Annotated in this window: 105 protein-coding genes (1 of these 105 running past the window's edge); 86 read left to right on the top strand and 19 right to left on the bottom strand. The window is 33.5% G+C overall.

Annotated features, from left to right (window positions below):
- Both NK213_RS02090 and NK213_RS02085 read left to right on the top strand, forming a co-directional pair.
- A protein-coding gene (locus NK213_RS02090) for an autotransporter outer membrane beta-barrel domain-containing protein (protein WP_253346289.1) crosses the window boundary here: on the top strand, positions 1 to 1,997 show its 3' portion. The gene continues 751 nt to the left of window position 1, outside the view; only the last 1,997 of its 2,748 coding nucleotides appear in the window; its start codon lies off the left edge, out of view; the stop codon is at positions 1,995 to 1,997.
- A gap of 306 nt (positions 1,998 to 2,303) precedes the next feature.
- Positions 2,304 to 3,050: a phosphatase PAP2 family protein gene (locus NK213_RS02085; protein WP_253346288.1), complete on the top strand. Its 747-nt coding sequence runs from the start codon at positions 2,304 to 2,306 to the stop codon at positions 3,048 to 3,050.
- Positions 3,051 to 3,113: 63 nt separating this feature from the next.
- On the opposite strand, the gene NK213_RS02080 is transcribed toward NK213_RS02085, so the two are convergent.
- The 3 genes from NK213_RS02080 to NK213_RS02070 form a co-directional block, all read right to left on the bottom strand.
- A complete protein-coding gene (locus tag NK213_RS02080; protein ID WP_253346287.1) occupies positions 3,114 to 3,488 on the bottom strand; it encodes a hypothetical protein in 375 nt (124 codons plus the stop codon).
- A gap of 96 nt (positions 3,489 to 3,584) precedes the next feature.
- Positions 3,585 to 4,466 (bottom strand): aminoglycoside 6-adenylyltransferase, encoded by an 882-nt coding sequence (locus NK213_RS02075; RefSeq protein ID WP_253346286.1) that lies wholly within the window; start codon positions 4,464 to 4,466, stop codon positions 3,585 to 3,587.
- 36 nt (positions 4,467 to 4,502) lie between these two features.
- Positions 4,503 to 5,009, bottom strand: coding sequence for a hypothetical protein (locus tag NK213_RS02070; protein WP_253346285.1), 507 nt, complete (start codon positions 5,007 to 5,009; stop codon positions 4,503 to 4,505).
- Positions 5,010 to 5,299: 290 nt separating this feature from the next.
- On the opposite strand from NK213_RS02070, the gene NK213_RS02065 reads away from it, so the two are divergent.
- The 4 genes from NK213_RS02065 to NK213_RS02050 all read left to right on the top strand — a co-directional run bounded on the left by NK213_RS02065 (position 5,300) and on the right by NK213_RS02050 (position 8,961).
- On the top strand, positions 5,300 to 5,737 hold the full coding sequence (locus tag NK213_RS02065) for a MarR family winged helix-turn-helix transcriptional regulator (protein WP_253346284.1): 438 nt from the start codon (positions 5,300 to 5,302) through the stop codon (positions 5,735 to 5,737).
- Between the two features lie 457 nt (positions 5,738 to 6,194).
- Positions 6,195 to 7,871: a PRD domain-containing protein gene (locus NK213_RS02060; RefSeq protein ID WP_253346283.1), complete on the top strand. Its 1,677-nt coding sequence runs from the start codon at positions 6,195 to 6,197 to the stop codon at positions 7,869 to 7,871.
- Positions 7,872 to 8,050: 179 nt separating this feature from the next.
- Positions 8,051 to 8,581, top strand: coding sequence for a metallophosphoesterase (locus tag NK213_RS02055; RefSeq protein ID WP_253346282.1), 531 nt, complete (start codon positions 8,051 to 8,053; stop codon positions 8,579 to 8,581).
- Positions 8,578 to 8,961, top strand: coding sequence for a hypothetical protein (locus NK213_RS02050; protein ID WP_253346281.1), 384 nt, complete (start codon positions 8,578 to 8,580; stop codon positions 8,959 to 8,961). The genes NK213_RS02055 and NK213_RS02050 overlap by 4 nt, the downstream gene beginning before the upstream one ends.
- 50 nt (positions 8,962 to 9,011) lie before the next feature.
- Here NK213_RS02050 and NK213_RS02045 read toward each other — a convergent pair whose 3' ends face one another.
- The 3 genes from NK213_RS02045 to NK213_RS02035 form a co-directional block, all read right to left on the bottom strand.
- A complete protein-coding gene (locus tag NK213_RS02045; protein ID WP_253346280.1) occupies positions 9,012 to 9,893 on the bottom strand; it encodes a TPM domain-containing protein in 882 nt (293 codons plus the stop codon).
- Entirely contained in the window at positions 9,890 to 10,954 is a 1,065-nt protein-coding gene (locus NK213_RS02040) for a hypothetical protein (RefSeq protein WP_253346279.1), read from the bottom strand. The genes NK213_RS02045 and NK213_RS02040 overlap by 4 nt, the downstream gene beginning before the upstream one ends.
- Before the next feature lie 104 nt (positions 10,955 to 11,058).
- Positions 11,059 to 12,252, bottom strand: coding sequence for an SPFH domain-containing protein (locus NK213_RS02035; protein WP_253346278.1), 1,194 nt, complete (start codon positions 12,250 to 12,252; stop codon positions 11,059 to 11,061).
- Positions 12,253 to 12,456: 204 nt separating this feature from the next.
- Here NK213_RS02035 and NK213_RS02030 point away from each other — a divergent pair, with 204 nt between their 5' ends.
- The 5 genes from NK213_RS02030 (at position 12,457) to NK213_RS02010 (ending at position 17,299) form a co-directional block, all read left to right on the top strand.
- The gene (locus tag NK213_RS02030; protein WP_253346277.1) at positions 12,457 to 13,089 is read left to right on the top strand and encodes a TetR/AcrR family transcriptional regulator; all 633 of its coding nucleotides are present in this window, start codon (positions 12,457 to 12,459) and stop codon (positions 13,087 to 13,089) included.
- A gap of 31 nt (positions 13,090 to 13,120) precedes the next feature.
- Positions 13,121 to 13,315, top strand: a complete 195-nt coding sequence (locus NK213_RS02025) for an HU family DNA-binding protein (RefSeq protein WP_253346276.1) — start codon at positions 13,121 to 13,123, stop codon at positions 13,313 to 13,315.
- 25 nt (positions 13,316 to 13,340) lie between these two features.
- Complete coding sequence (locus tag NK213_RS02020) at positions 13,341 to 15,662, top strand: FtsX-like permease family protein (protein ID WP_253346275.1); 2,322 nt, start codon at positions 13,341 to 13,343, stop codon at positions 15,660 to 15,662.
- Positions 15,663 to 15,682: 20 nt separating this feature from the next.
- Positions 15,683 to 16,441, top strand: coding sequence for an ATP-binding cassette domain-containing protein (locus NK213_RS02015; protein WP_253346274.1), 759 nt, complete (start codon positions 15,683 to 15,685; stop codon positions 16,439 to 16,441).
- A gap of 84 nt (positions 16,442 to 16,525) precedes the next feature.
- Positions 16,526 to 17,299 (top strand): MipA/OmpV family protein, encoded by a 774-nt coding sequence (locus tag NK213_RS02010; protein WP_253346273.1) that lies wholly within the window; start codon positions 16,526 to 16,528, stop codon positions 17,297 to 17,299.
- Positions 17,300 to 17,415: 116 nt separating this feature from the next.
- On the opposite strand, the gene NK213_RS02005 is transcribed toward NK213_RS02010, so the two are convergent.
- Positions 17,416 to 18,174 (bottom strand): formate/nitrite transporter family protein, encoded by a 759-nt coding sequence (locus NK213_RS02005; RefSeq protein ID WP_253346272.1) that lies wholly within the window; start codon positions 18,172 to 18,174, stop codon positions 17,416 to 17,418.
- 439 nt (positions 18,175 to 18,613) lie between these two features.
- Between NK213_RS02005 and NK213_RS02000 the strand changes: the two genes are divergently transcribed.
- The 12 genes from NK213_RS02000 (at position 18,614) to NK213_RS01945 (ending at position 32,640) form a co-directional block, all read left to right on the top strand.
- The gene (locus tag NK213_RS02000; protein WP_253346271.1) at positions 18,614 to 19,837 is read left to right on the top strand and encodes a DUF1576 domain-containing protein; all 1,224 of its coding nucleotides are present in this window, start codon (positions 18,614 to 18,616) and stop codon (positions 19,835 to 19,837) included.
- Position 19,838: 1 nt separating this feature from the next.
- Complete coding sequence (locus NK213_RS01995; RefSeq protein ID WP_253346270.1) at positions 19,839 to 20,177, top strand: hypothetical protein; 339 nt, start codon at positions 19,839 to 19,841, stop codon at positions 20,175 to 20,177.
- A 302-nt stretch (positions 20,178 to 20,479) separates the two neighbouring features.
- Positions 20,480 to 21,949 (top strand): ribosomal protection-like ABC-F family protein, encoded by a 1,470-nt coding sequence (gene abc-f, locus NK213_RS01990; protein WP_253346269.1) that lies wholly within the window; start codon positions 20,480 to 20,482, stop codon positions 21,947 to 21,949.
- Positions 21,950 to 22,085: 136 nt separating this feature from the next.
- Positions 22,086 to 23,486: a DUF2252 domain-containing protein gene (locus NK213_RS01985; protein WP_253346268.1), complete on the top strand. Its 1,401-nt coding sequence runs from the start codon at positions 22,086 to 22,088 to the stop codon at positions 23,484 to 23,486.
- Between the two features lie 202 nt (positions 23,487 to 23,688).
- On the top strand, positions 23,689 to 25,821 hold the full coding sequence (locus tag NK213_RS01980; RefSeq protein ID WP_253346267.1) for a transcription antiterminator: 2,133 nt from the start codon (positions 23,689 to 23,691) through the stop codon (positions 25,819 to 25,821).
- Positions 25,822 to 25,839: 18 nt separating this feature from the next.
- Complete coding sequence (locus NK213_RS01975) at positions 25,840 to 26,304, top strand: PTS sugar transporter subunit IIA (protein WP_253346266.1); 465 nt, start codon at positions 25,840 to 25,842, stop codon at positions 26,302 to 26,304.
- A 132-nt stretch (positions 26,305 to 26,436) separates the two neighbouring features.
- Positions 26,437 to 26,733: a PTS sugar transporter subunit IIB gene (locus NK213_RS01970; RefSeq protein WP_253346265.1), complete on the top strand. Its 297-nt coding sequence runs from the start codon at positions 26,437 to 26,439 to the stop codon at positions 26,731 to 26,733.
- Positions 26,726 to 28,072 carry a PTS galactitol transporter subunit IIC gene (locus NK213_RS01965; RefSeq protein ID WP_253346264.1) on the top strand — a complete coding sequence of 449 codons (1,347 nt, stop codon included), beginning with the start codon at positions 26,726 to 26,728 and terminating at the stop codon, positions 28,070 to 28,072. Before NK213_RS01970 ends, NK213_RS01965 begins: the two co-directional genes overlap by 8 nt.
- Positions 28,073 to 28,089: 17 nt before the next feature.
- The gene (locus NK213_RS01960; RefSeq protein WP_253346263.1) at positions 28,090 to 29,592 is read left to right on the top strand and encodes an L-fuculokinase; all 1,503 of its coding nucleotides are present in this window, start codon (positions 28,090 to 28,092) and stop codon (positions 29,590 to 29,592) included.
- Between the two features lie 39 nt (positions 29,593 to 29,631).
- Complete coding sequence (locus tag NK213_RS01955; RefSeq protein WP_253346262.1) at positions 29,632 to 30,660, top strand: zinc-dependent dehydrogenase; 1,029 nt, start codon at positions 29,632 to 29,634, stop codon at positions 30,658 to 30,660.
- 12 nt (positions 30,661 to 30,672) lie between these two features.
- Positions 30,673 to 31,509: a class II aldolase gene (locus NK213_RS01950; RefSeq protein WP_253346261.1), complete on the top strand. Its 837-nt coding sequence runs from the start codon at positions 30,673 to 30,675 to the stop codon at positions 31,507 to 31,509.
- Between the two features lie 75 nt (positions 31,510 to 31,584).
- Positions 31,585 to 32,640: a galactitol-1-phosphate 5-dehydrogenase gene (locus NK213_RS01945; protein ID WP_253346260.1), complete on the top strand. Its 1,056-nt coding sequence runs from the start codon at positions 31,585 to 31,587 to the stop codon at positions 32,638 to 32,640.
- A gap of 171 nt (positions 32,641 to 32,811) precedes the next feature.
- Here NK213_RS01945 and NK213_RS01940 read toward each other — a convergent pair whose 3' ends face one another.
- Together NK213_RS01940 and NK213_RS01935 are read right to left on the bottom strand one after the other, a co-directional pair.
- Positions 32,812 to 33,750, bottom strand: a complete 939-nt coding sequence (locus tag NK213_RS01940) for a MarR family winged helix-turn-helix transcriptional regulator (protein ID WP_253346259.1) — start codon at positions 33,748 to 33,750, stop codon at positions 32,812 to 32,814.
- A 175-nt stretch (positions 33,751 to 33,925) separates the two neighbouring features.
- Positions 33,926 to 34,507: a MarR family winged helix-turn-helix transcriptional regulator gene (locus NK213_RS01935; RefSeq protein ID WP_253346258.1), complete on the bottom strand. Its 582-nt coding sequence runs from the start codon at positions 34,505 to 34,507 to the stop codon at positions 33,926 to 33,928.
- 332 nt (positions 34,508 to 34,839) lie between these two features.
- Here NK213_RS01935 and NK213_RS01930 point away from each other — a divergent pair, with 332 nt between their 5' ends.
- Together NK213_RS01930 and NK213_RS01925 are read left to right on the top strand one after the other, a co-directional pair.
- Positions 34,840 to 35,490, top strand: a complete 651-nt coding sequence (locus NK213_RS01930) for a hypothetical protein (RefSeq protein WP_253346257.1) — start codon at positions 34,840 to 34,842, stop codon at positions 35,488 to 35,490.
- Positions 35,491 to 35,517: 27 nt separating this feature from the next.
- The gene (locus NK213_RS01925; protein ID WP_253346256.1) at positions 35,518 to 36,855 is read left to right on the top strand and encodes a YARHG domain-containing protein; all 1,338 of its coding nucleotides are present in this window, start codon (positions 35,518 to 35,520) and stop codon (positions 36,853 to 36,855) included.
- 375 nt (positions 36,856 to 37,230) lie between these two features.
- On the opposite strand, the gene NK213_RS01920 is transcribed toward NK213_RS01925, so the two are convergent.
- Together NK213_RS01920 and NK213_RS01915 are read right to left on the bottom strand one after the other, a co-directional pair.
- Positions 37,231 to 37,641 carry a cyclophilin-like fold protein gene (locus NK213_RS01920; protein ID WP_253346255.1) on the bottom strand — a complete coding sequence of 137 codons (411 nt, stop codon included), beginning with the start codon at positions 37,639 to 37,641 and terminating at the stop codon, positions 37,231 to 37,233.
- A gap of 158 nt (positions 37,642 to 37,799) precedes the next feature.
- Positions 37,800 to 38,363, bottom strand: coding sequence for a DapH/DapD/GlmU-related protein (locus NK213_RS01915; protein WP_253346254.1), 564 nt, complete (start codon positions 38,361 to 38,363; stop codon positions 37,800 to 37,802).
- Positions 38,364 to 38,553: 190 nt separating this feature from the next.
- Here NK213_RS01915 and NK213_RS01910 point away from each other — a divergent pair, with 190 nt between their 5' ends.
- From NK213_RS01910 to NK213_RS01865, 10 genes are all read left to right on the top strand, one after another.
- The gene (locus NK213_RS01910) at positions 38,554 to 39,444 is read left to right on the top strand and encodes a LysR family transcriptional regulator (protein WP_253346253.1); all 891 of its coding nucleotides are present in this window, start codon (positions 38,554 to 38,556) and stop codon (positions 39,442 to 39,444) included.
- 133 nt (positions 39,445 to 39,577) lie between these two features.
- Entirely contained in the window at positions 39,578 to 40,240 is a 663-nt protein-coding gene (locus NK213_RS01905) for a flavodoxin (protein WP_253346252.1), read from the top strand.
- Between the two features lie 371 nt (positions 40,241 to 40,611).
- Entirely contained in the window at positions 40,612 to 41,466 is an 855-nt protein-coding gene (locus NK213_RS01900; RefSeq protein WP_253346251.1) for an NUDIX domain-containing protein, read from the top strand.
- 16 nt (positions 41,467 to 41,482) lie between these two features.
- Positions 41,483 to 42,067, top strand: coding sequence for a DUF4291 domain-containing protein (locus tag NK213_RS01895; protein WP_253346250.1), 585 nt, complete (start codon positions 41,483 to 41,485; stop codon positions 42,065 to 42,067).
- A 17-nt stretch (positions 42,068 to 42,084) separates the two neighbouring features.
- Positions 42,085 to 42,585, top strand: coding sequence for an NADAR family protein (locus NK213_RS01890; RefSeq protein WP_253346249.1), 501 nt, complete (start codon positions 42,085 to 42,087; stop codon positions 42,583 to 42,585).
- Positions 42,578 to 43,120, top strand: a complete 543-nt coding sequence (locus NK213_RS01885) for an RNA 2'-phosphotransferase (protein ID WP_253346248.1) — start codon at positions 42,578 to 42,580, stop codon at positions 43,118 to 43,120. The genes NK213_RS01890 and NK213_RS01885 overlap by 8 nt, the downstream gene beginning before the upstream one ends.
- 49 nt (positions 43,121 to 43,169) lie before the next feature.
- On the top strand, positions 43,170 to 43,862 hold the full coding sequence (gene pnuC / locus NK213_RS01880; RefSeq protein WP_253346247.1) for a nicotinamide riboside transporter PnuC: 693 nt from the start codon (positions 43,170 to 43,172) through the stop codon (positions 43,860 to 43,862).
- The gene (nadR, locus tag NK213_RS01875) at positions 43,838 to 44,872 is read left to right on the top strand and encodes a multifunctional transcriptional regulator/nicotinamide-nucleotide adenylyltransferase/ribosylnicotinamide kinase NadR (protein WP_253346246.1); all 1,035 of its coding nucleotides are present in this window, start codon (positions 43,838 to 43,840) and stop codon (positions 44,870 to 44,872) included. The genes pnuC and nadR overlap by 25 nt, the downstream gene beginning before the upstream one ends.
- A gap of 161 nt (positions 44,873 to 45,033) precedes the next feature.
- Complete coding sequence (locus NK213_RS01870; protein WP_253346245.1) at positions 45,034 to 45,714, top strand: DinB family protein; 681 nt, start codon at positions 45,034 to 45,036, stop codon at positions 45,712 to 45,714.
- Positions 45,715 to 45,790: 76 nt separating this feature from the next.
- Positions 45,791 to 46,576 (top strand): EFR1 family ferrodoxin, encoded by a 786-nt coding sequence (locus NK213_RS01865; RefSeq protein ID WP_253346244.1) that lies wholly within the window; start codon positions 45,791 to 45,793, stop codon positions 46,574 to 46,576.
- Positions 46,577 to 46,652: 76 nt separating this feature from the next.
- Here NK213_RS01865 and NK213_RS01860 read toward each other — a convergent pair whose 3' ends face one another.
- Positions 46,653 to 48,428 (bottom strand): ABC transporter ATP-binding protein, encoded by a 1,776-nt coding sequence (locus NK213_RS01860; RefSeq protein ID WP_253346243.1) that lies wholly within the window; start codon positions 48,426 to 48,428, stop codon positions 46,653 to 46,655.
- Positions 48,425 to 50,146: an ABC transporter ATP-binding protein gene (locus tag NK213_RS01855; protein ID WP_305879858.1), complete on the bottom strand. Its 1,722-nt coding sequence runs from the start codon at positions 50,144 to 50,146 to the stop codon at positions 48,425 to 48,427. The genes NK213_RS01860 and NK213_RS01855 overlap by 4 nt, the downstream gene beginning before the upstream one ends.
- Positions 50,147 to 50,536: 390 nt before the next feature.
- Here NK213_RS01855 and NK213_RS01850 point away from each other — a divergent pair, with 390 nt between their 5' ends.
- The 3 genes from NK213_RS01850 to NK213_RS01840 all read left to right on the top strand — a co-directional run bounded on the left by NK213_RS01850 (position 50,537) and on the right by NK213_RS01840 (position 52,805).
- On the top strand, positions 50,537 to 50,767 hold the full coding sequence (locus NK213_RS01850; RefSeq protein ID WP_253346241.1) for a hypothetical protein: 231 nt from the start codon (positions 50,537 to 50,539) through the stop codon (positions 50,765 to 50,767).
- The gene (locus NK213_RS01845; protein WP_253346240.1) at positions 50,767 to 51,597 is read left to right on the top strand and encodes a polysaccharide deacetylase family protein; all 831 of its coding nucleotides are present in this window, start codon (positions 50,767 to 50,769) and stop codon (positions 51,595 to 51,597) included. Before NK213_RS01850 ends, NK213_RS01845 begins: the two co-directional genes overlap by 1 nt.
- A 236-nt stretch (positions 51,598 to 51,833) precedes the next feature.
- Positions 51,834 to 52,805, top strand: coding sequence for an AraC family transcriptional regulator (locus NK213_RS01840; protein WP_253346239.1), 972 nt, complete (start codon positions 51,834 to 51,836; stop codon positions 52,803 to 52,805).
- 39 nt (positions 52,806 to 52,844) lie between these two features.
- On the opposite strand, the gene NK213_RS01835 is transcribed toward NK213_RS01840, so the two are convergent.
- Positions 52,845 to 53,282 carry an META domain-containing protein gene (locus NK213_RS01835; protein ID WP_253346238.1) on the bottom strand — a complete coding sequence of 146 codons (438 nt, stop codon included), beginning with the start codon at positions 53,280 to 53,282 and terminating at the stop codon, positions 52,845 to 52,847.
- A gap of 167 nt (positions 53,283 to 53,449) precedes the next feature.
- Between NK213_RS01835 and NK213_RS01830 the strand changes: the two genes are divergently transcribed.
- The 9 genes from NK213_RS01830 (at position 53,450) to NK213_RS01790 (ending at position 64,826) form a co-directional block, all read left to right on the top strand.
- On the top strand, positions 53,450 to 54,730 hold the full coding sequence (locus NK213_RS01830) for a methyltransferase domain-containing protein (RefSeq protein ID WP_253346237.1): 1,281 nt from the start codon (positions 53,450 to 53,452) through the stop codon (positions 54,728 to 54,730).
- The gene (locus NK213_RS01825; RefSeq protein WP_253346236.1) at positions 54,727 to 57,297 is read left to right on the top strand and encodes a metallophosphoesterase; all 2,571 of its coding nucleotides are present in this window, start codon (positions 54,727 to 54,729) and stop codon (positions 57,295 to 57,297) included. The genes NK213_RS01830 and NK213_RS01825 overlap by 4 nt, the downstream gene beginning before the upstream one ends.
- 153 nt (positions 57,298 to 57,450) lie before the next feature.
- Complete coding sequence (locus NK213_RS01820) at positions 57,451 to 58,263, top strand: SDR family oxidoreductase (RefSeq protein ID WP_253346235.1); 813 nt, start codon at positions 57,451 to 57,453, stop codon at positions 58,261 to 58,263.
- Positions 58,260 to 59,438: a glycosyltransferase gene (locus NK213_RS01815; protein WP_253346234.1), complete on the top strand. Its 1,179-nt coding sequence runs from the start codon at positions 58,260 to 58,262 to the stop codon at positions 59,436 to 59,438. Before NK213_RS01820 ends, NK213_RS01815 begins: the two co-directional genes overlap by 4 nt.
- Complete coding sequence (locus NK213_RS01810) at positions 59,416 to 60,726, top strand: glycosyltransferase (protein ID WP_253346233.1); 1,311 nt, start codon at positions 59,416 to 59,418, stop codon at positions 60,724 to 60,726. Before NK213_RS01815 ends, NK213_RS01810 begins: the two co-directional genes overlap by 23 nt.
- Positions 60,723 to 61,724, top strand: coding sequence for an NAD(P)-dependent oxidoreductase (locus NK213_RS01805; RefSeq protein WP_253346232.1), 1,002 nt, complete (start codon positions 60,723 to 60,725; stop codon positions 61,722 to 61,724). Before NK213_RS01810 ends, NK213_RS01805 begins: the two co-directional genes overlap by 4 nt.
- Positions 61,725 to 61,734: 10 nt before the next feature.
- A complete protein-coding gene (locus NK213_RS01800) occupies positions 61,735 to 62,712 on the top strand; it encodes a 3-oxoacyl-[acyl-carrier-protein] synthase III C-terminal domain-containing protein (RefSeq protein ID WP_253346231.1) in 978 nt (325 codons plus the stop codon).
- Positions 62,713 to 62,737: 25 nt separating this feature from the next.
- Entirely contained in the window at positions 62,738 to 63,544 is an 807-nt protein-coding gene (locus NK213_RS01795; RefSeq protein ID WP_253346230.1) for an MBL fold metallo-hydrolase, read from the top strand.
- Positions 63,534 to 64,826, top strand: coding sequence for a F390 synthetase-related protein (locus NK213_RS01790; RefSeq protein ID WP_253346229.1), 1,293 nt, complete (start codon positions 63,534 to 63,536; stop codon positions 64,824 to 64,826). Before NK213_RS01795 ends, NK213_RS01790 begins: the two co-directional genes overlap by 11 nt.
- Before the next feature lie 69 nt (positions 64,827 to 64,895).
- Here NK213_RS01790 and NK213_RS01785 read toward each other — a convergent pair whose 3' ends face one another.
- Positions 64,896 to 66,992, bottom strand: a complete 2,097-nt coding sequence (locus NK213_RS01785; RefSeq protein ID WP_253346228.1) for a M28 family peptidase — start codon at positions 66,990 to 66,992, stop codon at positions 64,896 to 64,898.
- A gap of 217 nt (positions 66,993 to 67,209) precedes the next feature.
- Between NK213_RS01785 and NK213_RS01780 the strand changes: the two genes are divergently transcribed.
- The 26 genes from NK213_RS01780 to NK213_RS01655 all read left to right on the top strand — a co-directional run bounded on the left by NK213_RS01780 (position 67,210) and on the right by NK213_RS01655 (position 93,389).
- A complete protein-coding gene (locus NK213_RS01780) occupies positions 67,210 to 68,556 on the top strand; it encodes a DUF4026 domain-containing protein (protein WP_253346227.1) in 1,347 nt (448 codons plus the stop codon).
- A gap of 20 nt (positions 68,557 to 68,576) precedes the next feature.
- Positions 68,577 to 68,816, top strand: coding sequence for a DUF2164 family protein (locus NK213_RS01775; RefSeq protein WP_253346226.1), 240 nt, complete (start codon positions 68,577 to 68,579; stop codon positions 68,814 to 68,816).
- 132 nt (positions 68,817 to 68,948) lie between these two features.
- Positions 68,949 to 69,956, top strand: a complete 1,008-nt coding sequence (locus NK213_RS01770; protein WP_253346225.1) for a polysaccharide deacetylase family protein — start codon at positions 68,949 to 68,951, stop codon at positions 69,954 to 69,956.
- Between the two features lie 18 nt (positions 69,957 to 69,974).
- Complete coding sequence (locus tag NK213_RS01765; protein ID WP_253346224.1) at positions 69,975 to 71,000, top strand: glycosyltransferase family 9 protein; 1,026 nt, start codon at positions 69,975 to 69,977, stop codon at positions 70,998 to 71,000.
- Between the two features lie 10 nt (positions 71,001 to 71,010).
- On the top strand, positions 71,011 to 72,216 hold the full coding sequence (locus NK213_RS01760; protein WP_253346223.1) for a glycosyltransferase: 1,206 nt from the start codon (positions 71,011 to 71,013) through the stop codon (positions 72,214 to 72,216).
- Positions 72,209 to 73,507, top strand: coding sequence for an O-antigen ligase (locus NK213_RS01755; protein ID WP_253346222.1), 1,299 nt, complete (start codon positions 72,209 to 72,211; stop codon positions 73,505 to 73,507). Before NK213_RS01760 ends, NK213_RS01755 begins: the two co-directional genes overlap by 8 nt.
- A complete protein-coding gene (locus tag NK213_RS01750) occupies positions 73,504 to 74,640 on the top strand; it encodes a glycosyltransferase family 4 protein (RefSeq protein ID WP_253346221.1) in 1,137 nt (378 codons plus the stop codon). The genes NK213_RS01755 and NK213_RS01750 overlap by 4 nt, the downstream gene beginning before the upstream one ends.
- Before the next feature lie 2 nt (positions 74,641 to 74,642).
- Positions 74,643 to 75,743 carry a glycosyltransferase family 9 protein gene (locus NK213_RS01745; RefSeq protein WP_253346220.1) on the top strand — a complete coding sequence of 367 codons (1,101 nt, stop codon included), beginning with the start codon at positions 74,643 to 74,645 and terminating at the stop codon, positions 75,741 to 75,743.
- On the top strand, positions 75,733 to 76,422 hold the full coding sequence (locus NK213_RS01740) for an acyltransferase (RefSeq protein WP_253346219.1): 690 nt from the start codon (positions 75,733 to 75,735) through the stop codon (positions 76,420 to 76,422). Before NK213_RS01745 ends, NK213_RS01740 begins: the two co-directional genes overlap by 11 nt.
- Before the next feature lie 22 nt (positions 76,423 to 76,444).
- On the top strand, positions 76,445 to 77,518 hold the full coding sequence (locus tag NK213_RS01735; RefSeq protein ID WP_253346218.1) for a glycosyltransferase family 9 protein: 1,074 nt from the start codon (positions 76,445 to 76,447) through the stop codon (positions 77,516 to 77,518).
- Positions 77,519 to 77,548: 30 nt separating this feature from the next.
- Positions 77,549 to 78,298: a glycosyltransferase family 2 protein gene (locus NK213_RS01730; protein ID WP_253346217.1), complete on the top strand. Its 750-nt coding sequence runs from the start codon at positions 77,549 to 77,551 to the stop codon at positions 78,296 to 78,298.
- Complete coding sequence (locus tag NK213_RS01725; RefSeq protein WP_253346216.1) at positions 78,291 to 79,373, top strand: glycosyltransferase; 1,083 nt, start codon at positions 78,291 to 78,293, stop codon at positions 79,371 to 79,373. Before NK213_RS01730 ends, NK213_RS01725 begins: the two co-directional genes overlap by 8 nt.
- 2 nt (positions 79,374 to 79,375) lie before the next feature.
- Positions 79,376 to 80,467 (top strand): glycosyltransferase family 4 protein, encoded by a 1,092-nt coding sequence (locus NK213_RS01720; RefSeq protein ID WP_253346215.1) that lies wholly within the window; start codon positions 79,376 to 79,378, stop codon positions 80,465 to 80,467.
- A 52-nt stretch (positions 80,468 to 80,519) separates the two neighbouring features.
- On the top strand, positions 80,520 to 81,560 hold the full coding sequence (locus NK213_RS01715) for a GDP-mannose 4,6-dehydratase (protein WP_253346214.1): 1,041 nt from the start codon (positions 80,520 to 80,522) through the stop codon (positions 81,558 to 81,560).
- A 1-nt stretch (position 81,561) separates the two neighbouring features.
- A complete protein-coding gene (locus NK213_RS01710) occupies positions 81,562 to 82,887 on the top strand; it encodes a UDP-glucose/GDP-mannose dehydrogenase family protein (protein ID WP_253346213.1) in 1,326 nt (441 codons plus the stop codon).
- Positions 82,888 to 82,889: 2 nt separating this feature from the next.
- Positions 82,890 to 83,639: a hypothetical protein gene (locus NK213_RS01705; protein WP_253346212.1), complete on the top strand. Its 750-nt coding sequence runs from the start codon at positions 82,890 to 82,892 to the stop codon at positions 83,637 to 83,639.
- A gap of 17 nt (positions 83,640 to 83,656) precedes the next feature.
- A complete protein-coding gene (locus NK213_RS01700) occupies positions 83,657 to 84,736 on the top strand; it encodes a glycosyltransferase family 9 protein (RefSeq protein WP_253346211.1) in 1,080 nt (359 codons plus the stop codon).
- Between the two features lie 24 nt (positions 84,737 to 84,760).
- On the top strand, positions 84,761 to 85,762 hold the full coding sequence (locus tag NK213_RS01695) for a glycosyltransferase family 9 protein (protein ID WP_253346210.1): 1,002 nt from the start codon (positions 84,761 to 84,763) through the stop codon (positions 85,760 to 85,762).
- Between the two features lie 201 nt (positions 85,763 to 85,963).
- The gene (locus tag NK213_RS01690; RefSeq protein ID WP_253346209.1) at positions 85,964 to 86,956 is read left to right on the top strand and encodes a glycosyltransferase family 9 protein; all 993 of its coding nucleotides are present in this window, start codon (positions 85,964 to 85,966) and stop codon (positions 86,954 to 86,956) included.
- The gene (tsaD, locus tag NK213_RS01685) at positions 86,937 to 87,938 is read left to right on the top strand and encodes a tRNA (adenosine(37)-N6)-threonylcarbamoyltransferase complex transferase subunit TsaD (protein ID WP_253346208.1); all 1,002 of its coding nucleotides are present in this window, start codon (positions 86,937 to 86,939) and stop codon (positions 87,936 to 87,938) included. The genes NK213_RS01690 and tsaD overlap by 20 nt, the downstream gene beginning before the upstream one ends.
- 28 nt (positions 87,939 to 87,966) lie before the next feature.
- On the top strand, positions 87,967 to 89,325 hold the full coding sequence (locus NK213_RS01680) for a DUF4912 domain-containing protein (RefSeq protein ID WP_253346207.1): 1,359 nt from the start codon (positions 87,967 to 87,969) through the stop codon (positions 89,323 to 89,325).
- Between the two features lie 151 nt (positions 89,326 to 89,476).
- Entirely contained in the window at positions 89,477 to 90,031 is a 555-nt protein-coding gene (locus tag NK213_RS01675) for a DUF1694 domain-containing protein (RefSeq protein ID WP_253346206.1), read from the top strand.
- Positions 90,024 to 91,295 carry a UDP-N-acetylglucosamine 1-carboxyvinyltransferase gene (gene murA / locus NK213_RS01670; RefSeq protein WP_253346205.1) on the top strand — a complete coding sequence of 424 codons (1,272 nt, stop codon included), beginning with the start codon at positions 90,024 to 90,026 and terminating at the stop codon, positions 91,293 to 91,295. Before NK213_RS01675 ends, murA begins: the two co-directional genes overlap by 8 nt.
- Before the next feature lie 31 nt (positions 91,296 to 91,326).
- Complete coding sequence (rlmB, locus tag NK213_RS01665; protein ID WP_253346204.1) at positions 91,327 to 92,031, top strand: 23S rRNA (guanosine(2251)-2'-O)-methyltransferase RlmB; 705 nt, start codon at positions 91,327 to 91,329, stop codon at positions 92,029 to 92,031.
- Between the two features lie 133 nt (positions 92,032 to 92,164).
- A complete protein-coding gene (locus NK213_RS01660) occupies positions 92,165 to 92,899 on the top strand; it encodes a DUF975 family protein (protein ID WP_253346203.1) in 735 nt (244 codons plus the stop codon).
- 76 nt (positions 92,900 to 92,975) lie between these two features.
- The gene (locus NK213_RS01655; RefSeq protein WP_253346202.1) at positions 92,976 to 93,389 is read left to right on the top strand and encodes an Imm51 family immunity protein; all 414 of its coding nucleotides are present in this window, start codon (positions 92,976 to 92,978) and stop codon (positions 93,387 to 93,389) included.
- Between the two features lie 123 nt (positions 93,390 to 93,512).
- Here NK213_RS01655 and NK213_RS01650 read toward each other — a convergent pair whose 3' ends face one another.
- The 4 genes from NK213_RS01650 to trpS form a co-directional block, all read right to left on the bottom strand.
- Complete coding sequence (locus NK213_RS01650; protein ID WP_253346201.1) at positions 93,513 to 95,885, bottom strand: homocysteine S-methyltransferase family protein; 2,373 nt, start codon at positions 95,883 to 95,885, stop codon at positions 93,513 to 93,515.
- Positions 95,875 to 96,552, bottom strand: coding sequence for a vitamin B12 dependent-methionine synthase activation domain-containing protein (locus tag NK213_RS01645; RefSeq protein WP_253346200.1), 678 nt, complete (start codon positions 96,550 to 96,552; stop codon positions 95,875 to 95,877). Before NK213_RS01645 ends, NK213_RS01650 begins: the two co-directional genes overlap by 11 nt.
- A 15-nt stretch (positions 96,553 to 96,567) precedes the next feature.
- Positions 96,568 to 96,999 carry an EVE domain-containing protein gene (locus tag NK213_RS01640; RefSeq protein ID WP_253346199.1) on the bottom strand — a complete coding sequence of 144 codons (432 nt, stop codon included), beginning with the start codon at positions 96,997 to 96,999 and terminating at the stop codon, positions 96,568 to 96,570.
- Positions 97,000 to 97,274: 275 nt separating this feature from the next.
- Positions 97,275 to 98,252 carry a tryptophan--tRNA ligase gene (gene trpS, locus NK213_RS01635; RefSeq protein ID WP_253346294.1) on the bottom strand — a complete coding sequence of 326 codons (978 nt, stop codon included), beginning with the start codon at positions 98,250 to 98,252 and terminating at the stop codon, positions 97,275 to 97,277.
- Between the two features lie 306 nt (positions 98,253 to 98,558).
- Between trpS and NK213_RS01630 the strand changes: the two genes are divergently transcribed.
- The 13 genes from NK213_RS01630 (at position 98,559) to NK213_RS01570 (ending at position 115,268) form a co-directional block, all read left to right on the top strand.
- Entirely contained in the window at positions 98,559 to 100,004 is a 1,446-nt protein-coding gene (locus tag NK213_RS01630) for a chemotaxis protein CheW (protein ID WP_253346198.1), read from the top strand.
- A gap of 37 nt (positions 100,005 to 100,041) precedes the next feature.
- On the top strand, positions 100,042 to 101,103 hold the full coding sequence (locus NK213_RS01625; protein ID WP_253346197.1) for a hypothetical protein: 1,062 nt from the start codon (positions 100,042 to 100,044) through the stop codon (positions 101,101 to 101,103).
- Positions 101,104 to 101,105: 2 nt separating this feature from the next.
- Positions 101,106 to 102,977, top strand: coding sequence for a methyl-accepting chemotaxis protein (locus tag NK213_RS01620; protein WP_253346196.1), 1,872 nt, complete (start codon positions 101,106 to 101,108; stop codon positions 102,975 to 102,977).
- Positions 102,978 to 102,979: 2 nt separating this feature from the next.
- Positions 102,980 to 104,752, top strand: a complete 1,773-nt coding sequence (locus NK213_RS01615; protein WP_253346195.1) for a methyl-accepting chemotaxis protein — start codon at positions 102,980 to 102,982, stop codon at positions 104,750 to 104,752.
- Positions 104,752 to 105,120 carry a chemotaxis protein CheW gene (locus NK213_RS01610; RefSeq protein ID WP_253346194.1) on the top strand — a complete coding sequence of 123 codons (369 nt, stop codon included), beginning with the start codon at positions 104,752 to 104,754 and terminating at the stop codon, positions 105,118 to 105,120. The genes NK213_RS01615 and NK213_RS01610 overlap by 1 nt, the downstream gene beginning before the upstream one ends.
- Positions 105,121 to 105,125: 5 nt before the next feature.
- On the top strand, positions 105,126 to 106,070 hold the full coding sequence (locus NK213_RS01605; RefSeq protein WP_253346193.1) for an ROK family protein: 945 nt from the start codon (positions 105,126 to 105,128) through the stop codon (positions 106,068 to 106,070).
- 20 nt (positions 106,071 to 106,090) lie between these two features.
- Complete coding sequence (locus NK213_RS01600) at positions 106,091 to 106,876, top strand: MurR/RpiR family transcriptional regulator (RefSeq protein WP_253346192.1); 786 nt, start codon at positions 106,091 to 106,093, stop codon at positions 106,874 to 106,876.
- A gap of 311 nt (positions 106,877 to 107,187) precedes the next feature.
- Positions 107,188 to 108,057 (top strand): isocitrate lyase/phosphoenolpyruvate mutase family protein, encoded by an 870-nt coding sequence (locus tag NK213_RS01595; protein WP_253346191.1) that lies wholly within the window; start codon positions 107,188 to 107,190, stop codon positions 108,055 to 108,057.
- A gap of 188 nt (positions 108,058 to 108,245) precedes the next feature.
- Positions 108,246 to 108,959, top strand: a complete 714-nt coding sequence (locus NK213_RS01590; protein WP_253346190.1) for a helix-turn-helix transcriptional regulator — start codon at positions 108,246 to 108,248, stop codon at positions 108,957 to 108,959.
- Positions 108,960 to 109,258: 299 nt separating this feature from the next.
- Positions 109,259 to 110,854 carry a PTS transporter subunit EIIC gene (locus NK213_RS01585; RefSeq protein WP_253346189.1) on the top strand — a complete coding sequence of 532 codons (1,596 nt, stop codon included), beginning with the start codon at positions 109,259 to 109,261 and terminating at the stop codon, positions 110,852 to 110,854.
- Positions 110,855 to 110,873: 19 nt separating this feature from the next.
- On the top strand, positions 110,874 to 112,202 hold the full coding sequence (locus NK213_RS01580) for a 6-phospho-alpha-glucosidase (protein WP_253346188.1): 1,329 nt from the start codon (positions 110,874 to 110,876) through the stop codon (positions 112,200 to 112,202).
- Positions 112,203 to 112,344: 142 nt separating this feature from the next.
- Entirely contained in the window at positions 112,345 to 113,949 is a 1,605-nt protein-coding gene (locus tag NK213_RS01575) for a PTS transporter subunit EIIC (protein ID WP_253346187.1), read from the top strand.
- Positions 113,946 to 115,268: a 6-phospho-alpha-glucosidase gene (locus NK213_RS01570; RefSeq protein ID WP_253346186.1), complete on the top strand. Its 1,323-nt coding sequence runs from the start codon at positions 113,946 to 113,948 to the stop codon at positions 115,266 to 115,268. Before NK213_RS01575 ends, NK213_RS01570 begins: the two co-directional genes overlap by 4 nt.
- Positions 115,269 to 115,343 lie beyond the last annotated feature (75 nt).

Genomic DNA, 115,343 nt, shown 5'->3' with positions numbered 1-115,343 from the left:
CAAACGGGACAAGCCGGAACAGCGGAGATATTCTGTCTGCAGCAGACAGTGCCGTGGGGGTTTATATTGAAAAAGGTGACACAATTACAGGGATACGTCAGGAATTTATTAATACAGGGCAGATTATACTTACAGGAGATAATTCCATAGGTATTGCCGGAGTGGATAATATAAAAATAACAAATAATAATCTTGTTGAAGTAACAGGGAAAAACAGTATAGGAATTTACGCTGATACTTATTCCACAGTGGAGAATAACGGGACAGTAAAAGCAACAGGACAAAACGGCATAGGAATACTGCTGAAAAATAATTCTACATTGATAAATAACGGAATTATAGATATAAATATTGCGGCCGGCGGAAGAGCTATTGTAACAGATGCGGCAGGCAGTACAAGTGATGTTACTGCAATGTACGCGGAATCAGTGGATCAGGGAGCAGTTTCACCTGTAGATCATGTAGGGTCAGGACCGTCATATGAAAAACCTTCTATAGTTAATGCGGGAATAATAAAGGTAAATGAACGTTTTGAAGTTCCTGAGGATGCAGTGGTACAGGTAAAAGTAAATCCGGACAGTCTGACAGATGCTTCTTTGGCAACAAGTGACTATCATCCTGAGGATGTAAACGGAAAATATCTGATCTCAAATTCGGTTCAGTTTGTGGCTAAAGATTTTGTTCTGAGAAATGTGCAAGTAACATCGGATTTCTCACAGGGTACAAACTTTAAGACTTACAAGCTGGAAGATGTCTTTGTTCCATTAACTCCCGGCGGAGGAATAAACTACGGAAAAGCAGCAATAAAGAGCCGGGGAATATTATGGGAAGCAATTCCTGTGACAAACAGCAACGGAAATCTGGATATCTGGATGACAAAGAAAGATCTTATAGAATTCGGAGACGGGCTGTCATGGGAAGGGCTGGCAGATATACTGGATAAAAATTATGAGGATGCTACAGGAGACAGACTAAGTCTTTATGACAAAATAGATAAGATAGAGTCGGAATTTGATCTGAGAAGAATTATGACATCTCTTTCAGGTGCATACTATGCCAACAGAGCACAAAGGGGCTATGATATAAAGAGAGGTTTTGACAATGCACTGGATATCATGGAAAATTCTGAAAATAATACAAAAGAAAATGTAAAAGTAGCAGTTCTGGCAGGAGCAGGGAAAACTTATGAAAATAAAGAAGGAGTAATGGATTATAAGTATAAAACGGCTGGTGTATACGCTCTGAGAGAAGTAGAGAGAACTTATGCACATAAATTCGGTTACTCACTAGGGTATGCAAATAACAGTTTTGAGATTCAGGACGGGAATAACAGTGAAGAATGGGTAGATACAATGCAGCTTGGATTACATAATACATATAATAAATCCGGATGGAAAGTCAGAAGCGACCTCACAGGAAGAATAAATATGCACAATGCGGACAGAAATATAAACTGGACTGATTCAGTGGAAAAACTGGATGATAAATATATGTCTTACGGGGTGTCATTCGATAATACCCTGCTTAAAGAATTCCAGATAAGCAAGGCATTTAAAATAAGCCCGTTGGTTAGTCTTGATTTTGGTTATCAGTATTTGGACAAGGTAAAAGAAGATTCTTCTATTTCTGCTCTGGAAATAGATTCTAATAATGCTTACAGCATAAAGCCGGGAGCAGGAGTGAGATTTGAAGGGAATACCGGTCTGGGCAGCAATGCAAACTGGGAACTGAAATCAGCTCTGGAAGTAAAATATGAGTATGAACTGGGAGATTCACAGCCAGAAGAAACAGCAAGACTTGTATCTTTCGGTGAAACTTATAAATTAGCACAGCCAGCAGAGGATAAAGGAGAATTGGTATTAAGAGCTATGCTTGGTATGGAAGCTTCGGACAGATACGGAATCTTCCTGACAGGAGAGTATGGCAAGTCATTTAATGAAGTAACAAAGGACGGAGAAAGTTATAAAATAGGCGTAACTTTGAAAGCAGTATTTTAGAAATAGATTTTTTAATAAAATAAAAATAATGGTATGTTCATCTTTAAAAAATTTAATAAAAAAAACTTCAGTGAAAAAATGGAAAATATTAAACAGGTTTGTAATAATGCTTTTTTCTTAATTGGAAAAAGTTATTTACAGCCTGTTTTTTATTTGGTAATTACAGCGGGGAAAATAATTTTTTTATTGTTAAATAAAATAGAGCGGAAAGAAAAAAAATTCATTCAGTCTTTACAATACAGAAAAATGTGACATAATATAATATGGAACATGTAAATATCAAAAAACAGGAGAGTGGTTAAACTTATGAAAAAAAGAGTATTGGCAGTATTAATCTTGTTATTAAGTGCAGCAGTTTCTTATGCAGCAGATGATGTAAAGACGAAACCTGATCTTTATTTTCTTGAAATTAGTGAGGTCGTAGACAGTTATAAGCTATTACCTCCGCCACCTGAAATTGATAGTATAGCTTTTCTAAATGACAAGGCACAATACGACAAAGGAAAGCTTCTGAGAAACACACCAAGGGGAAAACAGGCGTATAATGATGCCCATGTCAGTTCTGACGGTGTACCTCAGGCCTTTTCCGAAGCATTTGGAATACCTATAACACAGAAGGCAACACCGGAAATTTACAAGTTACTGCAGAATTTCCGTGAAGATGCAGGAGATCTGGCAACACGGGGAGCAAAAGTAGCATATATGAGAATAAGACCGTTTGCTTTTTTTGAAGAGCATACATGCAGACCGGATGATGAAAAAACTTTATCAAAAAACGGTTCTTATCCTTCAGGGCATACAGCAATTGGATGGGCTACAGCACTCGTGCTTTCAGAAATTAATCCGGACAGACAGAGTGAGATAATGACAAGAGGTTATGAAATGGGACAGAGCAGGGTTATATGCGGTTATCACTGGCAAAGTGATATAGATGCTGCAAGAGTGGTAGCAAGTGCCGTAGTGGCAAAGCTGCACAGTAATCCAAAATTCATTGAACAGCTGGATAAAGCAAAAGATGAATTCAGAAGAATAAATGAAAAATCAGCAAAATAAATAAGGGTATATGAAAAAAGGAGTTTTCCGGAAATACGGGAAACTCCTTTTTATATATAAATATTATGATCTGTCTGATCTTGCACCTGTCTCGCTGTATTTTATATCTGAAGGAATAAGAAAAAGAGTTCTCTTGGAACAAGAAACAAGAATTCCTATATTTGTTCTGTCCAAAAAGATTTTTTCCCCTTTTTTCAATGAATAATAATTAAGTTCTTCGGGGAGAAAGATATCAGATGCAGTAAATTGCTTTTTTACTGAAAGCAGCTTTTCAAATTTTTTATATCTTTTCAAAATTTCATTTTGTTTACTGTTTTTCGATGATTCCGAATTGGTATGATCTTCGATAAATCTGTTTTCAGTGAAAGAAAATGAAGCAGCAGAAATAGTATTTAAAAAGAGAATAAAAATAAAAGCTGAAAAAATTGATTTTTTCATAAAAAGACTCCTAAATATATAAGTGTTAGATTGATTTATAAAAGCATTATAAAATAAAATATATAAAAAAACAAGAAATAATAATATTTTAAAAAATTATAATATCTCTTTTGCATCTTTGGGAAGATGAAATGTGTGTAAAAGAAATGTTCTGCTGTTTCGGGCCTCATTTGTATCATATGTATAATTAAGGCTGTGAGCTGATTCTACGGCAATTTCATCAAATAAATCAGCTGTAATAAATACAGAATTCCACAGAGATTCTATATCAGCTGCAGAGTATGTCTTCAAAAACCTGTCCCATATATCTTTTTCCAGATAACTGCTCATGTATTTTCCGGATTTTCCCACACTACAGGAAAAATCAGTTTTTATACCAATATACCAAGAAAGCATTTTAACAAGTTCGGGACGTATATAGAAATTTATCATATCCGTTGCATATGTGATTTCATCACGCCACAGGCCTTTTCCCACATTATTAAATATCCACCAGAACTCATTGCAGCATGCACTGAATTCTATCTGCGCAGGCTTTTTTACATGATAGTCAATATCAGAAGCCGGGGGAATATCAGGGAGCAGCTTATCTTTATCCATTAAAATAATGCAAAGTTTATCTTTCAAAATTTCCTTTTTTGCAAAAGATTCTGTCTGGAGATGAAGGTCGATACGGTTGCCGTCAGCAAGCTGTATAAGCCAACCGTAGCAGTTATCCAGATCAGTGTTTTTTCCAAGTGCATTGTCCATAGCTTCGGGGAGCTGCATATAAAGTCTTTCACCAAAAATATCAATCCAGTTTTCGTCATCCAGAAAAGTTTTTATTTCAGTAACAACATAAACAATATCATAATCCTGAAAAATATCTTTTTTTATACTGGGGTTAGTTCTGGAACCGTTCATATAAACAGCCCTTATTCTGGAATCATTGTCTGCGGTTTTCAGAATAAGATCAAACATTTCTTTTTCGCTTCTCATAATTTTCAACTCCTTGTTTTTATCAGTTTAATATAATTAGTATCTTAAACCAGCCAGATAAAAATATAAAAGTGCAGAAATAACAGCAAGCAGCCACAAATAAAGCATAATAAATTTCAGAGCAGTGGCAGATGATGCGAGGAAAGCAGCAATATTATTTTTAGCCGGATAAATATATAAAAGATAAAGAAAGAGACAATTTTCCAAAATATCAAACAGTGCCTTCAGCCCGGCAGCAAGATACACAAAATAGTGTAGATCAGCATCATGCATCAGAAGATCTGTTATCACAAGCATTACAATAAGTGTAAAACTCACAAGAAAAAAATCAATAATAAAATATCCAAAGTATGCTTTTCTTCCATCTTCACCTATCTTTTCAAATGTCTCATAAAGCAGTGATGTTTTGTAAAAAAATTTCATATCAAGCGGACGAAATTCTTTATCATATTGTTTTATTCCGGGAATACCGTATTTCGATGTGAACATCATAAAAAGCGAAATAAGAAAGCCGGCAATTCCGATATATTTAATAATCTGCAAAATAATAAACCTCCTCTTTTTTAGTTAGTATCAAAATTTATTAATAAAGAAAATATAAAGTTTCATAATATAAAAACTAAATATTATTAGAAGTGTAAAAACAGCTGTTTTTACTCATTAATATGAAAATTATAGAATATTAACAGGAAAAATGCAAATCTGACATAAAAAATATGAAATAAAAACTAAAAAAAATTATTGACATCTATAAATAAAAATGCTAATATAGTGGTATAAAAAGTAAATTATTTTTTACTGTAAAAAATAATTTATAGTAAAGGAAAGTTTATATGAAAAATTCTAATTTGATAAAGGAAATAGTAAATACAGGACGTCTTTATAAATCAGTTTTTATAAGAACTGCTGATTTGAAAACAAAATCAGATATAAAACCATCTGAAAAGAATGCTCTTATGGAACTTTCCGGACATAAAGAATTATCAATGTCAGTTTTGAACAAAAAACTTTCAGTTTCCAAGCAGCAGCTCACAGCTATAACAGGTTCCCTCAGGAAAAAGAGATATGTGGAAAGATATACTGATGATAATAATCTGCGTGTAGCCCATGTGAGAATAACCGATGAAGGACGAAAAGCCCTGAAAGATACATATTCAGAAGCGGAAAGAAAATTATCGAATAAGCTGGAATGTCTGTCAGCAGGAGAAATTACAGAACTTGAAAGCTCAATAAAAACTTTGAAAAAGCTTCTTGAGAAGATGAACAGATAATTAAATAAAGGTATTTGAAATATACCTGGAATAATATGTTATAAAGGCAACTTTATATAAATCGCTGGAGATAGTAATAATAATTTTTTATTCAAAAATCAGGTTTGGTAGGCCTGGTTTTTTATTTTATAAATCGGGAAAAATCAGAATGATAAAGTTTTAGCTTTATAAGAAATAATAAATATGATATTATATATTAGATTAATGGTTTAATTGTTTTCTGCAAATACAAAACAAAGTATAAATAAAGAAAAAGTATAGAGAAATCCATTAAATGATATATTAATATATTTGTATCACCTGAAACTGTATATTAACAGAAAATTTCATATTATCAGAAACACTTCTTTATTTACAATTTACAAAAATTTTTCAATAATTAGATTATTAAAACTCTGAATTGAACTTTTGTATTATTTTTTTATGGTGTAAACTAAAATGAGAGAAGGTGACAGAGATGTTTTTAGATAAAAATGATATATTAATACTCAGGGAATTTTTGCATAAGGATAATATGCAGTTAAAAGAATTAATAGGATTATTGAATCTAAAAGAACGTTCTATAAAGTATAAAATAGATAATATTAATCATGTCCTCAAGGAATCCGGATATGATATAAAGCTAAAATTTGAACATTTTAATCTCACGCTTATAGATAAAGAAAAAAAATTATCACAATTTTTGAAAACTTTCAAGATAGAAAACTACAGCTTTAGCAAAAGCGAAAGAGTAGATGTACTGGAATTCGCATATTTGATAACACTGAAAGCCTATAAGGCCGAAGAGCTGGAAGGCACTCTGAATATAGGAAGAACAGCTTTGAAAAGTGATCTATTCGAATTGAAGAAATGTTTTGGAAATGAAAATCTGAATTTCAGCTCTACGCCGAAATTAGGTTTGTCGGTAAAAGGTGATGAAAATACCATCAGACGGCTGCTGATAGAACACATTTTGAAATATTTTTATATAAAAGACTTTAAAGAATTGGTTTTAAAAGATGATATGTGTATGAAAAGCAGAGCTATAGAATTTTTTGCAGAAGATATTCTTAGTTACAATCTTCAGAAACTTTTTGAAATGCTGAAATCTATAGAAAAGAAAATGGATAAGGTAATGTCTGAGGAAGCGCACCGGATTTTGCTTGTCTATCTTCTTGTAAGTATCTTTCACACAAAAAAGTTCCCGCTTACTGCTGCTGATGTATCGAATGATGCTTTTCTCCGTAATGCAAAAGAGTATCAAATAGTCAGTGAAGTTATCGAAAAAGAAAATGAAATAAACTTTAATGAATATGAGGTATTAAAGTTTACGGAATATCTTCTCGGAGCGTATTCATATAATTTTGATTATTCTTTTTATGAAAACTGGGTAAAGATAGAAACTCTTGTAAAGGAAATGATAAAGAACATAGAAGAAGAAACAGGGGTTTTGACAGCTGATAACGAAAAATTTGAGAAAGAACTGGTAAAATATCTCAGACCGGCAATATACAGGATAAAAAATGATATAAAAAACACAACTGTAGATTATAAAAAGGTTATGGAAAAATATAAATTTTTATATAAGACAACAGAAAAATCGCTGAAATCACTAGAGGAATTTTTGGGAAAGAAAATAGATAACAACGAAATAGCATATTTGACAGTATATCTTAGAATGGCTGCGGAGAATTACCGGAGAAATGAAAAAAGAGAAATTGATAAAAATATTATTGTAGTGTGCAAATACGGTTATGGTACATCCCAGCTCATAAAAGGGAGACTGGAGTATATATACAGGGTAAATAATGTGAAAATACTTCCTTATGAGGAGTTTCTGAGTTATGACCTAAAAGATATACAGCTTATAATTTCAAGTCTGGATCTGAAAAGAGGAAATAATAAAATTCCTATAATAAAAGTAAATCCTCTGCTTGATGATAACGATCTGAAAAAACTGGATTTTTATCTTGAAAGAAAAGTACCGAGAAAAATTGAAGTAGAGAAAATAATGAAAATAATTAATAAATATACTCCTGTGGACAGAAATCCGGAAATGATGAAAGAACTTGCAGAATACTGTAATGACATAAGATATGAAAATGATACTGCACTTCTGGATCTGCTGCCTGAGGATGAATTTGAGGCGGAATAGATAAAAAGCGGAATAAATAAAAAAAGACGAAAATAAAAATTTTTCGTTTTTTTTATTGTTATATTTATAATATTATTCATAATATTATAAACGATAAAAAATTTAAACAATTTGTGATTATTCATAAAAAAATGTTACAATGGATATAAAAAATAAGTGATTAACGGTGGTGATAATTAATGAAAAAAGTATTTTTTATAGCTGATACTCATTTTGGACACAAAGAAATCATAGGTTTTGAAAATCGTCCATTTGAAAATGTGGAGGAGATGAATGAGATATTAATTCAAAACTGGAATAAAACAGTCTCTGAAAATGACGAGATATTTATACTGGGAGATTTTGCCTTCGGGAAAAAAGAAGAGATACAAAATTATATTTCAGCTTTAAACGGTTATAAAGTAATGGTTCTGGGGAATCATGACAGGGTTTATCCGCTGTCATGGTGGAAAGAAACAGGAATAGAAGAAGTAATACAGTATCCTGTAATATACAGAGAATGGTTTATACTGTCACATGAACCGTTATATATTAATAAAAATATGCCGTATGCTAATATTTTTGGTCATGTTCACGGAAATCCGCTTTATACTGATGTATCGGGACAGAGTTTTTGTGTTTCTGCCGAAAGGATAAATTATACCCCGCTGGATTTTGAAGAAATGCTGAAAAGAATGAAAAATGCAGGAAGTTTGGAGGAAGAATCATGAGTTGGGATGTAGTGCTTATAAAAACAAAAACTAATAAAGAGAAGATTGAGAATATAAAAACACCGGTTCAGTTTGACAGAGATATTTTTATAAAAGAAATGAAAAAATATGTACCGGATTTGAATATTGAAGATAAAACATGGCTTTTTTTGAACAGGGAATATTATTCAGTGGAATTTAACATGGGAAAAGAGAAAAAAGCGGATTGTATAATGCTTCATATCAGAGGGGGCAAAGAGCCTGAGGATTTATTCGAAATTATACTGGAGAAATTCCAATGCAGGATATTTGACTGTTCTTCCGGTGAATTTATCGGGAATGGAATAGAAAGTGCCTTTGGGAAATGGAAGGAATACAGGGATAAAGTAATTGGAAAGTAAAATTTTGCATAATAAAAAAAAGGAGATTGAAAAGCAATTCTCCTTTTTTATTAAAATTTTCTTCCTCCCCCGCCGTGTGTTTTTCCGCTGGATGATCTGTGGGTAGTAGCTCCGCCGCTACTGCTCCGACTTCCTCCTGATGAAGAAATCCCGCTGCTGCTCCGGCTGCCTGAACTTCCCCCTGATGAGTAAGTACGGACAGGTTCTTTTGGAATAATAGTCTGTGTTGTATTAGTGGATAAAAAATTATCTCTGCTGTAGGTTATCTTAAAATTATCCTGATAAGTACTTATGTGTGGTTTTCCAGAAATACTATTCGGAGAAAAAATAAATAAAATAAATGTTAGAAATCCTCCAGCTCCAAAACCAAAGAAAAGTGCCATAATAACAACACCAAATACAGTAATCTGCTCTTTTAAGGGCAGCTGAAAATTTTCCCATTCGTATATAAGAACCTCAGATTCAAATAAAAAATCATTTCCGGCTTTATAGTAATTACCCTGGCTAAGCCCCTCGTAAGCAGTGTCAAGAAGGGTTTCAATATCCCCGTCACTGAAAATTGTTATGGCTTTTCCTGCTGTACTTATCCATACTTCTCTTTCTTCCATATTTATAAGCATTAATAAACCAGAAGACTCTTCACCGTATCCAAAAGAATTATAATCATAAAAATCATCTGCATACTCCATAGAACTAAGTCCATTGGTAGAATTCGCAGTGACAATTGCTATATCGATGTTATGTTTAGCAAGAATATCCTTTGCCTTCAGTGCCAGATCTTTTTCCTGATCTTCTGTGAGCAGTTCCGCATAGTCATAGATTTTTATACTGGCATCGGCTTTCGGAACATCATCAGCAGAAGCTGAGACAGGAACTGTAAATATTATCATGAAAATCAGATAAATAATAAAAAAAATAGTTTTCTTCTTCAAATTAACATCCCGCCCACGAAAAAAATCAACGAAAGAATAAGACTGATCTTCAAATAAAGAAGCAGTGCTACTTTTAGACTTTTCGGAAGATGACCGGACATTTTTCCAGTCTGTCCATTCATGGCGAAGACATATTTTTGTCTGCCGGATTTAGCCATTAAAACCCACACAGGGAGCATTACATTAGTATAACTGATGTCTTTTTTATCAATTGAATGATTCGCACCCTGAAGGTAGGAATATTCACGGGCTGTATTTGTGAGCATGTTTTTTACACCGGGATAAACACGGGAAAAAACATTTTCTGCAGCTCTATTTATATTTTCGTCAGCTATTTCCGCAAAGTGTCCCGAAAGATATTCCATTTTAAAATTAAGCATCTGGCTGTAATCAAACGGTTCAAGTAACTCCATTAGATTATTGTCCATTTTTAGCGAGCCGTCCGCAGGAATATTTTTGAAAAGTATTTCACCTGATCTGGCAACATCATAGTCATCAGTTCTTGTATAACGATAATTACTGTCGCTCCAGGATTTACTCTTGATACCTCTTGCGGTAAAAGATGTTTTTACATCAAAATCAAAGAGCCAGTATGGGACATAAAGCCCGGATACTTCACCTGCTGCAACAAATTTTTTGAAGTTTTTGGGAAGAAATATTTTTCCGCTGCATAAAGACTGTAATTTTCGCACTGCTTCTTCTTTTTTCAGCTTAAAAGGAATAAGATAAGCAGGACGATTTTCTTCTTCTGTTAGCCGTGAAGCTATAATAGCAGGATTATGACAGTAAACACAAAAAGTAGCCGCAGTAGTGGGGGTAGTAATGATTTTTCCACCGCAGCTGGGACACACGTACATAGTGGCTTCTTCTTTCGGCTGAGCCTTGGCTGCCGGTGTGATTTCCTCTTCTTTTATGGTCTCACTGCTACCCAAAGCTTCTATTCGTTCCATGTCAGCACTGGTAAATTCCGAATCACAGAATCTACATTTCCAGCTTTGGCTTCCTATATCGAAAGAAAGAGGAGCGGAACAATTGGGACATTTATAACTGACAGTTTCCATAATTATCTCCTTCATAAAAAGTAAAGTTAAAAATCTTATTTCATAAAATACCGGTTTTTCTTATAATATTTATGAAAAACCGGAATTATGAATATATTAAGTAATTATAATTTTTTTCCGCATTTAGTACAGAATTTTGCACCTTCGGAAAGTTTTTCCCCGCATTCGGGACAAAACTTAGCTTCAGGTTTTTTTGTGCCGCATTCAGAACAGAACTGTCCGGAATTCTTGGCACCGCAGCTGCATGTCCATGTATTTTCATCAGAAGCTGCCTTTTGTTCATTTTCTGCTTTTTGTTGATTCATCTGAGCCTGATTGGCAGAACTCGCAGAAGACATAAAATTGCCCCCTGACTGCATTCCCATTCCTACCCCCATAAAAGTCTGACCTGCTCCTCCTTCGTTGGAACCGGCAGCCTCCAGTCCTCTTGCAACGCTTCCCTGAACATATCCTTCACGGATAGAGGGATCAGATAACATAGCTCCCTGATTTCTTATATTAATTAATTTTTTAGATTCTTCGTCATATGAAATACTTGCTATACCAACAGATTCAACAACCATTCCACGACGTTCCTTCCAGTCGCTGTCCAGAACATCAGACATGTATTTGGCAAGTTCCATTGATTTTGAAGTAACATGAGAAATACGTATGCCGTCAGCAGACATCTTATTAATGGCAGTCTGGAAAGCAGTCAGGAATTCTGCAAGATACAGCTGGTGAATATCTTCAATATTAACATTAACGGCATTTCTCGGAATTGCTTCCGCATAAAATTTCAGCGGATCTGTGATTCTTATTGAAAAATATCCATATGCACGCAGATATAATTCTGCATTATAGAAATTATCAAAATAATTTACAGGGTTAGTGGTCCCGAATGCGATATTTTTGATCTCCTGTGTGTTGATAAAGTAAACTTTTTGTGATGCAGAAGGAACTCCGCCGTATTTTACACGGTTAAAAGTCTCTTTCAAAGCTTCGCTGAAGCTGCCGTTAAATAAAGACGGCGCAGAGCTGTTGCTCACAGTATAATAACCGGCTTCTGCACTGTAATCAATGACTTTTCCTCCATCCACAAGAAGCATAAACTGATTCTGCCCTACCATAATAACTGACTTGTCAGTAATCAGATAATCTGTTCCTTTTCTGTTTTGGTTACGTTTGCTGTCACGATGTACTGCAACACCTCCGGACATAACAGTAGTATCCCCCATATTGTCAGCTTCAATGACTTCCAGCCACTGATCAGCAAGAGAGCCGCCCGCGGCAGAAGTTACTGCACGAATAATTCCCATAATATCATACCTTCCTTATTTATAATCTGATTATAATTTTTATTAAAAATTATATCATGAATACAACATATATTTCAAATTTACTTATATTTTTTGCGATAAAATCAGAAGAAAAGAAATTTTTAAAAAAGTGTTGACTTTATAGAAAAAATAAGATATACTTTTTATAGACTGACGGTCGGTCTATGAAAAGAGGTGATGAAAATGAGAGTTATAAAAAAGCCGGATGAGCGTAGAAATGAGATATTGGATGCAGCAGAAAAACTTTTTACCGGAAAAGGATATATGAAAACCACAATAAACGATATCTTACAGGAAGTAGGGATTGCCAAAGGGACTTTCTATTACTATTTTAAGTCAAAAGAAGAAGTTATGGATGCAGTATCAATGAGATATATTGATCTAGGAACAGAAGCAGTAAAGAAAATAACTGAAGATAAAAATCTTAGAGGAACAGAAAAGCTTAGAATACTCCTGACTCAGGATATAACTAAATCAGAAAATAAAGATGAGATGCTAGAAGAGTTTCATCAGGCGGGAGATGCGGAAATGCACCAGAGAAGTCTGCTGATGTCAATAGAACGTCTGACCCCGCTGATAACCAATGTAGTATTGCAGGGGATAGAAGAAGGAGATTTTAATACGCCGTATCCGAGAGAAATAGTGGAATTCATCCTTGTTTCCCTGAATATAATCTTTGATGAAGGATTATTCAAGTGGACTCCTGAGGAAAAAATCCAAAAAGCCAGAGGAATGGCTTACCTAATGGAAAAATCCCTTGGGGCAGCAGAAGGAAGCTTTGATTACCTTACAGACAGTGTAATAGTAAAAGAATAAGAAAATATTATAAAAAACAGGAGGAAAAATTATGAATAAAACAGAGATGAGCAGAAGAGTATCAGAAAAATCAGGAATAGATTTTGAAGTATGCAGAAAAGTAGTAGATGCTTTAGAGAAAGTAATGGAGGAAGAATTGGCAGATACTAAAGGACTTGGCGGGAAAATTGATAAAATATATAATGTGATGCATTTTTTTAAAGGGAAAAAAGAGGAAAATAAATAAAGGAAGAATACAGGGGATGTAGAAAATGATTTTGAGAATGGTAAAAAAGGATTTTCTGAGGAATAAGGCAACAATACTGACTTTATTTCTGTTTATAGTTCTTTCGTCATTGTTTGCCTCAGCGGGGAGCTGCATGGCAGCAGAACTTACAAGGTCAGTAAAGTATCTCTTGGAAAAGGCAGAAGTGCCGCATTTTATCCAGATGCATACCGGCGAGATAAACAGAGCTGCTGTCGAAAAATTTATTTCAGGCAGTAATTATGTAAAAGAAGCACAAATAGTGGAAATGCTAAGTATGGGAAACCGGAATATAATGTTTAACAGCAAGGAAGAAAAAGGGCAAAATGATATTATGGATATCAGTCTGATAAGGCAAAATGAGAAGTTTGATTTTCTGCTGAATCTGGATAACAATCCTGTAAGTGTAGAAAGAGGAAAAATCGCAGTTCCTGTTTACTATATGCAAAAGGAAAAACTGAAAAAAGGGGATAAAATAAGAATTCAAGACGGGGATTTTAGTACCGAACTGATAATTTCCGATTTTATAAGAGATGCACAGATGAATTCTGCAATTATACACTCAAAACGTTTTGTAATAAATGAAGAAGATTTTAAGAATATAAAAAACAGGGCAGGGAAAAGAGAAGAATCAATTGAGTTCCAAATAAATGATATAAAGAATCTCAGAAATTTTGCGGCGGAATACAGCGAAGCAGGCTTTGGATTAAACGGCCCTGTTGTTGATTATAATCTGTTTATACTTCTGAATGCCATAACAGACGGAATAATAATAGCAGCAGTTATGTCAGTGAGTGTAATAATAAATATAGTAGCACTCCTGTGTCTGAGTTTTACTGTTTTGGCCTCTCTGGAAGAGGATTACTGTGAAATAGGCACAATGAAAGCAATAGGTATGCAAAATAAAGATATAAAGAAAATATACACTGCTAAGTATGGAGTAATAACAGCTTTAGGATGTGTTTTAGGTTATTTTCTGTCATTGACCGTAAAAGATTTTCTGATATCGCATATAAATCTTTATATGGGGAAAACACCGTCAAATGTAACAGAGTATATTTTGGCAGCTTTTGTATCATTGACAGTATTTTTAATAATAATGCTGTTTTGTATGTTAATTTTGAGGAAATTCAGAAAAATAAGCGCTGTGGAAGCATTAAGAACAGGGGTAAAAGATAAGCGGAAAAATTGGGGGATAAAATTAAAAAATTTCAGAGTATTCAGCACAGATATTTTTCTTGGGATAAAAGATATTTTAGTAAGGTTTAAGCTCTACAGAATATTATTTCTGATTTTTTTTATCAGTTCTTTTCTGGTAATTGTTCCTGTAAATTTTCTGAATACAATAAAGTCACCTTCTTTTATAGTTTACACCGGGGCGGCAGAAAGTGATATAAGGATAGACATACAGCAGGGAGAAAATATGGAAAGCGACTATGAAAAGATCATGTCGTATGCAGAAAATGACCGTGATATAGCGGACATTTCACCTGTAGCAGCAGAAAGAGTCCAAATAATGGATAATGAAGGAAACTATGAGGATATTGATATTGAAACAGGCGATTTTACAAAATTTCAGGCGGAATATATAAAAGGAAAGGCACCGTTAAAAAACGGAGAGATAGCACTTTCATATTTGAACAGCAGAGAAACAGGTAAAAATCCCGGAGATAAAATTATTTTGAAAATAAATGGATCAGTCGAACCGATGATTGTTACAGGAATATATCAGGATATTACAAACGGGGGTAAAACAGCAAAAGCCGTAATAAATAACAACGTCGGGCAAATACAGCGGTATGTGATAAATATAAATCTGAGAAACGGAGTAGAGACGAATAGGAAAATAGCAGAATACAAGAAACTTTTTACTGATGTAAAGATAACGTATCCTGAGGAATACATGAACCAGACCATGGGAGAAACTATAAAACACCTTGAGACCTTTACACTTATTGTAACAGCGGCGTCGGCGGGAATAGTAATATTGATGACCTCTTTATTTATAAAAATGCTTCTTTCCAAAGATAAATCTGAAATTTACGTACTTAGAAAAATAGGTTTATCTGTAAGAAATATAAGAATACAGTATATAGTAAGAATGACAGGGGTTATTATTCCGGGAATATTGTTCGGGAGTATCGCGGCTAATACCGCAGGACAAAAAATAACAGGTTTTATGTGGTCCTTTCTGGGAGCAGCAGAAATAAAATTTGTAATAGATCCCGTTAAGAGTTATATATTATGTCCGGTACTGTTAACTGTAATTGTGGTAATAACTACAATGGCAGCAACAGATTCGGTGAAAAAATTCTTTATTACGAAATAATTCAGAGAACAGGAGGGGCAGTGGAAATAATACTTGAAACCAAGGATATAAAAAAGACATATCTATTTGATAAAAATAAAGAACAGGAAGTTTTGAAGAATATAAATATAAAAGTAAAAAAAGGGGAATTTATATCAGTAATGGGACCGTCAGGTTCGGGAAAATCAACTCTGCTGTATAATATGTGCGGTATGGACAGGGTAACGTCAGGGAGACTTGTTTTTGAAGGGAATGATATATCCGGATATTCGGAAAACGAATTTTCAAAATTACGTCTGGAAAGAATAGGATTTATATTTCAGCATGTGAATTTTTTGAAAAATCTGAATATTTTTGATAATATTGCACTTCCTGCATATGCGGCAAAAATTCAAAGCCGAAAGGAAATAAATAAAAAAGCCGAGGAATTAATGGAAAAAACAGGTATCAGCGAGACAGGAGAAAAAGATATAACTGAGGTATCTGGCGGACAGCTGCAAAGGGCGGGTATTTGCAGGGCATTGATAAATAATCCGGATATTCTGTTTGGCGATGAACCCACAGGTGCTCTGAATTCTAAGTATACCAATGATATAATGGATATTATATGCAGAATAAATAAAGAGGGAACAACGGTTTTACTGGTGACCCATGATATAAAAGTAGCTTCCAGAAGTGAAAAAGTGCTTTTTATGAAGGATGGAAGCATAACAGGCGAGTATTATCTCGGTAAATATGAAGGTGAACTGAAGGGCAGAGAGGAAAAGTTATCGGAATGGCTTATGAAACTGGATTTTTAGAGCATCCAAAAAGTAAAATCAGTTAAAAATAAAAAAATTAATAGCATGTGTACAAAAAATAAAAACAAAATCAGGAGGAAAATTATGAAAAAATTATCAGTATTATTAGCTTTATTGGTATCAACAGCATTATTTGCAGAAAAAGAAAGAGAAAACAGTGTAGATCTGGGACTGGGAGTATTTTACAGAAACAGTGTATATAAAGAAAAAGACAGTAATGAAGTTCTGCCGCTTCCTGTGGCAGGAGTGAGATATAAAAGCTTTTATTATGAAGCACCGGTAGAATTGGGATATCACTTTTATGATATGGAAAATCTTACTTTGACAGCTTACGGAAGATATAATCTTTATACTGGATATAAACCTAAAGATATGGTGGATGAGTTCAGAGATATGGATAAGAGAAAAGATGATTTTCATTTGGGATTAAGGGGGAAATATAACTTTGGCCCGCTGCGTACAGGAATAATTGCCCATGTATCAGGAGATGTGTCAGGACAAAGTGACGGAATGCTTGCAAGGATAGAAATTAACCAGCCTGTTTTCCTTAGTGAAAAAGTTACGGTTCTTCCATATGCAGCTGTGGAATATATGACTGAAAACTACACTGATTATTACTTTGGAATAAAAGACAGCGAGGCTGCCAAAGGAATAAACAGCGGAAAAAGCTATAAACCTGATGATTCATTTAATTTTGAGGCAGGAATAAGAGGTATGGTAAAAGTAAACAGAAATGTAAATATATTTCTTAGTGCAGGATATACAAGATACGGTGACAGCATAGCAGACAGTCCGCTGGTAAGAGACAGGGATATTTATACAATAGGTGCCGGAGCATCTTATAGTTTCAGATTCTAATATAACAAAAAGGCTTGTTAGTTTTAACAAGCCTTTTATATATTTTATTAATTAATTTTTTTAGTTTGAATAATAAGAAATCTATTTGAAAATATTCTCTTTATCTTCCATATTTCTTATTTTTTGCCCATTATGTAATAAGCACCGCCTAAAGCACATCCTCCAACCATATTTCCAAGAGTCACCCATAATAAATTATATCCGAAACCTATTAATGATATTTCATGCGGATGCGGATATAATAACGCGGCTGAAAACAGACTCATATTGGCTACGCTGTGTTCAAATCCTGTAGTGATAAATGCAAAAAGACACCAGAATATCATAATAAGTTTTGCTGTTTCCTCTTTAAGCTTAACAGCTGAAAGAACCGCAAGGCAGACAAGAATATTACACAATACGCCTTTAAAAAATAAATCAGGTGCAGGTGTGTTCATCTTTGATTTTGCCATATTCAGTAAGAAGGCTGTGACATCTTTGTTTGCAGCATTTGAAAGAAAAAATAAAAGTCCCACAAGCATAGAACCCGCCAAATTTCCTATGTAACTGAATATCCAGATATTAATTCCGTCTTTTACAGTAATTTTTTTATTCAGCATACCTGAAAACATAGCCATATTATTACCTGTAAATAATTCTGAACCAACCATAATAACAAGGCTTAGTGCTATACCGAAACCAAGACCCATAAATACTTTGTACTGATATCCGCTCTGACTTGTAACACCTCCTACTGTCATAATAAGAAATATTCCAAGTCCCACATAAAATCCTGCAAGGACAGAGGCAATAAAGTATTTTGTCTTACTCTGTTTTAAGTATTTTACTTTTTTAATGCCGTATTCGTCAAGTTTTTCCAAAGTTTCGCTAAACATCTGTTCTCCTTTCTCTGTATCCTCACTATTCTATCATATGTGAAAAAAATATTTTGTAACAAATGAAACATTCTACATAATTTAATTCTAAAATAATCATAATATTAAGTGTTTTAATAAAATTACAAAAGAAAAAGAATTTTAGAAGCTGCAATATTCATTCAGAGTGTTTCTGTATATTCATTATGCTATTCATTTTATCAAAAGTAATCATCAGGAAAAAAAATATATAAATGAAAGAAGAGGAAATGCAGTAAGTCATATTTTAAAATGATTTTATACGAATAACAGTGCAGCTGTTAAATAAAATTTTTTATCAAAAATGAAAAAAAATTCATTAAAAAAATTGACTAATCTTTTTCTGATATAGTATAATGTTTTACGCATATCGACATACAAATCTAAAAAATAATCTTATAAAAGTAAAAACGGGAGGTTTATGATAGTTAAGAGGATAGAACATATTGATTTGATTTTATTATTTTTTCTGGTAATAATATTTGTAACGACGCCTATTCAGGAATTAGGGGCGGGATTGATGAGACTGATTATCTCAAGGGACACACTTATTACTGATTATACATCAGTAAGCGGTATAGGGCCTACACTGCTGAATGTATTTTTTGTCATGGCTTTTACTTTGTTAGTGCAAAGGATAAATAAAATTGAACTAAACGGGTTTGTTATGGCTGGTTTACTAACAACAATGGGATTTTCGTTTTTTGGTAAGAATATATATAATATTCTGCCTGTGTACGCAGGAGTTTATTTATATTCAAGATTTAATAACAAACCATTCAGACAGTATTTTGTAATAGCAATGTTTGGAGCCGGGCTGGCACCTATAGCTACCAATACTATAGAACTGAATATATTCTGGATTATTCTGGGTATAAGTATAAAGACTTTTTACGGTTTTATACTGGTTCCCCTTGCGAGTCATATAATAAGGTTTCATAATGGTTATGTCCTCTATAATATAGGCTTTACCGGCGGAATATTCGCCATGCTTTTTACGGGAATATTCAGGACACTGGGATATAAACTCGATGTAGTGGTAGATGTTAATCAGTCACAGTATGTTCATCAGATACTTCTTATGATACTGCTTTCAATATCCGGCTATTTTCTGCTCTTCGGACTCATAAAGGGAGGTTTTTGCTGGCATAAATATAAGCGGATGATGTCTATGAGCGGAAGGGCAATTACAGATTATTACGGTCTTTTCGGGGAGGAAATGACACTTATCAATATGGGGATTGTGGGCTTTCTGCTTACAATGGTAGCTTTGAGTACAGGACTTACACTAAATGGAGCAACAGTAGGATCAATAATAAGCGTAATAGGTTTTGCAGCTTTCGGGAAAAATCCCAAAAATATAACACCGGTAATAATAGGGTGTCTTCTTATAATAACGGCAACTAATGCCACCATTACACCAACAGTTATTCTGACTATTATTTTTGTTACAGGACTGGCTCCTCTGGCAGGAGAATATGGTTTTTTCATTGGTATAATAGCCGGAGTCATGCACTTTTGTCTGGTTCAGTATACAGCAGACTGGCAGGGCGGTGCGAATCTCTATAATAACGGATTTGCAGGCGGTTTTGTAGCAGGAATAATACACAGCATAATGGATAGTCTCTTTAGAAGAAAGGTTTGAAATGATTAATGAAATAAAGAAAAACGGTAAAATTATAGATGAACTTGTGACTTTTTTTCTGAAAAAGAAGTATTATCAGTTAAAAATGGATCTGAATTACTCACAGGAAAAAACAATTATAACTATTTTCCTTGGTAAACTTACTGACAAGGAATTCGAGCTGATAAAAGAATGTTTTTCACAGAAAAGAGACAGGGCAATGGAGGAATACGGCTGGATTCTTATGGGAGAAAGTGAAGTTTCGGCAGAGCTGAATCTCGTGGGAATGTGTGTAGATGAATTCCGCATGGAGAGAATCGAGGAGGACTTTGTTATGATAGAGCTGACAAGATATCATTAAAAAGTATCCGGACAGGGTGTTTAATATCAGGGACAAAGAATTTGACTTTTATCACATAAAAAGTTATAATAATTTAAATAAATGAGAATGGAGATGAGAGAGTGAATAATAATCTTGCTAATTAATAATTTGGGAATAGTGTATGACAGACAGCGCAAAGTTGTTTTGTTTTGCTTTTCCCGGCAGGAAAGTTATTACTCTCGATGAATATATATGAAATATCTGGTTTTAGAGACCATTTTATTTCGTTTCGGGTTGCGGGCTTTCCTGCAGCTCTTTTTTTATTAACCGGAGGTGATTTTATGTCGTTAATAGATATAAATAATTTAACATTCAGCTATGAAACCAGCTATGAAAATATTTTTGAGGATGTGTCTTTTCAGATAGATACAGATTGGAAATTAGGCTTTATAGGAAGAAACGGAAGAGGGAAAACTACATTTCTGAATCTTCTTTTGGGAAAATATGAATACAGAGGGAAGATTTCGTCATCAGTGACATTTGATTATTTTCCTTTTGAGGTAGAGGATAAGTCACGCGATACAATAGATATTATAGATTCTGTAAACAGCAGCTATGAATTATGGGAGCTGAACAGAGAATTTTCATGGCTTGATGTAGATCAGGATGTCTTGTACAGACCGTTTGAGACTTTGAGTAACGGAGAGCAGACCAAGGTTCTGCTTGCTGCATTGCTCTTAAAAGAGCAGAATTTTCTTCTCCTTGACGAGCCTACGAACCATCTTGACGAGGAGGGAAAGGAAATAATAGCGGAATATCTGAAAACAAAAAAGGGATTTATACTTGTTTCACATGACAGAGACTTTCTGGATAAGATCATAGATCATGTGTTGTCAGTGAATAAAACAAATATAGATATAATGAAAGGGAATTTTTCTGACTGGAATTTGAAAAAAGAAAGGGAGGACAATCTGGAAACAGCAGAAAATGAAAGGCTGAAAAAAGATATAGGCAGACTGAAACAGGCGGCTAAAAGGACTTCCGCATGGTCTGAAAAAACAGAAGATTCAAAATTCGGAACCAGAGAGGGAGTAGACAGAGGTTTTTTGGGTCATAAATCAGCGAAAATGATGAAAAAATCAAAAAATATAGAGGCAAGGCAGAATAAAGCAATAGAGGAGAAATCCGGTCTGTTGAAAAATATAGAAACTGCCGAAAATCTAAAACTTCATTCTTTGGTATATCCTAAAGGTTCTCTGGCGGATATAAGTGACTTATCTATATTCTACGGGGATAAGGTATTATTTGAAGGGCTGGAATTTTCTGTTATGAACGGGGACAGAGTGGCGGTAAAAGGAAAGAACGGATCAGGTAAGTCAAGCCTGATAAAGCTTCTCGCAGGAGAGGACATCCCGCATTCGGGTCTGGTTAAAACGGGCAGCGGTCTGATTATTTCATATGTGCCGCAGGATGCTTCTTTTCTTTCAGGAACTTTAAGGTCATTCGCAGAGGACAGAGGGATAGATGAAACTCTTTTCAAATCAATACTGAGAAAACTGGACTTTGACAGAGGACAGTTTGATAAAAAACTGGATGAATACAGTGAGGGACAGAAGAAAAAAGTTCTGCTTGCAGGAAGTTTATCTGAATCGGCACATTTATATATATGGGATGAACCTTTGAATTTTATTGATGTAATTTCACGTATTCAGATAGAGGAATTAATACTAAATTATAATCCTACACTAATCTATGTGGAACATGACAGTGCTTTTAACAGGAAAACAGCAACTAAAATAATAAATCTTTAATAACAAGAGAGCAGTGATACAGCAGGTATTGCACATGCTCTCTTTTTGAATACGGCAGAGCAGAAAATAAAACAGTTTTTTTATTAAATAAGTCTGGTAAAATAGTAAAAATCTTTTTTGCAATTAGAGAAATATTATGTTATATTCTCATTACAGACAGCACGGCTGTTATATAGTTTTGGTAACACTTGCTTTAAATATGGATAATGAAAGGGTGAGGAACATGCAAAACAATGGTAACGGAGAAAACTGGAAAGAGATAAGGGGCAGGGTTCCCAGAAGCAGTCATGCAGAATGGGGAATTTCTGAGGAAAGAGACCCGCTCTCTATACTAAGGTCACAGGATAAGACAAGAATTGAGGAATTAGTGCCGATAAGATATGAACGTATGTCTGTGTCGCCGTTTACATATTTTCGGGGAGCAGCAGCGGTAATGGCACATGATTTATCAAAAACTTCTGTTACAGGAATACACGTACAAATCTGCGGAGATGCACATATAGGAAATTTTGGTATATTCGGATCTCCAGAAGGAACACTGCTCTTTGATATAAATGATTTTGACGAAACTATAAGAGGACCGTGGGAATGGGATTTGAAACGGCTTGCTGCGAGTATAATACTGGGCGGCGAATCTGTGGGATTCGGAAGAAAAGAGTGTATGAAGTATGCTTTTAATGCAGTACAGTCATATAAAGAAACAATGAAAGAAGCTACTGGGATGAATACTCTTGACCTGTGGTACACAAAAATAAAAATTTCGGAAATTGATATAAAAAAAGATAAGATAAAAAAAAGAGTTGATGCAATAAATGCCAAGGCACGAAGCCGTACAAGCCAGAAAGCAATGGAAAAATTCACACATATAATAGACGGTGAGAGAAAATTTATAGAAAATCCGCCTATAATAGAACATGTTTTTAGTGATGAGGAATTGAGATTTGTGCATAACGGTATGAAGAGTTACCGTGAGACTATTTCAAGCGAGAAAAGACTCATACTAAACAGGTTCAGAGTAGTAGATATAGTTAGAAAAGTAGTAGGTGTGGGAAGTGTGGGAACACCTTGTTATGCAGTGCTGCTTCTCGGAAAAGACGATAATGATCCTTTGATTATGCAGGTAAAAGGTGCCTCAAAATCAGTATTTGAGCCTTATCTGAAAACTGATGCCTATGTTAACGGAGGGCATCGTGTAGTGGCAGGACAGAGAGCAATACAGGCCGGCAGTGATATTTTTCTCGGCTGGGGGAAGCTTAATGAGAATGATTTTTATGTCAGGCAGCTTTGGAATATGAAAGGGTCTATACCAATGGAGGAGATAAGAGAAGAAGGTTTCGATCTTTACGGTCAGGCGTGCGGGAAAGCTCTTGCTTATGCACATGCTAACACAGGAAACCGTTTCGCCATATCTGATTATCTCGGGAAGTCAGATACATTCGCCGAAGCGGTGGCAGAGTTTGCTGGAAAGTATGCCGATCAGACACAGAAAGATCACAGGCAGCTTTTGGATGCCATGGAAAACGGTGTTTTTGAATGAGAGGAAACGGGAAGTATGAGAACTTTATTTATGGACTAAGAGAGCGAAACATAGGAGAATATTTATAGTAGAAATACATATAAATAAAAACAGAAAATTTAGAAAAAAATTAAGAGATAGATTACTTCAAAAAACTACGAAGATATTTATCTCTTTTTTTATTTAATTTTTAAGGTATAGTTATAGCGAAAGGAAGATGAGTATGTTAATAGATAAAAAAGATATCGGCATATTGGAATTTTTTCTGAATGAAAATTCTGTTTCTGTAAAAAAACTGGAAGATGATATTAATGTCACAGAAAGAGCAATAAGAACCAGACTTGAAAATCTGAATTATGTATTTCATAAAAGTAATATGAAGGCAGAATTGAAGATAGAAAAGAATATGGCAGTATTAAGCAGGAAAAATGAAAACCTGAGAAAGTTTCTTGAAGAATTCGATTTGGGAAATTATAACTTTAATAAATATGAAAGAATGGAAATAATTTACTTTTTTTCTCTTATATCAGAAGAGGGTTTCAAATTCGGAACACTTGAAAAAATTCTGAATGTGGGAAAAAGCACATTGAAAAATGATATGAAGGAAGTACGGGAGGAGCTTCACAAACTGGGATTTTCATTTATTTCAAAACCTAAAAAAGGCCTTATACTCGTAGGAAATGAAAATAATATACGAAAACTGCTTTTGGAATATATATTAAAGTATTTCTACATAAAAAACTTTGACAGTATCGAAATAAGAGAACAGACAGAGCCTGTGGCAAGAACGGTAAATGTTCTTGTGAAACAGCTGAAAACAGAAGATATAAAATTATATTTTAATTTTTTGAAAAAAATCGAAGAAAAAATGAAAAAGATGATTTCAGATGAGGGATTCGAGGTACTGATTATATATCTGATGATTATTCACAGCAGAAATACAGAGGACAGACTTTTGGAAGAACATATTTCAAATGAAAATTTTCTTAGGGCAACAAATGAGTATAAAGTATTAAATAAACTTATTCAGGATTGGAAGTATCAATATAACAGATTTAGCAGCAATGAGTTTGAAATACTGAAATTTGTGGAATATCTTTTGGGAACACACTCATATAACTTTGATTACTCATTTTATGAGAACTGGATACAGATAGAAACCCTTATCAGGGAAATTATAAAGAATGTAGATGAAAAGCTGGATATCTCAATTGTTAATGATAATCTGCTTGAGGAAGGACTGATTAACCATATAAGACCTACAATATACAGAATAAAAAATAATATAAGACTGAAAAAGCTTGATTTGAATGAAGTTACGGAAAGATACTCGGTACTGCTTAACATAGTGAGGGAATCAGTAAAACCTCTGGAGGATTATCTCGGAAAAAGCATGGAAATAGAGGAACTGGTGTATTTAACAATATATTTTAAGCTGGCGGTGGACAGAAAAAAGAAAAAGCTTGCCAGACATATAAATAATATTCTTATAGTATGTAATTTCGGCTATGGAACATCAAGACTTCTTGTGGAAAATCTTAAAGAAAGATATCTCCTGAATATAACAGATGTAATTCCATATAATAATTTTCTTGATTATGACCTGAAAGATACCGATATTATTATATCTACAATTGATATAAATCTGAAACATTCTGAAATTCCGGTAATTAAAGTGAGTCCCATACTGGACAGCGACGACGAAAAGAAGATAAAAAAGTATCTGAAAGAAAAAACATATGAAAGCGTAAGTATGGGAAAAGTAATGGAAATAATAGAAAAATACGGAAGAATAGAAAACCGGAATGCTATGGAAAAGGAACTGGAATTGTATTTAAATGTAAACAGAGAGGAGGAAAAAGAATATATAAAAACACTTCCGGAGATACTGCCAGCAGAAAATATGAAAATTACCGGGGAAGTAAAAAACTGGCAGGAAGGAATAAGGGAGTCAGGTAAGATATTACTTGAGAACGGCTATATAAAAGAGAGCTATATAGAAGAATGCGTAGAAATAATCTATGAAAAAGGCATGTATATGTTAATAGGAAAAAATATAATACTGCCTCACGGAAGTATTAAGAAAAATGTTTTTAAGACAGGAATGAGTTTTTTGAAATTAAAAAAAGAAATTGAATTTCCGGAAAACATAAAAATAAAAAACATAGTAATGTTGGCGACACTTGATAAAAAAGAACATATAAATGCATTTTTGCAGCTGAAAAAAATTATAGATGAAACGAAATTTCTGGATGATATCGAAAAGATCACAGATGAGAGAAAATTATATGATTTGATGACAGCAAAATTTGAAAAGATAAAGGATAAAAATTTTGAAATTTTAAAATATAAATAACAGGAAAGGATTATACAGATGGCAATAGTTGATAATTTAGACAAAAAGTATGTTTTTTTGCACAGAGATTTTGGGAGTAAAGAAGAGGCTTTTCATTTTATAAATGAAATTCTTCTTGAAGATAAGTGTGTAACAGAAGAGTACCTCCCGAAAGTATTGGAAAGAGAGAACACTTTTCCCACGGGAATGAAGCTGGAGGAAATAAATGTAGCTATTCCCCACATAGATTCCAAATATGTATTAAAGGAAAATCTGTTTGTGATTACCAGTAAAAAAGGAATTGAGTTTAATAATGCGGAAAATAACGGAGAAAAGCTAAATGTGAAAATAATATTCGGTTTATTAATAAAAGAACATAATACTCATATAAGCTTTCTTGTAAAACTAATAGAACTTTTTCAGGAAAATGACAAGCTGGAACAGATAGTGGAAAGTTCTGATAAAGATGAGGTAATAAAAATTTTGAAGGAAGTATTGAAATAGGAACTTTACATAGATTTATAACAGTTTTGGTTATTCGGATATGGTCAATACACTAAAGCTGAAATTACTACAGGGAAAGGAGTTATTATTTCAGTTTAAAAATATTTTTTATATTAAATTTAGGAGGAAATCATGAAAAAAAGAATTATTTTCGCTTGTACAAGCGGAATAGCAACGTCTACAGTTGCTACGGAAAAAGTGCTTCAATATTGTAAAAAAGAGGGAATAGAAGTAGACCCTATGCAGTCTAACGTCGGGACAATACCATCACAGGACGGAATGGCAGATCTGATCGTAGTTACCTCAGGGGTAAAATATAATCTGAAAACACCTATAATAAACGGACTGCCGTTGATTACGGGAATAGGAGAAGAGGCTCTTTTAAAGAAAATAGTAGAGATTTTAAAAGGAGGAGAAAATAATGGCTGAGACATTATTAAGAGTAGTTCAGTATATTCTCGGCATGGGACCGACAGTAATGCTGCCTATAGTTATATTTATAATGGCATCATGTCTGGGAGTAAAATTAAGCAGGGCATTGAGGGCTGCCATGACAATAGGAATGGGATTCGTGGGAATATTCCTTGTATTCGGGCTTTTGGTAGACAGTCTGGGACCGGCAGCACTGGATATGGTAAAAGAAACAGGAATAAATCTTCCTGTAGTGGATCTGGGATGGACACCGCTGGCAGCTATAGCATGGGCATCAAGAATAGCACCGTTTGTAGTGCCGCTTACAATTATTATAAACATAGTAATGCTTACTTTTAACTGGACAAAAACAGTAGATATAGATTTATGGAATTACTGGCATTTTGCCTTTGTAGGAGCATTGGTATACAGCAGCACGGGGAATTTCTTTTTAGGGCTTTTTGCAGCAGGACTGACAGCTGTAATAACATTCTTACTGGCAGACTGGTGTGCGCCAATGGTTCAGAAATATTTTGATCTGCCGGGAATATCACTGCCGACACTGTCATCAGCTATATTTTTCCCTGTGGGACTGCTGGGGAATGCAATAATAGACAAGATTCCGGGGCTGAATAAACTAAATGCCGATCCTGAAACTATCCAGAAAAGATTTGGTGTTTTCGGCGAACCGATGATGATAGGACTGATTCTTGGGGTAGTTATAGGAATATTGGCAAAATATGACCTGAAAGGTATTCTGAATTTAGGTATAAATCTCGGAGCGGTAATGCTTATTATGCCGAGAATGGTAAAACTGCTGATGGAAGGTCTGCTTCCTTTGTCAGATGCTATAAGAGATTTTCTGAGAAAGAGATATCCTGACAGGGATGACTTGTATATTGGTCTGGATATAGCAGTAGCAGTGGGGCATCCGTCAGTAATAGCAACAGCACTTATGTTAATACCAATGGGAATCCTTCTTGCAGTTATACTTCCGGGAAACAGACTTCTTCCGCTGGGCGATCTTGCCAATTTATGGGTGCCTATATCAATGGTAGTACTGGCATGTAAAGGAAACGTAATAAGATCATTTATTATAGGAATACCGATTTTAATAGGAAATCTGTATGTGGCTTCAGCAATAGCACCTGTTATTACAAGAATAGCAAAGAGTATAGATTTTCCTATAGGAACATCAAGTGAGATATCAAGCCTTTTGGACGGGGGAAATCCTTTCAGATTCTGGATGGTAAAAATTTTCGAAGGTAATTTTATAGCTTTGATACTGATACCTGTAATACTTATTATCATTGCATTTTTATATAAATCTACAAAGAAAGAGATGAAAGCAGAGTAAAAAGCAAGGAGAAAAAAATGTATTTTATAGGAATAGATGCAGGAACCACAAATTGCAAAATATGTCTGTTTACATTGCCTGATTTTACACTGGTATCAAAATATTCCTTTGTTACACCTAAAATAAATTTCGGAGACACCAGCGACTTTGATGTGGAAAAACTATGGGACGGAATAATGACAGGTATGCGGGAAACTGTGAAAGCTGCGGGAGATCCGGCTGAAATAAAGCATATATCAGTGGCAAGTGTGGGAGAAGCAGGCGTTTTGACAGATGCAGAGGGAAATATAAAAGGGCCTGTAATGACATGGTATGATACAAGGACAAAAGAGATTTCAGAAGCTGTGATAAAGAAAACAGGCAGACAGAAAATATATAATATAACAGGACTTCCTGCACACAGTAATTACAGCCTGAATAAAATATTATGGCTGAAGGAAAACATAAAAGAGTATCCTGAAAATGGAAAATGGCTTTGTATGGCTGAGTATATCGCATATAAATTCACAGGGATAAGAAAAGCAGAATTTTCACTGGCATCACGTACAATGGCTCTGGATATAAAAAATAAAAAATGGTCAGAAGATATACTAAAAGATGTACAGCTGGAAAGAGGATTATTTTCTGAACCGGCAGAATCAGGTGAAATAACAGGAACGGTAAGCAGAGAAACAGCACAGGCAGCAGGTATGAGTGAGACAACAACAGTTTCTACAGCAGGTCATGACCATATGTGCGGTTCTGTGGCAGCAGGGCTGTATGATGAGGGCGGCATATTAAATTCTACAGGAACAACAGAAGGGCTGCTGTTTTTGAAGAAGGAGCCGGGGCTTAATGATGACTTCTTTAAATTTAATTTTTCAAACGGGATTCATGTATTAAAGGACTTCTATACTATATATTCGTCACTTCCGTCAGCTGGGTATTCTGTGGAGTGGTATAAGGAAAAATTTGATGTTTCTGATGAGGAATTCAACAGGATTACAGAGAAACTTTATGAAAAGATAATGCAGAAAGAGTATGAGCCGAAAGCAGACGGGATTTTTATACCGCATTTAAGAGGAAGCGGGCCGCCGAGAAGAAGTATAGAGTCAAAAGCATTGTTTTACGGGATTACAGAAAGAACAACAAAGGAAGAACTTCTGCTTATTATATTTCAGGGGCTGTGCTTTGAACTGAAAAATCTGCTGAACTCCATAGAAGAACTCACAGAACATAAATTCGCAGAAATAAAGGTCATTGGAGCGGCATGTAAAAATAAGTTATGGCTGAAATTAAAGGCAGATATACTTGGGAGAGATATAGCGGTATATGAAATAGACGAGGCTGTGAGCAAAGGTGCAGCAATACTGGGAGCATATAAAAACGGTTATATTAAGGATTTCAAGATCGCAGAAAAAAGCGGAGAAATAAGAAAAGTGACACCTGATAAAAAAGCATCTGAATATTACAATAAAATTTTTACAACGCTTTATAAACCATTCTATGATTTTAAAGCAGATATTGAAGATAAAGTTTAATAATGTTTTGTATAGAAATATTACCGGAACGGAGGAAGAATGAAGGCAAGTGTATATTACGGAAAAGGGGATATCAGGTATGAGGAAACAGAGGTTCCTGAAATAGGAGACGGGGAAATACTAATGAAAATGGAAGCCTGCGGTCTTTGCGGGACAGATATTCATAAGGCACTGGATGGAACAGTAAAGGGGCCTGTGGTACTCGGGCATGAAGCAGTAGGGAAGATAGTAAAAAAAGGTGAGAATACAGAAAAATTTAACATTGGAGACAGAATAATAACAGCAATACATGTGCCGTGTTTTACATGTCATTATTGCAATAAAGGGCAGTACACACTGTGTGAACAGTTCAAAAAGACAAATATAGAGCCTGGGGGATTTGCAGAATATATCAGAATTCCGAAAGAACATGTGAAGCATCTTGTACACATAGTACCCGAAGGAGTATCTGTGGAGGAAGCCACGCTGGCAGAGCCTGTGGCATGCTGTATTCACGGGCTGAAAGCAGCAGACATACAGACAGGAGACAGTGTTATGATAATGGGGGCAGGACAGATAGGAACAATACACGGTCAGCTTGCCAGCTTAAAAGGAGCAGAAAAGGTAATAATAACAGATATTTCTGAATTTAAACTAAAAAAAGCCAAGGAGCTGGGTGTAGATTATACAATTAATGTTCTGAATGAAAATCTCGGCGAAAAGGTAAATGAAATAACAAACGGTAATGGTCTGGATATAATTATAATAGCAGCCGGGAATTCTTCACTGCTTGCCGAAGCTGTGGGTCTTTTGAGAAGAGGAGGAAAAATAATAGTTTTCTCGCCTTTTGACAAAGATAATATGGTGGAAATAGATGCAGGAAGATTTTTTAGAGATGAAATTTCGATAATAGGGACATATTCAGTAACTCCTTATGACTTTCCGGAAGCTATGGATATTATAGAAAAAAAGAAAATAAATATAAAAGATATGATTACGCATACTTTCCCGCTGGAAAAACTGAAAGAAGCGGTGGAACTGGCAGCAGATCCCAAAAATGAAAGTCTGAAAATAATAATTACAGCATAAGAAGGAGGAAAAATGGCAGTAGTAAACACAAAAGAACTTATAAAAACCGCATTGGAAAATAAAATGATAATACCAGCCTTTAATGTGCATAATGTAGAGATGTGCAGAAGTATAATCGAGGCTGCGGAGGAAGAAAATTATCCTGTGATAATACAAAGTACACCGAAGAGTATAGAGCTTTCAGGATATAAGGTGCTTTATTCAATAGTAAAAGAGATGGCAGAAAGAAAAAATGTGCTTTGCGCCCTTCACCTTGATCACGGGAAAAGTTTTGAAAATGCAAGAGAAGCAGTGTTTTCAGGATTTAATTCAGTTATGATAGACGGTTCTATGCTGGAATACGAAGAGAATGTAAGATTAACAAAGGAAACAGCAGAGTTTGCACATATACTGGGTATAATGATAGAAGCAGAGCTTGGGGAGATAAGCGGAAAAGAAGATGAAGGGGAAGTAGAAGAAAAACATAATTTTACATCAGCAGAACTCGTAGAAGATTTTCATAAGAAAACTAAATGCGACATGCTTGCGGTATCAATAGGGAATTCACATGGTCTGGAAAAAAAGAAACTGAATTTTCAGCTTTTAAAAGAGATAAGAGAAAAGACAGATGTACCTCTGGTTATACACGGCGGTTCCGGAATAGGCGAAGAAGATTTGAAATATCTGAAAGAATATAAAATTGTAAAAATAAATTTCTCATCGGAATTAAAGCAAAAAATGATAGAAACTTACGGTAAAGTCTATATGGAAAATAATAATGAATATGATGTGGTAACTACTACAAATAAAGTTCTTGAGGAAGTAAAAAAAGTAGTGAAAAATAAAATAAGAATTCTGAAATCCAATTAAAATTCTTGAAATAAAAAAATTTTTAGCGAAATTTATAATGAGAATTATTGGACAAAATAACAGGAGGCGTCAGAAATGAAAGCATTAAACCTGTACGGGAAACAGGATGTAAGATATGAAGATGTTGAAATACCTGTAATAGAACATGAAGATGATATAATAATAAAAGTGAAAACAGCAGGAATATGCGGATCAGATATATCAAGATTCGGTAAAATCGGTTCGTATAATCCCGGATTAACATGGGGGCATGAATTTTCCGGAGTTATTGCCGAGACTGGAAAAGGAGTAAAAAGTTTGAAAAAAGGGGACAGAGTCACTGCCTGTCCTTGCTTTCCCTGCTATGAATGCGAATTTTGCAGACAGGGGAAATTTTCCAAATGTACTGATTTAAAGGTACTCGGAGGACATAAAAAAGGAGCTTTTGCAGAGTATATTAAGATTCCGGAAGCTAATGTGATAAAAATACCTGACAATATGGACTATGATACTGCCAGTCTTATAGAACCGTCATGTGTGGTGGTTCATGGGTATAATCAGGTAAATATAAAAGCCGGAGACAGTGTAGCAGTGGTAGGCTGCGGAACCATCGGACTTTTGGCAGTACAGTGGGCAAAAATTTTCGGAGCTGCGGAAGTTTTCGCATTTGATACAGACAGCGGGAAACTCGAAGTCGCTAAAAATACAGGAGCAGATCATATTTTTAATGTGACTGAAGAAGGTTATTTTCAAAAATTTATGGAATTAACAGGAAACAGGGGTGTGAATACAGTTGTGGAATCTTCGGGAAATGTATCGGGAATTGCTAATTCCTTTTCTATGGCTGTGAAAGGCGGAACAGTTTTATTGCTTGGGATTCCTTACGGAGATGTACTGCTGCCGAGAGAAAATTTTGAAAAAATAATAAGAAATGAACTGGAAGTAGCAGGATCATGGAATTCTATATCTGCTCCGTTTCCGGGAAAAGAGTGGGATACTGCGTTAGGTTATATGAGTAAAGGTATGATAGATGTAAAACCGCTGATAACACATAAAATAGCCCTTGGTGATGCTCCGGAAATGTTTTGGAAACTCTATGGAAGAGAGGCATTTTTTATAAAAGTTCTTATGGAAGTAGACGGAGATGAATAATAAAATGTATTATAGATATGTTTTTAGATTATTTTTAGAGTTTAGATTTATTTAGGATTTTTAGGGAAATATAAAAAATACTGCATAAGAATTTTATCATATTGCAGTATTTTTATTTTACCGGTAATTATTTTATAATTTTTTGAAGCTTCTACATTATACGGGGAATATTTATCTTTTTTTATAATTGAAAAAATCAAAATTTCCGTGTCCATGTCCGCATCTTTCATCTCTCATATCGAAACCTCTATCAGAACCTCTGAAACCTCTGTTTCTGTCAAAGTCAGGACGACCGTGAGGCCCGTGTCCATGTCCATGTTCGCATCTTTCGTTTCTCATATCAAAGTCTCTTTCAGAATCTCTGAAATCTCTATTTCTGTCGAATTCAGGATGTCCATGGGGTCCGTGTCCATGTCCATGTCCGCATCTTTCATTTCTCATATCGAAACCTCTATCAGAACCTCTGAAATCTCTGTTTCTGTCAAAGTCAGGACGACCGTGAGGCCCGTGTCCATGTCCGCATCTTTCATCTCTCATATCGAAATCTCTTTCAAAATCGCCGAATTCTCTGTCTCTGTGGAAAAACGGATGTCTAAAACCTTTCCCGTGAAAGTCTTCTCCCAGAAACTCTCCAAAAAATCCGTTTTCTTCTTCAGAATCACTGTCAGATTTTGATTTAACAGAAGAAATTATAGTATCAATGTACTGTCCTAAATTCTCTCTTTCTTCATCTGAAAGGCAATCGAATATTGAATTAAATTCAGATTTTTCGGTTTTAATTTCTGCTGTCTTTCCTTTTTCAGTGAGTTTGACGAGAACTGTACTGTCATTTTCAGAATCAGTAAGAGAAATATATTCTTCCGTATTCATTTTACCAAGGACTTCTTCAAAATGATGTTTTGGAATGCCCAAAATAAACATAAGATCTTTTTTATCAATATTTTCCTGTAACTTCAGCAAAGCTAAAATTCTGCTTTCGGCATATTTTACATAACTGTTTCTTTTATTTTCAGCTTTATGATGGTTTTTTTGATGATATCTGTGTAAAATCCACATCATAGCAGCAAATTTTTTAAATAGGTTATTTTCTTTTTTATTAGTATTATTCATATCTTTTCCTCCTAAAATTTTTAATCTCAAAGGTACCTTACTATTTCGTTATGCAGGTACCTTTCTAAAATGTCAAGAATTTTTTTAAGGTACCTGTTTATTTTTTCGAAATAAAAAAATTCCCTGAAATAACAAGGGAATTTGCATAATAAATTATTAGAAATAAAATATTTTCTTATTTTTTATCATTGTTTTTTTTATGATGATGAGGTCCCGGTCTGCCGAAAGGCGGAAAGTCAAATCCTCTGCGCATACCTTTTTCTGTAAAGAAACGATCAAATCCGTTTTCACGGGGATCCTGATCTGAGTTTTCACTTTTTATATTTTCTTTCAGAGATTTTGTGATTCTTTCAAGATATCCGCTGAGAATGACCTGTTCCTCAGCATTCAGGCAGTCAAAAACAGAACTGAAATCAAAGTCTGATTCTGTATCCTCAGGAAGCTCCTGCCCTTTTTCTGTTAATTCTATGATCATTGCTCTTTTATCAGTTTCAGATGGAGTACGTAATATATAGCCGTTTTTTTCCAGTTTAGATAATAATTCCCCCAAAGACTGCGGACGTATATCAAGCAGATAAGAAAGATCTTTCTGATTAATTTTCGGGTGTATTTTCAAAAGTTTTATCACTCTTCCCTGTCCTCTGTGCGGGGCAGCACCCGGACCAAATAATTTATGGTGACCGCGCTGGTGATATTTATGCATAAGCCAGGTAAGACCTGCAAACTGGCTGGAAAGATTTAATTTTTTTTCATCCATTGGATTTCCTCCGCTTTTTTATTTATATATAAATTTTACAGGTACCTTAGGAAAAAGTCAATATATTTTATATATCATCACTGTGTGGTAATAAAAAAAACGGGCATTTCAGCCCGTCACACAAATTATACAAAAAATATAATCTGTTAAAAATAAAAAAATTTTTAGCACCTAAATTTTATAATATATAGAATAAAAAATCAAGTTAATTATATTATTATAAAAAATATCCGGATATTATGTAAAAAAAATGAAACAGTATTACTGATTTAGTAAAGAAAAATTTTATTTTATGTTATAATAGAGTAATTCGTTCAGTTAAAGGAGGAATTATGGATAGAGAAAATCTTATCAGGGAAATATCAGATGCGAATGTGAATATAGAAAAGTATACGGATATTGTCCTGAAAGATGAAAAAATCCGCAGGGAAATAGTAAATCAGATGCTGACTCATAAACATATTATGGTTTACTATCATTGTTATTATATTCTTGACAGAGCGACCAGCCGTAATCCGGAATTATTTTACAATGACTGGAAAAATTTCGAAAAGCTGCTTGATCATGACAATTCTTATCACAGAACTATAGGTCTGGTGATGATTTCTAATCTTATTAAGGTGGATAAAGAAAAATATTTTGACAGGATTTCAGATAGATATTTTATGTTTATTAATGATGAAAAGATCACCACAGCAAGGGATTGCGTGGTGTGTACCGGAAAAATACTGAAACAGCGGTCTGATTACATTGATAAAGTAATAAAACTTTATCTGGATATGGAGAAAATCTGTAAATTCAAAGAAAATCAGAAGGCACTTCTTCTTTATGACATGTTTGTTATATTTGACGAATTTTATGAAAAAACATCTTTTAAAAAAGAGATAGATAAAAAAATACTGGATAATTTGAAAAATTCCAGTCCAAAAACCAGAAAAAAAGCAAATGAATTAAAGAAAAAGTATAGTATTTCGGAAAGATGATCCGGAATAAATAAAAAGGAGAATGGGATGAAGAAAGTAATATTTTTGATACTAACAGCATTTTGCTGTATTGTCTTTTCAAATGACTGGGAATTCGGCTCGGAAGGGGAACATCTAATACCTTTGGAAATGTCTGATTCTTCTATTAAAAGTGAAAAGATAGTTATGAAACTAACAGAAAAAGGAATGGAAATAAATGTAAAATTTGTTTTTGAAAGTCCAAAAGATGAAATGAAGAAAATAGGCTTTATAACTCCGCCTGATGAACAGCAGGGACAGCTGTCTATGTCTGATTTTAAAACTAAGGTAAATGGAAAAGAAGTAATTTCAATGGTAGAAGAGTTTGATAAATCACCTTTCAAAACTAACAGCATTTTGAAAAAAGAAGCTGAAAAAATGAGTGAATCATCTGAACATAGTGTAAACGGATATGTGTATTATTTTGATGCACAGTTTAAAAAAGGTGGAAATATAGTAGAGCACAGCTATATATACAGCGGTTCCGGCGGTGTAGACGGAAAAGACTATGAATATGTCATAACAACTATCTCAAAATGGAAAAATAAAAGGGTTGAGGATTTTGAACTTGTAATCGATATGGGAAATAACAGTCTTTTTATGCTTCCTTATACATTTTGGAAAGATAATAAAAAAATAAACTGGGAAATAGTCGGCGAAGGCAGAATGACAGACCTTAATTTGAGTTATAGATATGAAGAATATGACATGAATGTTTTGGTTAAGGTAAAAAATGGTTATGTGCGTTATAAAACGAAAAACTTTTCTCCGGATTTTGATATAAATATTCATGAAGGTAGTTTTCATAACGGATTTTTGGATTTTTTGCCGGGGTCTAAACAGGGTAAATATATTTATAAAGATGAACTGACTTATATTTATGGAAGATATACTGATGAAATATATCAGCTAAGCGACGAGGATATCAGAATAATCCGGAATTATCCATATGCTGTGGCAGGATATGATTTTTCTGACTCTGCATTAAAAAAATATTTCTCACAATTTTTTTGGTATGATTCTATCAGTAAAAATGTAAATGTCTCAAAGGAAGAGGCAGAATACTACAAAGAAAAAACCGAGGCAATAACAGCAGTGAGAAAAGAGATAAAAGAATATCTGTCAGAAAATCTAAGCAAATACTCAAAAGATGAACAGAGAAAGATCAGAAATATTCCATATGCGTTGAGAGGATATGACTTTAAGGATAAAGACCTTCAGAATTATTTTAAAAAGAAGTATAGTTGGTATAAAGCTGATAAATATGTGACTTTGTCTGATATAGTTCTGACAGCTGATGAAAAAGAGCTTATAAATAAGCTTGATAAAATTTCAAATTCTAACTAAGAAAAAAATTTAAATAAAGATGGTAATAGAGTTAGAAAATCAGAGTTAAATTTGATTGTCAGAATTTTTATTTTAATAAGATAGTCAGAGATTGCCGAGGATTTTGTATAAAATTAACAGATCTAATAAAATCAGCATAGACAGGGATTTTTTTATCCCTGTTTTTTTGATAGTAAGGAAAGCAAATTTAAAGTTAATGGGTTTTAGATAAATTAAATAGATAAAATGATGAATTTTGATATATAAAATATATGGATAAGGAGTGTAAGCTCCTTATCTGTTTAAATTCTTTCAATGTATAAAAACTATCTGTTAAGCCTGTTAAAATCTAAAATATACCTTTAACTTATTAAATTTTCCGCTGTTTCATTATTACTATTCAGATTTGGTTATCCTGACTTCAACAGAACCTTTATATTTTTCAAAAACATCTATATTCTCATTAATTTTACCTATTATTTGAAGTCCGTTTATGATTTCGCCGGTTTGCCTGTAATAAATAACAAGGCAATTTCCAGGTGCCCAATATCCAATGTCTCCTACTTCATAACCTTGGCGGGTCGCCCCGGCTCTTGGCAGCTGCACAGACAACTCAGCATATTTTTCACTTTCGTACAGTTCTTTCATTGTAATAGTCACAGGCAGCAATTTAAGAAAATCATGAGTTGTTTCGTTGTTTTCCAATAAAGCCGTTAGTGTCGTGCCACCTATCTCTATGTTAATTTCTAATTTTTCATCTTTTTTAATAATACTGTTATTTTGAAAAGATTCGTTATTATTGACCATTGTTTTCCTTTCCTGACTATTTTGATTACATGATAGTATGCAAAAATTCATTAAAAAAACAATGCTTATTTTAAGAGATTTATTTATTTTTATATCCTCCTATCTTCTGTGTAAACATCTAATCCTACACATGAAAGCTTTTCTTTATTTCAGGAACTTCAAATTTCTTTAATGATCTTAGCAGGAATACCTCCGGCTACAACATTTTCAGGAATATCTTCTGTTACAACAGCACCGGCTGCAATAACTGAATTTTCACCAATTTTTACTCCGGGTAAGATGGTTACATTTGCTCCAATCCATACATTTTTATTTATGATGATCGGAGCTGGGTAAAGAGTCCCTCTGTCATCAGGCTTCAAGCCGTGGTTAAGAGTGGCAAGGGTCACATTATGACCAATGAAACTGCCGTCTCCTATATAGATTCCGCCTTGGTCTTGAAAATGACAGCTTGCATTAATAAATACATTCTTACCAATAGTAATATTTTTGCCGCAGTCAGTGTAAAACGGCGGAAATATAGAAAATGATTTATTCACGGGTTTTCCGGTTAAATTAGAAAAAAGTAACTGTATTTCCTCCGGCGTATGATATGAATTATTTAATACAGTAGTTATTTTCATAGCTTCCTGACTCAATTGAGTCATAAATTCATGGATTTTAGAATTAGCCGTTACAGGTTTCCGGCTGTTGAGATGGGATAAAAAATCATTTAGATTCATCGGTACTCTCCTTTATAATTATAATTTTTAAAAAGCTTTATATGTATAAATAAACTGTCTGCTGTTATTAATAATTATAAAATAAAAATACAGCCATATCAAATACTTATTCTAAATAGAAAACCATGCTTTACAGGTATGGTAGAAAAAGATATACTATATATTATTTGAAACAAAGAAGGGATAACATATGGAACTTAGAGTTTTAAGATATTTTCTTGCTGTTGCAGGAGAAAAAAATATAACAAAAGCTGCCCGGATTTTACATATAACTCAGCCGACTCTTTCAAGACAGATTATGGAATTAGAAGAAGAACTGGGAAAAAAACTGTTTATTAGGGGGAAAAGAAACTTAAGCCTTACTGATGAAGGAGTTTTATTAAAAAAAAGAGCAGAAGAAATCCTTGAATTAGTTGAAAAATCAGAAAAAGAAATTATGGATACTGATGAAATAATAAGCGGGGATATTTTTATAGGCGGCGGTGAAAGTGATGCCATGCGGATTATAGCGCAAATATCAAAGAAACTGCAAAAAAAACATCCGTATATATGCTATCATTTATTCAGCGGAAATGCAGATGATATTCTGGAAAGGCTTGATAAGGGATTACTGGATTTTGGAATATTAATAGCTCCTGTTGATATAAGCAAATATGAATATATGAAGTTTCCCAAAACGGATATTTGGGGTCTGTTAATGAGAAAAGATTCTCCTCTTGCCAAAAATGCAGTTATAAAGCCGCAGGATTTACTTGATATACCACTTATTTGTTCCAGACAAACGCTGGTCAGGGAAGATATTTCCAAATGGGTAGGAAAAGATCTGGATAGTCTGAATGTCGTAAGCAGTTATAATCTGATCTATAATGCATCACTTATGGTGGAAGAAGAGGCAGGGTACGCATTATGTCTTGATAAATTAATAAATACTACCGGAGACAGTGTTTTATGTTTTAGACCATTAGAACCAAAGTTAGAAGTCAGTGTATATATTGTATGGAAAAAATCACAGGTATTTTCAAAAACCAGTAAAAAATTTTTAGAGGAGCTGCGGTCAGAAATAGAAACAAGTTCCAAATAATGATGTATTTTAAAAGATGAAGAGAATAGAGACAAAGAATAAAAAAAAGCTTGACTTAGAGTTAACACCAAGTGCTACACTTCAATTAACAGTTTAATATTTTAGCGATAAAACCCTGAAAGGAGCAATTTTTATGAAAAAATTACCTGTTATGTCAATAATTTTTATTTTTTTATTTAGTTTATGTGCTTGTAATAACAGCAGTACAAATCTCGTGAAGGAAAGAACAGCAGTTCAGAAAAGTTCAAAAATTTTAGTGGTTTATTTTTCAGTGCCGGAAACTGCTAAGCCGGATAATATGAGTGCTGAAGAGGCGAACAGTACTGTGGTAATAGATGGTAAAGTTTTGGGGAATACACAGTATGTTGCTGCTTTAATTCAGGAAAATACAAACGGTGATATTTTCCGAATAGAACCGAAAACAGCATATCCGACAGATCACAGGATTCTGGTAGATATGGCAAAAGAAGAACAAAACAGAAATGCAAGACCGGAATTGGCAGGGAAAATTGAAAACCTTACAGAATACGATACAATTTTTATAGGCTACCCAAATTGGTGGGGAGATATGCCGATGGTAATGTATACCTTTTTTCAGGAACACGACTTTGCCGGTAAAACAATTATTCCGTTCAATACTCACGGAGGAAGCGGTTTTTCAAATACTGTTAATACTATAGCCAGACTACAGCCAAAAGCTTCGGTTGTCAGTAATGGATTTTCTGTCTCAAGAAATTCGGTACAGGATTGTGCACAGGATGTTTCTGACTGGATTAAAACACTCAATTTGAAATAAAGTCAGATATAATTTGAAGAGTATAAAATTAAACAGTAAATACTGGAATAAAAAAATATTATTCAAACAGCTAATAGGAGATATGCCTGTTATTTAGCTGGTCAGATATTACAGCTTATAAAAGAATAAAATACTGATTCTGTTATTATCAGCAGTTTTTATAAAAGATTGTGTCAAAAAAGTTTAGATTTTTTTGATATAGTCTTTTTTTATTTAAATATATAAAAAAATCAAAGCTGAAAACAACAGATTTTGCCGGAAGATTTTCACAGGAAATAAAAAAACAAAAAAAAACTTGACATATTCTAAAAAAATGATATTATATATTTGATAATATCAAAATGATAATATCAAAAAAAGGAGGTATTAAAATGGAAACTAAGGAAGATAAGAAGCACATAAGCGAAGAGGATTTTCTAAAAAACTATAATCCTTCTGAATTTAAGAGACCGTCAGTCACAGTGGACAATGTGATATTCAGTATATTTGAAACGAAAACGGGAAACTACAGAAAGAATCCCGAACAAAATTTATATTTACTGCTTATACAGAGAGGAGAACATCCTTTTATAAATAAATGGGCGCTTCCCGGAGGCTTTGTAAGAATAAACGAAAGTGTGGAAGAAAGTGCATACAGAGAATTAAAAGAGGAGACAAATCTTGAAAATATATATATGGAACAGCTGTATACCTTTGGGGATGTAGGGCGTGATCCAAGAATGAGAATAATCAGTACAGCATATATGGCTTTGATAAAGCAGGGAAATACAGAGCTGAAAGCTGATACAGATGCAAGGGCAGTTTCATGGTTTAAGCTTACATATGAATTTTTGGGGAATGATAAGCTGAAAATCAGACTTGAAAATGAAGAAACAGTTTTGAATGCAGGATTAATACTGGATAATAAAGAGCGGGGAGAAAACAGGATAAAGATTGAGGAAAATGGAGAACTTGCTTTTGATCATGCAAAAATAATAGGATACGCGCTTATGAGGCTTCGGAATAAAATAGAATACACAAACCTGGTTTTTAATTTAATGCCGGAATACTTTACACTTACAGAGTTACAGAAAGTTTATGAAATAATACTGGGAAAAGAATTGATAAAAGCTAATTTCAGAAGAAAAATAAAAGATCTGGTGGTGGAGACAGAAAAATTTTCTGATGAAGCAGGTCACAGACCATCGAGACTTTTCAAAGTTAACTCCGATATAAGTGATATTTGAACACAAGGAGAGAATTATGAGAAAAATAAATGCGTTTTATGATGATAATACAATAAGAGTTTATCAGGCATATATAAATGAAATAGCTGATGAAGCACTGGAACTCGGTACATTCGGGAATCATTTTAAGAGAACAAGGATGACATGGATAAAACCATCGTTTTTATGGATGATGTACAGGGCAGGATGGGCTGAAAAAGAAGGACAGGAAAGAATTCTTGCTATAGATATTACAAAAGAAGGATTTCTTACAATATTAAAAAACTCGGTTTTATCACATTATGACAGAAAAGTTTATGAAAAAGCAGAAGATTGGGAAAAGGATAAACGGAATTTTTCCGGAAGATGCCAATGGGACCCTGAAAGAACTGTTTTTGGAGGGCCGATGGAATACAGGGCTATTCAGCTCGGCATAAAGGATAAAATAGTAGACAGCTATGTGAATAATTGGATTGTACATATAGAAGATATTACACCAATGGTAAGAGAACTAAAGAAAATGAGAGATGAGGGCAGGGATATAAAAGAGTATCTGCCTGTGGAAAAAGAGTTTCGGATTGAAGATCCGGACGTAATAAAAAGACTTGGAATAGATTTATAGAAAATAAGGAGATGAAGATGAAAATGGAAAAATTTGAATTTTTTTGGAAGAGTGATTCACCTTTTTCCCAATGGTATAAGAAGGGATTTAAAGTAAAGGGAAAATCATTTAACTGTGCTGAACAGTATATGATGTATATGAAAGCTGTTTTATTCGGAGATGAAAAAATAGCTGCGAAAATACTTGAAGCTAAAAGTCCCAGAGAACAGAAAGACTTGGGAAGAAAGGTCAAGAACTTTAATAAAGATATATGGGAAAGACAGTGTAAAAATATAGTATATAACGGAAATTACGCTAAATTCACACAAAATGAAAGCTTGAAGAGTGCATTGCTGGAAACAAAAGGAAAAACACTGGTAGAGGCGAGTCCCTATGATACCATCTGGGGAATAGGGCTTTCCGAAGAAAATCCCGATAGCAAAAGAAGAAGTAAATGGTGCGGGAAAAATTATCTTGGAGAGATATTAACTCAGTTAAGAGAGGATATTTTGAAAGAGGAAGGAGGAAAAAATGGCTAGAGATTTGGTAAAACTGGGGAAATTCATAAGTCTGGTATTAAGACATTCTCCGGAAACAATAGATCTGAAACTGGATGAAAACGGCTGGGCAGAGGTGGCAGACCTGATCAGCGGCATGAATAAAAAAGGAAGAAGAATAAATTTCGATACATTAAGTGAAATAGTGAAAACTAATAATAAAAAGAGATATGAATTCAGCGAAGATTATAAAAAAATAAGAGCCTGTCAAGGGCATAGCATAGAGGTAGACTTGGAGCTGACAGCTGTGAAGCCGCCGGAATTTCTTTATCACGGTACAGCAGTACAAAATCTGGCAGCAATAAAGGCTAAAGGATTAAAGAAGATCAAGAGACAGCATGTTCATTTATCTGAGGATCGCGACACTGCATATAATGTAGGCAGCAGACATGGAAAATCATATATAATAAAAGTGCTTTCAGGGAAAATGTATGAAGAGGGTAAAAAATTCTATATTTCCAAAAATAAGGTATGGCTTTCGGAAGATATAGAAAGTAAATATTTGGTATTTGAATAATATAAGGGACTTTTGAAGAAAAAATAAAATAGAGAAACGGGGAGTTTTTATGAAAATATTTAAAGATTGGAATTTATTTGAAAAAAGTTGGTTAGTAATTTTTACTCTTATTAATGTAGTAATATTAATTTATTCAAAAGAGGGTGTTTTAGGTTTTATAACAGCAATAACAGGGATGCTTTCTGTAATACTTGTAGCTAAGGGAAAAATCACAAATTACTATTTTGGTATTATAAATGTAGTATTATACGGTTTTATTTCGTATAATTCCAGATATTACGGGGAAGCTATGCTGAATATACTCTACTTTCTTCCTATGCAGATAATAGGGTTCATAATGTGGGGAAAGAATAGTGTAAATATTGACGAAAACAAGGAAGTAAAAGCAGAAAAAATGACAGTAAAGGAAATAATACTTTGGACGGTACTGTCAGGAATAGCAGTAATAGTATACGGAATAATACTGGGGGAACTTAATAATACACTTCCTATGGCAGATTCATTTACCACTGTATTATCTGTAACAGCTATGATACTAATGATAAAAAGATATATGGAACAGTGGATTGTATGGATAATAATAGATATAGTGGCAATATATATGTGGATTTTTATAAAATCGGATTATAATATAACAATGATGTGGACAGCTTACCTTATAAATGCAGTTTACGGGTTTTATAACTGGAGAAAACTATATAAAAAGGAGAGGGCAGTATGGGGAAAACAGGAGTTATCATAGGAAAATTTCTGCCTTTGCATTTGGGACATGTAAACTTTATAAACAGAAGTTCTACAAAGACAGATAAGCTCATAGTGGTAGTGTGCCACAGCAGCAGGGATAAAAAACTATGTGAGGAATACGGTATTCCTGAGATTACTGTAAAAGACAGGCTAAGGTGGCTGCATACGATTTATCAGGATTTAGGGCATATTGAGATAAGAAGCCTTGATGAAAGTGAGATTCCTGCCTATCCTCACGGCTGGAAAGAATTTACAGGGCTTTTGAAAGAAACAGTTCCTGAAAAAATAGATTTTATCTTTTCGGGAGAACCATCTTATGACAGTTTTTTCAAAGACCTTCTGTCTGAAGCTGAGCATGTATTAATTGATCCGGAAAGAACAGAGCATAAGATATCAGGAACACAGATAAGAGAGAATCCATATAAGAACTGGGAATATCTTCCTGCAGTAGTCAGACCGTTTTTTTGCAGAAAAGTAGTGCTTATAGGGACTGAGTCATGCGGTAAAACCACACTTACAAAGTTTCTTGCCAAGGCTTTTAATACATCATGGGCAGAAGAATACGGCAGAAATTATGTTTATGAGGAATGCGGCGGGAGTGAGGATAACCTTAAATATGAGGATTATATAAAAATAGCGATGCATCAGAAAAAGCTAGAAGACGAAGCTGTGAGATATTCCAATAAGATAGTATTTATAGACACAGAAGCAATAGTCACACAGTTTTACTGTAAATTATACGAGGGGTGTGAAGACCCAGCTATAAATGAAATTATAAAGAGGCAAAATTATGATTTATGGCTGTATCTGGAGAATGATGTACAGTGGGTGGAGGACGGACTGAGGAAAAACGGCAGTGATGAAGAACGTAATAAAGGTAAACAGATACTGGCAGAATTACTGAAAAAACATAACATTGCAGATAAAATAAAATTTATATCGGGAAATTATGAGGAAAGGCTCAATAAAGCTTTGAGAGTAATAAAAGAGGAGTTTCCATACATATAGCAAACAAAAGCTGTTTTTAAAAGAGCAGCTTTTTTTATATTTGATAAATTTTCCGCCGCAAAATTCTAAATTTGGGGTTATAATATTAGTAAAGTTACTTGTTCGTATTTTTTATATCTGTTATAATTTATAATAATCAAAAATTCTGGAGGTTTTTTTATATGTTTAGTGTTAACAATGACTGGAATCCTAAACAGGCAAGGTTAAGGAGCATTATAAAAAAGGAAGGGGATTTTCAGGAAGCAATGGATATTTGTCTGAGTCTTCATTCAATAGTTCATATGCCTGAGGTTTCAGAAAACGGAGAATATTCTTTTTTGGAGGAAGTATTAACAGATGTGAGCGATGACGGATTCAAGAATTATTCTTCGTCTTATAAAGGAAGAACAATGGCATATAATATCTGGCATATTACACGTATTGAAGATATATGTGCCAATATTCTTATAGCCGGTGGTGATCAGGTAATAAATACAGATAACTGGCTGAAGAAATCAGGCAGTATCATAACAGATACCGGAAATGCACTGACTGCTGAAGAAATAGCAGAATTCAGCAAAGCAATAAACAAGGAAGAGTTAATGAATTACAGAGCTGCTGTGGGGAAAAAGACAAGGGAAATTATCAGGAATCTTACTTATAAAGATATGAAAAGGAAGATGGATGAGGATGCCCTTCAAAGGATTCTTGATGAAAAAAGTGTTTCCGAGAAGGAGGAAGCTGTGTGGCTTGTGGAATTCTGGGGAAAGAAAACCGTGGCGGGACTGCTGCTTCTCCCTATTACAAGGCATCATGTAATGCATATTAACGATTGTTTGAAAATAAAGAAAAAGATTAAGTAAATCAGGTATACAATTTAACAAATTACTTTAGTAATCAGAGAATTTTGTAGTTTTGGAAGATAAAGAGGTGGAAAAAATGGAAAGAAAAATAAGAGCAGTGTACTTTAGTCCTACACACTGTACTAAGAAACTAACAACGAAAACAGCTGAAAAACTCTCGGAACTTTTTGAAGCAGAGATGGAAACGATGGATTTAACACTGCCGGAAGGACGCGGGCGGGAAATTACGCTTGATAATAAAGATATTCTCGTATTTGGTTTTCCTGTATACGGCGGACGTATTCCTCTGCTGCTTGAACCTGTTATAGAGAAAATAAAGGGAAGCGGAAATCCTGTTGTGATTATGGCTGTGTATGGAAACAGGGATTTTGACGATGCAGTGTTGGAAGCAAGGGATATTTTCACTGAAAAAGGTTTTGAAGTGGTATCTGCCGGAGCTTTTATAGGTGAGCATTCATATTCAAAAAATGTCGGGACTGGAAGACCTGATATGACTGATATTAAAGAGGCAGAAGAGTTCGCTGTAAAAACAGCAGAAAAAATCAAAACAGGAAGTGATGGCGGAATATTAAAGGTTTTCGGGAATAAACCGTATAAAGAAAGATCAGCAGGAATTGTAGCAGCGCCTGAAACTAAAGAGACATGCTATGACTGTATGAAATGTGCAAAAGGATGCCCGGTTTCTGCAATAAGCTTTGATAACCCGAGAATAGCAGATGCAGAAAAATGTATTCACTGCTGTGCGTGTGTAAAAATCTGTCCTGTGGAAGCGAAGTATTTTGACAATGAAATGATGAAAAATTTTACTGTAATGCTTGAAACTAAATTTGCGGAAAAGAAAGAAAATACTGTATTCATATAAAAGAAAAGAGATTATTCACTTATTTTGGAATAATCTCTTTTTAAAATTATAAAATTTCTTTTATTAATATAATAAACTACTCATCCTCTTCAAACTGACTGTTATAAAGCTTTTCGTAAAGACCGTTATTTGCGAGAAGAGTTTCGTGTGTTCCCTGTTCTACTATTTCTCCCTGATTCATAACCAGTATCAGATCCGCATCTCTTATAGTAGATAAACGGTGCGCGATAACAAAGCTTGTACGCCCGTTCATGACTTTTTTCATGGCTTTCTGAATAAGCACTTCAAGTCTTGTATCCACAGAACTCGTAGCTTCATCAAGTATAAGAAACTTCGGATCGGCAATAACAACACGTGCTATAGTAAGAAGCTGTTTCTGACCTTGTGAAATATTGCTTGCTTCCTTATTAAGAACCATATCATAACCATTTGGAAGAGTTCTGATAAAATGGTGTACATTGGCAGTTTTGGCAGCATCCACCACTTCATATTCCGTGGCATCCAGTTTACCAAAACGAATATTTTCCGAAATACTTGCATGATAAAGCCATGCATCCTGTAATACCATCCCGAACAGAGAACGAACATCTGAACGTTTCATCTCTCTGGTATCCACACCGTCTATTTTTATTGAACCGCTGTCTATATCGTAAAAACGCATAAGCAGATTAATAAGTGTGGTTTTTCCTGCACCTGTAGGTCCTACTATTGCCACTGTCTGTCCGCTTTTTACTTCAAAACTCAGATTTTTTATAAGTTTATTTTCTTTATTATAGCTGAAATAAACATTTTCAAAGCTGATATTTCCCTCTACTGTTTCAGGGAATAAAGTGTCCGCCGGATCAGGAGTCTCCTCTTCTTCGTCTAATATCTCAAAAACTCTTTCTGTAGCTGCTCCGGAACTTTGAATAATTCCTGTAAGCTGGGTAATCTGACTGATAGGCTGGTTAATAAGCCAGATGTACTGTATAAATGCCTGTAATCCCCCTATTGTCATAGTACCGAATATAACAAGATAACTTCCCATTATTGCCATACTGGTATATGAGAGGTTAACAACCAGTCCTACAAGAGGATTTATAAGTGCAGAACTAAAGAGAGCCTTAAATGAAAATCCTGCCAGTCTGTGGTTTATATTTTTGAATTCCTCCAGTGTATCCTGTTCTTTATTATAAAGCTTGATAACAGAAAAACCTGTATAAGCTTCCTGTACATATCCGTTCAGATTTCCCAGTGAATTCTGCTGCTCTTTGAAGTATTTCTGGGATCTTTTTATAATAACTCTTGATATTATAATAGATAAAGGTATTATTAATATTGCAATTAAAGTCATGGATACAGATAAAATAAACATCATAACCACTGATAATACAATTCCTAAAAGTGATGTGATAATCTGTATAAGACTTTGCTGCATAGCGTTACTTATAGTGTCTACATCATTTGTAATTCTGCTTAATATATTTCCCTGCTGGTTTCTGTCGAAATATGAAATAGGAAGTCTGTTTATTTTTTCATCAATATCAGTTCTCAGATCTTTCATACTTCCCTGTACCACATCAGTCATAAAAAAGCTTGAAAAATATGTGGCAAGCTGATTTAATAATGAAATCAGCGAGGTAATTATTATTATTTTACCAACATAAGGAAAATTAACTCCGGCTCCTTCTATTCCTTTCAGCATATCGGCTACATTAGAAGCCATTTCTGTAATTGCAAGTCCTACCATAAAAGGAATAAGCGAATTTGCTGCTACAGCAATTACTGTAAGAAAAAGTGACAGTATAAAATGTCCTTTATATGGTTTTATATATTTTCCCAGACGTTTTAAATTAGAAATAACTTTTTTCATTCCAGTTCCTCCTTTGTAAGCTGTGATGAAGCTATATCGTAGTAAATATCACATGTTTTCAGGAGTTCCCTGTGGGTACCTTCAGCAACAACATTTCCTTCATTAAGAACCAGTATTTTATCTGCATTCATTATGGTACTTACACGCTGTGCAACAATTAATACAGTAGATTCCTTTGTAATGTCCCCCAAAGCTGTACGAAGGTTTGCATCAGTCTGATAATCGAGGGCAGAAAATGAATCATCAAATATGTAAATATCAGGTTTTTTCACTATTGCTCTTGCTATAGAAAGTCTTTGTTTCTGACCGCCGGACATATTGCTTCCGCCTTCGGCAAGAAATTCACCGAATTTATCAGGTTTCTGATTTATAAAATCCAGAGCCTGAGCTGTTTTTGATGCAGCTTCGATTTCAGCAGGCGTAGCATCATGTTTACCATATTTGATATTTTCCGCTATAGTTCCTGTGAAAAGCAGGGCCTTTTGCGGTATAAAACCAATTTTTTGACGAAGGGCGCTTAATTTATAATCTCTTACATCAGTGCCGTCTATTATTATTCTTCCTTTTGTAACATCATAAAATCTAGGTATTAACTGTATAAGCGTAGATTTTCCGCTTCCTGTACTGCCTATGAAAGCCACTGTTTCACCGGGACTGGCAGTAAAGCTTACATTTCTTAATATTGGTTCGTCACTGTTTCCGGGATAGGCAAAAGTCACATTTTCAAATGTGATATAACCATGTGTAGTGCTTTCTGTAATCCCGTTTTCATTTTCAGTTACTCTTGGTACCGTGTCAAGTATTCTGGCTATTCTGTGTGCTGAAACTGCTGCTCTGGGATACATCATAAAAACAGTAGCAAACAGCATAAAAGAGAACAGAGCATGAAAAATATACTCAATAAATGCAACAAGTTCTCCTACCTGAAGCTGACCGATATCTATCTGTTTTGCTCCAAACCATATAACTACAGCAAGTATAATGTTGAAAATAAAAGAAAATCCCGGCAGTGGAGCAGCCATAAGTTTAAACAATTTTTTTGAAATTTCTGAATATGTTTTATTTATCGCTTCAAAACGCCCTTCCTGAAACTTTTCATTTATAAATGCACGTATTACTCTTAGTCCAGTAAGATTTTCACGAAGATTGGTATTAATATTGTCCAGTCCTTTCTGTTGTGCCTCTGACAGAGGAGCAGAAAATTTTCCTATGAGAATAACTCCCATAAGTAAAAATGGTACTGCCATAATAACACTAACTGAAAGTGAAGGACTCTTATATATAATCATAAAAAAGCTGGATACAAACATCAGCGGTGTGATCATTCCCATACGGAGTATCATCTGCAGGAAAGTCATTACCTGAAATGCATCATTTGTAGTAGCTGTAATAAGATATGATATACCGAAGTCATCATATTCCTCGTGAGAGAATTCCTGTATTTTGGAAAATACATCATCACGTATATCTCTGATTACACTGGTAGAGATTTTACTCCCGCAGAAAGCAAGCAGAATAAGTCCGGCAAGTCCGACAAAACAAATCACAAGCATCCAGAGAGAAGTTGTTTTTACTACTTCAAAGTCTTTGGGAACAAGACCTTTGTCAATTATTCTGGCTAGAAGTGTAGGAAGTCCCAGTTCAATAAGAATGAAACTAAATACACATAGAAAATTTAAGAAAATATAATTTTTGTACTTTTTTGCATAACGCCACATTAAGTTCAAGTCTTTTTCCTCCTTAATTAATATATTTATTTAAAAAAGAGAATACCATAACGGCATCCCTTTATATAAAAAATTAGTTTTATTGTAATATAAAAGATAACTCTTACATGATAGTATACTAAAAATAGAATAAAAAGTCAAAAAATATCTTTTTAAGTAAAATAATAATTAATTTTTTTTAATGATTAATTTTTGGTACAATATTAATGAATAACAGAAAATAGATCAAACGTTCAAAAATAAAGAGAAATACTAAAAAAAATGTGAAATTAGGTAGATATAAATTGGAGTTAATAATAAAACATAATTGAAAAAAATTTAAATAAATGATATTATTCAGATAGGAGCTAAACAGGTAACTTGTAATTTAAGGAGGAAAAGATGAAAAAAGTACTGATAATATTATCAGCAGTGTTGGTAATTTCAGGCGCAGCTGAGTATTATTCGCATTTTGTAGTAAAAGTAAAAAAGGAAGTCAAGGAAGAAGAAGTAACTAAACTGCTTGCCGAGAAAAAAGAAAAAGAGGAAAAATTCAAGCTCACAGGGGTAAAGTTAAAAAGATTTGAAGATGAAAATAAAGATCTGAAAGAGCTGAAAGAAGGTAAGAAGTGATGAAAAAAATACTGATTTTTCTTATATTGGCAGTAAGTGTTCTTACACTGGGAGATGCAGGACGTATTTTACTCAGTGATAAGAAAGCAACAGACAAAATAAACGGATTAAAGACAGAGATTGCGGCACTTGACAGGCAGGAAAAAGAAACTAATGATACATTAATGAAACTTGAGCATGAAAATGAAGCATTAAGATCAGAGCTTACAGAACAATTGGCAAATAAGAAAGTAATATATCTTACATTTGATGACGGACCGACTCCTCATAATACAGAGAGAATTCTGGAAATTCTGAGAAGAAATAATATAAAGGCTACTTTCTTTGTAATAGGTCATAATTCCGATATGTATAAGAAGATAGTGGACGAGGGGCACGCAATAGCACTTCACACATATTCTCATAATTATAAAGAAGTTTATGCATCTGAAGAAGCATTCTTTAAGGATTTATACAAGATTCATGATTCAGTAATGGAAAAAACCGGTGTGGATGCAAAGGTAACAAGATTTCCCGGCGGTTCCAGCAATGCAATAGTAAAAAAAGCTACACTAAGAAAGATTATCGACAGACTAAATGAAGAAGGATTCGTCTATCAGGACTGGAATTGTGACAGTACTGATGCAGCAGGAAACAAGCGTCCGGTTGATGTTCTGGTGAAAAATGCTACCAGCTGCGGTGCTACGAAGATAAATTTATTAATGCATGACAGTGCTGCAAAAACAACAACAGCAGATGCATTACAGTCAATAATTGATTATTACAGAAATAAAGGGTATGATTTCGAGGAGCTTACAGTTTACAGCCCAAAATTTCAACATAGAAAATAATTATGCATAAAGTATATAAAGCTGCCGGATTTTACCGGCAGTTCTTTTTTAAAATTCATATTTTAGTAAAAAAAACAGTAGAATTAATTATATTATAAATAAAAAGTTAGGCATAAATAAACTTGACAATTGTTTCAAATCAGGTATATTAATAGAGGAAAAGAAAAATTTTTCAACAATAAAAAATTATTATAAAAATTGCCTTTAGACGAATGTTAAGCTTGGAGGTAAAAAATATGAAGAACTATTGTCAGCAATATTTGAAATCACTTGAATATATGGTAGACGAGGTGGAAATAGGCTCCACGGAAAGGGAATACCATATATTGAACGGTGATGACAAAGGAAATATTATTCATCAGGTAATGTGTGAAGGGGTGGAACTGTTAAAAATAGAAGCTAAAGTGAAAAATTATTATGAATGCAGTAATAAAAGCTTTGGAGACTGCCTGATAATTTGTTTTTTGAAAGAGGGAGAAATAACAGTAAAATATTCGGAAAAAGAAAGCTATAACCTGAAGGCCGGGGAGCTGTTTTTGAGTTATGGCGGGAGTGAAACAAAGGAAATTTTTATTCCCTCGCCGGGCAGAAAAATAAAAATGCTCATAATGGTACTGAGTAAAACATATCTGGATAATTTTAATGAGGATAAAGATGTAAGCAAGAGTGTACGTTATCTTAGAGAAAATCTGGTTCCGAATGAAAAAAAGTTTATAAGAAATACACAGGAAAAACTGCTCAATATACTGGATCTGGTAATGAGATATGAAGCAAAATGGGGGAAAAAATTCTTTGCTTTTTCCAAAGTAAATGAAGGAATGGGCGGAATAATAACTGTTTTCATTAAATCTATTATTGAAATAGACGACTATGAAAGTGATATTTTTGAAAATGTTGTGGATTATATGGAAAATAATTATAATGAACCTGATCTGCTGGCAAAGATACACAAGAAATTTTATATAAACAGGGGAGAGTTAAGCAAAAAATTCAAGGAAAAAACCGGAATGGGAATGCATGAATTTCTTAAAAATATCAAACTTGACAGGGCATACAGCATGCTTAGGGATAGAAATATGAAAGTTTCAGAGGTAGCCAATATGATTGGATATGAAAATTACGGTTATTTTTCTCAGATTTTTAAAAAACATTACGGAGTGTACCCGTTGGAGGTAAAAAATAAAACAAATCTTAAAAATAAAAAATGATTTTAAGCTGTAAAAGCAAAAAATCATTTGATAGAATAGTTACTTCACTACTTTTTGAAAAGTCAGTGTCTCAGTATCAGATTCTATTTTAAGAGTGTTATTAATAATCTTATAACTCTTAATATTATTTAACGCATGTAAATATCTTCCTTCCAGTTTCATAAGATCCTCAGGTCCTGCCATTAGAGTTCCCGCTATACCTTTCGTAATAATTTTGCCATTATCAAGTGTATATGAACCAAAGAATGAATTAATACCTGAAGAACCGTTTATTGAATCAGTGCCGATATTCAGGGTAAAGTTCCCGAATCTTTCATTATCAGGTTTCGGTGGGATCTTTTCTCCTGATATATCTGTTAATCTCCATGAAGTATTTTCAAGTGAAGATACATTATTTTTCGAGTTGCCGGTATTGTAAATACTGCTGCAGCTAAAAAGCAGCAAAACCGAAATAAATAAAAACAGTAATCTTTTCATTTTCTGCCCCGCTTTCTTTTTTTAGTTATTAAAGTATAACATAAAATTCTTTGAATATTCTTATTTGAAATATTTAGTTGAAAAAAATTAAAGGTAAAAATGGATTAACAGATATAATTCTGTTATAATATGGTTATTTTACACAAAAGGAAAGAAGGAGAAAAAAGATGGCAGTTATGCAGTTAAGATCAACAAATCCTGATTTTTCATTTCTTATAAAGAAAAATCCGGGAAATGGTATGATTTTCAGGGAAATCAGGAAGGGTACAGCATATGGCTGGTATTCCGATAATGAAACATATAATATTTATTTTAAGGATGCAGATAACGAAATTTCTTTTAAGCAGCATCCTGATGAAGATTTTGAATACTTGAATCTATCCAGATATAATTCGCCGTTGATTCCTTTGAATATGATAACAGAGTTTTTGGGAAGTCTTGTGAAAAAAGATAATGAACGGGATATACCGGGATTTAGGAATACTCTTATGATAAACATGATACATCTGCAGAGGGTTCACTATATAGCCTTTTTTCAAAAGCATTTCAGGGATTTTGATTTCAAAATAGAAGGGATATCGGATAAAAGTTATAAACTGGAAATAAGAACTGAAAAGACACTGGAAGAATTAATCAGTGTCAGCAGTGTATTATTCCTGTTTTTTGCAATGTTTGGAAAAGAGTATATTGATATTCCTGATTCTATGCTGAAAAAGTATATATCATCTCTGCAGAGAATAGACGCACCTTTTTATATAAGAAACCTGTTTGTCCAGAATTTTCTTACATCAAGAAAAAGGTTCAGGGATTTCAGAGATGAGCTGGAACAGAGCGAAAGATACAGAATCAGATTTGCATTTGGAAATACAGCTTACCAAAGAAGGGATTTTATAAAAGAAAAGCTTGAGTTTAATAAAAAAATTATAGATATAGGGTGCGGAGAAGGGTTTTATGCACTTAATTTTGCCAGAAATATAGAACATGAATATATAGCTGTGGATATCAATGAGTCACTTTTGGAAAGAGTAAGAAATAATGCTGTAAAAAGGGAACTGGATAATATTTTTACATATACATCTCTGGAATCATATATTGAAGATTACAATAATGAATTAAGCGACGTTATTCTTACAGAAGTAATAGAACATATGCCTCTGGAAGATGCTGAAATTCTGATAAGATCAATTTGCAGAAATATAAATTTTGAAACCCTGATAATAACTACTCCAAATCAGGAATTTAACAAATTTTATGAATTAAATGAAGAATTAAGACATGATGACCATAAATGGGAATTCGGGAGAGAAGAATTTAGAAACTGGATTTCCGGCATATTGGAAAATGAAGAAATTTCGTATGTGGAAATAGGGGATAAAGTAAATGATATTTCCACTACACAGGGAGTAATAATAAAAAGAATACAGGGGAATAAGGAGGAAAACAGATGAAAATAAGAACACAGCTGCATACGGTCTTTATGCTTATAGGACCCACAGAGTGCGGAAAAAGTACCTTTGCTAAAAATATACTGATTCCGCAGCTGGAATATTCACTTCCTGAGAAAAATTTTTATGCCAATGTACAATATCTGTCGTCAGATTCTATAAGACAGGAAATATTAGGCCGTGATTATGATAAATATGATGAAATAATGATGGAATCAAGCGGACAGGCCTTTTCTCTTCTTGAGGAAAAACTTAAGATGGTAACATCATATCCTGTTAATGCTGAATTCGTAGTGGTAGATACAACAGGACTTTCTTTGGAATTCAGAAACAGTGTAATAGAAACAGCGAAAAAGAATCATTATAACATAGAGGTTATTGTTTTTGACTATAAAGACAGAGAGGAATATTATAAGTCGGAAAGAAGCAAAAAAGTAATAACCAAGCATATACAGAGATTAAAGAAAGAGGTTCTTCCTTCATTATCAAGGGAAAACTATAATCAGATACACAGAGTAAAAGAGAAAATCAATGAAAAAGAAGAATTTCAGGTGGAAATCATTGATATGGAAACTTATACAGGATGTCTTCTTGATGAGAGTACGAAATATGTAATAATCGGAGATGTGCATGAGTGTGTGGATACTTTGGTAAAATTAATTGGGAACTATGGGTTTCACCTGAAAGACGGAAAAATAAATGTTGCGCCTGAAGTAAAAGAAGAAATTAAGTTTGTTCTGCTTGGTGACTGGATAGATAAAGGAAAGAAAACAAAGGAGATAACAGAATTTTTATTTGAAAACAGCGAATATTTTATTCTTTTAAAAGGTAATCATGAAAATTTTGTATATAATAAAATAATGGGGAATATAAAAGGTGTAGAGAAAGAAATAATGGAGAACTTTTTTGATTCTATCCCGGTTTTTGAAGAGGATAAAGAATTATTTCAGAAGTTTGAAAAGCTGTTTTTGGAATCAAAGCCTTTTGTAAAAAGAATTGGTTTTAAGGGATCGTCTTTTATAGTGACACATGCACCGGCAAAAGTAAAATATCTCGGAAAGCTGGATAGTAAATCTCAGAAAAAACAAAGGGCTTTCAGGCTGGAAAGAGAAAAATCCACTGAAGAGCAGCTCCAGTTTCTCGCAGAAGAAGCAGTTTATAATAATCCTTATCATATATTCGGACATATAGCTGCCAAAAATCCTTTTACCATAAAGAATAAATGTCATATTGACAGCGGGGCTGTGTATAAAAACAGGCTTACATCAATTGTAATAAACGGGTTCAAACCTATATACAACAGTGTGATTTCAGAAGAAGGAAATGATTCGGAAAAGCTGGAATCTTTGTTTAGCAGACGGAAAAACGTTAATGTAAACGAGCTGTCTGAAAATGATCTGTACAGATTGAATTATATTGCTGAAAACCATATTAATTTTATTTCAGGAACAATGTCTCCAGCAGATAAAGATATGGCAGATAACAGCCTTGAATCTTTGAAAAACGGTCTTGATTATTTTGTAGAGAATGGTATTGATAAGGTAGTATTACAACCTAAGTACATGGGTTCACGATGTACGCTGTATCTCTTTGCCAAAGAGGAGGAGTGCTTTGCAGTAAGCCGTAACGGCTATAAAATAAAAAACCTTGATCTGCAAGGGATATACAACAGTATGACAGAAAAATTTTCCGGTTATATGAAGGATAACAAGATAAAAATGCTGATTCTTGACGGGGAATTAATGCCGTGGACAACTTTGGGGAAAGAACTCATAGAGATGAAATTCAGACCAATATCAAAGGCATTGGATATGGAACTGGAATTTTTGAAAGAAAACGGATTTGAGAGCGAACTGGAAAAGATAATTGAAAAATATCATGAGACAGACTTTAAAAAGGATCAGACAGTGATCTCAAAAAAAGATCTGATTGAAAAATACGGGAATTCAGTTTATCAGAATTATAAAGTAATAAGCAGTATTGAAAAAAGCCGTGTTTCTTTGGAAACACACATAAAAGCCGGGGAAATATACGGGAAACAGATAGAACTCTACGGGACTGAAGGGGAAGTTTCTTATAAACCTTTTGATCTTTTGAAAATAGTATATGAAAACGGAACAGAGGAGGTGCCTGACTGGAAAACGTCTGAAAAGTATAAGTTTCTTACAGATGACGAATATGTAACGATAGATTTTAAAAATCCTGATTATTATAAAACCGCAGAGGAATACTATAACAGAATGACAATAGATAAAAGTATGGAGGGCATTGTAATAAAGCCGGAAATTATGAAAAAAGGAAAGGCTCCTTATATGAAAGTGAGAAATCCTGAGTATTTATCTATTATTTACGGGTATGACTATACATTTCCGCATAAATATGAAAAACTTATAAAGCAGAAAAATATAAGGAAAAAGCTGAAAGCCTCTGTAAATGAGTATGAACTGGGGCAGGAACTGCTGAAAATTCCTTTTTCAAAAATAAGCAATGATAATGCAGAATTCAGACAGATAGCCGCGAATCTTTTGTTTGAAGTTTCACAGGAAAAAAATATAGATCCCAGATTATAAAAATAAATGTCCGAAAATTAGAATTATATATTTTAATTTCGGGCTTTTTCTATTAATATAGTATAAAATCAGGAGTTTAAAAATAATTTAAAAAAATAATTTGACACAGTGTCAAAATTTGTGTATAATGGAAAAAAATTCAAAAGGAGAATTATGGGGAAAGTCTTAATAACCGGAGGTTCAAAAGGAATCGGCAAGGCAATGGCTGTTGAGTTTTTGAAGCGCGGGTATAATGTGATTCTGGCAGCAAGGAATAAGCAGGAATTAGAAAATACCAAAAGAGAACTTCAGGAAAAATATAAAAATCAAATAATAGAAATAGAGGCAACAGATCTTACAGTGGAAGAAAACTGGAATATTTTAACAGAAAAATACAATGAAACAGACATTCTGGTGAATAATGCGGGAATGGTGAAGCTGGGGCGGAGTTATGAAACAGAGAATAAAATATTACTGGAGGGAATAAGATTAAATGTAGAAGCTCCTTGTTTTCTGGGGAATTATTATGTAAAGAAAATGCTTGAGAAAGAAAATACAGGAAGTATAAGAGGAATAATCAATGTATCGTCAGTCGCCGGGTTTTTTCCGCATCCTCTGAGTACATTTTACTCACCGTCAAAATTTTTTCTTGATCAATACAGCTGTAATATGAGGTATGAAATACGGAGAAATCATAAAAATAAAGGGATCAATGTAATGTCTTTATGTCCGGGAGCAGTGGATACAGAGTTTACCGGCAGGGGGAAATTTCTGGAAATGAAAAAGTTATGCAGAGAATTCAACTTTCTGAATCTGATGATGTCTCCGAAATATGTGGCAAGAACAGCAGTAAAGGATTTTTTTAAAGGGAAAAAAAGGTCTGTTCCGGGTATTTTTTATAAAACAGCAAGGGTCTTGGTAAGGTTTTTACCTGAACAGCTGTGCGCGAAGCTGATGTATGAAGGAATGGTGAAAGAGACAGAATGATGTATTTTATATTGGTTCTTTTAGGAATATATATAATGATTTTATTACTAAGGTTTGTTTTTACAATTACTTACTACAAAAGGGAAACAGGGAAAATGAAAAATGTAAGCAGAGAAAACAGGCTGTCTCTAAAAGAAGTTACAATTTTTCAGCCTATACTGTCAGGGGATAATTACTTGAAAGAAAAGCTTTCTTTTATCTATAATAATACAGGGGAAGCAGAACTGATATGGGCAGTGGATAATGATGATTATGAAGCAGAGAAAATAATAAATGAAATCACAGGAAATAGTCCTAAGAAAAATCTTCATATAGTAAAATGTGATAAAGCACCGTTTTATGAAAATCCTAAAGTATACAAAATTCTGCTCACTGAAAAGTTATGGAAAAAATATACTGTAATTCTTGATGATGATACTATTATAGATATAAAGTCACTTGAAAATATTGATAAAACTCTGCTGGAAACAAAAATAATTACAGGAATTCCTTATTATTTTAAAGGAAGAAATATATGGGAGAATATGGTAAGGGTTTATGTAAACAGCAATTCTGTGTATAATTATTTTACATCGGCATTTTTAGGAAGAAATAAGACAATAAACGGAATGTTTTATATATTTAAGTCTGAAAAAATAATTTCATTGGGACTTTATCAAAAAATAAAGCAGAAACTTTGTGATGATTATGAGTTTGCTAAAATTTCAGGGGAAAATGGTATAGGGATATATCAGTCTGTTATTCCGTGTAAGCTGAACACAGAGGTAGAGTATTTCAGGGGATTTTTACGGCTGATGAGACGCTGGCATATTTTTGCAAACCAGTATATAAAAGAAAACCTCGATATAAGCATAGTGATTTTTTCTATAATACCTTTTGTTTCAGGAAGTTTGTTTTTCACAGCTGCACTTCTTTACAGATATGAAATATTCGTCCTGTATCTTGGTATAAGTATTTTGAATTATTTGGCAGGAAGAATATTCAGGAAAAAAATATTCGGTGAAAATGACAGCATAAAAGACATGGTTTTGGAGATAGTCTCAGAAATAGTCCAGATATTTTACTGGATTTCAGCTTTGATAAAGCCTGACAGAATTATTTGGCGGGGAAAGTCTGTGAGAATAAAAAACGGAATAATCGAGGTGAATTCCGATGGGAAAAAAGATAAAGGTTGATTTTCTTGCGCCGCCTTTTGAGGGGCATTTGAACCCTTTGATTGAGATGGCTGAGAAGCTGAAAGGTAAATATGATATCAGATTCATAACAGGAAAAAATAAAAATGAAATATTGAAAAACAGCGGGTTTCAGGTGGAAAATATTTTAACGGAAGAAAATGAAGTTTTTGAAAGGCTGTCTGATACGGATAAACAAGTAAAAATTAACTTTTTTGAACTAAAAAAGCAGTTTTCTGAAAATCTCAGGCTTATTCCCAAAGTTACTGATGAATTAAAGAAACTCATGCGAGAGAATAAAACTGATATAATGGTAGCGGACTTTATAGTAGTTTCATCGGTGTTTTGTTCACAGGATATAGGGATTCCCTTTATTACAACCATGCCTACGAGCTTTGCACCGGAAAATAAGGATGGAACACCTGCTTATTTTGGAGGATTAAGCCCTGTTGATTCGGTTTACGGAAAAGTAAGAGATTATATTGCGAGAAAGCAGATCAGGCTGTTTAAGAAAACTATTTACTATTTATTTTATAAACAGATTAAGAAAATGAATTTTACTCTTTATAATAAAAATGACGAGGAAAATTTTTATTCACCATATTCAATACTCGGGCTGGGTATGAAGGAATTTGAATATAAAAGAAGCTGGCCTGAGCAGTATCAATTTGCGGGGGCATGCTGTGAAACGCCTTCATATTATACCAATAGAGTGCAGACCGGAAAAATAGCAGATATATTTGAGAAAAAAAATAAATATAAAAGAAAAGTACTGGTGAGTCTCGGGACACATTTGAAATGGGCGAAAAAGACTCTTGCAGAAAGTATAGAAAAAATAGCAGAAAACTTCCAAGATACGCTTTTTGTGGTAACCATGGGGAAAAAGGACAGTGACGGTGAAATTGCAGCAGAAGAGAGGACTGGTAATGTGGTGATAACAGATTATCTTTCATATACTGATTATTTTCACAGATTTGATTATGTGATACATCACGGCGGTGCAGGAATAACGTATAATTGTATAAAATATAAAAAGCCGTCGCTTGTAATACCGCAGGATTATGACCAGTTTGACTTTGCCGCAAGGATAGAATACTTTAAGACGGGGTTTAGAGCTAAGAATATTAATAATATAAAAGATGTAACCAAAAAGCTGAATATACTGTTTAATAAAGAAAAATGGGCTGAACTGGAACAACTGTCGGAAGATTTTACGGGATATTCACCGCATGAATTATTGGACAGTGAAATAGAAAGGCTGATTTTGGAATATGGAGGCGGGAGAAAATGAAAAAAGTACTGGTAACAGGAGCTACGGGTTTTCTCGGTTCCTATGTTCTGAAAGAATTAAAAGGTAAATATGATATTATTTCTGTGGGCAGAAATGAAGGCAAACTCATGAAGATGAAAAGAGAGAACAACGAGCTGGAATGTATAAAAGCAGATTTGTCAGATATAAAAGCGGTATTGGAACTTCCCAAAGCGGATACAGTGGTTCATTCCGCTGCATTGTCAACAGTATGGGGAGCCAAAAAAGAATTTGTGAGGAATAATATAACGGCAACTGAAAATATCATAAAATACTGTAAGGAAAAAAAGGTAAAAAGACTGGTATATATTTCCACTCCAAGTGTCTATACTGCTAAAAAAGACAGGTTTAATGTAAGGGAAAATGAATTTGACAAGAATAATAAACTAAATTATTATATAGAAACAAAAATTGCCGCGGAAAAAATAGTTTTGGATGCAGAAAGCAGCGATCTGGAAGTGATTGTCATAAGACCGAAAGGATTAATAGGTATAGGCGATACAAGTATACTTCCAAGGATTATTGAGGCAAACAGAAAAATAGGGATTCCGGTTTTTAAAGGAAATGAAGATATTCTGGCGGACATGACAAGTGTAGAAAATGTGGCGTATTCTGTATTATTGTGCATGGAAAAAGACGGCATTTCCGGGGAAGTGTTTAATATATCAAACGGAGAGCCAACAAGTCAGAAAAAACTTCTGGGATATGTAGCAGAAAGTCTCGGGACGAAATTTCGGTACAAAAAGCTTTCATTCGGCAGAGTATATGCAGCAGCTTCACTGCTTGAAGGCATATACAAAGTTTTCGGGATAAAAAAAGAGCCTTTGCTGACCAGATATACAGTGTGTACACTGGCATTCAGCCAGACCCTTAGTATAGAAAAGGCAGAGAAACTTCTTGGCTATAAGCCAAGAGTAAGTCTGGAAGATGAAATAAAAAGATTTGGAAAATTTTACAAAGAGAACGGTTTTGTAAAATAGAGGAGGAAGTATGAGGATATTGGGACAGGGATACTATATTCCTGAGAGAATAGTAATGTCCGAAGAAGTTGATTTTTTAGCAGGAGTAAAAAAAGGAACAGTTTTGAAAAAGACAGGAATCAGGAAAAGGCATTATGCTGATTTCAGGGATAAGGAAACTACCTCAAAAATGGGGAAATATGCAGCTGAAAATGCCATAAAAAATGCAGGGATAAACAAAGAAGATATTGATCTGATAATTGGGGCTAATGCAACAAAAGAAATACTTCTCCCTTGCTCTGCTTCATTAATACAAAAACAGCTTGGACTTGAAAATAATAAAACTGCGTGTTTTGATGTAGGATCTTCATGTCTTAGTTTTTTTACGGCTTTGGAAGTAGCAGATATGTATCTGAAAGCAGGAAAGTATAAAAATATACTTATTGTTTCCAGTGAAATAGCTTCAATAGGCATAAATTATGAGCATATAGAAAGTGCGGGACTTTTCGGGGACGGAGCAGCAGCGTTTATCATAGGAAACGGCGGAAATTCACCTGTGTCGAAGTTTCAGACATTTTCAGAAGGATTTTATTACACAAGTATTCCCGGCGGGGGAACGAGGTATCTGGTAAAGGATTATAATGAAAATAATAAGAGTGATTATTTGTTTCATATGGAGGGAAGCAAGGCTTTTAAGCTGATAAAACAAAAGATAGACGATTTCTTCTATGAGTTTTTAGAGGAAAATGATATTAATATGACGGAAATAGACAGAGTAGTGGCACATCAGGCAAGCATGACAGGACTGAAATTAATCGGTAAGCAGCTTAATATAGCAGATGAAAAAATGATCAATATAATAGCCGAATATGGGAATATGATAGCAGCTTCTATACCGTTTACATTTGCTTACGGGGTGGAAAACGGTCTTATAAAAAGGGAAGATAAAATATTAATAGCAGGAACATCTGCCGGAATATCAATAGGAATGATGGTGCTGGAATATTAATATCGGAACCCAGGGAGGATAACAGATGAAATTTTTGGCGTTTAATAATGGTTATTGCACAGCGGATAAAAAATATATTGATAAAAAAGCTGAAAGCCGGAAAATAAAATTTCCTGCCACATTCTTTTATCTGGAAATTTCCGGAATAAAAATGCTTATAGATACGGGGTATTCTGTAAAGCTGGTAAAAAATGCCGGTATCACTGCAAAAATTTATTCTATGGTTACAAAGGTGAGATGTGAAAAAGATGCCGACGAGATTTTACGGGAAAATAATATTAATCCGCAGGAAATACAGTATATTATAATCAGTCATTTTCATCCTGATCACTACGGTTCACTTGATAAATTTCCCAAAGCTTCGATTATTTGCAGCAATGAGGCAGCAGAAGTCCTGAATGTGGGGAAAACAGGGAAGATCAAAAATCTGGTTTTTGAAAAGCTTATTCCTGAAGATATAAAAGAGAGAATCATAGAGTTAGAAAGTTTCCCCGAAGCAAAAGTGTCCGGGAATAATTTCTTTAACATATTAAATTTGAATGAGATATATGGTTTTTATCTTGAAGGACATGCAGGGGGACATATAGGGCTTTATCTGAAAACATTGAATAAATTAATGATCTTTGATGCAGTATGGTGCAAAGAGAATCTTCTGGGCGCGGAGCCAAGGAAAATTTTAAAAAAAGTGGCTTTTGCAGATGAAAAGAAATATGAAAGTTCTCTGCGAAAAATAAAAGAAATCTTGTGTTCGCTGAAAGATACAGGAGGGGCAGAGCCTGAACTGATAATTACACATGATGAAAAATTTTTAAGGAGTCCTTATGAGTTTTAAGTTTATTATCTTTTATTATTATTTAAAATATAAATTTTTTATGAAGATAAACAGTAAAGAAAAACTGGAATTATTTCAAAAGAAAAAAATAGAAAAACATCTGAATTATATTACTAAAAAATCAAAATATTATTTTGGTTATAAGGGAAAAGAATTGAAGGATTTTCCGGTTATAGACAAGAAAGTTATGATGGAGAACTTTGATGAGATGAATACTGTGGGAATCCATAGGGAACAGGCTTTGGAGATAGCCATGAATTCTGAGAAAACCAGAAATTTTAAAGAGAAATATAAAAATATAACTGTGGGTTTATCATCAGGGACTTCAGGAAACAGAGGACTTTTCACAGTGTCAGACTTTGAGCGTGCAAAGTGGACGGGAATTATACTTGCAAAACTGCTGCCGTATTTTATTTTGAAAAAACAAAAAATAGCACTTTTTTTGAGGGCTGACAGTGAGTTATATAATTCTGTTAACTCAATGGTACTGAAATTCCAGTTCTTTGATATGATAAAGGATTATATAGGGAATATAAAAGAACTGAATAAATTTAGTCCGGATGTATTAATAGCACCGGCTTCCATGTTAAAAATACTCGCTGAAAATATCAATGATGTGAGTATAAAGCCAAAAAGGATATTTTCCTGTGCAGAGGTGCTTACAAAAGAAGACAGGGAGTATATAACAGGGAAATTCAATATGCAGATCGGAGAAATTTATCAGGCAACAGAAGGGTTTTTGGGGTATTCTTTTGATTCGGGGCAGGGTTTGAAAATAAATGAAGATGTTTTATATATAGAAAAAGAATATATTGATAGCGGGAAAACCAGATTTATCCCTGTAATCACAGATTTTGAGAGGAAATCACAGCCGGTGATACGCTACAGGCTAAATGATATCTGGGTGGAGAATAAGAATTTCGGCGGGATATTTTTGAAACTTGAGAAGATAGAAGGTCGGGAAGATGATATATTTATATTAAAAGGCAAAGACAGCACAGAGATAAAAGTTTTTCCCGATTTTATACGAAGGGCGTTTATGTTTAGCAGCGAGGAAATTCTGGAATATAATGTTATTCAAAAAACTTTCGGTGATATTGATGTGTCTTTTATTCCGGGAGATTCTGGGGAATATAACAAAATAAAAGAGAAAATAAAAGAAAATCTGCTTGATTTATTTAGTGGATTTAATGCAGATACACAGAATATAAACATAAATTTTTCTGTTTATGAGGAGAAATACAGACTCACAAAAAAGCGGGATATAAAAAGGGGATTTTGAAGAACTCATATATAAAAAAATGAACACAGATATTGTTATCCATGTTCATTTTTATTTTTTACTGTAAAATTATTTTATTTTATTTAAAGATTTTTTTACTTCAAGAAGATTATTGTTTTCAGTAATAACAGTATTCTTCATAAGGTTTTCCTGTGAAATAATGATCTTTTTCAAAGCTTCTGTTTCTTTAGTAACATTTTTATCCCCTGATTTCTGTTTTTGCTGAAGAGAGAAAATAATGTCATAAAGATCCTCATGTCCCATAATTCTTCCTGCTCCCCAGTTCAGACGGCTTTTATCCTGCTTTAAAACCTGATTTGTGAAATATTCGTAAGTTTCCTTATCAAAACTTAAAGCATACCAGTTATTATCAACTAATGAAAGATGATCATTAACAGCAGTTTCAATATCTCCTTTTTCAAGTAAAGCTACTGCCTCATTCAAGGCGTTGATATTATTTTGTGCATGCTCATGAGGAAATATCGAATCGTCTTCCCATGTAAGCTTTATAAATGAATCCTGACAGTATTTGTAAAGAGCAAGAAGCTGTTTGTTTATGCTGTCTGCTTTTGATTCATATTTTTTGATATCAGCAGTATTGTTGTTTTTTACAGCCTGCTCATATTTATTATTTATGTCTGTAAGCTGTTTATTCAGATTTTCCGAGGCTTTTAGTATTTCGTCCACATTAGCCAGAAGTTTTTTTCCTTCATTTCCCGTTTTGGCAAGTAAGTCCATATCCAGTGAGGCCTTGAATTCATTGAAACGAGTAGTGAAATCCATAGGGATAACAGCTTTTTGGTCTAATTCGTAAACAATCTGTGCATAAAGCTGATGATTGTAATTAAAGGCTTTTTCATTGTAAGTAGCTTTTGTATCATAGTTTGTATGATATGTTGATCTAATAAACTTTGCCCCGACATAATCATTTCTTATAGTAGGAATTCCCGCTACAGAATATGCGAAATCATCTGCCCATGTTCTGGGAGGTGTAGTAACCTTGATTCCTCCTTCATAGACACCTGATACAGACGGCTTTATTCTGTCTGCAATACTCTCGATAAATGTTTTGTACTCATAAACAGTTCTTATTTCCTGAGTTGTCACATGTTCTGATCCCGGCTGTTCAAAATTTAACATGGCAAAACTTTTCTCTGCCCAGTCAGGTCTCACTTTAAATACCTGATTATAAGCTCCTACGGACCAGTCATATCTTGTATCCACAGTTCCCCATTCTTCTGCGGCATGTGCAATTATAACAATTGTTTTTTCCGGCTGGTATCCGCTGTCAATTATACTTTTGGCTATTCCCATAGTAAGGGCCACAGCTGTAGCGTTATCCTGAAAAGCATCAAAATAACCGTCATAGTGTGAGCTTAGAATTATAAGTGAATTCGGGTCTTTTCCCGGAATCTCGCCGACTATATTATAGGCTTTTTGATCTCTTTTAACCTGAGAATCTACATCCAGCCCTATTTTTACAGTCTTGTTTTTCCCCATAAGGGACTTTAGCTTGTCCCCGTCAGCTTTGGACATTCCCAGTGCAGGAGTATCATCCGGTCCGCACATATCCTGCACATTCAGTGCATCGTCGCTGATTTCGGCATATCCTCCGTTATTTACAGCAATTATAGCTTTTGCTCCCTTTAGTTTCGCCTGCATTGCAGGATAGTTAATCCACCAGTCATCACGCTGATTAATATCAACCATAACTATTTTTCCTTTAACATCCACATTTTCATAGTCATCTCTGGTACCTTTATTCAGATAAACCAGTTCATAGTTTTCCGTACCTTTTGTCACAAAAGTAGCGGCATAACTGTTTAAGATAAGTTTCTGCTTTTTATTTTTTTTATCTGTATATGTCAGTTCGGCTTTTTTAAACTCCCATGCATCAACAGTAAATTCATCTTTTGTTACATTTTTCAGTCCGATTTTCTTGAATTCTTCATACAGCATATCTCCGGCTGCATGTTCGGCACTGGAACCGGCAGTACGAAATCCCAGTTCATTGTTAGTCTTGAATTTTGTCAGGGCTTCGGCAATATTATAAGAATAATTAATATCAAGATGGTTTATGATATTTTCTCTGCTGTTCGTGCTCTCTTTCGGCGCCGAAATCATAATTAATGACATTGTCAAAAATAAAATCAAAATTTTTTTCATAATACTCTCCTAAATAAAAAAGATAAAAAGTTTAGAAAGATTAAACTTTAAGTTTAACACTCCTAACTATAACAGTATTATTAAATAAAATTTGGAGAGAAAAGTCAAGAAAAACTTACAAAAAAATTTTTATGTGAAAAAATTTAGGAAAAGAAATATTGGAAATTCTTTAAATATGATATAATAACTTAATTATAAAGTTAAGGAGCGTATAATAATGGAAGATGAATATAAAGCAATATCAGAAAAGCAACTCCTTGAAGATTCATTTATGGGTGTTGTGCCTAAAACCGGGAATGATCTGGAATTTGCCAAATTAAGAGAAAAGCTTGAACAAAGTGCTCTTTTTTCAGTGAAAGACCTGAAAGAAGAGAGCGGGGAAGCCGGGATTGACACTTTGATTGCTAAAATAGATTACTTGGATAATGAATATGAAATAGAAATAAGAGTCTTGGAAATGTCAGATTTAATAAGAAATGCCATTGAGAACTATAATATGTTTTCAGGTAACTATTTTACAGAACTTATAAAAAAAATAAATCCAGGCAGCAGCGTAATATCAACAAAGATGGTTTTTAACAATATACCTATAGAAGCTTATCATCTTCAGTTAAAGGTATTATATACATTAAGCAATGATAATCACCTTTTGATGGATATGTCAGCTTATAAGCTTCTAGAGGGAGAACATCTGGAAATGATTGCTACAACGAATATTCCCCCTTCGCCAAGTATAATGTATTCGACACACTATGTTCCCGAAAACGGAGTAGCGTGGCTTCATACACACGGTTTGAGAAGATTCGGAAGTGTGGAGTATGAATTTTTGAATATAAAAAACGAGCTTGCTGAAAAATGTAATAATATATTAAATACAGTAGTGGTAAATACAATAGTAAACGGGGCTAAAGACGAGGAAGAAGTTATGAAAATAGGCTATTCCGATAATGTAGAGCTGGAGTTTGCGTGGATAAGATGGGAGTACGCTGTGGATGTACTCGCACAAAAAGGGTTGTTTGGAAAGAAAAAGCCTTTTATAGGAGATTCAAAAGACAGAATTCAGGAAAACGGCGAACCGGACGAACATGCAAGACCAAGCGGTGTTATTCTCGCAAGTATAAACGGCGAACTGAAAAATCCCAATGTATACAAAAATAATTTCGGAGATAATATGATGCTTTACTACACTACTGATGAAACTATAAGAATGTCAATGTTTGCAAAGGAAAATTTTTATTATTTTGAAAATATATTTGATAATCAGAAAAACAGCAGCGGATGGTCTTTTCTTGTAAAAATCGGATGCAGATACGAAGAGGACTCTGAGGAAAGATTCGAGCATATGTGGTTTAATATTGAAGAAATAACTGAAAATACTGTGAAAGGTACACTTATAAATACACCGTATTTTATAAATGACATGAAAAACGGGGGAGTTTACGAGTTAAGCAGAAATGATATGAGCGACTGGATTATTTATACGCCTAACATGACTATAAATGCCAATAATGTGTATATGTATAATAAGTTATACAATAATGCAGGAAGCGAGAGAGATTCTTAACAGACCAACGGGAGGGAAATATGAAAAAAGAAGACGAAGTATTTAAGCTCGATAAAAAAACTGAAACTAAATTAATAGAAGATATAAAGGAGTTTTTTAAAGAAATGCGCGATGAAGATATCAGCGATCTTGAAGGAATGCTGGTATTGGATTTTTTTCGCGAGAAAATTGCGGCGGAATTTTATAATATCGGGGTTGCTGCTGCTTATAGAAGATTACATGAGATTTCTGAGGATATTTTGAGTATTCAGAGGTATTAAGTGTTTAATTTACGGAACATTAAGTTAAAAATGTGTAGAAATAAATAAAATGGTTTGTTTCTACCTTTTTTATTTGTTAAAGTCAGCAAAATTTGATATAATTCATAGAGGCAAAAAAAGATTGGAGAAATTATGGTTATTGTTATAATATTTTTTATTTTATTATTAACAGCAATGTTTTTTTATCAAAAAGGAGTACCATGTATTATGTATCACCACATAAGCATTGAAAAAGGCGTAACTCCCGGTGAATTTGAAGAACATCTGAAATTGATAAAAAAATCAAATACTTTTAAAATGGAAGAAATAGAAAATAGAAATAACATATTACCTAAGAATAGTATTTTAGTTACTTTCGATGACGGGTATGAAGATAATTACAGATATGCCTTTCCTCTTTTAAAAAAATATAACGTAAAAGCAACTATATTTTTAAATACTGCATATATTGAAAAAGACCCTGATTATATGTCATGGGATCAGATAAGAAAAATGTATGAAAGCGGTTTAGTAGATTTTCAGCTTCACACACATTCTCATTTTTCAGTTGTAAGTGAAATTGAAGTGGAAAGTTTTTTTTGTGAAAAAGATAAAAATAAAAAAGAACTTTCGAGAGAAATGAAAAATATATACAGAAAAGAGGATACAGAGGATTATCCTGTTTTTAAAAAAAGGGGAGAAACAGCGGTAAAAGGATATAAAATAACAGATGAATTTATAGAGAAATATGAAGAATTATTGGTGGAATATAAGACTTTGGGAAGAGAAGAAAAGTATGGAAAACTAAAGTCGGCAGTGGAAAATGAACTTTCAGAATACATAAAAAAGTACAGTTATGAAGAATATAAAAAAAGAGTGCTGAAAGAAATACTGATAAATAAGGAAGAAATAGAAAAAAAACTGGCGAAAAAAGCAGAATACTTAGCTAATCCATGGGGACATAAATCGAAAGATCTGCTGGAAATCCTGAAAGAATGCGGGATAAAGGGAATGATAACAACAAAGAAAGGAACCAATTCACTTAAGCCTGATATGTATAAAATAAGGAGATATGAGACTAAAACCTTCAAACAGTTTAAATTCCGGCTGTTTATATGCAAAAATTATCTAACCGGGAAAATTTTTGAATTAGTTTCATAATTTTTTGAAAGGAAGTCTATGTATAGAAAAATACGTGCGAAAATCAAGGAATTTGAAAGGAAGATAGGAAAATTAATATTAGACAAAAGTAAAAAGGAAAATAACATAAAATTTGAAAGTATAAAAAAAATATTATTTATAAGATATGACGGGAAAATCGGCGATTATATGGTGAGTTCTTTTGTGTACAGGGAGATAAAAAAGCAAAGACCGGATATTCAGATCGACGTAGTAGGTATTAGCAAAAATGAATCTTTATTTTTGAAAAATAAGAATGTTGATAATTTTTTCAGGTTAAAAAAGACAAAATACAGGTATTTAAGCCCTTTGGGCAAAAAATTAAAAGCCTCAAATTACGATGTGCTGATAGATCCTACAGAAGTTTTAAAAAATAAGGATTTATTTTTTATAAGAAAAATAAATGCAAAAATTAATTACGGATATGCAAAAGAAAATTATAAAATTTTTAATAGAAACATAGAGCAAAACAGTGACCATATGCAGGTTGTGTATAAAAAAATACTGGAAAGTCTGGGATTTAGAAATATTGAAATATCATATGATATACCGGAAGACGAAGATTCTGACAGAAAAGTAACGGAGTATCTAAAAAAGCACAATGTAAAAGGTTTAATAGCGGTGAACCTCTTCGGTGCCGGAAAGACAAGGAAGTTTAATCAGGAAAAGTCTTTGGAACTGTTGAAGAAACTGGGGGAATCATATCCGGAATACAGAATGATACTTTTAGATTCGCCGAGGGACAGAGAAGAATTAAATAAAGTAATTGAAGCTGCAGACGGCATTTTGTATTATGATAAGTCAGAGACTATATTTGACAGTATAGCCATAATAAAAAAGTCTGAAATAGTAATATCTCCGGATACTTCTATTGTTCATATAGGTGTCGGCTTAAATAAAAAAGTAACAGCTTTTTATTCAAGAAATAAAGAAAATTTTGATAAATGGGGAATAGATGAAAAGAACAAAGTTATCAGATATGATAAAGATATAAATGAAATTGATTTTAACAAAGAAAATATTTAGGAGATAATTGATGAAAAAACATATACTGTTTTCAAGCGGAAGTCTGAGAATGGGAGGACTGGAACGGGTTCTTGTAGAATATCTGAATAAAATAGATAAGGATAAATATAAGATAACTTTATTTATTCTGTCTGATTTTGGTGAGCAGGATGTATTCAAAAAGGATATTCCTGAATATATAGATGTGAGATTTTTGAAACCTGAAAAATTGGTTACAAAAACAGCATATTTGAAACATAATAAAAAAAATCTGTTTAATAAAATGATTTATAATCTGTATATGTCGTTGGAAAGACATACTTTAAAAAAGAATTTTGTAAAAAACCTGAAAGAAATTGAAAAAGTGGATGTTCTTATAGACTTTGATTCAGGTTTGACGAAGCTTTCTAAAGAAACAAAAGATTTGAAAAAAATAGCGTGGACTCATAATTCACTTCCAAATCTGCTGAAAAAAGAAAAGAAAATAAAAAAACGGGGAATTCGTCTGGATAATTATGATAAAATAGTTACAATATGCAAAGAGATGAAAGAAGAGACTGAAAACATTTATCCGTATTTGAAGGAAAAGATAGAGTATATTTATAATCCTTTTGATTTTGAAAGAATAAGAAGGGAAGCTCAGAGTACCGAGGAACTTACATCAGATGAAAAAAAGCTTCTTGATGACGATTATATACTGTCTGTTTCCAGAATTGACAAGACTCAGAAAGATTATCCCACACTTATTAAAGCTTATAAGCTTTTGAAAGAAAAGGGAATAAAGCAAAAATTGTATATTGTCGGAGACGGGGATTTTAGAGAAGAGCTTGGCAGCATTATAAAACGTGAGAATTTGGAAAATGAGGTAAAACTTCTCGGACAAAAGAAAAATCCATATATCTGGATGAAAAATTCAGATTTATTTGTTCATTCTTCAAGATATGAAGGACTGCCTACAGTATTGATTGAAGCTATGATACTGGGGAAAATAGTAGTTTCATCTGCATGTCCTACCGGACCCAGAGAGATTCTGGAGAACGGGAAAAGCGGCCTGCTGTTTGAGATCGGGAACGAAAATGAGTTTGCAGAGAAGATTTTTCTGGCTTTAAATGATGAGAATAAAAGAAAAGAGCTAGAAGAAAATATGGAGAAAAGGGTAAGAGAATTCACCGCAGATAAGAGTCTTGAAAAATTGGAGCTAGTAATAAGAGAATTAGGAGATCAAAATAATGGGTGAAACAATGGTAAAAATAAAGGGAATGTTTTTAGAGGGACTAAGATTGTTTCAGAATTTTATTCTGATAATGCTTCCTTATGCATTAAGCAAAGCTGGTAATCACAGTAGAAATACAACAATAGTTACCTTAGTAGCAGTAACTTTTTTATTTATAATTATTGGGAAAAGAAAGATCGAATTAGATAAAAAACTTATAATTCTGGGAGCTGTTTATATTTTGACAACCAGTTTGAGCTTTTGGAGTATAAGAGACAGTTATAACAGTGAGCAGTTAAAAACTTATACTGGTGTCATAATATATATGTTGTTTGCCTTTTCGGTGACGCAAATAGAGATAGATAAGAGGCTTTACAGATGGTTTCCTATTTTAATTTCAATATTTTCGTTATCGCCTGCATACAGGGCGTTACTTGAGTGGCATCAAAACGGATTTTCCATGGATTACAGAATTTTTGGAGACAGCTGGCCCAGTGTATTCTGTATGGAATTAGGAATGATGGTTTTAGCATCAATAGTAGTTATATTTTATGAAAAGCAGAAAATATTTAAAATAATATCTTCAATAGCTTTAGTTATCGGCTTTATTGCAATTGTCGGGATTCAGGCCAGAATAGCAATTGCAATGATTCCTCTGTTTTTTATATTGATTGCTGTATCTAAAAATCTAAAAATAGGAGTAAAGCTGGGGATTGTACTTTTAGTGTGTTTGTTAGTGATTGTTAGTACTGATTTCGAAAAATACTTTAAAAGATTTGATTCTGAGGATCCGGGCGGAAGTTATTCTAATCAGATAAGGGTAGAAATATATAAAAGAAGTAAAGAATTAATAAGAGAAAATGCTGTTTTAGGAATAGGTTTTTATAATTTAAGAGGTGTAAATTTACGTGATGAACCTAGATTACAGGAATATGTTGATATAGAAACTTTAGGAATAGTAAAAGAAATACCGGGAACACAGGAAAATTTGAAATTATGGAGTTATTCAGCTACTCATCTGCATAATAATATATTAGAAACTTTAGTAACACAGGGTGTTTTAGGATTAATTTCATATGTATGTTTTTTATTTTTTGTGCTTGTAAATCTTTTAAAAAATCTTAGAAATAAAGATTTTTCTGAAAACAGGGAAATTTTTGTTTTAGCCTTTATTGCTTTTTTATATATAACAATTGACGGGATTATTGACACAAATATATATATGATAAAAGTAAATCAGGCTTTCTTTTTCATGATGGGACTGGCTTTAAATAAAAGGTTTTTCGTAAGAAAACCGGAAAAGGATGGTGAATGATGAAAGCAGCTTTATTGGTAGAGGAGTTTTTTGACAAAGAACTCGGCGGATACGGCGGATACGGAATGCTCGCAAGAGAGTATATAGCAGAATACATTCCGGGAGAAGGTCTGGAATTAGAAACTTTTTTAGAACGTTCAAAAAACCCCAGAGAGATGATATTGGACGGAAATAAGAAAGTGAGCTATATTCCAAAACCGGATATATTTCATCCGTTCAAACTGAAAAAATATCTTGAAGAAAAAAAAATAGATATTTATTTGAGCATTGAGTGTCAAAGGATAGTAAAAGAAGTTTTTAAATATGAAAATAATAAAAAGCTTATTTTGTGGATTCAGGATCCGAGACCTCATGATGACTGGGATAAAATAAGAAGTTTGAATGGTGATGAATACGAAAGTTATTTAAATTATTACTCTAAAAATGAAAAAGATATAAATGACTTACTTTCAAAATTAATTTCTGAAAAAAGGCTGATATTGATAACACAGGGGAAATATTTAAAGGATAAAGCTAAAAGACTTTATAACCTGCCGGACGATATTCCAATTGATTTTGTACCTAATCCTGTGAGAATTCCAGAATTTGATATTGAAAAAAAACCAGAAACAAATATAATTACATTTTTGGGAAGATTATCAAATGTAAAAAGGCCTTGGATATTTTTGGAAATGGCTAAACAGCTTCCTCAATATGAATTCTATGTCTGCGGTGTAGGTCATGAAAAATATCAGGAAGATTATAAAGATATAAAAAATATCAAATTTTTTGGACATATAAATGGAGAAGAAAAAGAAGATATTCTTACGAAAACTCAGATATTAGTTAATACAAGTATACATGAAGCTATTCCTATTTCTTTTCTGGAGGCATTATCCTATGGTGCTTCTATCGTAAGCTGTCAGAATCCTGATGATATAACTGAAATGTTTGGAAAATATATTGGAAAAGTTTCTGGTGAAGGACATGAAAGTATTGAGAAATTTGTTCTGGCTGTGAAAGAGCTCATGGAGAACAGAGAAACTCTGTACAATAACAGAAAAAATGGAAGAGAATATGTATGTAAAGTACATAGTATAGAAAAGTTTACTCAGACTTTAAGAAAAATAATCACTGAAAACATAAAGGAATAAAGATGAAAAAACCATATTGGCTGAAAACATATTATTTAAAATATAAAATAAATATTATATTTTTTAATATATTTCAATTTTTTATCCCTAAAAATAAGACAGGGAATAAAATATTAATAACAGAACTTGATGGAATAGGCGATATAGTAGTAAGGCAAAAACTGGTAGATGAAATAGCAGAAAAGTACGGAAAAGAAAATATAATACTATTAATTACATATGCTGCAGAACTAATAGAGCTGTCAGGTTATAAGTATGAAGTATTTGAAAAAGATACACATTATAATTTTTTTAAACTTTTAAAACTATTTAAAAAATTATGTATGTATGATTTTAGAATATTGTATTCTCTTGAATTTATCTCAGAAGATAAGCTTGATTTTTTGAGAAAAATGAATTTTCAAAAAATTTATGCCTTTGAAAGAGGATGGCTTGATAACTGGAAGGATAAAAAGAATATAGTCTTTGTTGAAAAAAATGGAGAAAAGGTCTTGGACAAAATTCACAATTATGCAACTATAGCTGTAAACGCTGATTTAATTAAGGAAGATTTGAAACCGCAGTTAAATCTGCAGACTTCTGAGGGAAATTACATTGCAGTAGGAGTGGGAGCTTCTGATAAGAAAAAAATAACATTTCCTGAAAAATTATCTGAATTTTTAGAAACTATAGTAAAAGACTATTCTGATATGAAATTTCATATTTTGGGTCATGGGAAGAATGATATTGAATATTTTCAGAAACTGGAAAAAGTTTTCAGCAAACGTGAAAATCTTGTTTGTTTAGTAAATAAATTAAGTCTGGCAGAAACTGCAAAACAGATAGCAAATGCAGGAGTATACATAGGTTTTGATTCAGGACTCTACAATATAGCCTATGCTTTGCAGAAAAAACAAATATGTATGATTTCAACTAAAAGAGGGCAGGAATTTTACCATAAAGATGAAAATATTAAGTTTATATACAAAGAACTAAATACGGAAATAATAGAAACAACAAATGAGCCAAAGTATAATAATGACATTAGTTCAATTTCACCAAAAATTTTTAAAGAAGCTTTTGATTTAACTATAGGTAAACAGGAGAAGGGGAATGATTATTAAAAATTTGAAGTTATATTTTACAAATAAGCTTGATATTCAAAAAAATAAAATAGAAACTGAGAATGGTGTTCGTGTAAAATATAATAAAATAAAAATAAAAGGTACGAATAATATAATATATGTCAGGAATAATGCTGTTATAAAAAAATGTTATATCAGTATCAGAGGAGATAATAATAAAATATTTATAAACTCCGAGAAGATTTTTAAGATAAAAATAAAAATTGCAGCTAATAACAGTGTTATAAATTTTGGAAACAAAAGTAATATTAAAAATAGCGATATTATTTTATTTTCAAATATGGGAGAAGTATCAATCGGAGAGAAAACAACGATTACTTCAGTAACTATAGTTTGTGAAGAATCTGAAAACAAGATATTAATAGGCAATGACTGTATGTTTTCATATGGAATAAATATCAGAAACACAGACAGCCATCCAATTTATAACTCAAACGGCGAACTGATAAACAAAGGAAAAGAAATAATAATAAAAGACAAAGTATGGATAGGAATGGGAGTAACAATTTTAAAAGGCTGTACAATAGAAGAAGGCTGTGTAATAGGAGCAGGAAGTCTGGTAAATAGAAGTATTTCCGTTAAGAATTGTGTTGCTACAGGGATTCCGGCCAAAGTTATGCGGGAGAACATAACATGGGAAAGAGAATTTAAGGTTTAGAAACAACATTTTAGGAGGAAACATGAGAAAACCTGTCTGGCTGAAAACATCAGTTATAAAGTATAATATAACTAAATTTTTATTTAATATTTTATCATTTTCTGTAAATAATAAAAAAATTAAAAAGACAGATATTTTGGTAACACAGCTGGATGGTATAGGAGACGGAATTATAAGGCTTGGATTATTGAAAATATTAGCTGAGAAATACGGGAAAGAAAATATTATTATTTTAACAAAGAATTGTTATGAAATATTGGAATTGGAAGGATATAAAGTTATTAAATGTGAAAATTTATTTCATTTAAATATATTCAAGCTTTTCAAAATATACAGAGAATTAAAAAAATACAATTTTAAAGAGCTTTATATGATGGAATTTAAGAAAGATAAAGAAGTTGATTTTCTTATGAGTTTTAATTATGATATAGTATATTCATACGAATGCGACGGACTTGAAGAGTGGAAAAAAAAGTTTCCGGTGAAATTAGTTCCAAGAAGCAATAAGAAAATCATAGAATCAGTTTATAATTTTGCGAAAGAAATAGACGAGAATGTAATAAAAGAAAGTCTGATACCTGTTTTAAATATCCGGATAGAAGAACTGGAATACATTGCTGTGGGAGTAGGAGCAGGCGGGGATTTTAAGGTTGCTTCACCGGAAGTACTGGCAGATTTTCTGAATTATATTATTTCTATTCAGCCGGATATAGAATTTCGTGTACTTGGAAATGGAAAAAACCAGGAAGAATATTATCAAAAATTAAAAAAACTTACTGGATATGAAAAAATAATAAATTTTGTAGATAAGCTGACATTAGTTGAATCAATGGAGATGATAGCCAATGCAAAATTATATATAGGGTTCGATTCAGGTCTTTATAATATAGCTTACGCATTAAATAAAAAGATTCTGGCTATTGTTTCAATGAAAAACAGCCAAAGCTGTTATCATATTTCTAAAAATATAGAATTTGTGTATAGACAGGATAATGATAAACAAGTCAGAAATATAACAGATAAAACATATACAAATGAAGAATTGAACCAGATCCCGGCAGAAAGATTCATAGAAAAATATAATTTATTAAAATAAGGTATCGATATTAGGAAAGAGCTGGTAAAAATGAAATTATCAATAGGATTAATTACTTATAATGAAGAAAAAAACCTTGCAAGAACACTGGATTCTATAATAGAAATAGCCAATGAAATAGTAATAGTAGACAGCGGAAGTACTGATAAAACTCTGGAAATTTCAGAAAGATACAGTGCAAGTGTATATTCCGAGGCTTGGAAAGGTTATGGAATGCAGAAAAACTCTGTTATAGAAAAGTGCAGCAGTGACTGGATATTGTTAATTGATGCTGATGAAGAAATTTCAAAAGATTTGAGAAATAAGATAAAAGAAATAATATCAGATGAAAACAGCAAAAAAGTATATAAGCCGAATTTTACCGCAGTGTGTTTCGGTAAGAGAATAAAACACGGCGGATGGAGTAATCATTACAGAGTAAGGCTTTTTCAGAACGGGGCAGGGAAATATAATGACAGGGAAGTACATGAAAAATTTATAACAAATGAAGAGATTGGAATATTAAAAGAAGAAATATATCATCATACTTATGAAGATCTGGAAGATTATTTTAATAAATTTAACAGATATACTTCGGAATCAGCTAATCACTATAAGAAACAAAATAAGAAAAAACCTTTTATATTGTTTTATCTGGATTCGTTATTTAAGTTTTTTAAGATGTATATAATGAAAATGGGTTTTTTGGATGGATATGAAGGATATTTGCTGGCGAAATTAAGTTCATTCTATGTATTTACTAAATATGCTAAACTAAAGGAGAAAAATCTAAATGATTAATGTGTGTTTTTTTAATTCAGAAAAAAAATGGGGCGGCGGAGAAAAATGGCATTTTAAAATGGCAAAATTATTTTCCGGACAGGGATATAATGTTATTTTAGCCGGCAGAAATAACAGCGAGCTTCTTTTGAAGGCACACAGGGAAAACATGAATATCAGAGGATTTAATATAGGAAAGTACAGTTTTCTGAATATTGTAAAAATTTTTCAAATATATAAGTTTTTAAAGAAAAATAATATAGATACTATTTTTATGAATTCTTCAATAGACTTGAAATTATGCTTTATCCCATGTAAAATGGCAGGCATAAAAAATGTAGTTTACAGAAGAGGTATGCCGCATCCTATAAAAAATACATTATTAAACAGGCTTATATTTTCTGAGATGCTTACAAAATTAATTGTTAATTCTAAGGAAATAGAAAGGTCAATATTTATAAATAATGATAAAATAATTTCTAAAGACAAAGTATTATTGCTCTATAACGGAATAGACAAAAATGACTATAAAAATAACGGAAAAAAATTGTATAATAATGATGAAAGTCTTGTGATTTTTGGAAATTCCGGTCGTCTAGTGGAACAAAAAGGACAGATACATCTTTTGGAAGCAGCAAAAATATTAAAAGAAAAAGGACATTCTTTCAGGATTCTAATAGCAGGAAAAGGAAAATTAGAAGATTATTTAAAAGAAAAAATAAATGAGTATAACCTGAATGATGAAGTTATTTTATTAGGATTTATAGATAAAATAGAGGAATTTATGAACAGTATGGATATCTTTGTGTTTCCGTCATATTTTGAAGGAAGTGCTAATGCAATTGTGGAAGCTATGTATTTTGGGAAGCCTGTAGTGTGTTTTGATGTAAGCAGTATGCCGGAACTGGTGGAAGACAATGAAAACGGATATCTTGTCGAATATCATAATATTGATGAATTAGCCCGTAAGATGGAGAAATTTTTGGAAAATCCGGAATTAATCGGTAAAATGGGCAAAAAGTCAAAGGAATTATCTGAGGATTATGATATTTTGAAAATAATGAAAAAATTAGAAAATTCAATTTTGGAAGGATAAATATGAATATATTATTTCTAACATATCAGGGAGATATAGCAGGGTCTACGAATTCTATCTCTTATCTGGCGAAAGGCCTTGCATCTATCGGGCATAATGTATATGTAGGCTGCCGGAGAGAATCGCTGTTATATTCTATGCTCAGTGATACCAAAGTAAATCTTATAGAAATGACATTTAAAAGCAAGCTGGATTTTGCAAATATGAAACATATAAAAAAAATAGTGGAAGAGTACAAAATAGATATAATAAATCCGCAGTCAAGCAAAGACAGGTATAACGCCAATCTGGCAAAGTTTTTTTACAGACTTCCTGTAAAGGTAGTTCATACCAGAAGGCAGACACCGAAAAGTTCCGGAATATTCATACAAAACTGGTTTTATAATAATTTTACTGATTTGATAGTGGCAGTCAGTGACGAAGTAAAGGATGAACTGGTAAAAAGCGGAATAAAAGAAAATAAAGTAAAGGTGATTTATAACGGAACTCCTGATTATAAATACAGCGTAATTGACCTTGAAAAAGGAAAAATCTTGAAAGAGAAGTATTCATATAAAGCAGATGATATAATAATAGGAAGTATTTCACGAAAAAAAGAACAGGATCAAATAATAAAAGCCCTTGGCAAGTTACCTGAAAATTACAAATTACTCCTGATAGGGATACATGATCATGAATTTCAGGAATATGAAGAGCTGATAAACAGTCTGAATCTTAAGGACAGAATAATATCATTAGGAATGATTCCAGGCGAAGAGACACTGAACCATTATCAGATACTGGATGTAGATGTTCTTGCATCAAACATGGAAGGTCTGTCGCAGTCCCTGCTGGAAGCTATGTATCTGGGAGTTCCTGTAACAGCCACAAAGGCGGCTGGAAATATAAGCCTCATAAAAGACGGAATAAACGGATTATTTTTTAATGACGGCGATACAGATAAAATTGCGGAAAATATAAAAAATATTATAGAAAACAGAGAACTGCGGGAAAAGCTGACAGCAGAAGGAAAGAAAACTGCTCAGATTGATTTTTCTATTAAACGTGTTATAGAAAACTACGAAGATACATTTAGAAAGTTAATTAATCAATAAGAAGAAGAATGTAAAAATTTATTGGTAATATTTCATAAAGGATGGTAGCAGTATGAAAACATATTTAGTAACCGGAGGAGCCGGATTTATAGGATCACACCTTGTAAAAAGATTATTAGAACAGGGAAACAGAGTTATAAATGTAGATAATTTTAATGAGTATTATCATTACAGTATAAAAGTAAAAAATGTCTTGAATTCTACAGGGAAGAAAGCACCTGACAATGTTGACGAAATAAGGGTAGAGGAACTTCATGACCTGAAAAAAACAGTTGATTCTGAAAATTACACTCTGGAGATAGTTGATATTACAAATATGAGTATTCTGGAAGAAGTTTTTCAGAAAAATAAAATAGATACTGTAATACATCTTGCTGCAATGGCAGGAGTAAGACCTTCTATTGAAAACCCGATGCTATATGAAAAAGTAAACGTAAAAGGAACAATGAATATTCTCGAATTAATGAAGAAATACAATATAAAGAAATTCATATGTGCATCTTCATCATCAGTATACGGGAATAACGAAAAAGTGCCTTTCAGCGAAACTGATAATGTGGATAAAGCAATTTCACCATATGCGGCAACTAAAAAATCATGCGAAGTTATTGCACATTCTTATCATCATTTATACAATATTGATACAATAATGTTAAGATTTTTCACAGTATACGGTCCGGGACAGAGACCTGACCTTGCAATTCATAAATTTACAAAACTTATTTATGAAGATAAGGAAATACCATTCTTTGGGGATGGAGATACACAGAGAGATTATACATATATTGATGATATAATAGACGGAGTTTTGAGATCGGCAGATTACGCAGAAAATAACACAGGTGTATATGAGATATTTAATTTAGGAGAATCTCAGACTATAAGCCTGAAAGAAATGGTAGCAACTATTGAAAAAGTTATCGGGAAAGAGGCTCTGCTAAATAAACTGCCAATGCAGCCCGGTGATGTGAACAGAACTTTTGCAGATATCAGCAAGGCAAAGAGAATGTTAGGATATGATCCTGATACAAAATTTGAAGATGGAATAAGAAAATTTGTAGAATGGTATAAAAATAGTATTTTGGAGGCATAAAATGAGAATAGGTGTAATAGGTACAGGATATGTAGGACTTGTTCAGGGAGTGATACTGGCACAATTCGGGCTGAACATAATATGTGTGGACACGAATAAAGAAAAAATTGAAAAGCTGAAAAATGGCGAAGTGCCGATATATGAGCCGGGACTGGAAGATTTGTTAATAAAGAATATAGAAGAAAAGAGAATAGAATTTACTACAGATATCGAGTATGCTGTTAAGAATTCAGAAGTACTGTTTATAGCAGTGGGAACTCCTCCCGCAGATGACGGAAGTGCTGATCTGAAATATGTTTTGGAAGTAGCGGAATCAATAGGAAAGCATATGGAAGAATATAAAGTAATAGTAGATAAGTCAACTGTTCCGGTGGGAACCGGGAAACTGGTAAGAAATACCATTCAGAAAAAACTTGATGAGAGAAATTCTGATTTAAAATTTGATATAGTTTCAAATCCTGAATTTTTGAGAGAAGGAAAAGCGGTAAATGACTGCCTCAGACCTGACAGAGTAGTAATAGGAACTGAAAGTGAAAAAGCAGCAGAAATAATGAAAAAAGTATATAATGTTTTATATATAAATGAAACACCTTTTGTTTTTACAAATATTGAAACTGCGGAAATGATAAAATACGCTTCAAATGCTTTTTTGGCAGTGAAAATTTCATTTATAAACGAAATGGCACTGTTAGCAGAAAAAGTAGGGGCTGATGTACAGAAAATAGCCAGTGCAATGGGACAGGACGGAAGAATTTCACCGAAATTTTTACATGCAGGGCCTGGATATGGCGGATCATGTTTTCCAAAGGATACAAAGGCTATAGCTGATATTGGAAGAAAGAATGACGAGAATCTTCTTGTTATAGAAGCTGCAATAAAGGCAAACGAAAAGCAGAAAGAAAAAATGGTGGAAAAAATTGTAAAAAATATGGGAAATGACCTCACTGGGAAAGTCATAGCCATATTAGGGCTATCATTTAAACCGGAAACTGACGATATGAGAGAAGCACCGGCTCTCGATATAATAAGGGGTCTTGTTAAAAACGGGGCTAAAATAAAAACTTATTGTCCACAGGGGATGAAAGAAGCTGAGTGGAGATTGAAAGATATCGAGGAACATATAAAATATTGTTCGAATGAATATGAAGCTGTTCAGGATACAGATGCAGCAGTGATAGTAACAGAATGGAACCAGTTTAGGGGGATGAACCTCAAAAGAGTGAAAGAAGCAATGAAAGACAACTATTTATTCGATTTAAGAAATATTTACTCAAAAAGTTCTGAAGTCGAAAATTTATTTAAATATTTTGGTGTAGGGAAAAGTTAGTTATGTTTGATGAGAAATATAAAATTCCAACAGAAATTTTAGAAGAAAATCCCAGAGTTTTCAAGTATCAGATAGACGGAGAAAATGTATATGTGAAAAAAAGGGAAAAAAATAAGAAGCATTTGGGACATGTATTTCAGGAGCTTATTTACAAAATTACAAAAAATCCTATGTTAATTCCCACAGTTTTATCTAAAAATGAAAATGAAGTTTTGTTTGAAGCTGGAAAAATAATTGAATTGAATAATAACGGGATAAACGTTCCTGATATTTTATACAGCTGTGAAGATTTTTTTGTGATGTCAGATACAGGTGAAAGTCTGAAAGAGCATATGAAAGCCAATATTATCAAAAAAGATTATTATATAGAAAAAGCTCTTGAGGAATTAAGCCGGCTTCATTATAAAAATTATGCACACGGCGGATCACAGATCAGAAATTTTACAATAAAGAATGAAAAAATTTCATTAATCGATTTTGAGGAGAAAATTCCTGAAAAATATATAGATGACTTTAAAATAAGAGATCTTCTTGTTTTCATTCTTTCATTACAAAAAGCTAACTTTGATCCTGATATAAAAAAAATATGTAAAGCATATAAAGAAAAAACTTCAATAGAAGCATATGAGGATCTTAGAAAATTTTTAGTGAAATATAAATGGATTTATTTTTTGAAGAGCAGAATTTTTTCAAAAATCAGAATGAAAGATGTCAGAGATTTTATAGCAGTAATAGAAAAAGTTGATAAATAAATAATAAAGGATGAAATATGGAGTCAAAAAAAGCGTTGATTATAAGTTTTTCCGGAATTGGAGATGCAGTATTAACGGAGGTTTTGTGTGAAAATCTGAAACAGATGTTTCCGGGAATAATTGTTGATATGGCAGTAAAAAGTAATAGTTTCCCTCTGTTTTTAAATAATCCGGGTATAGACAATGTCATACCTTATTACAATGATGAGAGAAAAAACTTTTGGAAGTATATAAAAAAAACATGGGATGTAATGAAAAAAAAATATGATATTATACTAGATGTAGAATCTACACCAAGAAGCGAACTTTTTTCCTTATTCGGGAAAAAGGCGGCTTATCGTGCAGGATGGTATAAAGTATCCAAACATAAAATTTTATGGATAAAAGTGAAAAGAGGATTTTTCTATAATAATAAAATAGTAAGAGATAATGCTGAAAGTGTTACTAAAAATCTTACAAAATTCTTGGATCCTCTTATTAAGAGTTCATCTCTGGAAAATTACGAAAAGACTTTTGACTTTAAAATATGCATTACAGATGAAGAAAAGCAGGAAATGAGAAAAAACATGGAGAATGCAGGAATGGACTTTTCAAAACCTGTAGTCATGTGTGCGGTAAATGCTGTTAGTGATGGAAAAAGATGGCGCAGAGATTATATGATGGAAGTTCTGCAATATATTTTGGATAATTATGATTATCAGCTTCTGCTTTTTTACACACCAAATGAAAAAGAATATACTGTAAATATGGCAGAAGAATTACAGAATAACAGGGTATTTTACAGTATAGAAACTAAAGATGTAAGAGATCTTGCAAAGTTAATGGTTAATTCAGACTATTATTTCGGGAACGAAGGCGGGGCAAGGCACATAGCACAGGCAGTGGAGCTTCCGGGCTTTGCGGTATTTTCCCCTGATGCATCCAAGAAAGACTGGCTTGTAAATAATGGAAATACAGATTATGACGGTATAGAATCCAGCGATATTCTCGGAGACAGTGTTTACAGTATGGCTGAAAAAGAGAGATACAATGTGATTACACCGGAAGAAGTAATAAAACGGCTTGAACCAAAACTTTTAAAGCTAAAAAAGAATTAAAATATATTATTTAAAGAGGTAATAATGAATATATTAGTCATTCACACGGCATTTATCGGGGATATAGCATTATCAACCCCGTTTGTGAGAGCATTGAGCGATACATATCCAGATGCAAACCTGTATTATTTAACAACGCCTGCAGGAGCAGCACTTTTGCAGAATAACCCACTGATAAAGGAAGTCGTTGTTTTTGATAAAAAAGGTAAAGATAAAGGACTGAAAGGTTTTTTTAAAACTGTAAAGCTCCTTAGAAAATATAAACTTAATAAAGTATTTATACTGCACAGATATTTGAGAAGCAGCTTTTTGGGTTATTTTTCCGGCGCTAAGGAAAGAATCGGTTTTGATATAGCTTCAGGCAGTTTTTTATATACAAAAAAGGTGAAATACAGAAAAGACCTTCATGAAATAGACAGGTTGCTGGAATTTGTGGATGGTGAACACGGAAAATACAAAGTGGAGATATATCCTTCTGATGTTAATGTCGGTAATATAGATAAAATATGGCAAAAATACGGTATAAAAGAGCAAAAAATAATAGCTGTGGCTCCGGGAAGTAAATGGTATACTAAAATGTGGCCCAGAGAATATTTCGATGATCTTCTGGAGAGATTAAGCAGACTTGATAATGTTAAAACAGTCTTGGTCGGAGGAAAAGAAGATAAAGAAATAGAGCTGAAAAATGAAAATATGGCGGTAGATCTGAGAGGTGAGACATCACTTTTAGATCTCGCAGAAATTCTTAAAAGAACTGATGTTTTAGTGACTAATGACAGTTCACCTATACACATAGGGTCAGCTTTTGAAAAACCTTTTATAGCAGCGATTTTTGGACCTACAGTAAAAGAATTCGGCTTTACTCCTTCTAATAAAAAGAATACAGTAATTGAAATAGAAGGGCTGGAATGCCGTCCATGCGGGATGCACGGGCATGATAAGTGTCCTTTGGGGCATTTTAAGTGCATGAAAGAAATTCTGCCTGAAAAGGTTTTTGACATTGTAGTAAATAATCTGAAATCCTGATTACGGAAATAATAATAAGCTCAGGAGTTTTGGCTTGATATTTATTAGTTTATTATAATCATGTTACACAAAACCCTAACACCTTGTTCTATTCTCATTTTGTGAGCGAAAAAATAGTTAAGGTATAAGAGTTTTGAGATTGTTGTTCACGAGTTTATTATAATTATGTTACACAAAACACTAAGAATCCAGAGGAATAGTATGAAAATTTTAGTAATTAGATTTAGCTCTTTTGGTGATGTTTTACTTACATCGCCGGTTTTAAAAAAAATAAAGGAAGTTTATCCGGATTCCGAGATAGACTTTTTGGTGTATGACAGTTTCTCAGAAGCTGTAACTGATAATCCAAATTTAAATAATATCCATATTTTTTCCAAAAAGAAAAGTAAAGATTTTGATTATATAAATAAATTAATATCAGAATTAAAAGAAAAAAAATATGATTATGTGATAGATTTACATTCAAAATTATTATCAGGGTATATTGGAAAAAAATTAAAGACAAATTACATTAAATATCAAAAAAGAAAATGGTGGAAGACTATATTGGTAAAGTTAAGATTAATACGTTACAAAGCAGATCTGCCAATAGTGAAACAGTATTTCAGACCATTAAAAAAATTAAATATCATTTATGAAAATGAAAAAACTGAATTTTTTTTCAATTTATCTATTGAAGATAATTTAAATAAGAAGTATAATCTAAATGAAGAATATCTGATTTTAGCTCCGGGAGCATCCAAAAATACCAAAAAATGGGTATATTTTAGTGAACTGGCCGCTCTTTTAGAGAAAAAACTGAATATGAAAATTTATGTCATAGGAGGAAAAGAAGATTTCGGAGTAGTAAAGGAAAGCGAGAACATCATTGATTTATGCGGAAAACTGACTTTTAAAGAGAGCGGTGTTTTATTAAAACATGCCGTATTTTCCGTAACAAATGATTCAGGACCTTTTCATATTTCTGTGGGTGTGGATACTAAGACTTTTGTTATTTTTGGTTCCACTGATTCAGGAATGTTTATATTCGGGGAGAATGAAATTCTGCTAAGTTCTAACCAGAATTGTTCACCGTGTTCTCTTCATGGAGATGACGAGTGCCCGAAAAAACATTTTAACTGCATGAAATTATTACTGCCTGAACAGGTATTTGAAGTGATTAAGGAGAAGATAAATGAAAATACTGGCAATTGAGACATCATGTGATGAAACTTCGGTTGCAATAATAGAAGACGGGAAAAAGGTATTGAGCAATATAATTTCCAGCCAGATTGAAATACATGAAAAATATGGCGGAGTAGTACCTGAAATAGCGTCAAGACATCATATAGAAAACATTCTGCCTGTTTTTGAACAAGCACTGGATGAAGCAAAATTATCCATAAACGATATAGATTACATCGGGGTTACTTATACTCCGGGACTAATAGGAGCATTACTGGTGGGAGTTTCTTTTGCCAAGGCTCTTAGTTATTCCACAGGGATTCCGTTAATACCGGTACATCACCTTAAAGGTCATGTATATTCCAGCTTTATAGAATACGATATAAAGCTGCCGGCAATTTCACTGGTTGTTTCAGGTGGACATACTCTTCTTCTGAAAATTAATGAAGATTATGAATTTACACTTATGGGAGAAACACTGGATGATGCAGCCGGGGAAGTATACGACAAAGTAGCAAGACTTTTGGGGCTGGGTTATCCGGGAGGACCTAAGATTGAAATTTTATCGGAAAAAGGAACACATGATTTAAAGATAAAAAAGCCGAATGTAAATGAGAATGAGTTTAGTTTCAGCGGAGTAAAAACATTTGTAACCAATTACATTAACAATGAGAAAATGAAAGGCAATGTTATTAACAAAGAGAACGTAGCAAGATCTTTTCAGGATACAGTCGTTGATATTTTAAGCGAAAAAGCAGTAAATCTATGTAAAAAAGAGGGGATAAGAACATTGACAGTTGTCGGAGGTGTATCTGCAAATAAAGCTTTAAGAAAAAAAATGACAGAAATGTGTAAAGAAAACAACATAGATGTTTTTTTTCCAGGGCTGAATTATTGTACTGACAACGCTGCCATGATAGGAGTGGCTGCATATTATGAATTAAAGAAGAAAGGAAGAGATTATAATTATATTTTATTAGATGCTGTTGCTTCTAAAGATATGTTTTTATAAAAATCTCTAGGTTTAGGAGGTTACATACATGAAATATCTGGAAGATATGAGTAATGAAGAATTACTTATGATCGCAAAAAGGGAGAGAGTACTGTTAAGCTTAAAGTTCTTAAGGGACGAGTTGATAAACAGCCTTGAAGTAAGAGGTTATGCCAAAAAAGATCCTGTAAAGGCTGCGCATGAAATGGAAGAGATCGAAAGGGAGAGAAACAGACCTAAGAAAAATGAGATAAGAATAGCAGCTGACGGAAGTGTAGAAGTGGTAGAAATACCTTTAGAGGAACATGAAATAGAAGATGCATATGAAGTAAAAGAAGAAAAAGCACCAAAAGTGGAACATTCGCGTGATACTCAGAAAGATCTTGAAGTAGCTAAAGAAATAGCAAGGGAGATTGATGAAAAAATGGTTGGTAAAAATGATATCAATACAGCTCCTGAGACTGAAAAAGAGGCGAAATCAAATAGTGAAAACGGAATGGAAAGTGAAAAAATTGTTGCTGCATCGGAAAAATCAGTTGAGGAGATAAGTGTAACACCATCAGAAAAAGCCAGTGAAATTGTTTCGGTAAAACAACCTGAAGTAGAAAGAGCGGAAGTAGTACCAAGCGAAAGAAATAACATAAGAATCGTATTTCTAAATCAGGAAGTAGAAATGCCTGCAAAAAGAAAGAATAGAAAAAAATTCCATAGAAATTTTATATTCAGAAGAGGTACAAAAAAATTAAGAGAAAAAACAAGAGGTCTTTATGATTTGAGATCAAAGCTGGAATTTTATCCTACATCACTGGATGAAGACTTTGTAAACAGAAGAATAAAAGAAAGAAAGGTACAGAATTCCAAGTATCTGATAGGAAATGAAAGAGTTTCGGAAGCGTCAAACAAAGGAGATGTTTTCTTTGATAAAGCTCCTCTTCCAAGTGCTTACTTTGTGGATGAAGTAGTTTTGATGCCAAAAAATAACAATACTTTATTTGCATACTGGGAAATAAGAGATGATACATACAATAAGCTGAAACATGAAAAAAATATACTCAGCAATGTAGTAATAAAAGTATATAAAAACGGTGTGGAAGATCAGAGAATAATCCGCAGCGAAAGATTGGGAAGCCATTATATACACAATATAGAAGCGGCTCAGGATTATGACGTAAGTATTGGATATGAAAATGCAGATGGTGAGTATATAGAAATAGCTCATTCTTCAAGAGCATTGGCACCAAGGGATAAAGCTTCGGAAAATAAAGATCTGAAATGGCTTGAGGTAAATGAGAACAATGATAAAAAGGAACTGGAAGTAGGAATAGACCCAGAGACAGACGAAAACTACATAGATGAAGATGTTTTTTCTGTACTGCTGGATAAATTAAGAAATGTAAGGTCTTCTTAAAAAAATATGATTCATGTAATTTATTTTTTAAGATATATATAGTTTTAAATTTTTTTCTACTTTTTTTAAAAAAAAGTAGATTTTTTTATTTTAAATTTATAGGAATTATGATAGAATCAAAGGTATGGATGATATGAATAATGATGATATAATGAAAAAAATAGAACAGGAAAAAGACCGGGTATTCAATAAACAGCTCGAAAAGAATATATTTTTGGGCGAATATAAAGAGAGGGTAATTGCTGCTTTAACAAAAGAAGAAGTAGAGGAGAAGGGAGTGTACAAGGAAATAATTCAGGCACTTAAAACTAAGGAAGCAAAAAACCTCAAGATTGCCAGGGATATAGAGTTCTCGAAAATAAAAGACTATGTCGCGGAAGCTGAAAAGATAGGTATAAATTATCAGCTTGTGGACGGATTATCGTATTCAGGAGACATAGGTCTTGTGGTATCAGCTGATGATGCACTGGAAAATCCAGTGGAAGATCCCATAATAAAAAGTGTACCTGAGAGATTCAGGGAAAAGGGACTGGTTGATATTTACTATGAATCAATGGGGGAAAAAATCTGTGAATTTCACAAAAAAATTATACATGACGAGCTTCCGGAATTTGAAAACAAATACAGGGATATTACATTAATAGACCGGGTTTTGGGAGTGAAATGTCCAATAGATGAAAAATTAGGAGGAAAAAAACGTGGTTGATGGATTCAAAATAACAGGAAAAAGAGCATTAAACGGAGTGATACCGGTAAGCGGGGCGAAGAATGCAGCATTGCCGATATTAATAGGAACTCTTGTGGAAAAAGGAGAGTACATAATCAGAAATGTACCGAATTTGAGAGATATAAGAGTTTTGATAAAACTTCTTGAAGATTTGGGAATGAAGGTAGAACAGATCAATGACAATGATTATAAAATAATAAATAACGGTATTAAGAGAAATGAAGCAAGTTATGAAATAGTAAAAAAGATGAGAGCCTCTTTTTTAGTTATGGGACCAATGATCAGCAATCTTAATGAGTCAGTGGTATCACTTCCGGGAGGATGTGCAATAGGATCAAGACCTGTAGACCTTCATATAAAAGGTTTTGAAGCTCTGGGAGCAGAAATAACACAGGTACACGGATATATTCATGCAAAGTCGGATAATCTGAAAGGTGCAGAAGTAAATCTGAAATTTCCAAGTGTAGGAGCTACGGAAAACCTAATGATGGCAGCAGTAAAGGTTCCGGGAAAAACAATAATCGGAAATGCAGCAAGAGAACCGGAAATAGTGGATTTAGGGAACTTTTTAATAAAAATGGGAGCTAAAATAACTGGTTTAGGAACTAGTTCTATAGAAATAGAAGGTGTGGAAGAACTACATGCATGTGAATACAGCGTGATGCCTGACAGAATTGAAGCGGGGACTTATATTATCGCTTCTATAATTACAGAAGGTGAACTAAAGGTAAAAGATGCAAGACTTGATGATCTTGGGGTTTTTAAATCTGAATTGGAAGATATGGGAGTTAAGTTTGAATATGAAGACGGAAATGTACTTAAAATAAACGGAAAACTTGACACTCTGAAACCTGCAAGAATAAGAACAATACCTCATCCGGGATTCCCTACAGATATGCAGCCTCAGATGATGCTTTTGCTGTCTCTTGTTAACGGTACAAGCGAGCTTGAAGAAACAGTTTTTGAAAACAGATTTATGCATGTTCCTGAGTTTAACAGAATGGGAACTGATATAAGCATAAGACATGGTGTTGCTGTGGTAAGCGGAGGACTTCATCTAAGCGGTGCGGAAGTAATGGCATCTGACCTGAGAGCAGGAGCTGCACTGGTACTGGCGGGACTTGCTGCTGAAGGGACTACTGTGGTTAACAGAGTTTATCATATAGACAGAGGATATGACAAATTAGAGGAAAAACTTAATAAAGTCGGAGCAAAAATCGAAAGAATAAAATTAGACGCATAAAAAATAATATATTTGGAAAACCGGGAGAAAAATGGAAAAAATCATTGGACTAAATGCTGTGAGAGAAGCACTTGACAGCGATAAAAACATTGAGAAAATAGAAATTTACAAAGGTACAAATAAAGACAGAATAAGAGATATTCTAAGCAAAGCCAGCAAGAAAAATATAAAAATCTTTTATACAGATAAGCGTCAGGAAAACTCACAGGGGATTACAGCTTTAGTTTCCGAGTATGATTATTATCTTGAATTAAATGAGTTTTTAGAAAAGGTTCTGGCTAAGAAAAATTCAGTTGTTTTGATATTGGATCAGATTCAGGATCCAAGGAATTTTGGTGCAATAATAAGATCAGCAGAATGCTTTGGTGTAGACGGGATAATAATTCAGGACAGAAACAGTGTAACTGTAACAGAAACTGTGGTGAAATCATCCACAGGAGCTATAGAACATGTGGATATTATTAAGGTTACCAATATTTCAGATTCAATGGACAGACTGAAGAAATACGGATACTTTATCTATGGTGCAGAAGCAGACGGAGAAACTGAATATTATAATGAAAAATTTCCTGAAAAATTATGTCTTGTTTTAGGCAGTGAAGGAAAAGGTATGAGAAAAAAAGTAAAGGAACATTGTGATAAAATACTGAATATTCCTATGCATGGCAAAATTAACTCATTAAATGTGTCAGTAGCTAACGGAATACTGCTTTCAGAAATTTCAAAAAATAAATAATACCTGTCCGGGTATTTTTTATTATCTGAAATAGAAAATTCACAGGATATAAGACTTTTTACTGTTTGCTCAGGATAAAAGTAAGGTATTTTTCTTTTGGAGGTATAAAACAAGTAGAAAAAAGGAGTTAGGAATGACAATATTTGAAAACATAAATAAGTCGCTAAGAGAATACATGAATTCATTTTTTAATTGGATATTAATAGCAGGAGTATGCGGAGCTGTGTCATTAGCTTTTACCTTTCTTGCGCTTCCATATATGAAAAAGCTGAATGAACTAAGCCTACTGGAACCGGAAAAAATTTATAACATGAATATACAGGAATTAAATCCTTATTTTATAGCTAGTGTAGCTTTCTTGAGTATATATGCATTAAATATTCTTGTGGCATATATGTTTAATGTGGGAGCTTTTAAATGCGCCCTTGAAAGTACCAGAGGAAGAAAAATAAAAACAAGTGATATATTTTTTGCATTTAAGAAAAAGCCGTGGAAATTTTTGGGTCTATATATATGGAAGTTTATTTTATTGTCTTTATGGTCATGTTTATTCATAATACCGGGGATTATAAAATATTTTTCATATTCGCAGGCTCTGTTCTTAATGATAGAGAACCCTGATTATGGAATAAATGAATCTATTAAAGAAAGCCAAATGTTAATGTCAGGGCATAAGGAGAAATTTTTTATGTTATGGTTTATAAGTATTGCTTTAATGGCGGTTTTAGTAATTATTCCACTTGTGGGAGCAGGACTTTTTACTTTTTTTGCTTTTCCTTTTGCGAATCTTTTATATATGAATTTTTATAATGATATCACTCTTTATAATCAGTATAATGATGATGAATATAAAGATATTGAAATATAAGAGTGTTTCATAACAGAAAAAATTATTTTATTAGATTATAAAGTTATATATTTTTTTAATTAGAGCAGGTGATTAAATGAAAAACAGTTATTTAGAGTTACATTTGGAAAATACTGAAATTAGCAGTGATTATATGGAGCAGGTAAAAGCAGATCTGTGGGAAAATGATGAATACATCTCGTTTAATTTAACAATAGAAGAGATAACAAGAGGAATATGTTATGCCTTCGATTTATATCCGTTTGACGATGAGTCAGAGGATATGGAGGAGTTAAGTGAAGCTTTGGAAGCCAAGGGATTCGAAGTTAACGGCTATGGATGGGAAGATTATTTATGCGAATATATTGAAAAAAATTATCCTGATTTTCTGGATAAAGTCAATACAGACAGCGAGTCTGATACATGTGGTATTTATGTAATGGACAGTCTGGAAGATTATAAAAAATTACTGTGTTATGTATCAGAAGCTGTTAGAGCTTTGTTAGCTTAGTAAAATATAATGCTTTCGAGAAAAAAACAGTGTAGAAAATTTAAAAATTATTTATAATTATAATAGCTTTTAAGTTATCTAAAAAAATAATATGCAATAAAAAATAGGCTGAAAACCTATTTTTTATTTGCTCTCATTAAAAAACTTATCTGCAATTCTCACAGATTCCTGTGCATCTTCGGCATAGAAATCAGCACCAATCATATCGGCATATTCCTGAGTGAGAACAGCACCTCCCACAAATATCTTACATTCTGTATTACTATCACGCAGAGCCTTTATAGTTTCCTCCATACTCTTTACAGTAGTGGTCATAAGAGCGCTAAGTCCTATAAGATGTACATTTTTTTCCTTGGCAGTATTAACGACTTTTTCCACAGGAACATCTTTCCCCAGATCAATAATATTATAACCGTAATTTTCCAAAACAATTTTTACGATATTTTTTCCAATATCATGAATATCGCCTTTTACTGTAGCAAGTATAATATCACCTTTATTTACAAAAACTTTCTTCTCTTTTATCATTTCTTCTTTTAGTATTTCAAAAAAGTATTTTACAGTTTCGGCAGTCTGAATTAACTGGGGAAGAAAAATCTCACCCTTTTCAAACTTTATACCAATAGTGTCCAGTACAGGTATAAGGTAGTTATCTATAATATACATAGGCTGGTGTTCTTTCAGCAGTGAATATATTTTTGTCTTTCCCTCTTCTTTTAATCCTAATCTTATAATATCAGGAAGCTCTAAATCGGTACTTTTGATATTTTCTTTTTCTGTTTTTACATTATTGAAAAAATCAATATATTCGGTACTGTCTTTATCCTGATTTGTGAGAACGTTAAATGCTTTTATTATATGCATCATCTCTTCACTTTGAGGGTTTAGTATAGGTGTAGTCAGACCCGAATGCAGTGCCATAGTAAGAAAAGTTCTGTTAAGCAAGGCTCTGTTCGGAAGCCCGAATGAAACATTGCTGACTCCTAAGACTGTTTTTACACCGAGCTTTTCACGTACCATAGTGATAGCCTTTAATGTTTCTGCTACTTCTTTCTGTTGTGCACTTGCTGTAAGGACAAGGCAGTCAATAAGCAGATTTTCTTTTGGGATACCGTATTTTTCAGCAGTATTTACTATTTTTTCAGCAATTTTGAAACGTTCTTCGGCAGAGGACGGAATTCCGTTTTCATCTAAAGTAAGTCCAACTACACATGCTCCGTATTTCTTGGCTATTTTAAAAATACTGTCCATAATTTCGGCTTTACCGTTAACGGAGTTTATCACAGCCTTGCCGTTATAAACCCGAAGTGCAGCTTCGACAGCTTCCGTATCAGAACTGTCTATCTGAAGGGGAAGGTCTACAATTGATTGAATTTCTTTTACGACATTGATAATGACCGCGGCTTCGTCAATCTCAGGCAGTCCCACATTTACATCAAGGATATCAGCCCCTTTTTCCTTTTGGGTAACAGCTTCTCTTAGTATATATTCCATATTGTTGTTTATTAATGCTTCTTTCAACTTTTTCTTCCCTGTAGGATTAATTCTTTCACCTATAACTTTAACACCCTCATCAAGGTCGATACATTTAGTGGCAGTGGCAATAATGCTTCTTGGTCTTATATCTCTGGAAACCGAACTAAAATTAAGGAGCTTATCATGAATTGATTTTATAAAATGCTCGTCAGTTCCGCAGCATCCGCCGATAATGCTGATACCTTTCCTTGCAAAGTCATCCATAATAGAAGAATATTCATCAGCAGAAAGATCAAAAACAGTATTTCCGTCTATCATTTTTGGAAGTCCTGCATTAGGCTGAACTATAACCGGAGTTTTGGAATATTGCAAAATCTCGTCTACAATAGGTATAAGCTCTTTAGGTCCCAGTGAACAATTCACTCCGAGAGCATCAACACCGAGAGATTCAAGAATAGTGACTGCACCTAATATGCTCGTACCGGTAAGCATTCTTATATCTTCCTGAAATGTAACAGTACATATTACAGGAAGTGATGAATTTTCCTTTGCAGCAAGTATTGCGGCCTTAGCCTCGTAAATATCAACCATAGTTTCTATAATGACAGCATCTGCACCGTATTTTTCACCTAAAATAACCTGTTCTTTGAAAATATCATAAGCTTCTTCAAAAGGGAGGACACCAAGAGGTTCCAGCAGCTGTCCCAAAGGCCCTATATCAAGAGCTACGTATCCGTCAGGATTTGCTTTTTTGGCAGTATGTACTGCGGCTTTTATAATATCTTCCTGTGAATAACTGCTGTGCTCAAGTTTCAGTCTGTTAGCTCCGAAAGTATTCGTAGTTATTATATCTGAGCCTGATTCTACATACAGTCTGTGTATTTCCTCTATTATTTCAGGATTGTCAATATTCAGGTCTTCAGGCATTTTACCAAGTTTCAGTCCTTTTTTTTGAAGCATGGTACCCATCGCCCCGTCAAAAAATAAAATTTCTTTTCCTAATTTCTCTTTAAGTCCCACAGTATGTATTCCCCTTTCTAAAGCTGCAGTTTTCCTTCAGATTACAGGTACTGCATTTATCAGTTTCTTTTTTTGTTTTTTCAGACTGAAAACCTATAACAGCACTGACAGATTTTCTTGGCAGCATGATAAAAGAATCAGTTACGGTAACTCCGATTCTTTTGGGAGCTTCTATAAGATTCAGAAGGTCTTTTTGAACAGAGATATCAAAGTCGCCATAGCCCGGACTATATCTGGTGGTAATAAAAAAGCCGTTTTTTTCAGCTTCTTCTTTTATGAGATTTTCTGCGTTATCGCATAAAGCCTCTATAAGGGTACTGGCACAGGCATCAAGTATAACCGACTTTAATAATTCTATTTTTGAATAGTAATTTATTTTCATTTCTATTTCACTGCCTAGTGTAGCACACAAAACAGCACATTTTTCGGACTTTTCAAGGTGTCTTGCTATATCTTTTCCCGTCAGGGTAAGATTGGTGTTTTGCAGAAGTATTCCGTTATTTTTTTCTATTGAAAAAATATTATATATAAATCTTGGTCTTGCTATCTCTGTTGTTTCTATTATCAGAGAGTCGACAAGGTCGTCAAGATTCTTTTCAAGAGGTTCGTTTTTATGATACAGATATCGCAGAACCTCGTCTTTATCAATTTTTAAATCTGAAATCATGAGAGAACCTCCTTTTTATTTATATTGTACATTCATGGCTTTCCATATAATAATAAAATCATCTCTGCTGATTTCCAGATAATTATATCTAAAATAGTAACCCCAGTGTTTTTTATCCTCTATAAATGATAATTCGGGAATAAGAGACCTTATGTCAACCTCGTTGCATTTATAGAATCTGGCATCTTTTCTAAAAGGAACAAAGCCGTAGCTCATATCATACTGATATTCAAAATCTCCTGTTATTTCTGCAACAGCAGTGAAATATTGGTAAGGCTTTTTATCGTCAATATCTTCTTTTGAGGAGTAGTAAACAAGCCAGTCGCCTTTTTTTATTTTGGCAAGAGGGGCTTTTTTTCCGTGGCAAAGCTGGATAAAACCGCCTTCGACACCCTTCATAACGTTATTTTTGGAAACGACACCTATCCAGAATTTTTTATTTTTCATAATTATCCTTTTTGGGAATGTGGTTCTATTTTATTTATTGTGGTGTTTAGGGGAAATTATAATACCTTATGTTAGCAAGAGGCTAAATCTAAGTATACGTAGGAACAGGTACAAGAATTTCGATAATGCGATTCTATGTAATTTATTGTAGTGTTTAGGGGAAATTCTAGCACCTTATGTTAGTAAGAGTTTAAAATCTAAGTACACGTAGGAACAGGTACAAGAATTTCGACAATGTAATTCTTGGTAATTAATTATTCACGTTAGACGAAATTCTAGTAATTCCTCCCCATCAACCCCACAGTTTTCCTAACCTCACTAACTTTTTTAGAAGCAATATCCCTCGCCTTTTCAGCACCTTTTTTTAGAATCTTTTCCACATAATCCATGTTATTTTCCAGTTCTTCCCTTTTCTCTCTGTACGGAGCAAAATACTCAAGAATTTTATTATAAAGCTCAGTCTTACCATGACCATACCCGTAATTCCCGCCGGTAAAATTATCCTTCATTGCCTGAATCTCTTCTTTAGATGCAAACAGAGAATACAGCTTTGTAATATTATTATCAGGATTCTTCGGCTCCTCAAGCGGAGTAGAGTCTGTAACAATACTCATAACCTGTTTTTTCAATTCTTTTTCAGGAAGAAACATATTAATTATATTTTTATACGATTTACTCATTTTTTCCCCGTCAGTTCCCGGAACTACAGCCAAAGTCTCAAGTATCTTTTCTTCCGGAAGTTTGAATACTTCTTTATTATAATGTTCATTGAATTTTATGGCAATATCTCTCGTCATTTCCAAATGCTGCTTCTGATCTTTTCCCACAGGAACAATGTCAGAATCATAAATCAAAATATCTGCCGCCATAAGTACAGGGTAAGTGAAAAGTCCTGTATTCGGCTTTATTCCCTTGGCAACTTTATCTTTATAAGAATGTCCTCTTTCAAGGAGACCCAGAGGCGTGACATTAGACAGAATCCATGAAAGCTCTGTATGCTCTGGGACATCAGACTGTAAAAATAATGTAGACTTTTCAGGATCAAGACCACATGCCAGATAATCCAAAATCGCACTCATTGTATTGTATTTCAGATTCTCACTGTCAGGGAGCGAAGTAAGTGCGTGAAAATCAGCAAGAAAGTAAAAACCCTCGTATTCGTCCTGTAAATCTATAAATTGCTTAATTGCACCGAAATAATTACCGATATGGAGAATACCGCTTGGTTGTATTCCAGATAAACTTCTCATTATAACCTCCAAAAATTAAATGTTTTCTATAATTATAACATGTTTGTAAGCCTGTTTCAATGAATTTAACCTTTTACATTCCTAAATACAGATTACTTTATTTAAGTAATTTCATTAATTAACTAGAACTTTTTCTAAGATATCCGCAAAAATGAGAAAGTGTTTTGAATGGAGAATTATCAAGTGTTTCAGAAGAAATGACATAAAGGAAAATCTAAAGTTAAATAAGAAAAATAAATAATAAATATGAATTCTTGAAAAAAAGCCTTAAATGAGGTAAACTTATAATAAACTATTAAGTGGTGAAATATGGAAAATAAAGAGAGTATTCTTGATATATATTTCAGGGATTCGGAAGATATTGACAATTATGAACTTCTTGAACGGGAAATAGAGGAAAACTTTATGCCCGGATACAAGAAATATGTATTTCTCGAAGACAGTATATTTGATAATTTTGAACCTGAAAACATAAATATGAAATTAAGCTACGGAATATTTTTGAATGATACCCGGAAACTGGAAAACATACTGGGTAAATTCAAATTCGTCCAGAAATATAATATTACTTACCTTGATGACAGCGCAGAGGATAATGATTATGTGGAATTAAAGATATCCAGACTTAATAATATTCTCGCCCAGAGTGCGGGAATAATATCGGTTCAGAGAGAGCTCGAGGGTTTTCAGAAATATATTGACTATGAAAAACAGGACGAATATAAAGATCTTGTAGAAAAAGTGGGGAAATACAGAGAAAATATAAATAAAGTAATTCTTAATTCAAGAGTGGTAAATCTAAAGGAAGAAGTAAGGAAAATAGAAAAAATAATACGTGATTATGCCAAAATAATAAATAAAGATATAGACTTTAATGTAAGAGGAATGAAAATTAATTTTGACAGATACATTTTTTATAAAATAAAAGACCATATAATAAATGTTTTTGTCAATTCTGTTATATACGGAATAGAGTCTCAGGATGAGCGGCTTCTCTATGAGAAAAATAAAAAAGGACAGCTTGGGCTGACTTTTAAACAGGAATTCGGTGAGATTGTTATTGAAATGCTTGATGACGGTCAGGGAATTGATGATATGGAAATATTTCAGCGCGCAGAAGAAGCAGGAATGGTGGATATTAACAGAAAGTACACAAAAGAAGAGATACTGGCTCTGGTATTTAAGCCTGAAATGTCACTTACGAATAAAAAAGAAGAAAACAAAGAAAGAGATCTGACTTTATCGAATTTTTATAATACAGTGGAGGAACTGGGAGGACATCTGAAAATAGAGAGCAAAAAAACACAGTATACACTCCTTACAGCAAGAATACCGCTGAAATTTATACTTACGGAAACTCTTCTGATAAAGTCCGGAAATATTAATTATGCAGTACCTTTCAGTCTTGTGGAAAAAACAATAAAAACAGACAAGGTAAATTTTTCCCATATTTCGGATTATACATATTATATGTTTGAAAATGAGGAATATCTGGTTTTGCAAATTCCCGAAAAGTTTAAAAAAGAAGATAACGGTAAGTCCGGATACGGGATTATACTAAATGTAAGCGGGGAAAAGTATATATTTCTCGCAGACTACATAGGCGGTCTTGAAGAAGTGGTGCCTCAGAAAATAAATGTGGATAATAAGGATTATAAAGCGTTTTTAGGTGCTTCGATATTGAAAAACGGCGAAATAGCACTTGTACTGGATATGAAAAATGTAAGCAAGAACAGGGATTTTCTTGAAAATTAAATTTTGATGCAAATAAAAATTCAGGATAGGAAGAATTATGGATAGAAAAATTCAGGATTATTGTCAGAAGAACAGACTTCGTGTAGAAGAACTGATAAAAAAGATAGTGAAGATAGATCAGGCAGACGAAGCAGATTTCAAAGAAGACAGGATAATGATCAACAGAATAGAAAACAGCAGTTTTCTTGTAAAAGACAAAAAAGTCTCGGCATTATCCGCATTATTAAGAAAACTCTTTCAGATAATAGAAGATGACAAATACCTTTTTTATGAATATAAATATGATTTGTTAAACTGCCTGACTGATATACTGAGAGCTTTTCAGGCTTTGGAAAAAAATACTTCATCTTTGGAAACTATTCATATAAAAGAGTATATGAAGCTGGATGAACATATTGATTTTTTTGAGGAAGCAATAAATAAACTAAGTGAAAACAAAAGATATTATTATATAAAAATAAAACTGGATAAAACCAGGCCGTTATTTTTTCTCACAAGGAATATATTTCTGGATTTTTTGCGAGAGTATGGAAATCCTTATAATTATACACCGCAGGATCTTTCAAATGAAGAATATGATTACTTTGTACTGGACTTTAAATTAAATAAAGACACAGGAGATTTCGGGGAAATAATAAAGAAATATAGTGATGAAGCAGCAGAGGAAATAAAAGTTCTTAATATAGATGAATATGAAAGTGTGTACAATATAAAATTTTATTATAAAGAAAAGCAGAATGTGATACCGAAAGAGATAACAGAGAATTTCAAAGTGCTGGACGGTGTGTGTTACTATAATCTGGTGGATTGTTATATTCTGGAAGATGATGAAGTAAAAATTTCGGATACATTATTTAATAAAAATTTCGGCGATCTGGAACTTGTCACTTTCAAACGCTTCAGCGAAAAAGAAACAAGGATACTGATATTATTAAATATGAAAAAAGAGAATCTGAATAAGGTAAAAGCAAGAATAAGCGAAATCATATCAGATAAAGAGGTAAAAGATATTCTTTACAGGGGGAAACATGATTTTTACGGTTTGCAGCTTTTGGAATATCTCAAGGAGAATTATAATATAGAATACGGAGGATATTAATTTTGAAAAAAGTAACTTTTAAACTCTTTTTTTATATAGCACTGGTAATTATAATACTGGAACTGGCAATTACTTATCTGAATACCAGAGACAGAAATGAAATATATATAAGGGAGATGCAGGAAAGACTAAAATATAACAGTACTATTCTGGGATCAGAACTGGAACGCAATCTGGGAACAGCCGAAATACTCGCTGATAACTTTGCGGCAGGGCTGAAAAACAGAGAAGATTTTCGTGACAGGGAGCAGATTAAGTCTGATATTGATAAAGAATTACAGAGCTTTATACTTACATCAGGTATAGCAGGGGGATATTATCAGCTTAATACTGACAACGGGGAAGTTTCCGGTTCTTTTTATATTTCACCTGCAGGAAGAGGAACAGCAGGAGCTCTGTCAGAAAATGACATATATGAATTCAGGACTAAGGCTGAAAACAGCCAGTCTTCTTCAGGATGGATAATGCCTGTGTATGTAAAGGATATGAATACTAATGTTGCCTTATATTATATGAATATAGACAGCGGGAATAATGTCAAAGGCGTGCTTGTACTGGCACTGGATTACAGCAGGCTTGAAGAGATACTGAAAGGCGATGAAGCTGACGGGGAATATTATCTTATTAATCCGGGAAATGAAATCTTTATTACAAATAATCAGGATATTAAAATAAATAATATAAAGACTGTGGAAAATAATATGCTTCTTTCAATGATAAAAAATATCCAGTCTTCTGACAGAAAAACAGGACTTGTATCACCTCTCCATACAAAGAGAGAATTTTATTCATTTTATAAACTTGATGATAAGAATATTTTTATTATGAAAAAGAATGCTTCTGTACTTCAAAGTGTTGAATTTTTTGTGGATAATATCTGGATGATACTGGTATTTAACATAGCAGGTGTAGTTTTAATATATTTTATAATAAAAAATGTTTTAGGAAAGCCGGTTTCTATGCTGGACAGAGCATTATACGCCATCAGCAGGAAAGATCTTAAGCCTGTGGAGTTCGGCGAAAATAAGTTTTATCTTCAGGAAAGTTACAACAAAGTGTTGAAAACATATACCGATTTTGTAAATGAGGTAAAAGAAAACTGTTCTGACATAAAAAAATCAAATAATGAGTTATTTGAAAAGACGAGTACGCTTTTGAATAAAAATCTGAATAAAGAATCTGACATACTGAAAATAAATACAGTGCTGCACAGAAATCAGGAAAATTTTGACAAGGTATATAATCTGTTAATGGAAAACCATAAAATGAATACTGCTATTCTGAACGAATTTTCCGACATAAACAGAAATATAAATACGCTCAGGGAGAATTTTGAAAAAGAGAGGGAAAACGGAGATCTTATAGAGAAGCTGGCAAATGAAATAAATAAAATTTCTTTTCAGATAAATGTTTTCGGGCTGAATTCCACTATAGAAATGTACAGCAGTTCCGGGAATAATTCTGTGGAACTGGAAGAAAGCTCAAAAGAAATAAGACATCTGGCAAACAGAATAAAGCTTTTGTCAGAGGAAATAAAAGCAATTTTGAAACAGGAAAAAATAAGTTTTCAGCTGAAAAACAAGTCGCTGAATCTTATAGCTGATTATATATCAGTATTTACGGAAAGATTTACCGGACTTAGAAAAAATCATGAACGTGAAATAGTAAGATATGTGGAAAATAAAGATAATCTGCTTGGTTTTTCTTCAAAGCTTGAAGAAATGAGAAATGAAGTAATAAAAAACAGAGATGTTTATTCCAAAGAGATTTATGAAATAAAAAAACTGGAAGAAAGGCTGAAAACTCTGATTACACTTTCAGAAGAGTATAAGCTTGATTCCGGGGTATATTCAGACGGAAGTGAGGCAGACTAAATATGAGACTAAAAAATAAACTTTTAAGCTGGATATTTTCATTATTTTTTATTCCCCTGCTGATATTTTTTGTATTCTCTGTGTCAGGTATTTATAACAGGTATAAAAATAATTATTCTGATATAAAAGAGGAAAACCTCACAAGACTTCAGGAGAATTATTACGGAAAAATAAGCAGAATAGAGAGTAGTGCCGAAAGATTTATTGAAAGTATAAAAAACGATAACAGTACTGAAACTGTTAATGAGAAGATAAATTTCCTAAAAACTCTGAATAGAGAATATGAACATGTATTCTATATTGATTCTTACAATAATATTGAGATAACAGATAATACCGACAGTAACGAACTGCGAAAGCTTATTTCGGAATCAAAGAGTGAGAATTTTGAGTTTTTTATCTCAAATCCTTATCTTGATAAGGCTTCTAATAAATATATGATTACTTTTGTAAAGAAGATAAAAATTAATAATTTTGAAGAAAAAATACTGGGAATTACGATATTGCAGGATTCACTCCCAAAGACTGCCGGCGGGAGAGCAGACAGCAGATATTATCTAATAAAAGAAAGCGGGGAAATACTGGCGACTAACAGTCCGCTGAGCGGGAATTCTTTTTACAGCTTTTATCACATTCAGAATAATAATATTTTAGATGAGGTGGAAGGAAGTTTTACAGCAAGATCAAACGGACAGAATATAGAATTTATGTATAAAAAACTGGAAATGGATAAATTATATGTTATTATGGAAGATTCAAAACTGTCATTCTATAAAAATCTGTATTCAGATATATTTTTATCGCTAATATTGTGCATGATAGTTTCAATTCTTGCTTTTACGGTTATTTTCTTCTTCTTTTATAAATCTGTTCTCAGTCTGATATATAAAATCAGACAGGGACTGAACAGAGTGATAAGTCTTGATAAAGAATCAGAGCTTATAGGAGAGTATGATGAGCCTGAGGATATAAAAAGAAAATTTGAAAATTTTTCTGATAAAATACATAACAAAGTAAGAATAACAGATGAAAATATAAGCGGAATACTTGAAAAAACATATGAACTTAACAAAAATCAAGCTTTGAACTATAAAGTTCTGGGTGAAGAACAAAGTAAAATGCTCCAGATAAAAGAGGAAGTCAGAAAAATAATAGGACTTTCCGAAACGAATTCAGAGGAACTGGAAAAACTCATAAAAGAATGCGAACATATTGTTAAGGAAAATAAAAATATTACCCTTATGACGGAAAGTCTGAGAAGAAGTTTTCATAAACTAAGTGACAGCAGTGTAAATATAGAAGAAATGATAGATAATATAAATATGATTTCCGACAGGACTAATCTTTTGTCGCTTAACGCAAGAAAAGAAGCAGAAAGAGTGTCTGAATACGGAGAAAGCTATCAGGTAATAGCAGAAGAAATAAGAAATCTGTCTGTTCTGATTCTGGATATATCAAATAAGGCAAGGGAAATAAGCCATAATGTAATCGAAAGAATAGCCAAGAGCAATCAGGTAATGGATTTGACAATAACAAAGATAAATAAGCTTCAGGACGAAATCAAAAGAATTGATAAAAATATAAAATTTCTTTATGAAAACGTAAATCTGGAAAATATAGAGGAAAATGAGCTGAATAAAACTTTCAGCGAATTGGAACAGATGGTGGCAGGAACTAAAGAAAAGCTTACCAATAATATTAATCTGATAAATGATTTGAATACACTTTTTAGAGAGATAGAAAAAATAAACAACTCTCTGGAAAAGAGGGGATAATGAAGCCGGCAAAAAAATATCTTGTATTTGAAATCGGGAAAGAATTATACGGAATAGAATTGAAATACGTATTGAAAATAAAGAATAACGCTAAGTTTTATGAACTTCCCGCTTTGGAAAAAAATTATCCCGGTGTAATACACTTTGATAACAGATTTATTCCTGTAGCGGAATACGGCGGCGGAAAACCTGAGGATGGTGAGGCAGAGGCGGCACTTATACTAAGGTACAGGGTAAGCGAGTTTTCAATATTTGTAAAAAATGTCCTTGATATTTATGAATTTGAAAATGGTGAAACAACGGAAGATTTTTACATAGATGAAAGAGTGGTAAAATTAATTAACTTAGAAGAATTTATAGGAGGATAGCGTTTATGGATTATTATGTAGGGATTGATCTAGGCGGGACAAATACAAAAATAGGGGTAGTGGATAAAGAGGGGAATAAGATATTTACTACAACAATAAAAACAGAATCAATAGACGGATATGAAATATCCCTGAACAGAATAGCAGATATTCTGAAAGAAAATCTGAAAGAATACGAAATACCGTTGGAAAATGTAGGCGGAGTAGGGATAGGAGTTCCGGGGCCTGTAGTACAGACACAAATAGTGAAGTTCTTTGCTAATTTTCCATGGCCTGAAAATCTGAATCTGGCAGAAGAATTCGAAAAGAGAATAGGCTTGAAAGTGAGAGCTGATAATGATGTAAATGTAATAACTCTCGGGGAAATGTGGAAAGGTGCAGGAAAAGGACATAGTAATGTACTTGGAATAGCAATAGGAACAGGTATAGGCGGAGGAATAATAGTAAACGGACAGCTTGTTTCGGGTAAAACAGGTACAGGAGGGGAAATAGGACATACAAAATTAGTGAAAGACGGGAAGCTCTGCGGATGCGGGCAGAAAGGATGCTGGGAAGCATATGCGTCAGCTACGGGGCTTATAAGAGAGGCTCAGGGAAGATTGATAGTAAATAAAAAAAATCAGCTGTATGAGATGACAAAAGGAAGAGAACTGGAAGCTAAAGATGTCTTTGATGCAGCTAAAGCCGGAGATGAGTTTTCTGTTGATATAGTAGACTACGAAGCAGAGTATCTGGCAATGGGAATAGGAAATCTTTTGAATACACTTGATCCTGAAATAGTTGTTTTAGGCGGAGGAGTGAGTCTGGCAGGAGATTTTTTAATAGACAGGGTAAAGGAAAATCTAAAAAAATATGCACTTCCTTCAGCACTGGAAGGTCTGAAAATAGTACAGGCAGAGCTGGGGAATGATGCGGGAATACTTGGTGCTGCATATTTAGCTATGATGTAAATGAAAATTGGAAGGTGTTCATGAAAATAGAAAATCTTATAAGAGATAAGTATAAAAATCTGAATGAAACAGAAAAAGAGATACTCAGATATATTATTTCAAATTCAAATAAAATAAGAGGATTGAGAATAAAAGATCTTGCTGATGCTGTTTTCTGCAGTCCCAATACAATAGTGAGAATGTCTAAGAAAATGGGATTTACGGGTTTTTCGGAAATGAAACATGTGATCTTTGAGGAACTGGAGAAGAATTTTTCTCATGTACCTATTTCTGAGGACGGTCTTTATAAAGATCTGGTAAAGACAAAAGAGCTGATAAATTCAGAATTGCTTGATTATCTTGCAGCTTTGATAGTGGGAAAAAAGAATATCAGTATTTTTGGTCTGGGACCTTCAAGGCTTTCAGCGGATATTTTTTCAATGCGGCTGACATTTCTGGGGATAGCGGCAATAAGTTTTATTGATCAGCATGCCATGCTTTTTTATGCAAATAAAATAAAAGAAAGTGATATATGTCTTTTTATTTCTTTTTCAGGTGAGCAGAAAGGGATACTTGGTCCCGCTGTAATAGCAAAAGGCAGAAAAGGCGTGATAATCTCGCTTACAGGACTTTCTGATAATGAATTATCAAGGTTAGCAGATCATTCGATGTTTTTTAAGACTACGCCTATGTATTATGACGGTGCTGACATTACAAGCAGAGTTCCCGCAGATATGGTGCTGGACTATCTTTTCAGCAAAATGGTTCTCATTATGAAAGATGAAGACAGGCTTACAAGCGAAGATCCGGAATTTATAACATATTAATAAAGAAAGACCGGGATTAAAATAGAAATCTAAACCAGAATAATAATATTCATGTTTAGGTGTGAAATCTATTTTGATTCTGGTCTTTTTTATATGGAGGATTTTTTTGGATTGTAAGGTTACTTTTTGTGTCTCTTTGCGGTATATTTTTTTGGCAGATCAAAAAATATGAAAAAAAATAATATTTTAATAACTGAAAACAGAGGGATTCAACATAATATTTCAAAAAAAATCGAAAATATTCCATATATCGATGAACATCGATTTTTTTATATGATAGTATGTAAATATAAAGAAGCAGGAGGGATAATATGATAAAAGATAAACAAAAAAAATTAGCAGATAAATTTCAAAGTCTGCATACCGGCAAAGATATGTTTTTGCTGCCTAATATATGGGATGCAGGAAGTGCTTATATTTTCGAGAAACAGGGGTTTGGCGCAGTTGCCACAACCAGTGCGGGAATAGCTTATTCTCTCGGTTATTCCGACGGAGAGAAAATCAGCTTTGGAGATTTGCTTTTCATTATAAAAAGTATAACACGCAGAGTAAATATACCTTTATCCGTGGATTTTGAAAGAGGATATGGTGAAACACTGCAAGAATTTAAGGAATTCAGCAGAATTTTACTGGAAAACGGAGTTGTCGGGCTGAATATAGAAGATGGGCGACCTGACGGCACTTTGGATAGTATTGAAATAATGAAAAATAAAATAGAGATATTGCTTGAATTGAAGAAAGAGCTGAATTTGAATTTTGTTATTAATGCAAGAACCTGTGCTTACTGGCTGAAAATCGGAGAGGAAAAAGAGAGATTCCAGACAGCCGCAGAGCGTGGAAATATATTTAAAAAATCAGGTGCTGATTCTGTATTTATTCCTGGAGTAGAGAATGAAAAAGAGGCAGAACAGCTGGTAAAAAACATAGATGCACCGCTGAATTTTCTTATAAATTCGGGATTATATGATTTTGATACATACAGAAAAACCGGAGCCAGACGCATAACACTAGGATCAGGAACTGTAAGATATATTATGGATCATTTGATTAATATCGCTTTGGATATCAAAAATGGTGATGTTTCAAAGCTGATAAACAACACATTTACATATATGAAAGCAAATCAATATTTTTATGGAGCCGGTGATGATCAGAAAAAAGATGAAGATTTATATAAATAATATTCTGCGTTATATGTTGTTTTTGGTAAAACTGCTTATGCTAACTGCCTTAATCCTGTTATATATTTTAGCTGCCGGCTTCTGTTCAGGGAATATTTTCTGAAAATCCTTTTGAAAATGCGGGGAAGGACAGTCAGGTTTGACAGCAGACCGGGAATTTTGTATATTATTATTAACGGAGGTCGACAATGAATATTAAAATAAATGAAGTAGCCGGAATACTGGCGGATAAATCATGTTCAAGCATGCTTATGCTTCTTATGGACGGAAAATTTCATACTGTAATCGAACTGGCAAAAACAGCTAATATAAAAAATCATACAGCGACATATCATATAAAAAAATTTATTAATCTGGAGTGGCTGGAAATATATATTCAGGGACGTAATCATTATTACAGGCTTAGCAACAAGTCAGTAGCGGAACTTATAGAGCAGTGGCTGCCAATATCACAGTTTCAGACTGCACGCTCGCTGAACACCAATATTGAAAATAAAATATTATTCAACGGACGTTTTTGCTATGATCACCTTGCCGGGAAGCTGGGTGTGGAGATTACAAAATGGTATGTAAAAAATGAGTTTTTCAAAATCAGTGAATCAGAAATTGAAATAACAGATAAGGGAATAAACTTTTTTGAGAAATTCGGGATTGAAATAGATAATCTGAGAAAACTAAAGCGTCATTTCTGTAAAGTATGTATGGACTGGAGCGAGCGGGAATATCACATAGCTGGGAGTATAGGAAAGGCTACAGCAGAATTTTTGCTTAATAATAAGTGGGTAGAAAGATATGGGAAAAGCAGGGGAGTACGGCTGACTGAACTTGGTGAGGAGCAGATAATCAAGCTTTGGAACGGCGGAGAAATAATTGAAAATTATAAAAGTAAAATGATAATATAATGTATCTGAGAAAGTCCGGGTTTTATATCCGGCTTTTTTAGTTGGACGCTTATGATGAAAATAATCAGTTTTTAAAAGAGAATTCGGCATTTTTAAGGGAAAAAGAGATGATAAAAATAAATGTGTGTTAGATTTTTTCAGAGAGCTGAGTCGCTTTATTTACAAAGTAAAACAACTTTTTTTGTGAATATATACACGAAATGTGAAAATATTTTAAAATGTTTAGAATTGTTGAAAAAATTGCCATTTGAAGATTCTGGGATTATAATTAAAATATCAAAAGATGGAGGTGCTTTATTTTGAAAGGTTTTTTGCAAAGATTAGGAAAGTCGCTTATGATGCCTATATCAATTATAGCAGCAGCAGGAATATTTCTGGGAATAGCCGCTGCATTGCAGAATCCCAATATAGTGGGAGAAGGATTTATAAATCTTGAATTCGTTCAGAATATAATAGGATTTATAAGAAAACTTGCAGGGGTGTTATTTGGTAATCTGCCTTTACTGTTTGCCATAGCACTGGCAATAGGAATGGTGGATGATGAGAAGCCGACAGCTGCCTTTGCAGGAGCAATAGGATTTTTGGTGTTTCATGTTACAATAAATTATATTTTGGGACTGGAAGGAATATCAGCAGATACCACAGCTGTAAAATATCTGGTGGAAAATAATAAAATGGATCCGATACAGGCCAGTTTTGTGAATGCACAATATGAAACGGTACTTGGAATTTTTACTTACAGGATGAATGTTTTCGGGGGAGTAGTGTCAGGTCTCACAGTGGCAGCCCTTCATAACAGATTCTATAAAATAAAACTTCCTGATGCGATTAATTTTTTTGGAGGAAGAAGATTTGTACCGATAATTACAACAGTATGTGTGCCAATAGTAGGTCTTATATTTTATTTTATATGGCCGGTAATAGGAAATATCATATATCAGGTAGGGGGAGTTATAGAAAAAAGCGGAGCTTTCGGCACATTTATATTTGGTTTTATAGAAAGACTGCTCATTCCTACAGGGCTTCATCATATATTGAATCAGACGGTAAGATTCACAGCAGTGGGTGGAAGTGCAGTGATAGACGGAGAACAGGTAGTAGGAGCACTGAATATTTTCAATGCGTCACTTGCAAGTAAAGCTCCAGTCTCTGCCGATATAGTAAGAATGTCCACAAGATTTCTGGCTCAGGGAAAAATACCGGTAATGATGTTCGGACTTATAGGAGCTGCGTATGCAATGTATAAGACAGCCGATGAAAAGGAAAAAGGAAGAATAAAGGCTCTGATGATAGCAGGAGCTTCGGCATCATTTGTCACAGGAATAACTGAACCTCTGGAATTTGCCTTTATATTTGTTTCACCGGTATTATTTGTATTTCATGCAGTAATGACAGGTCTATCGTTTTTTTTAATGCAGATTTTGGGAGTAATGATAGGAAATGTTCAGGGCGGAGTAATAGACCTTGCAGTATTCGGTATTCTGAAAGGAACAGAAACACACTGGTATTTTGCAGTAATAGTAGGGATAATTTACTTTTTTGCATATTATTTTTTCTTCAAATTTATAATTTTATCAAGAAATATAGAAACTCCGGGACGTGAAAAAGAAGAAACAGAAGGAGCTGCTGTGAAACTGTCGGGAGATATGGAAGAAACAGCTGAAAATATAATAAAAGCAGTAGGCGGAAGCGGGAATATAAGAGTGATTGACAACTGTTTTACAAGGCTGAGACTGACTCTGGAAGATACTTCCATAGTTGATGATGCAGCATTAAAAGCTACAGGCGCAGCAGGCATAGTAAAACCTGATAAAAATAATATACAGATTATATATGGTCCAAAAGTAGAGCAGATAGCCAATTCGGTAAAAAGTATAAAGAAAACAAAAAACTAATACTCAGGAGGATAATAACATGTTTAAAGAAGCATACAATATAGTAATAGTGGGCGGCGGGTCTACGTGGACACCGGGAATATTAAAGGCTCTTACTAAGCATAAGGACAGAATGCCTTTAAAAAAAGTTACATTATATGATATTGACAAAGAAAGACAGGAAATAATAGGAGAATTCGGAATAATTTTATTTAAGGAAGAGTACCCCGAAGTGGAATTTTCATATACGACAGATAAAAAAACTGCTTACAGCGATGTTGATTTTGTTTTTTGCCAGATGCGTACAGGCGGATACCCGATGCGTGAGAAAGATGAGCATATTCCGCTGAGTATGGGAGTAATAGGACAGGAAACATGCGGGCCGGGAGGTTTTGCGTATGGAATAAGATCTATAAAAGATATGGTAGAAATGGTAAAAGATGTAAGGGAACACAGTCCCGAAGCATGGATACTTAACTATACCAACCCTGCCGCAATAGTGGCATATGCACTAAAAAAAGTATTTCCTCATGATGAAAAAATAATAAATATATGTGACCAGCCTGTGAATCTTATGAGATCTTACGGAAGACTTCTCAGAAAAAGCTATGAAAACTGGGAACCTGTGTATTTCGGTCTGAATCATTTCGGATGGTTTAAGAATATTTATGATGAAAATGGAAATGATATAGTCCCGGAAATTAAGAAAATTACAGAGGAAAAAGGTTTTTTGCCGGCAGATGCAGAACAGAGAGACCAGTCATGGCTTGATACCTATGCTATGGTGGAAGATATGTTAAAGGATTTTCCTGATTACCTTCCAAATACGTACTTACAGTATTATCTATATCCGGAATATAAGCTGAAAAAGCTTGATCCGAATTTTACAAGGGCAAATGAGGTAATGAACGGAAGAGAAAAACGTGTTTTTGCAGAATGCAGAAGAATAGCGGAAAACGGTACTGCAAAGGATTCAAGCGTGGTTCACAATGATGCTCACGGGGATATGATAATAGAAGTAGCTGAATCAATAGCACATAACAGACATAAGTATTTTATAGTAATGGTTGAAAATAACGGGTTAATAGAAAATCTTCCAGATGATGCCATGGTAGAAGTTACGGCAACACTGGGAATAAATGGACCTAGACCTTATGGGGTAGGAAAGATAGAAACTTTTTATAAAGGATTAATAGAAAATCAGTATGCATATGAGAGACTTACTGTAGAAGCATGCCTTGAAGGATCTTATACCAAAGCACTTCAGGCACTTACACTGAACAGAACAGTAGTAGATGCCAAAAAAGCAAGAAAGGTGCTGGATGCATTAATAGAAGCTAACAAAGGCTATTGGCCTGAGCTGTCATAATAATTAAATAAAATCGTAAAAAAATACACATATTTTTAAAATTATGTGTATTTTTTCTATTTTGTTTCAAAATTATGAAAAAATTGTCAATTTACAATACCGGGGTTATACTTTTATAGAAGAAAATATGGAGGTGTTTATTTTGAAAGGATTTTTACAAAAATTCGGGAAATCGTTGTTAATGCCGATTTCTACACTGGCAGCAGCCGGTTTGATACTGGGGCTCGCGGCAATGCTGCAAAATCCGAGTATAGTGGGGGAGAGCTTTTCCAAGCTTGAGGCAGTACAAAATATAATAGGATATATAAGAAAGCTTGCAGGATTTATTTTCGGAAGTCTTCCTGTGTTTTTTGCAATATCTGTAACAGCAGGTATGACAAAAGAAGAGAAAGTAACAGCTGTATATTCATCAGTGCTGGGATTTTTCATTTTTCATCTGACATTAAACTATATGCTTGGATTAAAAGGAATAAATGCCGATACTACTTCTGTAAAGTATCTTACAGAGCAGGGTATGACTTCTGTACAGGCGAGTCTTGAAAATGCAAGATATGAAACTGTATTTGGTTTTCTAACATACAGGATGAATGTGTTCGCTGGAGTAATAATAGGGCTTGTGGTAGCCGAACTGCATAACAGGTTTCATAAAATCGAACTTCCGAGTATGTTTAATTTTTTCGGGGGGAAAAGATTTGTACCTATTATAACAATAGTGGCAGTACCGTTTGTAGCTTTGATTTCATATTATGTATGGCCGTATTTTGATTTTATTATATCGTTATTTGGTAAGTCAATAGAAGTAACAGGTATATTCGGACCTTTTATTTACGGATTTCTGAACAGACTGCTTATACCTACAGGGCTGCACCATATATTAAACCAGCTTGTAAGATTCACGAATATAGGAGGAAGCACAACAATAAACGGAGAAGTGGTTACAGGAGCTTTAAATATATATAATGCAACTCTGGTAAATAATTCTCCTGTGGATGTGGTAAGGCTGGGAACAAGATTTGTAGGTCAGGGACATATGATAATTGCTATGTTTGGTCTTCCGGCAGCAGCTCTGGCTATTATAAAAACCTCATTTCCTGAAAATAAAAAGTATATAAAATCATTGATGCTAGCAGCAATAGCAGCTTCATTTGTAACAGGAATAACTGAGCCTATAGAGTTTTCATTTATATTTATTTCACCGGTCTTATTCTTATTCCATGCCGTAATGACAGGTCTGGCTTATATGATAATGGCTGTTTTGGGAGTAGCAGTGGGGAACATACAGGCCGGTATAATTGATTTCTTTATTTTTGGTGTATTCAGAGGTATGGATACGAGATGGTTTCTTGTAATTATTGTGGGGATAATTTACGGGTTTGTTTATTATAAAGTATTTGTGTTTTTTATAATGAAATTTAATGTAAATACTCCGGGACGTGAAAATCTTAATGATGAAGAAGAAAGTGAAGGAAAAGAGATAGCTGTGGAAGATACGGAATTGTCTGAAACGATTATAAGAGGGCTTGGGGGAACAGAAAATATAGCAGATGTGGAAAATTGCTTTACCAGATTAAGGGTACAGGTTTTAGATCCTGAAAAAATTAATGAAACAGTCATAAAGAGTACAAGACCTTCAGGAATAGTAAGACCGGAAAAAAATTACATCCACATTATTTACGGGCTGAAAGTGGAAAGTATTACTAAAAATTTAAAAGAATACATAAAAAGCCAAAAGGAGGCAAAAAATTGAAAAGCTATAATGTAACAATCGTCGGAGGAGGGTCAACATGGACACCGGGGCTGTTAAAAGCTCTTGTAAGCTACAAAGACAAATTCAGACTAAAAAAGCTGGTGTTATTTGATATAAATGAAGAAAGACAAAATGTAATAGGAGGATTCGCCAAGGTTTTATTCAGGGAATACTATCCTGAAACAGAAGTCGTAATTACAACAGATAAAGAAACTGCTTATCAGGATGTAGATTATGTTTTTTGTCAGATGCGTACAGGCGGATATGAAATGCGTGAAAAAGATGAAAAAATTCCGCTGAATAACGGGGTGATAGGTCAGGAGACATGCGGTGCAGGCGGTTTTGCCTACGGGATAAGATCAATAAGAGATATGATAGAAATGGTAGAGGATATAAGAAGATATAAACCTGATGCGTGGATTTTGAATTACACAAATCCGGCGGCAATAGTAGCTTATGCTCTGCAAAAAAGATTTCCTGATGATAAAAAAATACTGAATATATGCGATCAGCCGATAAATCTTCTTTATTCATATGCCAAAATACTTGGCGTAAAATATGAAGACCTTGAACCGTATTATTTTGGGCTGAACCATTTTGGATGGTTTAAGAATATTTATGATAAAGGCGGGAAAGACCTTCTTCCTGAATTAAAAAAGATAATTACTGAAAAAGGATTTTTGCCTGCTGATGCAGAACAGAGGGACAAATCATGGCTGGATACATACTCGCTTGTTCAGGATATGCTTGTAGATTTTACGGAATTTCTGCCGAATACTTATCTTCAGTACTATATCTACCCTCAGTATAAACTGACTCATTTAAATAAAGACTACACAAGGGCAAATGAAGTAATGAACGGGAGAGAGAAAAATGTTTTTGCAGAGTGCCGAAGAGTCATGGAAACAGGGACAGCCAAAGGTGCAGATGTGGTGAAAAATGATGCTCATGGTGAAATGATAGTAGCTATAGCCGATTCAATAGCAAATAATCTGAAAAAATATTATATAGTAATTGTGGAAAATAACGGAATTATACCGAATCTTCCTGATGACGCAATGGTGGAAGTGACATCTCTACTGGGGATAAACGGGCCTGAGCCGTTTCATGTAGGAGAAATAGGGACTTTTTATAAGGGTTTGATAGAGAATCAATATGCCTATGAAAGACTTACTGTAGAAGCATATTTCGAGGGTTCCTATGAAAAGGCACTACAGGCCCTTACTTTGAACAGAACAATAACAGATGCAAAAAAAGCCAGAAAAGTTCTTGATGAACTGATTGAGGCTAATAAAAATTACTGGCCTGCGCTGAAATAGACCAGTTATAAAATGTCAAGGAAAAAAAGAAGAATTTTTAAATAAAAAAATGAGTATCACAAAATAGACAGCAAA

This window comes from Sebaldella sp. S0638, assembly GCF_024158605.1.
Taxonomy (GTDB): domain Bacteria; phylum Fusobacteriota; class Fusobacteriia; order Fusobacteriales; family Leptotrichiaceae; genus Sebaldella.
The sequence above is the reverse complement of the archived record's forward strand: the minus strand, read 5'-3'. Positions and strand labels throughout refer to the sequence as shown.

What these genes read in the sequence shown, in the direction of transcription:
- NK213_RS02085 (WP_253346288.1), top strand. Translation starts at nt 2,304, where the DNA reads ATGAAAAAAAGAGTATTGGCAGTATTAATCTTGTTATTAAGTGCAGCA.
- NK213_RS02080 (WP_253346287.1), bottom strand. Translation starts at nt 3,488, where the DNA reads ATGAAAAAATCAATTTTTTCAGCTTTTATTTTTATTCTCTTTTTAAAT.
- NK213_RS02075 (WP_253346286.1), bottom strand. Translation starts at nt 4,466, where the DNA reads ATGAGAAGCGAAAAAGAAATGTTTGATCTTATTCTGAAAACCGCAGAC.
- NK213_RS02065 (WP_253346284.1), top strand. Translation starts at nt 5,300, where the DNA reads ATGAAAAATTCTAATTTGATAAAGGAAATAGTAAATACAGGACGTCTT.
- NK213_RS02060 (WP_253346283.1), top strand. Translation starts at nt 6,195, where the DNA reads ATGTTTTTAGATAAAAATGATATATTAATACTCAGGGAATTTTTGCAT.
- NK213_RS02055 (WP_253346282.1), top strand. Translation starts at nt 8,051, where the DNA reads ATGAAAAAAGTATTTTTTATAGCTGATACTCATTTTGGACACAAAGAA.
- NK213_RS02050 (WP_253346281.1), top strand. Translation starts at nt 8,578, where the DNA reads ATGAGTTGGGATGTAGTGCTTATAAAAACAAAAACTAATAAAGAGAAG.
- NK213_RS02040 (WP_253346279.1), bottom strand. Translation starts at nt 10,954, where the DNA reads ATGGAAACTGTCAGTTATAAATGTCCCAATTGTTCCGCTCCTCTTTCT.
- NK213_RS02035 (WP_253346278.1), bottom strand. Translation starts at nt 12,252, where the DNA reads ATGGGAATTATTCGTGCAGTAACTTCTGCCGCGGGCGGCTCTCTTGCT.
- NK213_RS02030 (WP_253346277.1), top strand. Translation starts at nt 12,457, where the DNA reads ATGAGAGTTATAAAAAAGCCGGATGAGCGTAGAAATGAGATATTGGAT.
- NK213_RS02025 (WP_253346276.1), top strand. Translation starts at nt 13,121, where the DNA reads ATGAATAAAACAGAGATGAGCAGAAGAGTATCAGAAAAATCAGGAATA.
- NK213_RS02020 (WP_253346275.1), top strand. Translation starts at nt 13,341, where the DNA reads ATGATTTTGAGAATGGTAAAAAAGGATTTTCTGAGGAATAAGGCAACA.
- NK213_RS02010 (WP_253346273.1), top strand. Translation starts at nt 16,526, where the DNA reads ATGAAAAAATTATCAGTATTATTAGCTTTATTGGTATCAACAGCATTA.
- NK213_RS02005 (WP_253346272.1), bottom strand. Translation starts at nt 18,174, where the DNA reads ATGTTTAGCGAAACTTTGGAAAAACTTGACGAATACGGCATTAAAAAA.
- NK213_RS02000 (WP_253346271.1), top strand. Translation starts at nt 18,614, where the DNA reads ATGATAGTTAAGAGGATAGAACATATTGATTTGATTTTATTATTTTTT.
- NK213_RS01995 (WP_253346270.1), top strand. Translation starts at nt 19,839, where the DNA reads ATGATTAATGAAATAAAGAAAAACGGTAAAATTATAGATGAACTTGTG.
- abc-f (WP_253346269.1), top strand. Translation starts at nt 20,480, where the DNA reads ATGTCGTTAATAGATATAAATAATTTAACATTCAGCTATGAAACCAGC.
- NK213_RS01985 (WP_253346268.1), top strand. Translation starts at nt 22,086, where the DNA reads ATGTTATATTCTCATTACAGACAGCACGGCTGTTATATAGTTTTGGTA.
- NK213_RS01980 (WP_253346267.1), top strand. Translation starts at nt 23,689, where the DNA reads ATGTTAATAGATAAAAAAGATATCGGCATATTGGAATTTTTTCTGAAT.
- NK213_RS01975 (WP_253346266.1), top strand. Translation starts at nt 25,840, where the DNA reads ATGGCAATAGTTGATAATTTAGACAAAAAGTATGTTTTTTTGCACAGA.
- NK213_RS01970 (WP_253346265.1), top strand. Translation starts at nt 26,437, where the DNA reads ATGAAAAAAAGAATTATTTTCGCTTGTACAAGCGGAATAGCAACGTCT.
- NK213_RS01965 (WP_253346264.1), top strand. Translation starts at nt 26,726, where the DNA reads ATGGCTGAGACATTATTAAGAGTAGTTCAGTATATTCTCGGCATGGGA.
- NK213_RS01960 (WP_253346263.1), top strand. Translation starts at nt 28,090, where the DNA reads ATGTATTTTATAGGAATAGATGCAGGAACCACAAATTGCAAAATATGT.
- NK213_RS01955 (WP_253346262.1), top strand. Translation starts at nt 29,632, where the DNA reads ATGAAGGCAAGTGTATATTACGGAAAAGGGGATATCAGGTATGAGGAA.
- NK213_RS01950 (WP_253346261.1), top strand. Translation starts at nt 30,673, where the DNA reads ATGGCAGTAGTAAACACAAAAGAACTTATAAAAACCGCATTGGAAAAT.
- NK213_RS01945 (WP_253346260.1), top strand. Translation starts at nt 31,585, where the DNA reads ATGAAAGCATTAAACCTGTACGGGAAACAGGATGTAAGATATGAAGAT.
- NK213_RS01940 (WP_253346259.1), bottom strand. Translation starts at nt 33,750, where the DNA reads ATGAATAATACTAATAAAAAAGAAAATAACCTATTTAAAAAATTTGCT.
- NK213_RS01935 (WP_253346258.1), bottom strand. Translation starts at nt 34,507, where the DNA reads ATGGATGAAAAAAAATTAAATCTTTCCAGCCAGTTTGCAGGTCTTACC.
- NK213_RS01930 (WP_253346257.1), top strand. Translation starts at nt 34,840, where the DNA reads ATGGATAGAGAAAATCTTATCAGGGAAATATCAGATGCGAATGTGAAT.
- NK213_RS01925 (WP_253346256.1), top strand. Translation starts at nt 35,518, where the DNA reads ATGAAGAAAGTAATATTTTTGATACTAACAGCATTTTGCTGTATTGTC.
- NK213_RS01920 (WP_253346255.1), bottom strand. Translation starts at nt 37,641, where the DNA reads ATGGTCAATAATAACGAATCTTTTCAAAATAACAGTATTATTAAAAAA.
- NK213_RS01915 (WP_253346254.1), bottom strand. Translation starts at nt 38,363, where the DNA reads ATGAATCTAAATGATTTTTTATCCCATCTCAACAGCCGGAAACCTGTA.
- NK213_RS01910 (WP_253346253.1), top strand. Translation starts at nt 38,554, where the DNA reads ATGGAACTTAGAGTTTTAAGATATTTTCTTGCTGTTGCAGGAGAAAAA.
- NK213_RS01905 (WP_253346252.1), top strand. Translation starts at nt 39,578, where the DNA reads ATGAAAAAATTACCTGTTATGTCAATAATTTTTATTTTTTTATTTAGT.
- NK213_RS01900 (WP_253346251.1), top strand. Translation starts at nt 40,612, where the DNA reads ATGGAAACTAAGGAAGATAAGAAGCACATAAGCGAAGAGGATTTTCTA.
- NK213_RS01895 (WP_253346250.1), top strand. Translation starts at nt 41,483, where the DNA reads ATGAGAAAAATAAATGCGTTTTATGATGATAATACAATAAGAGTTTAT.
- NK213_RS01890 (WP_253346249.1), top strand. Translation starts at nt 42,085, where the DNA reads ATGAAAATGGAAAAATTTGAATTTTTTTGGAAGAGTGATTCACCTTTT.
- NK213_RS01885 (WP_253346248.1), top strand. Translation starts at nt 42,578, where the DNA reads ATGGCTAGAGATTTGGTAAAACTGGGGAAATTCATAAGTCTGGTATTA.
- pnuC (WP_253346247.1), top strand. Translation starts at nt 43,170, where the DNA reads ATGAAAATATTTAAAGATTGGAATTTATTTGAAAAAAGTTGGTTAGTA.
- nadR (WP_253346246.1), top strand. Translation starts at nt 43,838, where the DNA reads ATGGGGAAAACAGGAGTTATCATAGGAAAATTTCTGCCTTTGCATTTG.
- NK213_RS01870 (WP_253346245.1), top strand. Translation starts at nt 45,034, where the DNA reads ATGTTTAGTGTTAACAATGACTGGAATCCTAAACAGGCAAGGTTAAGG.
- NK213_RS01865 (WP_253346244.1), top strand. Translation starts at nt 45,791, where the DNA reads ATGGAAAGAAAAATAAGAGCAGTGTACTTTAGTCCTACACACTGTACT.
- NK213_RS01860 (WP_253346243.1), bottom strand. Translation starts at nt 48,428, where the DNA reads ATGAAAAAAGTTATTTCTAATTTAAAACGTCTGGGAAAATATATAAAA.
- NK213_RS01855 (WP_305879858.1), bottom strand. Translation starts at nt 50,146, where the DNA reads ATGTGGCGTTATGCAAAAAAGTACAAAAATTATATTTTCTTAAATTTT.
- NK213_RS01850 (WP_253346241.1), top strand. Translation starts at nt 50,537, where the DNA reads ATGAAAAAAGTACTGATAATATTATCAGCAGTGTTGGTAATTTCAGGC.
- NK213_RS01845 (WP_253346240.1), top strand. Translation starts at nt 50,767, where the DNA reads ATGAAAAAAATACTGATTTTTCTTATATTGGCAGTAAGTGTTCTTACA.
- NK213_RS01840 (WP_253346239.1), top strand. Translation starts at nt 51,834, where the DNA reads ATGAAGAACTATTGTCAGCAATATTTGAAATCACTTGAATATATGGTA.
- NK213_RS01835 (WP_253346238.1), bottom strand. Translation starts at nt 53,282, where the DNA reads ATGAAAAGATTACTGTTTTTATTTATTTCGGTTTTGCTGCTTTTTAGC.
- NK213_RS01830 (WP_253346237.1), top strand. Translation starts at nt 53,450, where the DNA reads ATGGCAGTTATGCAGTTAAGATCAACAAATCCTGATTTTTCATTTCTT.
- NK213_RS01825 (WP_253346236.1), top strand. Translation starts at nt 54,727, where the DNA reads ATGAAAATAAGAACACAGCTGCATACGGTCTTTATGCTTATAGGACCC.
- NK213_RS01820 (WP_253346235.1), top strand. Translation starts at nt 57,451, where the DNA reads ATGGGGAAAGTCTTAATAACCGGAGGTTCAAAAGGAATCGGCAAGGCA.
- NK213_RS01815 (WP_253346234.1), top strand. Translation starts at nt 58,260, where the DNA reads ATGATGTATTTTATATTGGTTCTTTTAGGAATATATATAATGATTTTA.
- NK213_RS01810 (WP_253346233.1), top strand. Translation starts at nt 59,416, where the DNA reads ATGGGAAAAAAGATAAAGGTTGATTTTCTTGCGCCGCCTTTTGAGGGG.
- NK213_RS01805 (WP_253346232.1), top strand. Translation starts at nt 60,723, where the DNA reads ATGAAAAAAGTACTGGTAACAGGAGCTACGGGTTTTCTCGGTTCCTAT.
- NK213_RS01800 (WP_253346231.1), top strand. Translation starts at nt 61,735, where the DNA reads ATGAGGATATTGGGACAGGGATACTATATTCCTGAGAGAATAGTAATG.
- NK213_RS01795 (WP_253346230.1), top strand. Translation starts at nt 62,738, where the DNA reads ATGAAATTTTTGGCGTTTAATAATGGTTATTGCACAGCGGATAAAAAA.
- NK213_RS01790 (WP_253346229.1), top strand. Translation starts at nt 63,534, where the DNA reads ATGAGTTTTAAGTTTATTATCTTTTATTATTATTTAAAATATAAATTT.
- NK213_RS01785 (WP_253346228.1), bottom strand. Translation starts at nt 66,992, where the DNA reads ATGAAAAAAATTTTGATTTTATTTTTGACAATGTCATTAATTATGATT.
- NK213_RS01780 (WP_253346227.1), top strand. Translation starts at nt 67,210, where the DNA reads ATGGAAGATGAATATAAAGCAATATCAGAAAAGCAACTCCTTGAAGAT.
- NK213_RS01775 (WP_253346226.1), top strand. Translation starts at nt 68,577, where the DNA reads ATGAAAAAAGAAGACGAAGTATTTAAGCTCGATAAAAAAACTGAAACT.
- NK213_RS01770 (WP_253346225.1), top strand. Translation starts at nt 68,949, where the DNA reads ATGGTTATTGTTATAATATTTTTTATTTTATTATTAACAGCAATGTTT.
- NK213_RS01765 (WP_253346224.1), top strand. Translation starts at nt 69,975, where the DNA reads ATGTATAGAAAAATACGTGCGAAAATCAAGGAATTTGAAAGGAAGATA.
- NK213_RS01760 (WP_253346223.1), top strand. Translation starts at nt 71,011, where the DNA reads ATGAAAAAACATATACTGTTTTCAAGCGGAAGTCTGAGAATGGGAGGA.
- NK213_RS01755 (WP_253346222.1), top strand. Translation starts at nt 72,209, where the DNA reads ATGGGTGAAACAATGGTAAAAATAAAGGGAATGTTTTTAGAGGGACTA.
- NK213_RS01750 (WP_253346221.1), top strand. Translation starts at nt 73,504, where the DNA reads ATGATGAAAGCAGCTTTATTGGTAGAGGAGTTTTTTGACAAAGAACTC.
- NK213_RS01745 (WP_253346220.1), top strand. Translation starts at nt 74,643, where the DNA reads ATGAAAAAACCATATTGGCTGAAAACATATTATTTAAAATATAAAATA.
- NK213_RS01740 (WP_253346219.1), top strand. Translation starts at nt 75,733, where the DNA reads ATGATTATTAAAAATTTGAAGTTATATTTTACAAATAAGCTTGATATT.
- NK213_RS01735 (WP_253346218.1), top strand. Translation starts at nt 76,445, where the DNA reads ATGAGAAAACCTGTCTGGCTGAAAACATCAGTTATAAAGTATAATATA.
- NK213_RS01730 (WP_253346217.1), top strand. Translation starts at nt 77,549, where the DNA reads ATGAAATTATCAATAGGATTAATTACTTATAATGAAGAAAAAAACCTT.
- NK213_RS01725 (WP_253346216.1), top strand. Translation starts at nt 78,291, where the DNA reads ATGATTAATGTGTGTTTTTTTAATTCAGAAAAAAAATGGGGCGGCGGA.
- NK213_RS01720 (WP_253346215.1), top strand. Translation starts at nt 79,376, where the DNA reads ATGAATATATTATTTCTAACATATCAGGGAGATATAGCAGGGTCTACG.
- NK213_RS01715 (WP_253346214.1), top strand. Translation starts at nt 80,520, where the DNA reads ATGAAAACATATTTAGTAACCGGAGGAGCCGGATTTATAGGATCACAC.
- NK213_RS01710 (WP_253346213.1), top strand. Translation starts at nt 81,562, where the DNA reads ATGAGAATAGGTGTAATAGGTACAGGATATGTAGGACTTGTTCAGGGA.
- NK213_RS01705 (WP_253346212.1), top strand. Translation starts at nt 82,890, where the DNA reads ATGTTTGATGAGAAATATAAAATTCCAACAGAAATTTTAGAAGAAAAT.
- NK213_RS01700 (WP_253346211.1), top strand. Translation starts at nt 83,657, where the DNA reads ATGGAGTCAAAAAAAGCGTTGATTATAAGTTTTTCCGGAATTGGAGAT.
- NK213_RS01695 (WP_253346210.1), top strand. Translation starts at nt 84,761, where the DNA reads ATGAATATATTAGTCATTCACACGGCATTTATCGGGGATATAGCATTA.
- NK213_RS01690 (WP_253346209.1), top strand. Translation starts at nt 85,964, where the DNA reads ATGAAAATTTTAGTAATTAGATTTAGCTCTTTTGGTGATGTTTTACTT.
- tsaD (WP_253346208.1), top strand. Translation starts at nt 86,937, where the DNA reads ATGAAAATACTGGCAATTGAGACATCATGTGATGAAACTTCGGTTGCA.
- NK213_RS01680 (WP_253346207.1), top strand. Translation starts at nt 87,967, where the DNA reads ATGAAATATCTGGAAGATATGAGTAATGAAGAATTACTTATGATCGCA.
- NK213_RS01675 (WP_253346206.1), top strand. Translation starts at nt 89,477, where the DNA reads ATGAAAAAAATAGAACAGGAAAAAGACCGGGTATTCAATAAACAGCTC.
- rlmB (WP_253346204.1), top strand. Translation starts at nt 91,327, where the DNA reads ATGGAAAAAATCATTGGACTAAATGCTGTGAGAGAAGCACTTGACAGC.
- NK213_RS01660 (WP_253346203.1), top strand. Translation starts at nt 92,165, where the DNA reads ATGACAATATTTGAAAACATAAATAAGTCGCTAAGAGAATACATGAAT.
- NK213_RS01655 (WP_253346202.1), top strand. Translation starts at nt 92,976, where the DNA reads ATGAAAAACAGTTATTTAGAGTTACATTTGGAAAATACTGAAATTAGC.
- NK213_RS01645 (WP_253346200.1), bottom strand. Translation starts at nt 96,552, where the DNA reads ATGATTTCAGATTTAAAAATTGATAAAGACGAGGTTCTGCGATATCTG.
- NK213_RS01640 (WP_253346199.1), bottom strand. Translation starts at nt 96,999, where the DNA reads ATGAAAAATAAAAAATTCTGGATAGGTGTCGTTTCCAAAAATAACGTT.
- NK213_RS01630 (WP_253346198.1), top strand. Translation starts at nt 98,559, where the DNA reads ATGGAAAATAAAGAGAGTATTCTTGATATATATTTCAGGGATTCGGAA.
- NK213_RS01625 (WP_253346197.1), top strand. Translation starts at nt 100,042, where the DNA reads ATGGATAGAAAAATTCAGGATTATTGTCAGAAGAACAGACTTCGTGTA.
- NK213_RS01615 (WP_253346195.1), top strand. Translation starts at nt 102,980, where the DNA reads ATGAGACTAAAAAATAAACTTTTAAGCTGGATATTTTCATTATTTTTT.
- NK213_RS01610 (WP_253346194.1), top strand. Translation starts at nt 104,752, where the DNA reads ATGAAGCCGGCAAAAAAATATCTTGTATTTGAAATCGGGAAAGAATTA.
- NK213_RS01605 (WP_253346193.1), top strand. Translation starts at nt 105,126, where the DNA reads ATGGATTATTATGTAGGGATTGATCTAGGCGGGACAAATACAAAAATA.
- NK213_RS01600 (WP_253346192.1), top strand. Translation starts at nt 106,091, where the DNA reads ATGAAAATAGAAAATCTTATAAGAGATAAGTATAAAAATCTGAATGAA.
- NK213_RS01595 (WP_253346191.1), top strand. Translation starts at nt 107,188, where the DNA reads ATGATAAAAGATAAACAAAAAAAATTAGCAGATAAATTTCAAAGTCTG.
- NK213_RS01590 (WP_253346190.1), top strand. Translation starts at nt 108,246, where the DNA reads ATGAATATTAAAATAAATGAAGTAGCCGGAATACTGGCGGATAAATCA.
- NK213_RS01580 (WP_253346188.1), top strand. Translation starts at nt 110,874, where the DNA reads ATGTTTAAAGAAGCATACAATATAGTAATAGTGGGCGGCGGGTCTACG.